The following is a 115,343-nucleotide window of genomic DNA, read 5'->3' on the forward strand; positions in this document are numbered from 1 at the left end:
TATGGTCGACGCTCGACAGCGCGCCGATGATGCCGGCAGGCGTGCGCCACGTCCGCGCCAGCCAGCGATGCAGGCTGGCGTCATCCATGCCGGTGTCGCGCGGTCCGTCTCGCCCTGGTGCGATATCGCCTTTGGCGGATGCCTCGCGCTCCGGCGGCAAATCGCGTTCGCTTGTGAGATCCGCGCTGCTCATTTCAGCCCCTCTAGATAGGCGACGATGACGTTGAGCTCGTCGCCGCTGAGATCGACCACCGGCATGTGAGACCCGGGCTTGACGCCTTGCGGATCGGCTATCCAGGCGGCGAGATTGCCGCGGCTCATCGTCAATGTTCCGGCCGCGAGCGTTTGCCGGCTGGCGACATGGGTGAGATCGGGCGCGACCGTACCGCCCGCGGGCGTGCCGCCTATCTTGTGACACATCACGCAGGGCCGTTTCAGGAAGAGATCCTTTCCGGCCTTGGCCTCGTCACTCATTGGCGCGGAGGCCGGCTGCAACTGGTCCCGCCACCAGGCGTCGAACTTTGCGCGCGGCTCGGCGATGATGAAGGTGCCCATGTTGGCGTGCTGCGCGCCGCAAAATTCCGCGCATTGGCCCCGATAGACGCCGGGCTTGTCCGCCTTAATGTCGAGCACATTCATTCGGCCGGGAATGAGGTCGAGCTTGCCGGAAAGGCTCGGGACCCAGAAGGAATGGATCACATCCGTGGAGGTGAGAAGAAGCCGCACTGGCTCACCGGCGGGAATATGGATCTCGTTCGCCGTGGTCAGGATGCGGCTCGGCGTGGCGTCTTCGTAGCGAACCTCCCACCACCATTGATGGCCCGTGACGCGAATGGTCAGCGCGGCGTCCGAGCCAATCGCGGCGAGCGTCCTGTTGGCGAAGAAGCTGAGCAGAGTGAGCCCGACCAGGATCACGGCGGTCAGCCCGACGGCGGTCATCACCACGCGCAGCTTCCGATTGTCGGCGCCGGCGTCAAGTACAAGCGGCTCTAGACGTTCTCGCGATTGCATCATCAGCGGCGCGGCAAGACCGATCATCACCAGCACCCACACCACCGCGCAGAGCCCGGTGAAGAACCAGATCAGCCATGCCAACTCGCTCGCGGCGGGGCCTTTCGGGTCGAGAGCCGATTGCCAGCCCGCGCACCCGTGAAGAAACAGGGCGATTGCCGTGGCCAACGCAATCGAGGCGAAGCGTTTCACGGCGACTTCCCCAGCGTGGCGGCATCGGGCATGCGGTTTTCCGAGGGATGCGCCATCATGTCGTCATTGCGGGAAGGCGCGGCGGAGGACGGCGCGTTGCCGCTCAGCGAGCGAACAAAGGCTGCAAGCTCCCAGATCTGATCGTCGGGGATCTTGTCGCGGAAGCTCGGCATGCCGTTCGGACGGCCGTCGCGGATCGTGGCATGGATGCTTTCCATCGAGCTGCCATAGATCCACTTTTCGTCCATCAGCGCGGGGCCCATGCCGCCGCCGCCATTGGCATGGCACCCCGAACAGTTGAACCAGCCGAACAGGCGCTTGCCCTCGCTCAGATGAAAGGCATTGGCCTCGAAGCTCGCCGCCTTGTTGTCTGTGGGGGAGGGGCGCTGTCCGCCGGGTTCCAAAGTCGTTACCGGCGTCGGCTGTTCGCCGGAGCCGAGCGCCGATTGCGGGCGCGTATCCCGCTCCTCGCGCTGGCATGCCGCCAGCGCTAAGACCGCCAAGAGAAGCGTGGCGGCGGCCGGTTTCATTGCACCGGGCTCCCGGCCATGTCGAGAAGCGGCACGCCATATTGCGTCAGGATCGCGTCGATCTCGGTCTTGTGCCTGGCGAGAGCGCTGTTCACTGCGCTGCGCAGCGCATCGTCCTCGCGCCTAACGCCCATGGAGATGTCGTACATCAGCGGCAATTGCGGCCCGTCGATGCGAGGTGAGACCGGCGTGATCCGCAGCGGCACCTTCTGCTTCTGGGCGAAATAGCCGGCGAGCGGACCCCAGACCACCGCGACGTCGATCTCGCCGTTCGCCAGCGCCTCGACAATGCGCGCTGGAGGATTAGGAGCGGAGTAATCGCCATAGACGGGGTAGCCGATGAGATGCCCGACGATGCCGCGGCGGCCAAGCGCCTGCACAGGAGGCGAGTTGGCGCCGTCGTCACCGATGAGCTGGACGCCGATACGCACGTCGCGGAGCCGCGGGTCGTTGAAGGAGGTCACATCCGGGCCGTCTTGGCGGCTCACGAAGACATAGGACGAACGATAGTAGGGCGTAGTGGTGCGCAGCATTTCGACATTTGTGGGCATCCCGAGCACCAGATCACAAAGCCCGGCTTTCAGCGTGTTGCGAACGAAGCCGCGGCGCTGGGCCCACCAGGTGTAGGACAGCTTGGCGCCGAGATCGGCGGCGACGATCTGGGCTATCTTGTTCTCGAAACCTTGGCCGCTGGCGTTGGAGAACGGCATGTTGTTGGGATCGGCGCAGGCGCGCAGTTCCCGCGCATCCGCCGCACCGGCCACAACCAGCCAGACCATCGTGACGAGACCGGCCGCGAAGGCCCGCAGGGCAGACCTTTTCGCCAGCGGGGTCAGTTTGAATGCATCAAGGCAGCCGGAACACATAGAGTGTGCCTCCCGCCGTTGTTGCATTCTTCAGATCCTTCATGGCGTTGACGAAACCAAGCGCGGCGGTGGCGTCGCGCGGATCAAGATCGCCCGATACGATGGCGCCGGCCCAGCCGCCGACACCAGACAGGATCGCGACATATTGGTGTCCGTCGGGGCCGCGATAAGTCACCGGCTGGCCGATGATGCCGGAGGAGGTCTTGAACTGCCAAAGCAATTCGCCGGTCTTCGCGCTGACGGCCTTGAACCAGCCTTCCATGGTTCCATAGAAGACGACATTGCCGGCGGTTACGACGCCGCCGCTCCACACCGGGAAGTTTTCCTTGAGGCTCCAGGCCGGTTTCTCCGCCGCGATGTCCCAGGCGGTGAAGGCGCCGCGATTGCCGCCGGGGCCCGGAATCATGCGGACGTTCATTCCGACATAAGGCGTGCCGGCGATGTAGTTCACCTCGACGCCTTCCTCGTCCATGCAGAGATTGTTGTGCGGGATGTAGAGCAGCCCCGTCTTCGGCGAGAAGGCGGAAGGCTGCCAGTCCTTGAGCCCCGATGCGGTCGGGCAAATGTCGCGGACAACCTTGCCGGTACCGATCTTCTTGTCCGGGTTTTCGATCAACCTGCCGGTCTTGAGATCCACACCTTTGCTGGAGTTGACCGGACCGTAGGGTTTTGCAGACAGCACCTCGCCGGTGGTGCGATCAAGGACATAGAGGTAGCCGTTGCGTTCCGGGCGGACCAGCACCTTGCGCGGCTTGCCCTGCCAGTTCATGTCGAGCAGGACTTGCTCGTTGATGCCGTCATAGTCGTGCAGATCGTGCGGAGTCCACTGATAGAACCATTTCGCCGCTCCGGTATCGGGATCGCGGGCAAAAATGCCCGATGTCCATTTGTTGTCGCCGGGGCGCAGATCCGGATTCCAAGGCCCCGGATTGCCGGTGCCGTGGAAGATCAGGTTGAGATCGGGATCATAGGAGATCCAGCCCCACATATTGCCGCCGCCGATCTTCCAGGCTTCCGGCGGCCATGTCGTGACGCCAAGGTCCTTGCCTTTGTCCATGTCGTAATGTGGCTTGAATTCCGGGCCGATCAGTACCTGGTCGTCGGGACCAGTATTGTAGGCCGTCCAGACGACATGGCCGTCGCCAGCGTCGAGCGCCTTAACCCAGCCGCGCACGCCCATCTCGCCGCCCGAATTGCCGACCAGCACTTTGCCCTTCACCACCAGCGGCGCCATCGTGATGGTCTCGCCGACATTGATGTTGCCGATATGGGCGTTCCAGACCGGCTGGCCGGAGTTCGCATCGAGCGCGATCGTGTGGCCGTCCAGCGTGTTGAAGAAGATGCGCCCGTCGGCGAAAGCGGCACCGCGATTAACGACGTCACAGCACGCTACCCCTTGCGCCGCGGGCTCGGGATTGGGTTCGTATTTCCACTTGATCGGTGCGCCAGGTTTGGAGAGGTCGAGCGCGTAGACGACGTTGGGAAACGGCGACACGATGAACATCGTGCTGCCGATCACCAGCGGCGCAGCCTCCTGGCCCTTGTTCACGCCGGTCGAGAATGTGAAGGCCACCTGCAGGTTCTTCACATTGGTTTCGTTGATCTCCGTCAGCTCACTGTAGCGGGTAGAGGCGTAGTTCTTGGCGGGCATCGTCCATTGCCCATCGTCGGGCGGCGCTGCGGAGGCAGGCGGCGCGATCGTCGAGGTGGAAGGAGCTTCCGAGGCAGCGGCCAGAAATGGAAGGCATGCCAGCAGCAGCGCTCTAACGAAACCGGGCCCGGCAGAACGCCGTCCATTAGCTGATCGGCCGGTTCGTCTTGCGTCGACGCGCTTCGGTGCCAGCTGCTGTGTCCTCGTCATTTCGGGTCGGAGCCTCCGACGCCGGCGCCCAGTTCCGCGGCGACGTCGCCTTCCTTGCCTTGGCACAAAGGATGACCCCAGCCCGATGCGCTTTTCCCGCCGGGGTCGATATCATATATGATGGCGTCCTTGAGATTGGGATTGACGCCTGCCGGAACCTTGTCGAAACCCAGCGCCGTCCGAACGCGCCAGGCGACGTTGTGGTCGGCGCAGGAGGAATCGCCACTAACGCCAAGGCCGCCGACGATCCTTTTGCCGTCATAGAGAGCGAGGCCTCCGCCGAACACCACGACGCCTCCGATCGGCTTGCCGATCAGCGGGTCGTTGGCGCTGCCGAATGTCCCGGCGTCCCCGGCGTAAGCCGCCGCCTGATTGACGGGGCTTGTGGTCTGCAGGCCGAAAAGCGGCCCAGCCGGTTGCGCCCCAGCGTAGAGATTGGCGGTCGAGAGGGCCATGTTCGCCACACTGACACCATTGGCTGTGTTCGCTTTCTCGGCCTCGATCAGCCGGCTGCCGGGCCATTGTGCATCCGCCGTTGGGCCGCTGAAAGCCATGGCGCAGACCGTGCCGTCGCGGGCGACGATTGCAGCCCATTCATTGGTCTCGAAGCCGCCATTCGCCGGACCGCCGCTTGCCTTGACATTGGCCTTGAGGGCCGAGAGCAGCTTGTCGTGATCGACCGGGCAGGGCGCCTGCGCCCGCGCAGGGGTTTGCGACAGCGCTACGATGGCCAGGATCAGGAGGCCAAGAGCAGCTGACGGAGACTTGCGGTAACGCATGGCCTTCGGAACACCCACCTCGTTCAACTCGGACAGCAAGGGAACGACCGAACCGGGGTGGCGGAGACTCCAGTCGCTCCGTCCTGCAATCTGATCCTGCTCTTGCTGCGCGAAACCGAACGGATAACGGGCTTCTTTGTTCCTGTTGTCCAAGAAGGGACCGCAAGAATTGCGGGCCAGCCCTTCCTGGATGGTTTGCAGCTGTCGAGAGGTTCTTGGCCTTGGATTATGACGTGCGGACCGGGGAACAAGCTGAACCGGCCTGCGTTGGCAGGCAATGGAGCAGCTTCGATCAGATTTTGCGGCAATGGCGCAGCGCGGTTACTGGCTGGCCCTTGTGCACGTGTTTCTCCCTTACGGGGTGGGCGTGTTCTTCCTGATCAGGACTTGCCACTGTTTATGACTCGGCCCTCCGGTCTCGCCAGCGTCGAGTTCGAGGCGAGGCGCACAGGCGCAAACGCCGGCCTGGACAGCCCAGGTCACGAATACCCTCCTAGCTGCAGCGATCGCGCCACGGCCGTCATAGGCTGCGCAGCAAGCGTCGCTGGCCCGGCCGTGCAGCCTGCCGCGCTTTTCGAACGGCCATTCCTCCAGAAACTCGATCGCGTCCATGGCGCAGCGTATTTTCCTTACGCCGAATGGCGCGTCATCGACGAGAACGGGCTCTGAGAACGCATCGGACTTCATCGCGCTACATCCTGCTGCTGATGCAGCCAGTGATGGGCCGGTTTCTGGATCGCAAATTTCGATGTTGCCCGGATGTCCGGGGCCGATCGGCACAGGTTCTTGAAAGACTTTGGGGCCCATTCGTTCCTCCGGTCAATCCGCCGCTCGGCGACGACCAAAGGGACACCTTCCGCATCGTCTTGGGCGCACTAGGGACGCCGTAGACGGAAATATTGGAAGCGCGATTTTCCGCGTCAAGAGGCGGCCAGTGGATGCTGATCTTGCTTATTTATTGATCTGTTTGACGGACGGCAAAGGAGGCATGACTAGAGCTGCGAATGAAGCCTGCTGGCCAGCCAGTCCGTGAATTTCTCGGTCGGGGGACGTGCTCTCCATTCTGCCAGGTCTCAATCGCCCTGCTGTTTGCGGCTGCGATGCTTTTCGATTTCCTCAGGCTCCTTATCGTCAATACTGGTGATGTTCGAGGCCGAGCTGTTTGACCGCAGCATCTCATCCAACTTGGCGTGGATTGCCTGGGTGTCGCGATGCTCTGCCCGTTGAATGAATAACGTCATAGCCCAGGTGAAGAGGGTGGCCGCCCCGTGCCAATTTAAGCTATGAGGCTCGAAAGCCAACCAGAGCGCCGCGTAAGCCAACAGAACCAGGAATGCTGCAGGCCGAGACGTTAATGTGCCGATTGAGGTCACCAGACTTGTGATCGAGTGATTTGCCATCTTCAAAAACCTTCGGCCCGGATTCTGGTTCCAGCTCGTGGGCTAGGCGCTGGAAGCGAGCCTGAAGCGACAACAACTTTCGACAAAACCGTGCATCCTTCGCACGCAATCGGCGTGCGATGGATCTAATGAGGCGGACCGCACGCTTCGTCAGAGAATGGATCGACGAGTATAAGGCGGAACCACCGGCTGCAATCCCGGCCGAAATCACCGCCGAGAAGCTAGCCGAACAATGCATGGCCGACGCGAAAGCGGAGCGTTATGCGCGTTCACAAGAGTTTGCTCGGGAAGAACGCTGTTAGGGAAAGCAGCTCGATTGGCGTCATTTGATCTGCTCAAAAGTGCATTGGCGCGGTGCTCTGTCCGGGCGCCAACGCAGCAACTTCGTACCGTGTCGAAAGGAATCGCCAGTGACGTGGTCGTGTCGGACTCGACGACCAGTTCCGGTCGGACCGGTTCCTAGGCTCCGCTCCGTTCTGTGCTCCAGCGACCAGGACCACCGGGCGCTTTGCCGGTGAAACCCGGCGACCCGAGCAACGCTTCCAGGCGCCGGGTTACTGCGGGCCTATTCTCGTTGCTTATCGTCGAAGTGAAGCCAAGATTGTCGAGCTTGCCGTCTTCATTATAAAGGCCGAGCAGCAAGGACCCAACTTCCTGTCGTTCGGCGAGGTAAGGGAATCCGCTAACCACGCAGTCGGCGCTCTGCATGCGCTTGATCTTTATCATCGCGCGCTCGCCGCAGAGATACGGATGGTCACGCCGCTTTGCGATGATACGGCTCTTGTGGCTATCTTGCTGCGGGAACAGAAGCGGCCGGGTCGCGGTTGTTCTGGATGGCGCCCAAGAACGACAACCTCGATATGTCCGAAACGGAGATCGCGGGTGGCTGCTTATGCGGTATCGTAAGATATCGCGTTACGAACACGCCTCGCGTCCATTATTGTCATTGCGACATGTGCCGCAGGGCTACCGGCAGCGCCTTCGTGGTGTTGGCATGGATGCCAGTCGATGCTCTATTCTGGACCAGCGGAAGGCCAAAATACCGGCGCTCGTCACCGCTAGCCGAGCGCGGTTTCTGCGAGAATTGCGGTACGCCGCTCACGCTGGGTTACGATGCAAATCAGGATGAGCTTGCGCTACACGCCGGCACTTTGGACGCACCTGAACGTTTTGAGCCGCGTTATAATTATGGCGCGAGTCAAAGGCTTGGTTGGGTATGCTGCGGCATTGGCTTACCAAATCGAAACACGGAGGAAAGGTGGTGAGCGGTCGGCCGTTCGACAGAGCGTTGCTCGGCATCCTTGCTGGTGTCGCGGCGACCATGGCGATGACTGCGACGATGAGACGGCTGCACGCGATTTTGCCTGACGACGAGCGCTATCCGCTTCCACCTCGTGAACTTGTCGACAACTCCGTCGTGGCCGCTGACGAGGATGGCCTGCGGTCGAAGACATTGCTCGCGCATTTCGGATTCGGCGGTTTCACGGGCGCTTTATTCGCCCTGCTGCCTGCCATTCGAGGGGATGGGGTAGTCTATGGCCTTGGCGTGTGGGCGCTGAGCTACTTTGGCTGGATTCCGGCCGCCCGCATTCTGGCGCCTGCGCATCGCCATGCGTTCAGAAGAAACTCGCTGATGATAGCAGCTCATATCGTCTGGGGTCTGACGCTTTCAAAGTCATTGAAGGAAATGGAAAGCGCGGCTGACGAAGCGTTCGCGTCATCTGGCAAGCGGCCTATGAGGCCTAAGGAGAAGGCAGAGAGGAGGCGTGGGTGAACCGTCAATGCCTTCAATCATTCTGGAGCGGCATCATCACCCATTCAAGCGCGGGATCACGTCCGACGGCAACCCGGAGATGAGAGTTCTCGTCACAGGGTCTGGCGGCTTGATCGGCACGGCAATTTGCGCACGACTGATTTCCGAGGGATGCGAAGTTGTCCGGGTATCGCGACGAGAACCGGACCGAGCCGACGGAGACGGAAGGGTCGTCATCGATATGGCGAAGGCCTTGGCCCCCGAGGATTGGAACCATGCTCTTCAAGGTATCGATGCGGTAGTGAATTGTGCCGGCGTCCTGCAGGACAGCGCCCTCGATCATATGGCGGAGGTTCACGCCTCGGGCGCGGCGGCGCTGTTTCGCGCCTGCGCGCGAGCAGGCGTGCGCCGGATTATCCACTTTTCCGCTATCGGTGTCGATCGGGAGCAGCCGTCAGCCTTTTCCGCCAGCAAGCTGGTCGGAGATGAGGCGCTTATGGCGCTTGACCTGGATTGGATCATCCTGCGGCCTTCTGTCGTTCTGGGGCAACCGGTGTTCGGTGCAAGCGCCCTCATTCGCGGGCTTGCCGCTCTGCCCGTTCTCCCATTGATGCCGGACACCGGCCGGCTCCAGGTGGTCCAACTCGGCGATGTCGTGGAAACGGTGATCTTTTTCCTGAGCGCCGACAGCCCGTCCCGTGTTGCTGTCGAACTGGCGGGGCCGGATGCATTCACCATGGAGGAGTTGATCGCGCACTACCGCAAATGGTTCGGATGGACAACGGCACGCGTGTTTGCTCTCCCGCACTGGGCGGCGCGTCTCCTCTATCGCCTCGGCGATGCGGCAAGCATTTTGGAGTGGCGCCCGCCTGTGCGAACCAACGCTGCCCGTGAAATCACCCGAGGTGCGATCGGTGATCCAGAGCCATGGAAGACAGCCACAGGCATTGAGCCTCAAGGACTCGCGGCTGCGCTTGCGGCTAACCCGGCCACAGTGCAGGACAGGTGGTTTGCGGGCCTGTATTTCATCAAGCCGGTGATCTTCACGGTACTGCCGTTCTTCTGGATCATGACGGGCGTCATTTCCTTGACTACGGGCTGGGCAAGCGGAGTCCAGCTTCTCGTCGGGACTTCGGTCGGCGCGCTGGCAGCGCCGCTGGTAGTCGCGGGTGCCTTGGCCGACATGATCGTCGGCGCGCTCATTGCGTTTCGCAAGACGGCGCGCACCGGGCTCTTGGGAGCGATCGGCATATGCATCTTTTACGCATTGGCCGGCACGATCCTGCGACCCGACCTTTGGAACGAGCCGCTGGGGCCGCTGATCAAGATCCTGCCGATCGTCCTACTGCATCTCGTGGCGCTCGCGGTTCTGGAGGAGCGCTGATGCTTTATTTTGTCCTCAAATACATGCATGTGGTCGGCGCGGCCATCCTGCTTGGAACAGGCGCGGGTATCGCCTTTTTCATGCTGCTCGCGCACCGGACCGGCAATGCCGCAACCGTGGCAGCTGTCGCCCGCATCGTCGTCATTGCGGATTTCCTTTTCACCGCCACCGCAGTCGTAGCGCAGCCGATCACCGGCGTCGCGCTAGCCTGGCACGTCGGCTATTCGCTCTGGGAAGGCTGGATCGCGCTGTCGATCGTTCTCTACATCGTCACCGGCCTTTTTTGGCTCCCGGTGGTGTGGATGCAGATGGAGATGCGCGACCGGGCGTCGGCGGCAGCGCAGGCCGGTCAGCCGCTTCCGCACAGCTACCACCAGCTATTCCGGCTCTGGTTCCTCTTCGGCTTTCCGGCCTTCGGCGCCGTCGCCGCGATCTTATGGCTGATGATTACACGCCCAGTCATCGACTGGTTTGGGGCTAGCTGATGGCGAGCCTGAGTCTCTTCCGGTTTCTCCGATAGACGGGCCAGGCCTCACCCTCGTCCTGGCCTCTCGATCCAGTCCTGAGCAGGCGTGCGGCCGACATTCCTCGGATTCATCAGTCGGCTTGGATCGAATAGTTCCGCCAGCCGTTAGAGACGGAGCCATCCCGGAGACAGAGATGAACGTCAGCGGCGAAACCACCAAATCCCTTTGGATGAAGAATGCGAAATTCCCTCCGGCTCAACGGCTCAAACAAGATGAGCGATGCGACGTCGCTGTGGTGGGCGCCGGCATCGCTGGTGTCTCCGTGGCTTACGAACTCGCCCTGGCGGGGCGGAAAGTAGTATTGGTAGACCGCGGCCCGCTACTGGGGGGCATGACGTCTCGCACGACCGCTCACTTGGCGCCGATCTGCGACGACGGGCTGAGCGAACTCGTCAGGGTACGTGGCGAGGAACTAGGACGAGGTTTCCAGGAGAGCCAAGCGGCTGCCGTCGACCGGATCGAGCAACATGTAAGGGACCTCGGGATAAACTGCGACTTCCGGCGTCTCGACGGTTTTCTCTTTCCGGCGGCGTGGATGGACGAAGAGGAAGCCGGAAAGACTTGCGAAGAAGAATACGAGGCGGCCGGCAAGGTTGGTGCCACGGCCGAGCACGGCAAAGGCGTCCCGCTCAAAGGGCACGAGTCGGCACCTGTCTTGCGCTATCCCAACCAAGCCACCTTCCACCCGCTCAAATATCTCCAGGCGCTTCTGGCCGACTTTGAGAAACGGGGCGGCAAGGTGTTCGCCGACAGCGCCGTCGTCGAGGTCGAGGAAGGCGAGCAGGGGGGTCGCCTCCGTGTCGAGGGTGGAGGGACGATCATGGCGAAGAGTGCGGTCTTCGCCACCAACTCCCCCATCAACACCGTCGTCGCGATCCACAGCAAGATGGCGCCCTACCGCACTTACGCCATGGCTTTCGAATTGCCCAAGGGCTCGCTTCCGGACGCGCTCTATTGGGATATGGATGATCCCTACTACTACGTTCGTCTCCATCCCGGTGCGGCCGAAATCGATTATCTGATAGCGGGCGGAAGAGATCACAAATCCGGAGAAGCCGACGATGGGGACGCGCGTTTTGATGCTCTCAAGGCATGGATCCGAGCGCTGGTGCCTGGCTTGGAAGATGAGACGGCACGATGGTCGGGCCAGGTTCTCAATACCGTCGACTATTGCGGCTTCATCGGCCGCAGCCCTGGCAGCCACAACGTCTTCATCTCCACCGGAGATTCTGGGCAAGGCATGACGCACGGCGCATTGGCGGGACTTCTCATCCGCGACTTGATCGTCAAGGGGTCAAGCAAGTGGGAAAGTGTCTATGCTCCCGATCGGATGCCACCGGCGGCGCTGGCGAATTACGTCAGCGAGAACCTCAGGGCGGTAAAGAACTTCGCCGAATATTTGCTGCCGGGCGAAATCACGTCGGCCGAAGATCTCAAACCTGGCGAAGGCGGCATCCTCCGGGACGGCCTGAGCAAGCTCGCGGTTTGCCGCGACCAAAGCGGGCAAGTCCATATGCGTTCCGCTTCCTGCACGCATCTCGGCTGTATCGTCCACTGGAACTCGACCGAACAATGCTGGGACTGCCCATGCCACGGATCGCAGTTCGCACCTGACGGCAGCGTTCTGAACGGGCCGGCCATTCATGCTTTGCCGGAGAAGGACGCCACTGCAGCCTCGCCTATCACCTTGCGCACCCGGGGCACACAATAGTCCAAGAGCGGTTCTCCCACTCTTTTAAGCATGGTGCCCGTATGGTCGACAGCTGTTTCATCAGGCCGCGCGACTGAAACGATCCGCTCTGAAATCATCGAGCAGTGTTTCGCAGCGGCCGGTCGTGATGAGTTCGGCCATGGCCTCGCCCACGCCCGGGCCGAGCTGGAAGCCGTGTCCGCTGAAGCCGAAGGCGTGGAACAGGCCCGGCGTCGTTGCCGATTGCCCCATGATCGGCAACATGTCGCGCACATAGCCCTCGCAGCCGGACCAAGTGCGGATGACCGCGACCTTTGCGATTGCCGGCAGAAGCCGCGCGACGGCGCGCAGCTGCACCGGAAGGCGCATGGGATCGGCCTTCGCACGGCCCGGATCAAGATCCACCGGCACCCTTTCGGCCGCGCCACCGAAGACGATATTGCCACGCTCGACCTGACGCAAATAGGCGCCATAATGCTTGTCGCGCGTCCAGATGCCGACCACCGGCAGGATTCGGTGCGGCAACGGCTCGGTCACGCCGATCTGCGGTCCGCGGGCATCGAGCGGAACCTCCTCGCCGAACAGCGCGGCAATGCGCGCGCCCCAAGCGCCTGCGGCATTGAGCAGGCATTCGGCGGCGAATGGACCTTTTGAGGTGGCGACAAGGAAACCGGAGTCGGTCCGCTCGATCTTTTCGACCGGGGCTCCCTCGATGATTTCCGCGCCGAGCTTGCGGGCGGCTTCGGCAAAGGCCGGCGCGATCAGCCGCGGATTGCCGCTGCCGTCCTGCGGCGAGAACGATGCCGCGATCGCGTCGGGACCGAGGCCGGGAAAGCGGGTACGGATCCCGCGCGGGTCGAGCTCCTCCAACTCGAGCCCCCATGACCGCGCAGCTTGAGCGTAGGCCCGCATGTCGGCGAGGCCGCCATCATCGAAGATCAGCCGGATATGACCGGTGGCGCGGAACTCCACGTCGCGTCCAAGCATCTTCTTGGCCTTGCCCCATAGTGTGAGCGAGCGGTGAGCCAGCGGAAGCTGGGACAGATGACGCCCCGTGCGCCGGATGTTGCCGAAAGAGGCGACAGTGGCCCCGCTGCCGATCCGGTTGCGCTCGATCAGGGTCACGCTCGCGCCGCGCCTGGCGAGGAAATAGGCCGAGGCCGTCCCCATCAGCCCGCCGCCCAGCACGATCACATCCATAGTCATTCCTTGTGCAGAGCGGATGATCCTTGAATATGCCAATCTTGTCCGCGCGGCGGCATTGCGTCAAAGATGGGTTTGGACAAAAGCCATAAGCTTTACCTATGGAGTGGCAATGCGGGCGCGGCAGCTCGAAGTGTTCATCGCCATCATGCGTGCGGGTACCGTGACCGCAGCGGCGCGGATGCTGAACATTTCCCAGCCTGCGCTCAGCCAAACCCTGCTTCATACGGAGGACGAACTCGGCTTCACGTTATTCGAGCGGGTGAAGGGCCGGCTTCGCCCGACCCCGGAGGCTTTGGAGATTTTCCCCGATGCCGAGAGGCTGTCGGCAGGGCTCGATGGGCTGCGCCGCAAGACCACGGATCTCCGCCTCGGTCGCACGGGGCTGGTGCGGGTCGCGGCCTCGCCGCCGCCGGCCATGGCGATACTGCCGTGCGCGTTCACCAGGTTTCGGGCGCAGCACCCAGACATATTGCTGCGTTCCCATAGCGCTCCGATCGCCGCGATCGTCGATATGCTGCGCGCAGGTGACGCCAGCCTCGGCGTAGCCATGGATGACCGCCTGCCTCCCGACATCGAGGCCGAGGTGATCGGGAGCGTGGGCTTCACATGCCTGCTACCCTCCGGCCACGCGTTGCAGGAGAAGACCGAGTTGACGCTTGCCGACCTCGCCGGGGAAGAGTTAGTCTCCTACCGTGGAAACACGCGTCCCGCCGACGAACTGGCCCATGCGGCCCGCGCGCAGGGTGTGGCGCTTTCGCCGTCGATCGAGATCGACGCATCCATCTCCGCGATCGGCTTCGTCCAGGCCGGTCTGGGTATCGCCCTCGTCGATGCACTGCTGCCGTGGCGCCAGTTTGCCGGGCTTGCCGTCAGGCCGCTCGCGGCGGGACCGGAATTTCCGATCGCGCTGCTTACTTCGCGCGCCCGAGCCCTTTCGCTGGCCGACGAGATGATGCGCGATGAAATCCGTTCGGCCTGTGCCGTTGTCTTGGGCGAGCGAGACTCAATGGCATAAGCAAGTCTTATATCCTTGCTCATCATACATCTTGGACCCGCACCATCCCGTCGTGCCAGCTTTGCCTGGCAGACAGGAAGGGACGCATCCATGGACAGCGCCATCGCTCGCGCGGCGGACGGAGCACAGAAAGGGGCCGACTGGAAGGTCGGCGTCGATATCGGCGGGACATTCATCGATTTCTGCGCGCTGGAGGCAAAATCCGGACGCGTCGCTTCGCTGAAGGTGCTGACGACGCCGGAGGATCCGGGCGCCGAGCTGATGACCGGTCTCACCTTGCTTGCCGAGCGCGAAAGCTTCGACCCTACCCATATGACGCGCTTCGTGCACGGCACGACCGTCGGCATCAACACGATCATCCAGCGCAAGGGCGCGCCGCTCGCGCTGTTCACCAATGCCGGCTTCGAGGACGTGATCGAGCTCGCACGGCTTCGAATGCCGGACATGTATTCGCTGTTCTGCTCGCGGCCGGACCCGCTGATCTCGCGCGACATGGTGTTCGGCATCCCTGTCCGCATGCGTGCCGACGGGACTGAATCCCAGACGCCGGACATGGCGGCTGTAGAGAGAGCGGTCGCAGCGGCGAAAGCAGGCAGGGCGCGAGGCATCATCGTGTCGTTCCTCCATTCCTGGCGCAACGCTGCGCAGGAAGCCTCAGTCAAGGCGGCCATTGCTCGCCTGGCACCAGACCTCTTCGCCTTTTCCTCGGCCGAGGTGTGGCCGGTCATCCGCGAATATGAGCGCAGCTCGACGGCCATCCTCAACGGCTATGTCCATCCGCGCGTCTCGGGCTATCTGACTGCGCTCGAAGAGCGGCTGAAGGATCACGGCGTGCCGGCTCGGCCGATGCTGACGAAGTCGAACGGCGGGCTGATGAATGCCGCCGAAGGCAAGCGCGCCTGCGTGAACATGCTGCTGTCGGGAACGGCCTCCGGCGTCATCGGCGCCTCATGGCTGGCTCGCCAGGCCGGCGAGGACAAGGTTCTCACGCTCGACATCGGCGGGACCTCGGCCGACTTCGCGCTCATCATCGATGGCGAGGCGCAGTTCGGAACCGGCGAGCTGATCGGCGAATTTCCGCTCCATATCCCATCCGTGTCGGTCAGCTCGATCGGGATCGGCGGCGGCTCGATCGCCAGTGTCGACGCTCAAGGGGTGTTGCGGGTCGGACCCGAGTCGGCCGGCTCGACGCCTGGACCGGCATGCTACGGCCGCGGCGGCGAGCAGCCTACGGTGACGGACGCCATGGTGGCGTGTGGGTGGCTCGGTCACAGCGAGATGGCCTATGGCCAGCTTCGGATCGACACCGGCCTGGCGCATCGCGCTGTCGGCGAGCTTGCCGCCCGGCTCGGCCGTCCGGTCGAGCAGACCGCGCAGGCGATCCTCGACATCGCGGTGTCGGAAATGTTCGTCGAGGTCGAAAAACTCGCTTCGCGCGCCGGCGTCGACTTGCGCGAATTCACGCTGATGCCGTTCGGCGGCGGCGGCCCCATGCTCGGCGCCTTTCTTGCCCGCGAGCTCGGGATGAAGCGCGTCATGGCGCCGCGCCGCCCCGGCGTGGTGTCGGCGCTGGGCGGGCTGGTGGCTGACCTGCGCGGAGACTTCATCCGCACGATCTTCAGCCCTCTGTCGGGCGCGTCGCTTCCCACAATCCGCGAGGCCTTCGAGGCGCTTGCGCGCGAGGGCCGCGACTGGCTCGCGGCGCAAGGGCACGATGCGGCCGCGCAACTCAATCTCTCCTGCGACATGCGCTATGTCGGGCAAAGCTACGAGATCGAGGTCGTCCTTTCGCCGGAATGGCTGGTCGATGGTAACGCGGAGGCCGTCAAGCATGCGTTCCACCGCACCCACGAGCAGCTCTACGATTTCCAGGATCCGGAGGGCGAGATCGAGCTTGTGAATGTCCGGCTGTCCGCGGTAGGCGCAGGCCCTGCACTCTCCTTCCCGGAGAACGACGAGATCGACGTCCCGGCCGTTCCGGCGCGTCGACTTCCCGTCTATACGGGCCTGAGCGTCGAGACCGTTGACCTCCACGACCGGCAGACGCTCCTACCCGGCAGCACGTTCCGCGGGCCCGCCGTGGTGGTGCAGGAAGACACGACCTTTGCTATTCCCGCGGGAACGCAGGCACGGGTCGACCGCCACCTCAACCTTCTGCTGACCTTCGCGGAGTAACGCCTTGTTCGACCGGACAAATCTTCAGGTTCTGGCAAATCATGCCCGCGCGGCCGCCGAGAACATGGCGCACACGCTGCACCGCACCGCGCACTCCGCCTTCGTCAAGGAGACTCAGGACTTCACGGTGATGCTGATGGACCGTTCTGGGGCGACTTTCGCCGTCCCGATGGAACTCGGCGCCACCTGGTATCCGGGGCTTTCCTATCACCGCGCTATTGCCATGGTGGGCGACTATCGGCCGGGCGACGTCGCCTTCACCAACGATCCCTATTCCGGCCATGTCGCGACACACGCGCCCGACACGCATCTGTGGAAGCCGGTCTTCGTCGAAGGCGAGATCGTCGCCTGGACGGGAGGGCATATCCACAACACAGACATGGGCGGCGCCGTGCCGGCTTCGCTGAGCCGCGCGCTCACCGAGATCCATCAGGAAGGCATCCGCTTTCCGCCGATGAAGCTGGTGAGGGAAGGCGTCTTCGACGAAACGATCCTGCGGATCATGAGCACCAATGTGCGCAAACCCGACCTCAACATCGGCGACATCAAGGCGCTGGTGGGCGCGCTCAACACCGGCGAGCGCAAGATCCAGGCGATGGTGAGGAAGTTCGGCAAAGCCGGCTTCATCGAAGGCGTTTCCGCTCTTCTCGATCATGCTGAGGCGCAGGCGCGCGACGTGCTGCATTCCATGCCCGACGGCACATGGGAATTCGCCGACTACGCCGACGAGGATTCGGTCGAGGCCAATCCCTGCCGGCTCAAGCTGACGCTGACCATCAGGGCCGACGAGGCGGTGCTCGACTTCACTGGTTCCGATCCGCAGCTCGGCTCCTCGCTCAACGTGCCTTCGGGCGGCGACCCGCGCCACACCATGCTGCTCGTCGGCGTCTACTATGTGCTCTACACGCTCAACCCGAAAATCCTCCTCAACACCGGGCTTACCCGGCCGTTCACCTGCATCACGCCGCAAGGTTCGGTGCTGAACCCGGTCCATCCCGCCGCCGTTGGCATGCGCTCGCTTACCTGCGCCCGGCTGCGCTCGGTCATTTTCGGCGCCTTCTCGCAGGCGGTGCCGGAACGTTTGCCGGCGGCGCCTGCCGGCAACAATTGCATCGTCAATGTCATGACCACCGACGAGCGCACCAGCCGCAGCGTCATCGCGGCGGTGAACCCGGTTGTGGGCGGCGGCGGCGCGATGCCGCATCGCGATGGCACCAACGGATCGGGTGCCGATGCCGCCTATCTCAAGAATACGCCGATCGAGATCACCGAGACCGAGACCCCGGTCGAGTTCGTCAAATACGGCCTCGCCAGGGACAGCGGCGGCGCCGGGCGTTGGCGGGGCGGGCTGGCGACCGAAATGGCTTTTCGCGTTTTCGCGCCGGACTCCAGGATCACGGCGCGCAACCGCGACCGCAGCTTCTTCCGCCCGTGGGGCGTGCTGGGCGGCAAGGCGGCGGGCCTGTCGGACATGGTCGTCAACGCGGGAACTGAGCACGAGCGGCGGCTGGGAAACATCGATACGGCAGTGCTGCAGCCGGGCGACGTGCTCGAGATCCGCTCCGCCGGCGGCGGCGGGCGCGGCGATCCACACCAGCGCGAGCCCTGGCGGGTGGCTGAGGATGTACGGCGCGGCTATGTCTCGCCAACTGCTGCCGAGCGCGACTATGGCGTCGTCTTCCGCGGCGGCGAGGTCGACGAGCAGGCGACCGCGCAACTGCGAGCGCGGCATAAGCCGGCCGCCAGCCATTTCCATTTCGGGCCGGAGCGTGACGGCTATGAGGCACAGTGGACTCCGGCCGCCTACGACCAATTTCATGCCATATTGGACGCCCTGCCGATCCACTGGCGGTTCTTCGCCAAGACGGAGATTTTTCGGCGCATGAAAGACCGCTCTGGAGCGCATGGCGTCCAGGCCGCCTTCGATGCGGTCTGCGAACGCTTCCCTGAATTGCCACGTCCGAGGCCGGTGCGAGAGGCCGCGGAATGAATACTGGCCGCATCGTTCGGCTGGCCGAGCGCGACCGCCCAGAGGTGCGTGTTGTTATCGACGGTGAGACATGCAGTGCGCTTGCCGGCGACACCGTGCTGACCGCCATGCTGGCGTCCGGACTCGCGTTACGAAACTCCGAGTTCGGGCCCGAGCCGCGCGCCGGCTTCTGCCTGATGGGCGCCTGCCAGGACTGCTGGGTGTGGCAGGAAGAGGGGCCGCGCCTGCGCACATGTTCCACGCCGGTTATTGAGGGCATGCGGTTGCGGACGACCCCGCGGGAGAGCTGGCGGTGAGCGAGGGCTCATCGTCGAGGATCGTCATCGTCGGCGCCGGTCCGGCCGGCATAAGGGCCGCGGCGACGCTGGTCGAGGCTGGGCTTCACCCGGTGGTGATCGACGAAGGGCATCGCGCGGGCGGGCAGATCTATCGGCGCCCACCCGATGGGTTCGTCCGCACGCTGAAACAGCTCTACGGGTCGGAGGCGGCGAAGGCGCGCGCGCTGCATGCTCTCTTCGACCGGCTTGCCGAGGAAGGGCGGCTTACCCATTTTGCTGACAGCTCGGTCATCGCCGTGCATGAGGGTCGGCTGCACGTGCTGGGGGAGGGCGGCGTAAAGGTGATCGGCTATGACCGCCTGATCCTCGCCACCGGCGCGTCCGACCGTGTCGCACCCGTTCCTGGCTGGCAGAACGCCGGCGTCTACAGTCTTGGTGCTGCGCAGATCGCGCTCAAGGCGCAGGGCGTAGCCCTTGGGCGACGCATTGTGCTGGTGGGATCTGGGCCTTTGCTGACGCTGGTCGGAGCCCAACTCATGAAGGCTGGAGCGGATGTGGCGGCGGTGCTGGATACATCCTCCTGGCGCCAGCAGATGCGGGGTTTCTCCGGACTTGCGGCCCGGCCGATCGTCGCGGCGCGCGGTCTCGTCCTGCGGGCCCGGCTCGGTGGCCGCTATCATGCGGGCGTGACGCTGGATCAGATCGAGGCGGACGCGTCGGGCGCTACGGCGGTGCGCTGGCGCGACGCCGGCGGACGGCAGCGCCTCACCCCTTGCGACATGGTCGGCATGGGTTGGCACCTGCAGGCGGAGATCCATCTGGCAGACCTGGTTGGATGCGTCTTCGGCTATGACGAGCAGTGGCGGCAATGGCTGCCGAAGACCGACGCGATGGGTCGGGCCGGCAATGGAGTCTACCTTGCGGGCGACGGGGCTCGTCTCCTCGGCGCGGATGGAGCGGAGATCGCGGGGCGTTTCGCGGCCGTGGCATGTCTCATGGATCTCAGGCATGTGGCGCCTCCTATCCAAGCCGATCTGCGCAAGCTGGCGCGGCTCGGGCGCTTTGCCCGCGGCCTAGCTTGCGCCTTTCCCTGGCCGGCCGAGATGGTGCGAACACTGCCCGACGAAACAGTCATCTGCCGCTGCGAGAACGTGACCGCCGGCGCCGTGCGCGAGGGCGCGGATTTCGGCGGCGGCGAGGCTAACAGGGTGAAGTCGGTTTCACGTGCCGGCATGGGGCGCTGCCAAGGGCGCTATTGCCAGTTGGCCGCCGCCGAAGTCGTCGCGGCGCAGTTAGGCTGTACGCCCGACGCGGTCGGCCGCTTTCGCGGGCAGGCCCCTGTTCGGCCGGTGCCGATCGGCGCCTTTCTCCGGGAGGGCTGATGCAGTCACAAAGGCTCCGCCTGTCAGGCGATGTCGGAATGTCGAGCGTGAGATTAGAAGTCAGCGACTTTGCCCCAGGACGAAGCGTCGAAGCGCCGCGGGTCATAGCATGCCGGATCGACGATCGGTTCCGCCCCGGTCACAAGATCGGCGACGAGGTGTCCGGCACCAGGTCCGATGCCGAAGCCATGACCCGAAAATCCGGCGGCCAGAAAGAAACCCGGAACGGAATGGATCTCGCCGATGGCCGGCACGCCATCCGGCGTGCTGTCGATGTAGCCCGCCCAGGCGGCACTTATCCTGGTCTTTCTGAGGTCCGGCAGAAGTTCGAGCGCGCGAGAATGCGTCAGGCGGATCGTCGACTGATCCGGAACTGGATCGAGGATGCGCATGCGCTCCATCGGCGTTGTGCGGTCGAGCCGCCAGCGTTTCAGCGTTTCATGGCCCGAAAGCGCGCCTTGCAGGCCGCCGGGCGCCAGGCTTCGCCAGCGCTTCAGAAACATTGGCACGAACTGCGAGGAGAAGCGCAGTTGCTGCGGCGTCACGTCGACGCGTCCGCGCCCGCTAATCGCGAGCGTGTAGCCGCCGTCGCCGCGACGCGTGGCCGAGATCCGTGCCGTGTGCAGCGCATCCGGCAGACCCTGCGCGCCGGGCGAGACGGACAGGATGGAGGAGCGGACCGACGCCTGCGGAAAGCGGAAGCCGAACTGCCTGCAAAAAGAGGAGGCCCAGGCGCCGCCGGCCATCACCGCCACCTTGGTTGGTATCGTGCCGTTTTCGGTGACCACGCCGCTCAATCGCCCGCCCTCGGTCTCGATGCCGCGCGCGGCGCAATTCTGATGCACGCTGCCCCCAAGCTTCAGGACGGCGCGGGCGACCGCGGGCGCGGCCCGCGATGGATCGGCGGTCCCGTCGGTGGGCGAGAAGACGCCGCCCTTCCACGTCCGACCCGTGGCGCGGCCCCGCTCGCTGGCCTCGGCCGTGTCCAGCATATGCGTGATGACTCCGGCGGTCCTGGCGAAGTCGCGCCAACGCGCCCAGCCGGCCAGTTCCGCGTCGTCATTGCTGAGGTAGAGCAGGCCGCAGCGGTGGAAGCCGGTGTCCTCGCCGGTCTCCGTTGCAAAGCGCTCCCACAAATCGAGGCTGTGGGTTGCCATCGGCAATTCGCGGGCGTCGCGATTCTGCTGGCGGCACCATCCCCAATTCCGCGAGGACTGCTCGGCGCCGATGCGTCCCTTTTCGACAAGCGCGACCTTCATGCCGCGCCGCGCCAGGAAATAGGCCGCGAAGACACCGACGATGCCGCCGCCGATCACCACCGCATCCGCGGACTGCGGCAGTTCGCCGGACGTCTCGATTTGCTGCAGCAGTGCGCGCATCGTCTCTCCACCTTGACGCGCCAGTCTAGCGTGTTGCGCAGGCAGGCGCTGCTGCAGTTGAGGCAGAGGCAGAATTTTATTCCGGCAACCCTGCCGAGATCGGGAGCCGCTGCGTTTCAAAGCGGCATCCGCTCTGATGGACAGGCTAGCGAGCCGTGGTAGTGTCAATGGTAACCAGCGTTGCAGCATTTTGTGCTATGGCGCGCTTTCTACGGAGACGGCTGTGAAACTGGATCGGATCGATGTCAAGATTCTGCACGAATTGCAGAAGAACGGCCGCATCACCAATGTCGAACTGGCCGAGCTGGTGCATTTGTCGCCGAGCCCGTGCCTCATGCGGGTCAAGAAGCTCCAGTCGGAAGGCTACATCGAGGGCTATTCGGCGCAGGTCAATATCGGCAAGCTCGGCCAGACGCTCACCGTGTTCACCGAGATCACCTTGAAGAACCATCGCCAGGTCGACTTCGCCCGCTTTCTCGCCGTCGTCGAAAAGATTGATCAGGTCATCGAGTGCCACCTCGTCTCGGGCGGCTATGACTATCTGATGAAATTCGTCACCGCCGGCATCGGCGAGTACCAGACGATCATGGAGCGGCTGACCGATATGGATATCGGCATCGACAAATATTTCAGCTTCGTCGTGTTGAAGTCTCCCATCGTCAAGGCGCATATGCCGCTGCCCAGCCTGTTCCCGATGTGAGACTCCGTTTGACTCGTCAGCGGTGGCCGTACTGGCTGACGAGCTCAGGATCGCGGACAAGGCCGTCGAGCCAGGTCGGATCGAGATTCGGCACGGAGGAGAACAGAAGCTTGGAATAGGGGTGGGTGGCCGCCTTGACCTTGTCGGGCGTGATCTGCTCCACCCGCTGGCCATTGTACATCACCATGATCTCGTCGCAGATGGCCTCGACGACTGAGAGGTCGTGGCTGATGAAGATGTAGGACAGACCCAGCTCGCGCTGTAGCTCCTTGAGCAGCTCGATCACGGCGGACGCTACCACCGTATCGAGCGCCGAGGTGATCTCGTCGCAGATGATCAGCTTGGGAGCAGCCGCCAGCGCGCGTGCGAAATTCACGCGCTGCTTCTGGCCGCCCGACAGCTCCGAGGGATGGCGATAGCGCAGCGCCTTGGGCAGTCGCACCATGTCGAGCAGTTCATCGACACGCTTCGAGCGCGCGTGCCTGTCCAGCCCGTGATAGAAGGCCAGGGGCCGGGCGATGATGTCCTCGACAGGCTTGGCCGGATTGAGCGCGGTATCGGCATATTGGAACACGATCTGCATCTCGCGCAGCTGGTCCTGGCTGCGTTTCTTCGCGGCGCGCTCCAGTTCCTTGCCGTCGAAGATGATGTCGCCGGCTGCCGCCGGATGGATGCCGGCGATGACCCGCGCCAGAGTCGACTTTCCACAGCCGGACTCGCCTATGATCCCGAGATTGCGCCCCTTGTCCACCACCAGGCTGACCGAATCGACCGCCCGGATAAGTGGCAGTCCGTTATCCCGTACCGGTCCATAGCCGGCCGTCAGATTGTCGATACGCAGCAGCTCATTCGTTGCGGCTTCCGCCTCAGCCGCCGGTTGCCGCGGCTTAGGTTCGAAGGCGGCCAGCAGTTCGCGCGTATAGGGATGCTTGGCAGCCGAAAGTATCCCAGCCGTCGTTCCGGTCTCCTGCACTTCGCCGCCCTTCAGCACCACGATGCGGTCGGCGATCTGGGCGACAACCGCGAGGTCATGGGAAACATAGACACCCGCTATGCCGCCCGCCTTCATGACCGCCTTGAATGCCTTCAGCACGTCGATCTGCGTCGTCACGTCGAGCGCCGTCGTCGGCTCGTCGAAAATGACCAGCTTGGGATCGCCGATGAGCGCCATGGCCGCCGCCAGGCGCTGCAATTGCCCACCGGAAACCTGGTGTGGATAGCGGGCGCCGATCCCTTCCGGGTCCGGCAGCGACAAGGCCCGGAACAGCTCTACCGCACGCTTTCGCGCCTGCTCGGGAGGCATCAGCCTGTGGATGCGCGTGACCTCGATCACCTGCTCCATGATCGTGGATGAGGGATTGAAGGCGGCGGCGGCGCTTTGCGGAACATAGGCGATGTCGGTGCCGCGCAGCCTTGCACGTTCCTTCTCGGAAAGCGCAGCCATGTCCTTGCCGTTCACATTGATCTCGCCGCCGGTTATCCGGCAGCCGGGCCGCGCATGGCCCATGAGCGAGAGCGCCACCGTCGTCTTGCCGGAGCCGCTCTCGCCGATCAGGGCGATGATCTCGCCGTCGGCGATGTCGAGGCTGACGCCCTTGATGATTTCGACCAGACGTCCGGCGTCGGTCGTCGCCTCGATCCTCAGATTCCTGACCTCGACGAGATTGGTCATGCGTCGCGGTCCCTGATCTTCTGCGGCAGGTTATCGATCAGCAGGTTGACGCTGATGGTAAGGCTGGCGATCGCCAGCGAGGGCACGATGACGGCGGGAGCCGCGAAGGGCAGACCACCGATGTTCTCGCGTACTAGTGCACCCCAGTCGGCTAAAGGCGGCTGCAGACCGAGGCCGAGGAAGGACAGGCCGGAGAGCAAGAGCACGATGAAGACGAAGCGTAGGCCGAAATCGGCGAGCACGGGGCGGATGATGTTGGGCAGGATCTCGGACCCGATGAGATAGGCCGTGCTTTCCCCACGGACACGGGCGACGGTCATGAAATCCATGGTGTTGATGTTGACTGCGAGTGCCCGTGCGAAGCGGTAGGCGCCGGGAATGTAGATAACCGCGAGCGTCAGGATCAGCACCGGGATCGAGGAGCCGACCGCGGCGACCACCACGAGGCCGAACAGCTTGCTGGGGATGGAGTTCATGGCGTCCAGGAAGCGGCTGAGGCAGGTGTCGAACCAGCCGCCGCTCACGGCCGCGAGCATGCCGAGCACGACACCCGAGAAGCAGGCGATGGAAACGGCGGCGAGCGATATGCCGACGGTGTAGCGCGCGCCCATCAGAACCCTGGAGAGCATGTCGCGCCCCAGATAGTCGGAACCGAGCCACAGGCCCTGGCGTATTGGGCCGAAATAGTCATCGTCGACGATGTCGCCAATCGGATGCGGAATGATGTAAGGCGCAAAGATCGCCACGAGCGTCCACGCCAGGATGACCAGCGAGGCGACGACGCCCATGAGGTTGTAGCTGTGGCCCAAGAAGGACCGCCGGGAAGATGCCGCGCGCGCCATCGTCATCTGAGCCTCGGGTTGGACATGATGGCGACGATATCGGCGGCCGTGATGAGCAGAAGGTAGCCGAGGCAGAAGATCATTGCGCAACTTTGTATCAGCGGCAGGTCGCGGGTGGCGACCGCATCGACCATCAGCTTGGCGATGCCGGGATAGTTGAAGATCGTCTCGACGATGATAACGCCGCCCACCAGATAGGACAGCGAGAGCGCGACCGCGTTGACGATCGGTCCCAGCGCATTGGGAAGCGCATGTCTAAGCACCATGCGGCTGCGCGAGGCGCCCTTGAGAAGCGCCATCTCGACATAGGGCGTGGAGAGCGTTTCGATCACCGCGGCGCGGGTCATGCGGATCATCTGGGCGGAGATGACGAAGGTGAGCGTGATCACGGGCATCGCATAGATACGTACGAGGTCGGTAAGCGAATGCGCCTCGTTGACCGAGGACAGCGCCGGCAGCCATCTGAGATATACGGCAAAGAGCAGCACTGCGAGAGTTGCGACCATGAACTCCGGCACGGAAATGACGCCGATCGAAAGCACGGTGACGGTGCGGTCGTAGAGGGAGCCGCGCAGCATCGCGGCGGTGATGCCGAGCGTCAGCGCCAGCGGCACCGAGATCAGCGTGGTGATGCCTGCTAGTTTCATGGTGTTGACGAAGCGGCCGCCGATCAGCGCCGCGACCGGCATCTCGTTGGCATAGGAGGTGCCAAGGTCGCCGTGGAGCAGGCCGAGAAGCCAGCGCAGGAAGCGCAGGATCGCCGGATCGTTGAGATGCATGGCCTCGCGCAAGCCTGCGACCGCTTCGGGAGTCGCAGCCTGGCCGAGCAGGATCGATGCCGTGTCGCCGGGAAGCATGCTGGTGGCGAAAAACACGGCGAACAACACGATCAGAAGGGTGACGACTGCAACCGTCAGCCGCTTCGCCACGAGCTTGAGAACCCCAGACTTCATGGAAGCGCTCCCTGCGGTTGCGTTCGGCCAAACAATCTTGCGCAATGCAGTGCCGGGGGACAGGCTGACCGGCCCCCGGCAGGCGCCTCTCAGGCTTCGAACCAGAGGTACTCCGCCATCGCGTAACCCATCATGCCACCGAGCGGGTTCGCTTCCAAACCCTTCACCTTGCTAGAGAGGGCATCGACGTTGGAAATATAGGCCGGGATGATGGTGCCCGCCTCCTCGGCGATCATGGTCTGCATTACGCCGTAGATTTCCTTGCGCTTGGCCTGGTCGAGCAGGCCGCGTGCCTCGACGAGCAGCTTGTCGAACTTCTCGGACTTGTACTGGCTTTCATTCCAGGGTGCGTTGGAGGCGTAAAGCAGCGAGAACAGGATGTCCGGCGTCGGGCGCGGATTGATGTTGCCGAAATGGACCGGCGCTTTGAGCCAGTAATTGTCCCAATAGCCGTCGGAGGGGACGCGCTGCACATCGAGCTTCATGCCGATATCCGCGCCGGCGGCCTGAATGATCACCGCCATGTCGATCGACGAGGTCGCGGCGTCGGAGGCGACCACGGGGATGGACTGGCCGAGCAGGCCGGCTTTCTGGAAGTGGAACTTCGCCTTGTCCGGATCGAAGGCCTTCGGCTTGAGGTCGGCATTGTGGAAGATGTTCGCCGGCGAGACGGGCTGGTCGTTGCCGATTTCACCGAGGCCGCGCAATGCCGATTTGACGATCTGCTCGCGGTTGACGAGATACTTCATGCCGGCCACGAAGTCGGCCTTGCTGCCCGGATCCATGTCGAGCCGGATGTTGAGGTCCGTGTAGTTGCCCGAGGTCGTCTTCGACAGTTCAAAGCCTTGCTGGCCGCTGATGAGCTTCATCGCACGCGGATTGATCGAGGCGGCAAAATTGATGTCGCCCGAAAGCAGCGCGTTGACGCGGGCGCTGTCGTCGCTGATGGCGATGAATTCGAAGGAGTCGAGATAGGGCTTGCCCGACTTCCAGTAGTTCTTGTTCTTGGTAACCACCGAACGCACGCCCGGCTCGAACGTCTGCAGCACGAAAGCGCCGGTACCATTGCCTTTCGAGAAGTCCGTGGTGCCGTCCGCGACGATCATGAAGTGGTGCAGCGCCAGGATGGTCGGCAGGTCGGCATTCGGGTCGGCGAGGGTGATTTCGACGGTCGATTTGTCGACTGCCTTGAAGCCGGTCATCTGGGCGGCGATCTTGGCCACCTTGGAACCGACCGCCTTGTCGAGGTGACGCTTCAGAGAGAAGACGACGTCGTCGGCGGTGAGGTCCTTGCCGTTGTGGAAAGTGACGCCCTTGCGCAGCTTCACGGTCCAGGTCTTGGCGTCCTTGCTGTTGAAGCTTTCGGCCAACTCCATCTGCGTCTTGCCGTCCTTGTCGAGGAAGGTCAGGCGGTTGTAGAGCGAGCAGCAGCGGACATAGTCGGTAGAAAGCGACGCCTTGGCCGGATCGAGCGTATCGGCGGTCGAGGACGACCAGCCGGCCGCCTTGAAATTTCCGCCGGAGACCGGCGTGGCGGCGACGGCATTGGTGGCGCGTCCGAGCACCATGCCGCCCGCGGCAACCGCTGCGCCGCCGGCCAGCAGCATCTTGAGCAGTTCGCGGCGGCTCGCGCCCCGCCGGATGGCGTTTTCGACCATGGCATCGTCTGCGCTGGTCCAGTTCGTGATCTTGTCGGTCATGTCATTCCCCTTTCTGGTTGTTCATCGGGTTGCTCGTCTTGATGCGGCTTTCCGGGCTTGGGCTCAGGTTCGTTCCTTCAGGCTTTCCCGCACGGCCGCGGCAAAGGCGGCCATCGAGGTGAAGTGGTAGTCCGGCACGGTGAAGGCCTCGGGCTCGATCGTGCCGCCATAGCCTTTCTGGGCATGCCGGCGCTCGATCCAGCAATTGGTCAGGCCAAGCGTCCGGGAGATGCCGATATCGTGATACTGGCTTTGCGCGACATGCAGGATGTCGTCCTTGCTGTCGCCGCGGGACGCCACGAAATCGAAGACCTTATGGAAGAAGGCTGGGTCGGGCTTCTCCGTGCCGGTATCGTCGGCCGTGAAGGTGGCGAAGAAGGGCGATCCGAGCTGCTTCTCGAAATGGTCGAGCGCCCAGCGCCGAGCATTGGTCATGGCGATCACCTTGTGTGACTTGGCGAGACTGGCCAATGCCGCAGCGCTGTCGGGAAAGCCCTGCCAGAGGCTGGCTGAATTCCGCAGGCGGACGCCGTATTTCTCCTCGGCCGGCAGGCCGAGCTGCGGTGCGATGACCATGTAGACGCGTGCAAGATCGTCGGGGAAGAGGCCCGCATCGGACATGTAGCGAGCCTCCCGGTAAAGGGCCAATGCCTCCTCACCGTCTACCGAAACACCTGCCTCGGCCGCAATTCCGGCCAGGCAGCTCGTGATGCCGCCCTCGAAGTCGATCAGCGTGCCGACCACATCGAAGGTCATGTATTTGAACTCGCTAAAGGCCCTGGCCAAGAACTAGCTCTCCTCTGCGCGCGTGGCTGAATTGCTTGGTGCTGAACAGAACAAAATTCCGTGCCGCTCAGGACGTCCACCTTCTTCAAGAGCCCGCAAATTCGGGCATTCTGGCCTTGTCTTTAAAAGCAGTCTGGCACTTCCCCCGCGCTGGATTCGCCGAAAAGGCGCGGGGCTGCGGCACAAAATTGCGAAATCGTCCGCGCCCGCGATATTTCGAGATGCGAAAAATCGGCGGCGTTCATGCGAGGGCCTTGCGGACATCCGGATCCGCCAGCGTCTGGTCGAGTGTGAGGCGCGTGCGCTCGATGATCGCATCGATATCGCTGTCGGTGCAGCAGAGCGGCGGCGCGTAACCGAGAACGCCATGCGCGAAGGCACGGATGATGAGGCCATTGTCCCATGCCCGGTCGAAGATGCGCCGCGCCGGCATGGCCGCGGCAGGAAGCGGCGTCTTTTTCTCTTTGTCGACGACAAGCTCGATCGCGGCAAGCATGCCGCGGCCACGCACATCGCCGACGAGCGGGTGGTCGCTCAGGCTTTCCAACCCCGCCGTCAGGCGAGCGCCGGCCTTGACACCGTTCTCCAGCAGGCCGTCCTCATAGAGCTTCAACACTTCGAGCGCGACGGCGGCGCTGACCGGATGGGCGGAATAGGTGTAGCCGTGGCCGATCGCCGAAGCGCCCGCGCCATCGGCGATGACATCGTAGACATGGTCGGCCATGAAGACGGCGCCCATTGGAACATAACCCGATGTCAGGCCTTTCGCCGTCGTCATGAAATCGGGAACGATGTCCTCATCCGTGCAGGCGAACAGCGGCCCTGTGCGGCCGAAGCCGGTGATCACCTCGTCGGCGATGAACAAGATGCCGTACTTGCGGCAGAGTCCGCGCATCTCCTTGATCCAGCCTTTCGGCGGGACAATCACGCCGCCGGAACCCTGGATCGGCTCGGCATAGAAAGCGGCGACCAGTTCCGGACCGATAGCTTCGATTTTGGCCTCCAGCGCGCTGAGCGATGCGGCGATGATCGCGTCGCCGTCCTCGCCCACCGGATTGCGATACGGATAGGGCGAGGGGATCTTGTGCTGCCATTCGAATGGAATGCCGAAGCCCGCGTGGAAGGCGGGGAGCGCGGTGAGGCCCGCGCCGACCACCGAGGATCCGTGATAGCCCTGCTCGATCGAAATGAACTGGTCGCGTTTCGGCTCACCCCTGGCATTCCAGTAGTAGCGGATGAAACGAATAGTGCTGTCGACCGCGTCGGACCCCCCGAGCGTGAAATAGACGTGGTTGAGATCGCCGGGCGCGCGCTCGGCCAGTTCCGAGGCGAGCCGGATGGCCGGCTCCGAGCCGAGGTCGAAATAGGCGGTGGCGTAAGGAAGCTCGCGCATCTGTCGGGCAGCCGCCTCGACGATGCTGTCATGACCGTAGCCGGCGTTGACGCACCACAGCCCGGCGAAGCCGTCGACGAGTTGCTTGCCGGACGCGTCGGTCACGGTGGCGCCCTTGGCCGATTTCAGCACGCGCACGCCGAGCGCCTCGTGGCCGCGATAAGAGGAGACCGGGTGGATGAGATGGGCGCGGTCGAGTTCGATCAGGGAATTGGCGAGCATTGTTTTCTCCGAACTAGCCGAGCGCCTGGTTGGCGAGGGCGTAAACTTTTGGCCTGGCCCGTGCGGCGTCCGTCCTGGACGGGCGATCCATGGCGACGCCGCCGCCGACATGGCCGAGGCCGATTTTCGTGAGCCAGTCGGCTATGCCGGTCCGGCTGTCGGTATCGACGCGCAGGAAGGCGGCGGGGCGCGATGCAGCGAAGAAGCCGATCAGTGCTTTGGCGTCGTTGGCATTTCCCGCGATGACCGGACCGATCACCTCGCCGCGCCCGAACGGGCGGATTGCGGCATAGGCCTCGATCACGCCATTGCGGCGGACGAGGGCGAATTCGCCCCGCTCAGCCAGCGCGTCGATCAGGGCTTCACGGTCGGCGCCATAGGCGTCACGGTCCAACGCCTTGATCTCCGGCAGATCGCCAGGGCCTGCGGCCTCCACGCCTTCGGGCAGGCCAAGCTCGGCAACCTTGCCTTGATGCTGCAGGACGATGCCGGAGGGCACGAAGCCGAGCTTCTCATAGAGCGGCATGCCGTCCGCCGTCGCGACCAGCCGCAGCGGACGGTCGCCGGCAAGGGCGAAGGCCTGTTCCATGAGCCGGCGCCCAAGCCCTTTGCCCCGGGCGTTCCTGTCGACGATCACCATGTTGATCATGGCGCAATCGGCGCCGTAGGGTGTTACCAGAATTGTTCCGTTGACCCGGCCGTGATCGTCGAGCGCAACCGCGCCGCTCGAAAGCTGCAGCGCCATCTGCCAATCCTGCGGGCGATGCGGCCAATTCTCCTGGCGAGAAAGCGCGACTGCGCCCTCGATATGATCCGGCCCGAAGTCCTGGAGTTCGATCTCGCCTTGCTGCATGAGGCACCTTTCCATCTGGCCCCAGTCTCGGTCATCGATGCGCCGCAGATCGTCTGAAGTTTCGACTTCGACAGTATCATTTGCCTTTGCGCAGGGGGTGTGCCGCATCTTGTGCTGGCGCCTATCGAACTGGATGCGCCTTACGCCTCGATCGGCGGTATCCATCGACGCGCAGATGCTACAGCGTGCCAAACCGGATGCCGGATACGGAACTTTCTGCTTTCGGGAGGCGCTTTTCGGTCGGGAGGATCGCTGCCTGCCGGCCTATGATGAAAGACATCCCAACGCGGATGCGCTTCCACCGGAGATCGACGGATATGGCTTCTTTCAGGCCCAAATACATCACCTTCGACTGCTATGGCACGTTGACCAATTTCCAGATGGCGGAGGCGGCGCGTGACCTCTATGGCAGCCAACTCGACGAAGCGTGCATGCAGGAATTCATCAGGAACTTCGCGGCGTATCGGCTCGACGAGATTCTGGGCGACTGGAAGCCTTATGCCGACGTGGTCCACAACGCGCTCGAACGCACGTGCAAGCGCAACGGCGTCGCCTTCAGCCCCGACGACGCCAGGATGGTCTATGAGCGCGTCCCGACCTGGGGACCACATGCCGACGTTCCGGCCGGCCTGGCGAAAATCGCCAAGGAAATTCCACTGGTCATCCTCTCCAACGCCATGAACGCGCAGATCATGTCCAACGTCGAGAAACTCGGCGCGCCGTTCCATGCCGTCTACACGGCCGAGCAGGCGCGGGCCTACAAGCCGCGCTTCAGGGCCTTCGAATATATGCTCGACAGGCTGGGCTGCGGCCCCGAAGATATTCTTCACTGCTCGTCGTCGTTCCGCTACGACCTGATGTCGGCTCACGATCTCGGGATCAAGAACAAGGTCTGGGTCAATCGCGGCCACGAGCCGGCCAACCCCTATTACGGCTATGTCGAGATCGCCGATATTTCCGGCCTTCCGAGCGTGGTCGGTCTTTGAGTCAGGCGGATTGCCGATGAAGTTCGTCTCCTACTGGCACGACACCGCCCCTGTCTTTTCCGGCGGGGTGAAAGGCACGCTCGAGGGGCATTACGATGCCGCCATCATCGGCGGCGGCTTCACCGGCCTCGCCGCGGCGCGCCAATTGGCGAAGGCCGGCGCCAAGGTGGTCGTGCTGGAAGCGGAGCGCGTGGGCTGGGGTGCATCCGGACGCAATGGCGGGCACCTGAACAATGGCCTTGCCCACAGCTACCTCTCGGCCAAGGCAGAGCTCGGCAAGGAGCGCGCAATCGCGCTCTACCGGGCGCTGGACGACTCGGTCGACACCATCGAGGCATTGGTCGCCGAGGAAGGCATCGACTGCAATTTCCGCCGCGCCGGCAAGCTGAAGCTTGCCTCCAAGCCGCAGCATTTCGAAGTGATCGCCCGCAACTTCGAAGCCATCCATGCCGAGGTCGATCCGGACACGGCGCTGCTGTCGCCGGCCGATCTCAAGTCCGAGATCGGCGCGTGCTTCCATGGCGCGATGCTGTCGAAGAAGAGCGCCATGATGCATATGGGCCGCTATGTGAGCGGCCTGGCTGCGGCGGCCGTCCGCTACGGCGTCGTCATCCACGAGAACACCATGGTGACTGACTGTAAGCAGACCGGCAGAAGGCATGAACTGACCACGTCCCGTGGCCGGATCAGTGCCGACAACGTGCTGGTGGCGACCGGCGCCTACACAACGCCGAATTTCGGCTATTTCCGCCGCAGGATCATCTCCGTCGGCAGTTTCATCATCGCGACGCGGCCGTTGAGCGCGGCCGAGATCGCCGCCACCATGCCGGGCAATCGGACATGCGTGACCTCGATGAACATCGGCAACTACTTCCGGCTTTCGCCCGACAACCGCCTGGTCTTCGGCGGTCGCGCGCGCTTCTCGGCGAGATCCGACCAGCGTTCCGACGCCAAGAGCGGACAGGTATTGCGGGCGAGCCTCGCTGCGATCTTTCCGCAGCTTGCCAAGGTCGAGATCGACTATTGCTGGGGCGGGCTGGTCGACATGACCAAGGACCGTTTTCCGCGCGCCGGCTACCATGACGGGATCTGGTACGCGATGGGCTATTCCGGCCACGGTGCGCAGCTATCCACCCATCTCGGCATGATCATGGCCGATGCCATGCTCGGCCGCGAGGACCGCAACCCGATGAAAGGCGTCGAGTGGCCTGCCATTCCCGGCTATTCCGGCAAGCCCTGGTTCCTGCCGGTGGTCGGTCTCTACTACAAGGCGCTCGATCGGGTGAGGTAGGCAGTAGGCAGTGTTTTCCTATTGCCTACTGCCCTATTCCCATGTGGAACGTTTTCATCTCGAGATATTCCTCGATGCCGGCCTGGGCGCCCTCACGCCCGAGACCGGACTGCTTGACGCCGCCGAAGGGAGCCACCTCCATCGAGACCGATCCGGTGTTGAGCCCCACCATGCCGAACTCCAGCGCCTCGCCGACGCGCCAGGCGCGTTTCAGATTCTCGGTGTAGAAGTAGGAGGCAAGTCCGTAAGGCGTGCCGTTGGCCAGCGCGATCGCCTCCTCTTCCGTGTCGAAACGGAAAAGCGGTGCGACCGGACCGAAGGTTTCCTCGCCGGCGAGCTGCATGTCATTTGTCGCACCAGTCAGCACCAGCGGGGCAACATATTGCGGCCCTTCGGGCAGGGCCGGCCTCAGCGTGACGATCTCAGCACCTTTGGCAAGCGCATCGTCTACGTGGCGGTTGATCTTCTCAACCGCCGCCATGTTGATCATCGGTCCGATGGCGACGCCGGCCTGAGTGCCGGGCCCCACCGTCAAGGCGTTGACGCGGGCAGTGAGCTTGGCGGCGAAAGCCTCATAGACCCCGGCCTGGACGAGGATGCGGTTGGCGCAGACGCAGGTCTGGCCGCCGTTGCGGAATTTCGAGGCGAGCGCGCCCTCGACGGCGAGGTCGAGATCGGCGTCGTCGAAGACGATGAAGGGCGCGTTGCCGCCGAGTTCGAGGCTGAGCCGCTTCACGCTGTCGGCCGCGCCGCGCATCAGCAGCGAGCCTACGCGCGTCGAACCGGTAAAGGAGATCTTGCGCACGGTCTCGTTCGCCATGATCTCCTTGCCGATCTCGGCCGGCATGCCGGTGACGATGTTGATGACGCCGGCGGGAATGCCCGCCCGTTCGGCGAGCACGCCGAGCGCCAGCGCCGAAAAGGGCGTGAACTCGGACGGCTTGATGACCACTGTGCAACCGGCCGCCAGCGCAGGCGCGACCTTGCGGGTGATCATCGCGTTGGGAAAATTCCACGGCGTGATGATGCCGCAAACGCCGACGGGTTCCTTGAGCACGATAATGCGGCGGTCTGCCGTGGGCGAGGGGATGGTGTGGCCGTTGATGCGGCGCGCCTCCTCCGCGAACCATTTGACGAAGGAAGCGCCGTAGCGGATCTCGCCTCTCGCTTCGTCCAGAGGCTTGCCCTGTTCCGTCGTCAGGATCAGCGCGAGATCTTCCAGATGCGTAAGCATCAGGCCATGCCAGGCCTCCAGCAGGGCAGCACGTTCGGCGTTGGTCTTCTTCCGCCAATTCCGATAGGCGGAAGCCGCTGCGTCTATGGCCGCGCGGGTGTCAGAGCCGGCCATGTCGGGCACTGTGCCGATCGCGGCCTGGGTCGCCGGATCAATAACATCGACCGTCCCGCCGGAGGCGGCGGCGACCCATTTGCCGCCGATCAGGCCGGTCTCGCGGAATAGACTTTTGTCGTTCAGGCTCTTCATCGAAAACGACCCTGCATTCAGTTGAGCGCCGAGATGACGGCGGCGGTGATGGCGTCCGTGCTGTCCTTGCCGGCAATGGTTCCAAGGCCTCGAGCGGTTGTCGACTCGATCGCTTTCATGACGCGGCCGGCTGCGTCTCTTTCGCCCAAGTGGTCGAGCATCATCGCGCCCGACCAGATGGCGGCGATCGGATTGGCGATGCCGAGATGGGCGATGTCGGGCGCGGAGCCGTGCACCGGCTCGAACATGGACGGTGCCGAACGGTCCGGGTTGATGTTGGCGGAGGCGGCGTAGCCGAGCCCGCCCTGGATCGCCGCGCCGATGTCCGTCAGTATGTCGCCGAACAGGTTGGAAGCGACGACCACATCAAGGCTCTGCGGTTCCATGATCATGCGCGCCGCGAGCGCATCGACGTGATAGCTGGTCACTGCGATATCCGGATAATCCGCAGCCAACTTTCGCGTGATCTCGTCCCAGAAGACCATCGAATATTTCTGCGCGTTGGACTTGGTGACGGAGGCAAGCTTGCCTCGCCGCGCTCGCGCCTGCTCGAAACCGAAGCGCAGGATGCGCTCGACGCCGGCGCGGGTGAAGATCGAGGTTTCCACCGCGACCTCGTCCAGCGTGCCTTGGTGAACGCGCCCGCCGGCGCCGGAATATTCGCCTTCGGTGTTCTCGCGGATGCACAGGATATCGAAGCTTTCGGCTCTGAGGGGACTCGTCACGCCCGGCAGCAGGCGGTGCGGCCGGATGTTGGCGTATTGCACGAACGCCTTGCGGATCGGCAGCAGCAGGCCGTGGAGCGAGACGGAATCCGGCACTTCCGCCGGCCAGCCGACGGCGCCGAGAAGTATGGCGTCGAAGCTCCGCAAGGTCTCGATACCGTCCTGCGGCATCATGTGGCCGGTCTCCTTGAAGAAGCGGCAGGACCAGAGGAATTCGGTTCCCGTCAAGCCAAAGCCGCAATGTTTGGCTGCCGTTTCCAGCACCGTCCAAGCGGCGGAGGTGACATCACGGCCGATGCCGTCACCAGGGATAAGGGCGATCGAATAGGTTTTCATCGGCGTCTCTTCAGAGGCTGATCAGGACGCTCTTGGTCCTGCGGTTGGCGAGATAGGCTTCGCGGCCAAGGTCCTTGCCGATGCCGGAGCGCTTATAGCCGCCGGTCGGCAGGATGTGGTCGCGCGAGCGGCTGTACCGGTTGACCCAGACGGTGCCCGCTTCGAGCTTACGCGCGAAACGGATCGTGCGCGACAGGTCGGAGGTGAACAGGCCGGAGGCCAGTCCGTAGGTCGGGTGACTGGACAGCGAAAGCGCCTCGTCCTCGGTCTCGAAGCTCTGGACGGTCAGGACCGGACCGAAGATCTCCTCGACGATCGCCGGATTGTTTTGATCGACATTGGCAATCAGTGTCGGCTGGTAGAAATAGCCGGGAGCATCCATGGCGGCGCCCCCGGTCAGGCATTCGCCGCCGGCCCCAACTGCGGCCAGCACGATGCCATCGACACGTGCCCGCTGCCGTTCCGAGATGATCGGCGAATAGTGGGTCGTCTCGTCCCATGTCGGCCCTGGCCGCACCGCCTTCATCTTTTCCAGGATTGCGGCCGCCAGCCTGTCGGCCACGCTCTTCTCGACGATCAGGCGCGTGCTGGCCACGCAGGCCTGGCCGGCGTTGAAGGTGACGCTGCTGGCGATTGCCGTTGCCGCCTTGTCGAGATCGGCATCGGCAAAGACGAGCTGAGGACTCTTGCCGCCCAGCTCCAGCGTCATCGGCTTGACGCCGGTGCGGGCGACGTTCTCCATGATGGACGAGCCGGCGCGGGTCGAGCCGGTGAAGCTGACCTTGGCGATCTCGGTATGGCCGGTCAGCGCCGTGCCCGTGGTCTCACCATCGCCGAGCACCACGTTGATCAGTCCAGCGGGCAGTCCTGCTCTGAAGGCGAGCTGCGCCATGTAGATAGCGGAAAACGGTGTCATCTCCGATGGCTTCAGCACAACCGCATTGCCAGCGGCCAGCGCCGGGCCGAGCTTCCATCCCGCCATCGAGATCGGAAAGTTCCAGGGGGTGATGGCGCCGACCACGCCATAGGGTTCGCTCACGATCATGCCGAGACTGGCGTCGTCGGTCGGCACCAGTTCGCTGCCTTCCTTGTCGGCGAACTCGGCGAAGAAGCGGATCTGCTCGGCGGTCACGGCGATGTCACCGGCAACCACCTGACCAACAGGCCGGGTCGAGCACAGTGCCTCGATCCGGGCCAGCGTTTCGGCTTCCGCCTCGATCAGGTCGGCCCAAGCGTGAAGCGCTTTTGTGCGCTCGCGCGGGCGAACGCCGCCCCAGTTGCTGGCCTTCAGCGCGCCCTTGGCGCTTTCCACCGCACGGTCGACCATGTCGACGCTGGCCACGGGGCAGGCGGTATATGCCTTGCCGTCCGAAGGGCGGCGCATTTCGATCCCGCCCTCGGCCGAGATCAGTTCACCGCCGACGAAGTGGCCGACGGGAAGGGGAATCGTGTCCGGATCGAAACTCAAGCTCATGGGCGACCACCCTCCAGCATCGACCCTAGCCTAGCGTGTGCTGACACGCAGCATGCGTTGTTCGGCGACACGCCACCGACGAATCTTGCGTGCTGGCCGCGAGGGGCGGCAAAATCTGTTGCGGTGGCTGGAAGCTAAGTGTCATCAACCGACCGTGACGTAGATCTTGCGCACCGTTTCGATGGTCTTCCAGACCCCGGTGAAGCCCGGCTTCATCACGAAGCTGTCGCCGGCGCGGTAGGTCACCGCCTCGCCGGCGTCGGGCGTGATCTCGACCACGCCGGAGAGGATGTGGCAAAACTCGAAAGTCTCCCCCTTGACCGAGCGCGTCTCGCCCGGCGTCGCCTCCCAGACGCCGGTATGGACGAGGTCGCCCTTGGCAACGTCCTGCGCCCAGGTCTTGAAGGCGGGGTCGCCGGCAATCAGCCGCTCGGGCAGCGCCTTGGATTCGCGCGGCTGGAAGGCCGGGTTGATGTCGACGGTTTTAAGCAGGGACAATGGATGACCTTTCCGTTGGAGCTCAATAGCCGCGCGACCGGTCGACGAGGCCGATGGGATCGAGCCCGGCGCGGTGACGCTTGATGTTGTCGATGACGGCCTGCGCGGCAGTCACGGGCTGGGTGACGCTGGCGACATGCGGGGTCAGGACGAGCTTCGGATGCGACCAGAACGTATGTCCCGCGGGCAACGGTTCGGGATCGGTCACGTCGATCATTGCGGCCGAGAGGTGACCGCTGTCGAGCGCGGCGACAAGCGCTTGGTGGTCGAGCTGCGGTCCTCGGCCGGTGTGAACGAGCGCCGCCCCTCCGGGCAGTTTCGCGAACAGGTCGGCATTCAGAAATCCGCGCGTCTCCTCGGTCAGCGGCAAAAGGCAGACCAGTATGTTGCTGGCCGCGACCAGCTGCTCCAGCCCAAGCTCGCCATGATGGCAGGTCACGCCCTCGATCCGCCGCGGCGAGCGGCTCCAGCCGGCGAGCGGGAAGCCGAAGGGCTTCAGCCGGTCGAGAACAGCCTGCCCGAGCTGCCCCAGGCCGAGCACGCCGATCCGGCGAGAGCCGGCCTGGGGCTGCGGGATATCGCGCCATTGTCCGGCGCGCTGTTGCGCCAAATAGCCCGGCAGGTTGCGGTGGAGCGCAAGCACGGCCAGCGTGACGTATTCCTGCATCATGCGCACGATGCCTTCCTCGACCATGCGCACGATCTTCACCGTAGCAGGCACCGCGTCGAAGCGGAACTGATCGACGCCGGCGCCGATGGAAAACAGGATTTCCAGGTTCCGGTAGCGGGCGAGATTATCCGGTACGGTCCAGGTGATCAGATAGCGCACCGCGTCGGCATCGACTGTCGCGCCGTCCATCGCGAAGGGGAGGTCCGGCAACTCTTTGGCAAACGCGTCGGCAAAGACCGCTCCGCGTCGCGCATCGGAGTTGAACAGGAATGTCATTCCGGTTGCTCCTTCAAGCAGCGCAGCGCGCGCCCAGCGCTTCGATCATCCGCCGACAGGCGGCGAGCTCGCTGGCGAGGATATATTCGTCCGGCTTGTGAGCGCGGCCGATATTACCGGGGCCGCAGATGATCGCATCGAAGCCGGCGGCCTGGTAGAGCCCGGCCTCGGTGCCGTAGCTGACGGCGGCGAGCGGCGCTTCACCCGTCAGTTCGCGCAGCAATGCCGCAAGTGCCGCGTCATGCGACAGCGACAGCGCCGGATAGGCGCTGATCGGCGTCCACTCGACCCGAAAGCCGTCGGCCGCAAGGGGCTCGGCCTTCGCCTTGACGGGCGCGAGCAAGCTGGTCGGGTCGACGCCGGGTATGGCGCGCGCCTCCATCTCCAACGTGCAGGTGGCGGGGATGATGTTGACCGACTGTCCGCCCGCGATCACGCCCGCCTGTAGAGAGGAGTAGGCTGGTTCAAATGCTGTGTCGAACGGACCATGCGTCAGCCGTTCCGCTTCGCTGACGGCCGAGCTCAGCACATCGGCCATGGCGTGGATCGCGTTGAGCCCAAGGTCGGGCCGCGAGGAATGGCCAGAGCGCCCGTGGATAGTCACGCGGGCGGCCGCCTTGCCCTTGTGGCCGCGCACGGCGCGCATGCCACTCGGCTCGCCGACGATGACGCCGAGAGGCCTTGCGCAAAGCTCGGGGAGGCGGGCGATCAGGTGCGGCACGCCGCGGCACCCGATCTCCTCATCATAGGAGAAGGCGAGGTGGATCGGTCTGGCGAGGCGCAGACCGGCCAGGTGCGGCACAGCTGCGAGCGTGGCGGCAAGGAACCCCTTCATGTCCGTGGTACCGCGCCCATAGAGCCGCTCACCCTCCCGGCGCAGCGTGAAAGGAGCCGAGCTCCATTGCGGCTCGCCGGCGGGAACGACGTCCATGTGGCCGGACAGGACGTAGCCTGGGACATCGGCCGGACCGATCGTCGCGAAAAGATTGAAACGGTCGCCTTCCGGTCCTGGGAACAGGGTGACCTTCGCTCCTTCTTCGGCAAGATGTGCCTCGATCCAGCCGGCGATGTCACCGTTCGCCCTGCCGGCGACCGATGGAAAGGCGACGAGACAGTCGAGGATGTCGAAGACGTTCATTCCAGCCCTCAAGGCATCTAAGGTTCGCCGGCATCGATGCCGCTGCTGGTGAATTTCCCTAGAGGATGCATACGTTCCTTCGCGATTGCATGCCGAAAGCGGAAGTGTTTCAGTTGAATCTTGCGTTGGTGCTCGACTTTCGAGCAAATCGTATCGGTCTGGTTGTTTAGCGTTGGCAGGGCAGGGGCGGCGTGTGTCACCCGTTGCGCAATCTTTCAGAGGCAAGGAATTGAGGCCGTCCGAAAGCTTGAAAATCGATGCCTTCTCGATGCGCATCGCCGACATCGAAGACATCGAACTCGACCGCTTGCATGCGCACTCGCTGTCCGTGGGTTGGCCACATCGGGCCGAAGATTGGCAGTTCCTGCGCGAATCGGGGCACGGTTTCGTGGCGCTCGATGAGATCGGCCGTGTTCTCGGTTCGGCAATGTGGTTCGAGCATGGTCCCGGCTTCGCAACCATCGGCATGGTCATCACCTCGCCTCGGCTTCAGACGTTAGGGGCGGCGCAATGGCTGATGAAGCGGGTCTTCGACAAGATCCCTGGGCGCGACCTGCGTCTCAACGCTACCCGCGCTGCGCGGCGTCTCTATCTCTCGCTCGATTTCCAGCCGGAGAAGGCGGTCTACCAATGCCAGGGCATAGCCCGCATGCCTACCACCGGCAGTTCGGCGGAGGCGCGCGGCGACATCCGGACTTTGGACGCAGGCGATGTTACGGCAGCGATCGCGCTCGACGCGGCGGGCTTTGGCGTGAGGCGGTCGGCGCTCATTGAAAAACTCTTCGCGCATTCGGCCGGTTATGGGGTTTTCGACGGAAACAAGCTGACCGCTTTCGCGCTCTGCCGCCCGTTCGGGCGTGGTCATGTCGTGGGGCCGGTCGTGGCCGAAAGCGATGCTGATGCCGTAGCAATTGTCCGGCCGCACATAGCCGACCATTCAGGATCTTTCCTCAGGGTCGACACCCATATGGACAATGGAGAGTTCGCCGCCTTCCTGTCGCACGCCGGAATGCCGGTCTTTGACACGGTGCTGACCATGTCGCTGGGCAAACGCTTCGCCGATTTTTCCAACGGTGGCTCGGCCAGGCCGAGGACCTATGCCCTGGCTAGCCAAACTCTCGGTTAGTTCGGTGTTCTCGCCGACAAAGAAGAGCCGGCCTCAGGCTAGAACCCGCCCAGTCCGGTTTCGGCCCCCATATTGGTCATCCGTGAGGCTGCGGTGCGCTCGAGATGGCACCCGTTGGATTAGTCTCTGAGCTAATGATCGCCTCGTTCAGTGTCTTTTGGTTCGCCAGGCCATCCTAGAGAATACGAAGGAAACGGGTTGGCGAACCAGCCGCTAACGTATTGTTTTCCCGTAGAAAACGACGACCTTCAGCGACTAACATAATCGTTATTTGCCAACGGGTTATGAAGCGGTTCGCCAAAGTTGATTCAAGAAGTTGATCGAGCCACTCAACGACCGCATCCTTTGGCGCCGCCTAGTTCCAGACCCAAAGCGGACACGTCGGGGCGAGGCGGCCGAGGTCGCCGGACGCCGAGGCGACCGCCTAGCTACTGGTCAACATGTTCGAGAGCGGCCGGAGAACGGAAGAAGAGCTGCTTGAGGCGGTTCAGACTACGCAGGCCTACCGCCGGGCGAGCTAGGCGGCACCCCCCCGGCTCACCGCGTCCCGCCGACTTTCGGTGAGCAGCTAGGCTTCGTGACGTCATGGGCAGCTGGCAGCGCCGGTGCTGAGAGGAACTCACGTCTTTATGCTCGGCGCTGGAGGGAACTCTTGGGGCTGAAAACTGAGCCGCTCCACCGTGGCAACAATCGCGACCGACAGCGCCTCGGCTTCGTCGAGGAGCCTCGGGCCGTAATGCCCGTTCACCTGCTCCTCGCTCATCAGCACGCCCGGCGGGCAGTGCTCCTCGATCGTCGCTCGGATCATGCGCAGCGCGGCCCGGCACTCGGTGATATCCATCGTTTCCATGATGAACAAACATTCGCTTTAGCTAAAATGTTCCGCGGCAGCCTGGAACCGTTTGGAGCCGGCGAGTTTCGACAATGAGCGGCTCATCTCCCCTGGGCCGCTCAGCTTGTAGTCCACCAATTTCAGCCCGTCGCTTGTGTCATTTGGCGACGGGCTTTTTCTATCAGGTGGATGTCTTCCGCTTCGGCGCGACATGGCTGGTGACCAAGCGCACAGCACTGCGCTTGACCGTAATCCGAGATCCTTGCCGCCGACAGTCACGGTATCCTCGTCGAGACGGACGACTTCGCCGGCCAGTTCGATCTTCTGCCCGCTGCTTATATTGCCAGGAAACCACGATGAGCGCTTCGACTGAACCCGGTTGCTACCTAAGTGCTCGACATGGGCAACGTTCTCTGGCGTCAGATCAAACGCGGCGACCTGCCCGGATCTTGAATCTGTGACCTTCATTATGAGCCTGACGCTCCAGTTCTCACTTTCATCCTCTCTGGCGCGCCAGTTGGCCTACAAAGCCGATCCATAACGGTTGACTGTTGGCTCGTATGCCACCTGGTATTCAAGCCTCGACGGCCTCGACCACGCACAAGCTTAGACTGCGACATTCGCGAAGTGCGATTGTCATGTTGTCATGCGGTGCGCTCGCGCGTTCGCGGACCGGAAATCATGACCCGAAGTCGCCCTTCGTCAGCCGCGAAGTGAATGGCAGCTTTGCGCCTGTCGGCCGTAGAGACCAGCCTTGCCATATCCCGAAGGCAGACGTTGTGGGCATGACGCTGGAGGTCGAGGTTGCGCGTTCTATGCCTGCTCGCGCACCGTCATATCATTCGGTCGATCCCGAAGCGGCGCCCCGTCGCACGGATTCCCGACCCAGAACAGGTCGCCCGTCCGGAAAGGGCATGACGTTGCGACGCGGGAACACCGCGCTAACTTCGCCATTGCAGCTTCTCTTTGACCTCGAAACCAGTTGGCCACTTGGCCGGGCTACGGAACTCGATTCCATAACGGCCCGCAAGTTTCGCTACTTCCGAGCGCCTAGCTAAGAAAGACAAGGACAGCGGGAATATCTGGCTGCGGAAGTCTTCGGAGTTTCGATGATGGGACGAAGGGGAGGAACCGGACCTAAGCGTGCGCTTTCCAAGCGCACCAGATCATTGTCGCTACTCCAAACAGACCTAGTGCCGCTTTGCGTCATTCCTTGGAGTTTTCAGGTATTTTTCGCTATGCTGCTGATGCATGACGCAGTACGCGCCCGCAAGGGCGAGAAGCAGGCTGTGTAAGACGAGTGCGAATGCTCACAGAAATTGTCGATGCGCTTTATGAAGCAGCGTTCATAGCGGAAAAATGGCCCTCTGTGCTCGAGCAGATCACCAATGCGTCGGCTTCGAAAGGCGGTGCTCTCTTTGTCTTCGCGGATGGCGCGCCCGTTCGCGGAAAGGCCGTTGCATGGCTCCAGGAACTGATGAACGAATTCCTTGAGGATGAGAGCCTGCGCCTGTCCACTGCCGCTGCGCGTATGGGCACCGTTCGGCCCTCGAGCTTTGTGGATGTAGACAGATTCATGACGGCCGACGAGGTGCGGGATGATCCGATACGCGTTCGGTTGCGCGCGCGTGGCCTGGGCGTGAATGCCTGCGCGGCCATCCCGATGCCCACCGGTGAGATGGCGATGTTCGTTTTCCAGCGCGGGCTGGGCGAAGGGGGCTACGACGAGCGCCGACTTGAAGTTCTTGACCGGATGAGGCCTGACATGGCGCGCGCCACACTCGCGGCCGCGCGGCTCGGCCTTGCGCAGGCGCGCGGCGCCGTCGACGCCTTGGCCAACATCGGGCTTCCGGCCGCCGTTCTCGCCGCCAATGGGCGTGTCCGGGCGACCAACAGCCTGTTCGATCGCGAGAAGTCGATTTTCCTGCCTATGGCGTTTGGCGGCGTCGCCGTTGCCCATTCTGAGAGCAACCGTCTGTTCCAGGCTGCGCTGCAGGCGAAGCGTGGCGAACTCCTCCCGCGGTCCATCCCTGTGCCGGGCACACCGTCGGCGGTAGTGCATGTGCTTCCGCTCGAACGCAGCGCGCATGACCTTTTCGACGGAGGTGATCTGCTCGTCGTCGCGACGGCAATCTCGGCAAGCGCCCTCGTCCCGTCCCCGACCATCTTGACGGGCCTGTTCGACCTGACGCCTGCCGAGGTAAATCTTGTGACCGCGTTGGCCAAGGGACATAGCCTCAAGGCGGCGGCAGCCGAAGCAGGCCTGCAATTCTCGACTGTGCGCACCTACCTCAACCGCGTTTTCCGCAAGACCGGTACAAACCAGCAAAGCCAGTTGGTTGCCCTCCTGAAGTCGGCGCACCCCCTTCCGCGCTGACCGGGGCTCCCAAGGGGCCACCCTTCGAACGCAGCCCGTCACCCTTCCTATCATCATATGATGATAGGCGACCCACGGTTTTCGCGGCAGTTTCATCTGCGGCGCCTGATGCTATCCCGCTTACGAGAGCGACGCCGCAATTCGTCTGCCGAGGGATGGCCCATCGGCAAGGGGCATGATGATGCTTGGAAGCGTTGTCCGTGGTTCACAATCTTTTGAGAGCCTGCTGAGCCGGGACGAAACTACCGTGCTTGGCGGCGAGCAGGTGGCCATCCTCGCGACCTGCAAGAGAACGCCCAATACGCTAGCATGTTCGACTGGACGATCCCCGCCGGGCAATCGCGTCGAAACGCGCAGATTGAGATCGAACGCGCCCAAATTCATGGCGCCAATATCCGGCATACAATCATTCAATTTCCCCGAGTCAGATCACAGCCCTAGCAATGGGAGCGGCGCTACAGCTGCTTCGATCGAATGTCTCCGCTGCGCGCCGTGTTCGCGGTTCCGGTCGCGGGGCTTGTCAGCGCAGCAGTCCACCAATCCCGTTTGTCTTGAGGTATAAGACGATGAGAACCATGGCCAGCACGAAGGGGATCGGCGCCATCGCCGTGCTGCTGATCGTTGGCGGACTGGGCATGGCGCTGCCTGCCCGGGCGGCGGACGTGGAAGGCAGTTCCGATCACCCGCTGGTCGGACGCTACGACGGCTCCGAGATCGTCGGCTACGACGTCACGGAATACGATGAGGCAAACCTCGTCGAAGGTCCTTTCTCGCCGACGAGCACCAATGGCGGCACCGGCTTCAAGACGGTCGAGGGCCACATCACGCTCATCTACTACGCGCTGCCGCAAGGCCGTTCGACGCTCGAGGTGCTCCGCAACTACGAGGATAGCCTGAAGTCAAAGGGCTTCTCGGAGGTCTTCACCTGCGCCACCAAGAACGGGTCCTGCTTCGAATCCGGTCAGCCGGAGGGTGGATATCTGCTCGGCCAGGCCGTCGGCGATCCGCTCAGTCTGCCAAAACTTTCGGACGATTACGTGCACAACTGGTTCCAGCAAGGTGGGCGCTATCTTCTCGCCCGGCTCGACCGCCCGGAGGGCGCGGTCTACGCGGCTCTCTATCTTGGCGAAAGCAGCAGCGGCAACGTCGCCGTCGTCCGGGTCGTCGAGACGAAGGAGATGGAAACCGGCAAGATCCGGGTGGTCACTGCAAAGGAGATCGGCTCGGCGCTCTCCGACACCGGAAAGATTGCGATCTATGGGATATTGTTCGACTTCGACAAGGACGTCATCAAGCCCGAGTCCAAGCCGACGCTCGACGAGATCGCGCAGCTACTGACGTCGGAGCCAGACCTGAAGCTGCGTGTCGTCGGCCACACCGACGACCAGGGCGGCGCGGACTACAACCTCGATCTGTCCCGACGGCGCGCTGCCAGCGTCGTTGCGGCGCTCGTCTCCCAATATGGCATCGCCGCCGATCGCCTCGCATCGGATGGCGCCGGCATGACGGAGCCGGTCGCCTCCAACGATACCGAAGAAGGACGCGCCAAAAACCGCCGCGTCGAACTACAGCGGGACGACCTGAGTGGTGGTGCGCCTGGCGGAAGCGGAGGCGCTCGAGCCAGTTCCGGCGATGCTGGTTAGGCAGGACAAGGCACGTGGCAACAGACGAGAAGGACCGTCAAATGGCTACCAAAGAATGCCGGACCGGGGCCGGCGGGTTCCAGTTCATTCTCTTGAGCATAGCTGCCCTGCTCGGTTTGAGCTGGCCGGCTTTAGCTGCCTCGGAAGTTCGCGAGATCGCGCCGATCGGCGCGTCGGGTCCTAAGCGGATTTATCTGCCGTCGCTAAAGAGCGAGATGGAGGCGCTCGTCGAGGCCGCGCAAAACGGCGGCATTTTCCTGAGCCACGGGTCGGTCCAGGGCAATGCCATCCAGATCAACAAGGTCGATAGCTTGAATGTCGACTTCGTGCCAGGGTCGGGCACAAGCACCGGCCACAAGCTCAAGACATTCAGGCCGGTCGGCGGCGGCGATGCCCCACCGGTGGACGAGACCGGGGGAGGCGGCACGCCTGAGACACCGGCGGATATGGGTGGCATGCCGCCGATGCAGCAGGCAGAAGGCACTTGCGGTAGTGGCAATGCAGTGGCGACGGTGGTGATCAACCAGCCGGGCCTCGACAAACTGAACGTGCGCAGCGGCCCTGGCGGCCAGGTGATCGGCACCGTGGCGGAAGGCGACACGGTGTCCGTCATCGGCCCGTGCGGCGCGATTAGCGGGGCGGCCGGCATCACCAAGCGGAAGACGCAGCAAGGCGGCGGAGGTGGCGGCGCCGGTGGCTGGTGCCAGATCAGCGCGCCGGTGCACGGTTGCGTCTCTGCCCAGTTTCTTGCGTTTGGCGGCGGTGACGTTGGCCAACCCGGCGGTGCGGCCGGGATCGTGAGGTCGAAGGGCAAGCACCAGGCATCGGCGTCTGCGACGGCGAGCTTCGGCGGAAGCTGGAGCGCCATTGCCGACAACGTCGCCTACAGCCTCTCGCTGAAGCAGAAGGGCAACAGCGTCTCCGGCAACTACCAGGGCTCCGACGGCAGCGCCGGAACGATAAGCGGCAAGATGAACGGCAATCTCCTGCGCTTCTCGTGGGTGCAGCGCGACGGCACCAAAGGGAGCGGCAAGTTCATGCTCGCCGACGACGGCCGGTCGTTCGACGGCAGCTACAGCTTCGGCAGCAATCCCGATGCTGTCGAGGGAAGCTGGAGCGGGACCCGGCAATGATCGCGGGGATCTGATGTTTTCGTCGGACGCAGCTTCAACACGTACCCGCAGGAGTTGGGCCATGTCTTTCGGGCGGATGGCGCGCCGCTTCTGCGGGCTTCTCACGATATTGATGCTGATGTCTCTTCCCCAGCCGGACCCGGCGCATGCCAGCGACTGCACCTCTTTCTCAGGCGTCTGCGTGGATGAGCGCCTGACGTTCAACGGAAACTCCCGCATCCTCGAGATCACCCTGTGGCCAGATGGAAATACTGACGTCTTTAACGTAATCGTGCCCGGACAACCCCAGACGGAATGGAAAACGGGTTCAGTTCTAAGGCTAGCGGTTCAGCCGGATGGCACGGTGACCTATTCGGCACAGGGTTGCTTCGGCGGCAAATATGGACTCTCGTCGAGTTGCGGGAATTGGCGCCAGGTCACGCGGCGATTCCCGCCGCTCGTTACTGCCAATACCGGCAGAAACAGGGGAGACTCGACCTTATCAACTGCCGAAACGGGTGTCGATCGACCGGGCCACGATTACGACCGGTTCGATTTGGAGGCCACAATCGCAGGCTTCGGATCCTGCAAGTCGGCGTGCGAGTCCGACGCGAACTGCAAGGCTTGGACTTACGTCAAGGCGGGCATTCAAGGTCCGAAAGCAATATGCTGGCTGAAATCGGCTGTGCCACCGCCAACGCCGAACGGCTGTTGCGTCTCGGGTGCGAAGGCGCAGACAGCCTCGGCACCTCAGCCACCGCCGGAGAAGCCCATCAAGCACACCGGCAGGGGCAACGCGTGTGTCGCCTACGGCGATCGCATGTCAGCCATTGCCGGCGAGGCGCGCGGTCTTGGCTGCAAATTCGTCCAGATCGCCCCTTGGAACAATCCCCACGACTATTGGCTGCTGCGATGCGTGGCGCATTCCGGTGACGGTGTCGCCGATTCCGAGGAGGCCAGGTTCAAGCAGCGATTGAATGACTGTAAGAGCGGCGGTGGAGATAGCGCCGCCGCGGCAGATGGGGGTGGTGACCGGGCCGACAACTCCTGCGGCGGTGGGACGGCGACGGTGGTGATCAACCAGCCGGGGCTGGACAAGCTCAACGTGCGCAATGGTCCCGACGGCCAGGTGACCGGCACGGTTCCGGAAGGCCAGGCTGTGTCGGTGACCGGTCCGTGCGGCGGGACAGGCGGCGCTGCAGGTATCATCGCAAACAAGCCAAGCGGCGGCGATGGCTGGTGCCGGATCAGCGCGCCGGTGTCCGGCTGCGTCTCAGCCCGGTTTCTGAAGTTCGGCGGCGGGGCAGCCGGCTTTGCCAAGAGCGCGGCTGGATTCGCCAAGCCGAAAGAAAAGCAGGCATCGGCGTCTGCAGCGGCCGGCTTCGGCGGAAGCTGGAGCGCCAATGCCGACAACGTCGCCTACGACCTCTCGCTGCAGCAGAACGGCAACGGCGTCTCCGGCCGCTACCGGGGCGATGACGGCAGCGCCGGGCAGATCAACGGCAAGGTGAGCGGCAACGTGCTGCGCTTCTCCTGGGTCCAGAAGGACGGCACCCGAGGCAGCGGCAAGTTCACGCTCGCCGCTGACGGCCAGTCGTTCGCGGGCAGCTACAATTTCGGCAACAACCCCGACGCCGTGGAGGGCTCCTGGAATGGGACGCGGCAATAGGCAAGGGAGCGCATGATCGTGACGGTTAACACCATCAGTCGATTCCTGCCGCCATTGGCAATGTTTGGCGTTCTCCTGCTGCCGGACGAGACGCTCGCCGCCGCCCTCAAGCTCACATGTGGGCGCGCCGATGTCATGAACCCTAAGTGGAGTCTGCCGATGACGTTTGCGTACGCAGGCGGCGACGCCGGCCCGGTTACGGTCAGCGGGCCTTTCGGCGACTTTTCGATCGCTGTTAAGCGCTCCTCCACGTCAATCCAGGGTGAGGCCGGCGAGGCCCTCGACGGCACCGCCAATGTCCGCGTCAAGCTGCCAACTCTCGCCGATCTTGAAGCATGCATCGAGCAAATCCGCGATCCGGCGTCGAAGCCGGACGACAAGGACGCGTTCCTCAACGCGCGCGACGCGTGCCTGCAGAAGCTCGATCCGGCGCCGGGAGGCGCCGATGTCGTGGCGGGACTGAGGATCGGGTTGCTCGCCGACGAGGGCGATTCGAGCGGCGAGGACGGCTTTGTGGATCTCAGGCTCAGATACGAGGGGGAAAGTCGGGCGCCGGACGGGGCGATGACCGTCGAGCCTCTTCCAGCCCAATGCCTTTTGGAAAAGTGACGCCATCTGGGGAAGAGGCGAAGAGGGGAGCTTCGCCCCACGACACATGGCTGGATTTCCGCTGCGGTTATCAACACAACAATTCAACCGATCTTGGAGTGCATCATGCCTCTCATGTCAGTTCTGCGGACATCGGTCGTCGGTCTTGTGATCATGTCATGCGCAGTAATCGCCACCTCGGCGTCCGCTCGCGACCGTCCGGGAACGCCGACAGACCCGCAAATATATGGAGGGTTGGGGCTTGGCATTACCGTGATATGGAAAAATACGGCGGGAACCGTTTTTACAATCGGCGGAGTGCGTCCCGAATTGGTCGGCTTCGAAGTTGAGATGACCAAAAATGGTAACAAGTATGCGCCACGGAGGTCGGCATTACCTCGGGAGGTTGGAGCCAATTGGAACGCTTACTCCTTCGATTACCACACGACGCCCAACCAGCTGCCGACCAGCCCAATCAACATGGTCGGCTTCAAGATCGAAGATGTAGAGCCAAATACCACATACTGTTTCAGAGTCAGGGCACGAAGGAAATCCGACCAGGTTGTTTCGGCGAATTGGTCGGGCACATCCTGTGTCACTACGGGGACACCGCCGCCGCCGCCGGAGAAGCCCATCAAGCATACCTGCCGGGCCGGGGATCAGGGAGCGTGCTCGACTTCGTCTGGCGAAATCCCGTGGGGGACAGTTTGCGTTCGTTATGCGATGGCAGCCGTTAAGGCCGAGAAGGAAAACAGCAGTCGCGGCTGTGGTGGCACCGGCTCACGATGGACTTCGAGCGGGGAGGATCACGTCAAGTGGTGCATGAGTCACAAGGACGACATGCGGCTTCTGGACATGGAAGCCAAGGCGCGATCCGATGTGCTGGCCGCTTGTGGCAGCGGCACCGGCAATGCAGGTGGCGGTGGTGACCAGACCGGCGGCTCCTGCGGCGGGGGGACAGCGACGGTGGTGATCAACCAGCCGGGGCTGGACAAGCTCAACGTGCGCAATGGTCCCGATGGCCAGGTGACCGGCACGGTCCCGGAAGGCCAGGCTGTGTCGGTGACCGGTCCGTGCGGCGGGACAGGCGGCGCTGCAGGTATCATCGCAAACAAGCCAAGCGGCGGCGATGGCTGGTGCCGGATCAGCGCGCCGGTGTCCGGCTGCGTCTCAGCCCGGTTTCTGAAGTTCGGCGGCGGGGCAGCCGGCTTTGCCAAGAGCGCGGCTGGATTCGCCAAGCCGAAAGAAAAGCAGGCATCGGCGTCTGCAGCGGCCGGCTTCGGCGGAAGCTGGAGCGCCAATGCCGACAACGTCGCCTACGACCTCTCGCTGCAGCAGAACGGCAACGGCGTCTCCGGCCGCTACCGGGGCGATGACGGCAGCGCCGGGCAGATCAACGGCAAGGTGAGCGGCAACGTGCTGCGCTTCTCCTGGGTCCAGAAGGACGGCACCCGAGGCAGCGGCAAGTTCACGCTCGCCGCTGACGGCCAGTCGTTCGCAGGCAGCTACAATTTTGGCAACAACCCCGACGCGGTCGAGGGCAACTGGAACGGAACGCGGCAGTAGCCGCATTGCAAGCGAGGTCGAAATCATGAGAACGCTTCAAGCAATCGCAGTGATGCTCTGCATCGGTCCGCTCGCGAGTTCACCCGCCCTGGCCAGCAGTTATGATGGGAGCCGCAATGACGACCAGGCGACAATTGCTGCTGCCTCGTTGCCGGGACTGGTACCGGCCGGATCGACGGCGGCGAGCGCCGTTCGGGCGATCGAGGTGGCGTGGGACTGCCCGCCAGGCTATGTTGCCGGCCGGTACTATCGTTCTTGCGTGCCGGATCGCCGATTGCCGAATCCGACGTTGACACCGAACGCGGAGCAATTGCCCAGCGCAGTGCAACGCAGGACTTTCACGTGCTCTGAAGCCGGTCTGATGCCCGGCGGAGACGCCGGCGCTGTCAATGGAGAGAAGTGCCTGTCGTCCGGGGTTCCACTCCCGGACAGGCAGCGCGTTCGCACTTTCTTGCACCGACGATGGCTTCGGGGAAATGGCACCGGCATAAGCAGTGCCCGGCAATGACTGGCGCGAAAGCGTCGTCGGGGAGCGCCGGCCGCGTTCCTAAGTCGAGTTCCCTTTTCACAGCTAGCGCGCCGCGATCCCTTCGCGGCCTGGCGGAGTCTCTGGACGGAGAAATTCCAAATGTCATCCCTGAAAGTCGCTCGGCCGCTCCCGGCAGTCCTGTTTGCTATCGCGCTCGTCACCGCCGGGGAGGCGGTCGCGGCCGAGGGGCCGTACAGCACCCCGGTGATACGAGCCGCCACCTTCGGCTGCACGTTCAGCAACGGCCAGTTGATCTGCGGCACCCTCGAGAAGCACAGGCGTACCGACGGGCAGCAGGGTGGTAATGAGGGTGACGGAACCGAACGTGAGCCGCCCTGCCTTCCTGGAGGCGCCGCAGGATTGACCAAGTCCCGCAAGCCCTGCGACGCGCGGGCGGGTCTTGCTGCAAGAAGAAGAAAAAAGACGTCGACATCGGAAACGAGGGCGAGCGCTCATGCCCGCCCGGCTATGTGGTCCTGAAGGAGAAGAACAAATACGGCGCGTTCTGCGAACCGAAGGAAGGATTTCCCGCTCAGGCTGACCAAGGTGGCGCAGTCCCTGCGCCCGCCGCGCTTCAAAACGTTTGCTGCAAGCCAGGCGAAGGAGGCCCCCTACGTTTGTTCCAGCGACAGCACTCCACCTGAGGCGGAGGCATCGATTCGGTCTTCATTGCAGAAGCTATTTCCAGAGGGCCACGTCACCTGCGCCCCCGAGAGAGCCCAAGGAGGTATCCCTCCAGGCTTCTAAGGCTGTCGGACGCTCGGCAAGCAACTGGCCGCCGCGGTCTCGGCAACCCCTTGGTCGAACGGAGAATTCCAATGTCACTCTCGAAAATCGCTCCGCCGCTTCTGCCTGTGCTGCTTGGTATCGCTGTCGTCGCCGCCCGCGGAAGCGGGTGCTTCGGAGGGGCCATTCAGCGCCCGGTGCTGCAAGCCGCTAGCGATCTTGCTGCTTTGTCTCTTTGGGAAAGGGTAGGGTGATGTGGGATTTCTCGGTCAGCAAATCCGTGGCGATCATGCTCAGGACATGGCCGTTCATCCTTTTCCGCATGGTCGTCTATTTCGCCATGACGCTCGCCTACATCTCTGCGGCGGGCACAGGCGCTGGCATCGGCTGGGGCGTCGGCCACATCTTCGCCGACGGCGGGCCAGAAGGAACGGCCTTCTATGGCGGCATCATCGGTTTCGCGCTGGTTTCCATCGCGATCTACTGGATCCGCGAATACATCCTCTATGTGCTGAAGGCTGGCCACATCGCTGTCATGGTGCACCTGATGGACGGCCGCGACGTGCCGGGCGGCCAGGGACAGATCGCCTATGCGAAAGCGGTCGTCCGGCAGCGCTTCCCCGAGGCCAACTTCCTTTTCGTCGTCGACCAGTTGGTGAAGGGGGCGATCCGCGCCGTCACAGGTCTGCTCGGCGGCATCGCCGCCTTCCTGCCGGGGTTGGACGGGCTGGTGCGCTTCGCCAATACAGTAATCCGCATCTCGCTGACCTATGTCGACGAAATCATCCTTGGCTACAACATCCGCATCGACTCGTCCTCGCCCTTCGAGACCGCCCGCCAAGGCGTTGTGCTCTACGCCCAGAACGGCACGAAGATGTTGAAAAACGCGGTGTGGCTGGCGCTGATCCTGTGGGGCGTCACCTTCGTCATCTTCCTGCTCATGCTGGCGCCCGCGGGTGCGGTCGTCTATCTCATGCCGGGCCAGTTCAGCGGCTGGAGCTTTGTGCTGGCCATCGTCCTCGCCTGGGCGCTCAAGGCGGCTTTTGTGGAGCCCTTCGCCATCGCCTCGCTGATGCAGGTCTATTTGAAGACGATCGAGGGCCAAGTGCCGAACCCGGAATGGGACCACAGGCTCTCCGAAGCGTCGCGCCAGTTCCGCGAGTTGAAGAACAAGGCGATGTCGTCTTTCGGCGAAAGGCCGGCAGGGGCAGCGCCGCAGCCGAGCATATGAAAGGGGATCGACGTCTTGCTGGCATCTGTCGGCGGCATCGCCTTCGGCCACGATCTTCTGTCGCAGGGCCCGCAAGGACAAAGATCGCGAGACGCTACCATCATGCGGATCATCGGCGGCGTTCTCTGCTAGCGCTCGGGTAATCTCAGTTGAGGTCATTGGCTGGGGCCTAGCCCGCTTCGCGTACTTGCCTTCGACAGGCAGGAGTAGACCGAGGTACTTCCTCGTCCCCATGCATTGATCGCAGCCGACCCCTCTTCATCCGAGGAAGAGAGTGCCCGTCGCAGGCGACTGACCGGCGAGACCACAAGGTCACCAGCAGCTCGAATACAATCGGATCTAGCCGGAACGGCTGCTTTCTGACGAATCCGTCCGAAAGCAGCCCGCCAAGTGCCGGCCCCTGAGCGGTAGTGTCCTGCGACGTTTCTTTCTCGGCCAATCAAGGCCGAGGAGAACTCACATGGGCCATTCTCAATTTGATGATGCTAGTCGCGAGCGCGCAGCTTGGAATGCCGGAAAGACGGTGGGAACCAAACGGCCGCTCACCCAGAAACAGATGTGGGCAATTCGCTTTCCTCGCCAAACTGGAGGCTCAAAAACACGTCGCCGTCTCCACAGACCGCAGCTGAGCACCGCGAGTGTGCGGCGCCCCACATGGGCGCCGCAGGTCTGTCTGAGAGTCAGCGAATAGCAAGTTAGACGAACCGACCGACAACCCAATCGATGAACAGGCGGACGCGCGGGGAGAGCTGCCGACTGCGGGGGTAGAGGACAGAGACCTGCCCGCTGGAGAGGGGGTAGTCGTGCAGTACGCGCTCCAGCCGCCCGGATTCAAGGTATGGCTCAACGTGGAAGAGGGGCATTTGGGCCAAGCCGAGCCCAAGCAGGACGCCATCGAGGAAGCTCTCTGTGCCGGTGACGGTTAGGGGGGCGGGAAGTTCGATTGCGGTCGTACCGTCCCGGCGCTCGAACTCGAACGGGGCCAGCGTGCCGGTGGTGATGGATCGCAGGCCGACCATCTGGTGGCCGGCCAGTTCATCGAGTGAGCCAGGCCGCCCGAAACGGTCCAGATAGGCCGGCGAAGCGCAAGTGATGCGCGGCAGTTGCGCGATCGTTCGTGTGACCAGGTCGCTGTCGGGCGACGCGCCGTATCGCAGCACGCAATCGACGCCCTCGCGCACGACATCGACCCAGCGGTCGCTTTCGCTCATCGCGATCTCGATGCCGGGATAGCGGGCCATGAAGTCCGGGATGCCAGGCATGACGAAGTGGCGGGCAAGGGTGCCCTGTACCTCGACACGAAGCATGCCCCTGGGAACTGCGCCCCTGAACGCGCCCTCGGCGTCCTCGATGTCGTCGAGGATGGCGAGGCAACGCCGATAATAGGCTTCGCCGTCCAGCGTTGGTCGCACGGTCCTGGTCGTGCGCTGCAGGAGCCGGACACCTAGGCGTTCCTCAAGCTGACGGATCACCTGGGTGGCGGTCGACCGCGGGATGCTGAGGTCGTGCGCGGCATCCGTGAAGCTGCGGCGTTCAACCACGCGCGTGAACAAGCGCATTGCGCCCAGGCGGTCCATTGTTTGTTCTGTCAGAACAGTGTTGCTGTTTTGAGGTAGATTATCTCGTTCTCTCGGAATGGCAAATAGCACTCATCGCTCAACGACGAGCGTCCAAACGGAGAACTGAAATGAATACGGACAACACCAAAGTCGCGATCGTCACCGGCGCTTCGCGCGGGATCGGTGCGGCGATCGCGACGCGCCTCGCCAAGGATGGCTTCACCGTCGTGATCAACTATGCCGGCAGCGCCGGAGAGGCCGACGCCCTGATCGAGGCCATCGAGGCCAAGGGCGGACATGCGATCTCGGCGCAGGCCGATGTCAGCGATCCGACCGCGGTCGCCCGCATGTTCGACGCGGCCCAGGCGGCATTCGGCGGCATCGACGTGCTGGTGAACAACGCCGGCATCATGAAGCTGGCGACGGTCGCCGACAGTGACGACGCGCTCTTCGATCGGCAGGTCGCGATCAATCTGAAGGGGACCTTCAACACCCTGCGCGAGGCCGCAAAGCGCCTTCGCGAGGGCGGCCGGATCGTCAACCTGTCGTCCAGCGTCGTGGGTCTCCACCAGCCGACCTATGCGGCCTATGCCGCGACGAAGGCGGGCGTCGAGGCCATGACGCATGTGCTCTCGAAGGAGCTGCGCGGCCGCAACATCACGGTCAACGCCATCGCCCCGGGGCCGACGGCCACGGCGCTGTTCCTCGACGGCAAGCCGCAGGCCGTCATCGATCAGCTCACCAAGCTCGCGCCGCTGGAGCGGCTGGGGCAGCCGGAAGACATCGCCGCGGCGGTCGCGTTCCTCGCCGGCCCGGACGGCGGCTGGATCAACGGCCAGGTGCTGCGCGCCAACGGCGGAATCATCTGATCCCGCGCTCAACTCAACCCCGACAAGGAAAGGAATTCGTCATGACCAAGAAGATCGTTCTCATCACCGGCGCGTCGAGCGGCTTCGGCCGGCTGACCGCCGAGTCGCTCGCCCGTGCCGGGTATACCGTCTACGCCTCGATGCGCGATGTTGCCGGCAAGAACGCTAAGAATGCCGCCGACATGGTCGCCATGCCGCACACCGACATTCGCCCGATCGAGCTCGACGTGCAGTCGGAGGACTCGGCCAACGCCGCCGTCGCGAAGATCATCGCCGAAAGCGGCCGGATCGACGTGCTGGTCCACAACGCCGGCCACATGATGTACGGCCCGGCCGAGAGCTTCACGCCCGATCAGTTCGCCCAGCAATACGACGTCAATGTGCTCGGCACTCAGCGCGTCAACCGCGCGGTCCTGCCGCACATGCGCAAGGCCAGGAGCGGCCTCCTGGTTTGGGTGTCGAGCTCGAGCGTCGCCGGCGGCACGCCGCCTTACCTCTCGCCCTATTTTGCGGCGAAGGCGGCCATGGACACGCTCGCCGTCCAGTATGCCCGCGAGCTGGCCCGCTTCGGCATCGAGACTTCGATCATCGTGCCGGGCGCCTTCACCAAAGGCACCAATCATTTCGCCAACGCCGGCAGCCCCGCCGACAAGGACCGTCTCGCCGAGTACGAGAATGACGGCCCCTACAAGGGGTTCGGCGAGCGGGTGCAGAAGGCCTTCGCCAATATCGTGCCCGACAACGCCGACGTGCAAGGCGTGGCCGATGCGATCGTCGACATCGTCGACACGCCGTTCGGCAAGCGCCCGTTCCGGGTCACCTATGACCCGACCCAGGATGGGGCCGATGTGAGCTTCGCGGTCATCGACCGTATCCGCGCCGAGATGCTGCATCGGGTCGGTCTGTCCGATCTGCTGCACCCCGCGGCCTGAGACGGGAGACAAGACGATGTTTGTAGTGACTGGAATTACAGGCCAGGTCGGCGGTGCGGTGGCAGAGCAATTGCTCGCCACCGGCCAGCCGGTTCGAGCGGTCGTTCGTGACGCTCAGCGCGGAGCAGCCTGGGCGGAGCGCGGGTGCAATATCGCGATCGTGCCCAACGCGTCGGACGCCGCCGCGCTCGGAGCCGCCCTGGAGGGCGCCAAGGGCGTGTTCCTCATGAATCCGCCGAACTACGATCGCGAGCCGGGCTTTCCGGACACAAGCCGGGTCGCTGCGGCCTTTGCGGAGGCGCTGGAGAGAAGCCGGCCGGGTCGAGCGGTCTTTCTGTCGACCGTCGGCGCGCAGATCGAGCGTTTCAACCTGCTCAACGATGGCGGGATCGTCGAACAGGCCTTGCGCGGCGTCCCGGTTCCGGTGGCCTTCCTGCGACCGGCCTGGTTTCTCGAAAATGCGGCTTGGGACGTGCCGGACGCTCGTAAGGGGCGCATCCATAGCTTCCTTCAGCCCTTGGATCACGGCATCGACATGGTTGCGGTGCGCGACATCGGCGCCGTGGCGGCGGACCTGCTGGGCCAGACATGGCAGGGCGCTCGGACCGTCGAGCTGCGCGGTCCCGGCAAGGTCAGCGCGCAGGATATTGCGGACGCCTTCAGCCGAGCCCTCGGCACGGACGTCGCCATCGATGCTGTCCCGCGCGACACCTGGGAAGCGCGATTCCGGAACGAGGGGATGAAGCATTCCGAAGGGCGGATGGCGATGCTCGACGGGTTCAACAACGACTGGATCGTGTTCGAGGGCGGCTCCGCAGAGCAGCGCACCGGGATGACCTCGCTCGACGATGTGGTCCGCGCGCTCGTCGAGCGGCGCTGACGGAAAGGAGAAGTAAGATGGCAAGAGTCTTCATCACCGGATCTTCAGAGGGCCTCGGCCTGATGGCGGGTCAGCTCCTTGTGGAGCAAGGCCATCAGGTGGTCCTTCACGCGCGCAATGCGCAACGCGCCGATGTCGCTCTCAGAGGGCTCCCCGGTGCGGAAGCGGTCCTCCAGGGCGACGTCGCGACAATCGCGGGCACGCGCGCGCTCGCTGAGAGCGCCAACAGGCTGGGCCGGTTCGACGCCGTGATCCACAATGTCGGGATCGGCTACCGGGAGCCGCGACGGGTCGAGACGGAGGATGGCCTGCCGCACGTCTTCGCGATCAACGTAATGGCGCCCTATCTCCTGACTGCGCTGATGGAGCGTCCATCCCGTCTCGTCTATCTGAGTTCCGGCATGCACCACCATGCCAGCGCCAATCTGGACGATATGCTTTGGACGCAGCGTCGTTGGGATGGGTCCACGGCCTATGCGGAGAGTAAGTTGCTCGACGTCCTACTCGCCTTCGCGGTCGCTCGCCGGTGGCCGGACGTGGTGTCGAATGCGCTCGAACCGGGCTGGGTGCCGACCCGAATGGGTGGGCCGGGCGCGCCGGACGACATGGACAAGGCGCATCGAACGCAAGCGTGGCTCGCCGTCAGCGACGATGCCGCTGCGCGCGCCACCGGTGAATATTTCTATCATCAGCGCCACCGCGTCGCGAACCCCGAGGCCTCCGACGTCGCTCTTCAAGATCGCCTTCTGCGGAGATGCGGAGAGTTGTCGGGTGTCGATTTCCCGGCCTGACGCGCGGGTTTCGCTGCGATCAGCTTGGGACAGCCCGACGGGTTGCGGTGGGTTGCTTCGGCGAGCCAATTAGCAAGCTTTTTGAAGGGAAGCTTGGATGCGGCGTCGTGTTCGACGGAGATTTCTCTCCGTCGTAGAGCCGACTAAGATGGACGCTGACGGTACTTTATCCGGCTCTCGTGCGTCATTCATCGACAGGGAAAACACAGTTCTAATGTCGATAGTTGGCGATAGACCGCGATTGGTGGTTCGGACCAATTCCTGAGCAAAATCGGTAGCGTCGTTTTCTGACGGGCTCGAAGACGGTACTAATTGCGCTGAAAAATATTTTCATACGGAAAATCAGATGGTTAGCTTGGCCCCGAATAATCGAGTGGGAGTAGAGGAACGGCGACAATAGCGTAATTTCGGCAGCGATTTTCGCTGCCGAGCGCGTTGCCTTCCTGTCCATATCTGGCTCCTAGTTCGGCTAACGATCTCCATCTCTGATCCGGCAGACGCGATCTGCGCCCACATCCCGGATCAAGTAAAGTGCTTTCGAATGGCGGGAGCACTATGGCGTAGAACGGGTGCGTAAAGGCGTGTCCGCTTTGCGCCTCAGTTTCAGCCATTCGAAGTAGCCAGTCGCCCCCCAAAACCGGACGTTTATAGCTTCATTGTCGCGTTTGGGGCTGAAGTCTTGTGGCTGCAGGCTTCCGGTCGATGAGCGCCGGCACCCAATTTGATTGGAATTGCGGACTGGGCGATAATGCCAATGCGCACCTGCATCGGGTGGAAATCGATGGGCAGTGACTACCGCGTGCAGCAAAGGGTGGCCCGATGACGACGGCGACGGCCGATCAGGTCTTTCGGTTTGGCGGGTTCACGCTCGACCTTGCCATGGGTACGCTGCGCGGCGTCGGCGAGCCGCTGTTCCTGCGACCGAAAGCCTATGCGTTGCTTTCCCATCTCGCGCGCAACATGGGCCGTGTCGTGCCCAAATCAGAACTGATGGACGTCGTCTGGCCGGGCGTCTACGTCACGGAGGATTCGCTGACCCAGTCGGTGCGCGAAATCCGCAAGGTTCTGGGCGACGACATGGTCCGCACCGTCTCCAAGCGCGGTTATATGCTGGCCGCGGAGGCCGAGGCGGCGCCCGAGATCAGCACCCAGCCGATCGTAGCCGTGGTGCGCTTCCGCAATGAGAGCGGCGACCCGGCCGACGAGGCGATGGTCGACGGCTTCGCCGAGGACCTGATCAACGGCGTCGCGCGCTTCGGCACGGTCACGGTGCTGGCACGCAATTCCAGCTTCTCCTTCACATCGTTCGGCCGCGCCGAGTGGCCGCAGATCCGCGCCCGCATCGGCGCCGACTATCTCGTCGAAGGCTCGCTGCGCCGCCAGGGCGAGCATGTCGTGGTCGCCGTCAGCCTGGTCGACATCGCCACCGCCAGCCAGCTCTGGGGCGACCGTTTTCAGTCGCAGGGGGAAGGGCTGTTCGCGATAGAGCGCGAGATCGTCGAGCAGATCGTCAGCCGGCTGGTCACGCGCGTCGCCAATGCCGGGCTGGAGCAGGCATCACGCAAGCCGGTCACCAGCCTTGCCGCCTATGAGCTTCTGCTGCGCGGCTTTGCCATGCTGCGCGATCCCGCCCAGACCGACCAGCGAGGCGCCGAAGCCCTGTTCGAGGCGGCGATCGCGAAGGATCCGAACTACGGGCTGGCCTATACCTATCTCGCTCTCGTGCGGTCCTTGGACGGGGAATTCGGGCGCGCGAGCGACGCGGTTCTGGAAAGTGCGCGCGACCTTGCCGACAAGGGCCTGGCGCTGTCGCCGGACCAGCCGACGGGACATCGCGTGCAGTCGCTGATCCGCCTCTATATGCGCGACCACGAGGCAGCCGAGCATCACATGCGCATCGCGCTGCAGCTGAATCCTTACGATGCCGATAGCATCGAGCAGATGGGCATGCTGCTCACCATGCGCGGGCGGCCGCTGGAGGCGCTGACCTGGCTGGCGCGCGGCATCCGCATCGATCCCTTGCACCCGCACTGGTACCAGTTCGACCGCGCGCTGGCGCTCTATATGATGGGGGAATACCGGCAGGCGGCCGACGCGCTGGAATTGGCGACGCGGCCGGCCCCGTGGATCCGCACGCGGCTGGCGGCCTGCTATGCCCAGATGGGCGAGATGGAGAAGGCGAAGCGGCAGATCGCCCTCATCGAGGAGGGCGATCCGTTCTCGCCGCTCGATTATGCGTTGCGCGGCGTGCCGTTCGAGAACCGGGCCGATGCCGAGCATCTCGCCGAAGGCGTCAGGCTTGCCCTCGGCGAGACTATATCCGGGGCCGATCAATCGGCCACGACCACGATGTAGCGGCCCTGATAGGCACGATAGTAGGTGCCGCCGCAGCGCCAGACGTCGAAGCCGTTGACCTTCTTGCGGACGCAGCCGGCAGGCAGCGTGGCGACCCAGGCGGTGGTGTGCCGCAGCACGCGCCAGGTGGTCGTGCGGCGGGCGACGCCGGCGGCGCTGCGCGGCGTCCAAGGCGCGCCGATGCGGGCCTCAGCGGCGCTGACCAGCGACAGCGCCGGCACGGCGCTGCTGACGATCTCGACGGTGGTGAGTGCCAAGGCAAGCAGGGCTGCCGCGGAGCGGTATTTCTTCAAGGATTTCATGGACACTTCCGTTTCTCCAGATGTTGGGTTGAAGTCTAGTGGGAGGATGCAGCGGAAAGCCGGGCCGAACCCGCCAGTGCCGCCAGGTGAGCAACCACGAACAGAAAGTGCGCCGCGGTTGTGACGTAGCCGACGACGAGCACGTCGGCGGCGATGAAGAACTGCCAGAACAGCAGATTTGCCGTTCCGAGCAGTACATGCACGGCAGCCAGCACGGCGTGCCAGTTGCGGGAGTAGGCGATGCGCCAGAGCGCCACGCCAACGATCAGCGCAAGCCCGTGCGCCTCGATGAAGCCGATGCCGGTGCCGGGCGCATCGCCGAGCAGGATCGCTTCCGGGCCGCGCCCGAAGAAGGAGCCGGCGATATCGGTGAAGAGCCCGCCCGCCGAGGCCAGCATCAGGAAGCCGGCGTTGAAGCGAACAAGCAGATTTCCGTAGAAGGGGGGCATAGCCGTTTCCTTTCAGGTTGGGGGTTGCCACGGCGGTGCTGCCGCCGTGACAACTCGGGTTGGGTAGTAGGCTCAGGCCGCTATTGCCTCCGGTTCGGCAGCGACTGTCGCCTGGTCGGCCGCAGCGATGGTCTCAGCCGGCGCCTTGATGCCGAACCAGGTGACGTAGAGCGTCGGCAGGAAGACCAGCGTCAGCACGGTGGCCACCATCAGCCCGCCCATCACGGCGTAAGCCATCGGTCCCCAGAACACCGTCGGTGCGATCGGGATCATGCCGAGGATGGCTGCCGCCGCCGTAAGCAGGATGGGCCGCAGCCGATGCGTGGTGGCGCTGATCACCGCGGCCCAAGGCTCTTCGCCGGAGGCAATGTGCTGGTCGATCTGCGCGATCAGGATGACCGAGTTGCGGATCACCATGCCGATCAGCGACATCACGCCGAGGATCGCGACGAAGCCCATCGGTGCGCCGGAGATGAGCAGCGCGCCGGCGACGCCGATGATGGCTAGCGGAGCGGTGAGCAGCACCAGCACCAGGCGCTGGAAGCTCATCAGCTGGATCATCAGCACCGTCGCCATGATGAACAGCATCAGCGGGAAGACCACGAAGATGCTGGCCTGCGCCTTGGCGCTGTCCTCGATCACGCCGCCCTGTTCGACGCTGTAGCGCGCCGGCAACTCCGCCTTGAAGGTGGCGATCGCCTTCTCCAGCCGCTTCGAGACGACGGTGGCGTTCTCGCCGGGCGCGACGTCGGCCTGGACGGTCACGGTCGGCAGCCGGCCGCGGCGCCAGATCAGCGGCGGCTCGGTCTGGTAGCTGAGCTTCGCCACCTGTTCGAGGGGCACACGCCGTCCACCCGAAGCGCTGATCGTCAGGCCGCGCAGCGTGTCGATGCTGGCGCGTTCCGAATCCACGGCGCGGGCGACGATGTCGACAAGGTAGGTGTCGTCGCGCATCTGCGTGATCGTCGAGCCCGACAGCACTGCGTTGATCGTCTCCGAAAGCTGCTGCGAGGAGATGCCCAGCGCACGCGCCCGGTCCTGGTCGACCTCGACCTTGATGACCTTGGCCGGCTCGTTCCAGTCGTAGTTGATGTTGCGTACCGCTGCGTCGCTGCCGAGCACTTGCGCGAACTGCTGCGCGAGGCTCCGCGTCTTGTCCGGGTCCGGACCCGAGACGCGGAACTTCAGCGGCCAGCCGACCGGCGGGCCAAGCTCCAGCGGCGTGACGCGGGCCATGACATCGTCGAAGCCGGTCGAAAGCTCCTTCTCCAGGCGGTCGATGACCGCTTGGCGCACGGCGTGGCCCTTGGTGACCACCACCGCCTGGGCGAAGAAGTCGTTGGCGAGCTGTGCGTCGAGCGGCAAGTAGAAGCGCACCGCGCCCTGGCCGACATAGAAGCTCCAATGGTCGATGTCGGGATCGGAAGCGAGCAGCTTCTCGACGCGCTCCACCACGGCATCCGTCGCCTTGATCGAAGCGGTGCGCGGCAACGTGAGGTCGAGCATGACCTCAGGCCGGTCGGACTTCGGGAAGAACTCCTGGCCGACGAAGCCCATCGCCACGACCGAAAGCGCGAACAGCCCGGCGGTCGCCGACAGCACAAGCCATTTTGCCCGCATCGCCATTTCAAGCATCGCCTGAAAGCCGCGGGCGATGCGCGACGGCTGATGGCTGCCGCCATGGCCCTTGATGCGGTCGGGCAAAAGGAAGACGCCGGTGAGCGGGGTGAACAGCACCGCCACCACCCAGGAGACGACGAGCGCGATGGCGACCACCGCGAACAGCGAGAAGCAGTATTCGCCGGCGCCGCTCTTGGCGAAGCCGACCGGCACGAAGCCGGCGATCGTCACCACCGTGCCGGTCAGCATCGGGAAGGCGGTCGACGTATAGGCATAGGTGGCGGCCGAGATCTTGTCGTAGCCTTCCTCCATGCGAGCAATCATCATCTCGACCGCGATCATGGCGTCGTCGACCAGGAGGCCGAGCGCGATGATCAGCGCGCCGAGCGAGATGCGCTGCAAGGAGATGCCGAAATACTCCATGGTGACGAAGGTGATCGCCAGAACCAGCGGGATGGCGACCGCCACGACGACGCCGGGACGCCAGCCGAGGGCCAGGAGTGAGACGGCAAGCACGATGGCGATCGCTTCGCCGAGGCTCTTGGTGAACTCGCCGACGGATTCTTCGACGACATGCGACTGGTCCGCGACCAGACCGAGCTCGACGCCGAGCGGCAGCTCGGCTTCCATCTCATGCTTCTTCTCCTTGACGTTCTCGCCCAGCGCCAGCGCGTCGCCGCCCGCCGTCATCGACACCGCGATGCCGACGGCAGGCTTGCCGTTGAAGCGGAACATCGGCTGCGGCGGGTCGGAATAGGCGCGCTTGACGTCAGCGACGTCGCCCAGGCGGAAGTAATGGCCGTTGGCGTAGAAGTTGATCGCCTTCAGGCTCTCTTCCGAGGTGAAGGAACCCGAAACGCGAATGGCTATGCGCTCCGGGCCTGCGTCGACGGTGCCGCTTGGCGTCAGCGCGTTCTGCGCCTGCAGCGCCTGCGTCAGCATGCCGACATCGAGGCCGAGGGCCGCGACCTTCTGCGTGGAGAATTCGAGATAGATTTTCTCGTCCTGCTGGCCGATCAGGTCGACCTTGGCGACGTCCTTCACGGTGAGCAGGCCGGCGCGCAGGCTGCTGGCCATATCCTTCAGTTCGCGATGGCTGAGGCTGTCGGAGGTGAGCGCGTAGATCAGCGAATAGGTGTCGCCGAACTCGTCGTTGAAGAACGGACCCTGCACGCCGGATGGCAGTGTCGGCTTGATGTCGTTGAGCTTCTTGCGCACCTGGTACCAGAGCGGCTGCACCTGATCGTCGGCAACCGTGTCCTTCAGGTTGACGAAGACCACGGATTCGCCGGGCTTGGTGTAGCTCTTGACGTAGTCGAGGTCGGGCAGCTCCTCGAGCTTCTTCTCGATGCGGTCGGTGATCTGCTCGACCGTCTCGCTGGTGCTGGCGCCCGGCCACAGCGTCTTCACCACCATAGTCTTGATGGTGAAGGGCGGGTCCTCCTCGCGGCCGAGGCCGCGATAGGCATAGAGGCCGGCAAGGGCGGCCGCGATCATCAGGTAGACGATGAAGCTGCGGTGGCGCAGCGCCCATTCGGAAAGATTGAAGCTGGTCATGACAAATCCCTCTCAGCGCGCGCGAAGGCGCGTTCCGCCGGCTTCCGCCGGCTGGCCAAAACAAATGACGGTTGGGTTCAACTCAGCGCCCGCTATTTGGCGGGCGCTGTCGTTGGTCAGGCCAGGCTGTGCATGGTGCCGGGCACGCGGTACGGCGCGCGCTCCGCCGTCCTCGGCCTGATGGCGAGACCGGCGAGATAGCGCTGGAAGCCGGCCGCCTCCTGTACAGGCGAGGCCAGCGCGACATGGCCGTCCGGTCTCACCAGATAGGCGGCGTCGCGCTCCAGGCCGGCTTTCCCCGCGCTCTCCGACCAGCCGAAGGCATGAACCGGAATGCCGGTCGACGCCAACATCGCCCGGAACTCGGCGTTCACCTCGCCATAGACATGCACCTGCCAGTCGAGCGAGCGCAGCGGCTCGAAATTGTCGCTGCCTAGTGTCGGCACATAGGGCAGGCGGTCGCCCCCGCTCACCTTGCCGGCCGTGCCCGAACTGATCGGGCTGGCCCGGTACTGGATCGCCGCCTGCGAGATGAGCCCGAAGAAGGCGCGCGAGCCGATCGAGGTGTGCAGTGCGATGTTCAGGATCTTCGGCATCGCATAGCGCCGGAACAGGCCGATGAGCAGTGAGCGGCTGGTGATGAAACGAAAAGCCGTATCCGTGCTCTCGATCAACTTGTGAGCAAAGGCGATACGCTCCGGCTCGTAGCTGTCGAGCAAGCGGGCATCGGCCCGGCCTTGCACGACGGCGGCCAGCTTCCAGGCGAGGTTCACCGCGTCGCCCATGCCGGTGTTCATGCCCTGGCCGCCGGCCGGGCTGTGGATGTGACCGGCATCGCCGCAGAGGAAGACGCGGCCGACGCGAAAATTCTCGGCGACACGGTGGTGGACGCGGTAGGTCGAGAACCAATTGACCTCGTCCACGGTGACGCCGGTGTCGCGCTCGACATCGGCGCGGATCGCCTCGAAGCTGATGGTCTCGTCCGCCTCATGCGCCTTCGGCACGATGCCGATCAGCCGGATCGAGCCCGACTGCCTCACCGGCATGACGATGGCGAAACCATAGATGCTGATCGTCGTGTCCATGCCATTGCGGGTGATCTCGCCCCGGCCTTTCACGTCGGCGACATAGAAGGATTGCTCATAGGCGCCGCCGGGAAAGCCGATGTTCAGCTCGTGTCGCACCGTGCTGTGGGCACCGTCGCAACCGGCGAGGTAATCGGCGACGACGGTTTCGGTCTTGCCCTGTTTGCTCAGTGTCGCAATGACGGCGTGGCCCTTGTCCTGGAAAGCGACTAGCTCGATGCCGCGCTCGACCTCGACGCCGGCGCGTTCCAGATGCGTGATCAGCACGCGTTCGTGGATGTCCTGGGGTAGCGCGAAGGCGAAGGAATAGGGGCTGATGCCGCGGCCGAAATCCGACAGCGGCAACCGCGCTGCGACTCCAGCCGGCGTGTGCACGGTGAGCTGCTCGATCTTCACGCCCGCGGCAAGCACGTCATCGACGATGCCGATCTGGCGGTGGAACTCCAACGTGCGCGCCTGGACGGCCAGCGCCCTGGAGGTTTCGCCGGGAGCGGCGGCCTTGTCGAAAATGCGCACCGGGACGCCGAGCTTGGTCAGCCAGAGCGCGAGCGTCAGCCCGGTCGGGCCGGCGCCGGCGATGAGGACCTTGGTGTTAGCAATGGTCATTTTTCTTCTCCCTCAACGATACGGACTTTTTCGTGTTCCCGCAGCCGGTTTACGCCGGCGGTGACGACCCGGTCGCCCCTGGCGAGCCCGTCGCTGACGACGACGCGGTCGGTCTCGTAGCGGGCAACGGTGACGGGTTTGAGCTCGACGGCCGACGCGGCGCTGACGACCCAGACGGCCGGCTGGCCGTCCTTATCGAACAGCGCCCTGCCCGGCAGCAACACCACCGGCGCGCTGGCGATCTCGGCCCGGCCGGCGACACTTGCGCCGAAGCGCATCTCGTCCGGCGCATTCTCGAGCGAGACCTTGACCTGGAAAGTGCGGGTGGCGGCATCGGCCATCGGCGCGATTTCGCGCACCGGGCCGATCGCGGTGACCGCCGGGTTGCTGAGCAGAGAGACCGTCACCCTCGGCGGATGCCGCGTATCGGGCGTGTTGGCAAAGGCGGCTTCCGCGATCGAGAACACCGCGTCGCGGCTCTTCGGGTCGGCGACGCGCGCCACCATTTGGCCGACATTGACGGACTGGCCGGCTTCGGCGCCGGTGGCGGTAACTATGCCGTCGAACTCAGCCCGAAGCTCGGTGTAACCGAGTTGGTCCTTGGCCATGGCGAAGGCGATGTTCGCCGATTTCAGCTTCGCTTCGGCCGAGCGCAAATTCTTCAGCGTCGCATCGTGGTTGGCGCGGGTGGTGAACCCCCTGGCGAGCAGGGCGCCGATGCGTGCCTCGGCAGCCCTGGCTTCGACCAGCACCGCCTCGGCCGCTGCAACGTCGGCGTCGGCGCTGGCAAGCTGGTTGCGATAATCCTGGTCGTCGATGCGGGCCAGGACCTCGCCCTTCTTCACCATCGCGCCGATCTCGCCGATGCGCTGGATGAGCTTGCCGGAAACGCGAAAGCCGAGATCGCTCTCCAGCCGCGGCTTGATCTCACCGATCGCGACGCGAATCTCGGCGTTGCTGGTCGGCGAGACCGCGACAGCCTTGACGAGCTTCGTCTCGGGAGTCGCCGGCGCCGCGTTCGATGCCTCGCTTCTCGCACCATGCCAGACTATGGCGGCGCCGCAGGCCAGGGCGGCGATCGAGCCGGCGACGAGGCGGCGCCTGAGCGGCTTGTTATCAAAGAGTGCGGCAATCATGTTGTCTCCATGCGCAAGGGTGCGGCCGCGCTTGGGAGGACGCGGCAGGCTGAAAATCGTGCCGGCTGCGGGAGAAAACGGTGTTTCGGCTCTCTCATGCGCCGGCCAGAACGTTTTGCGATTTCGGCGGCGCGAAATCCCGAACGGTTTCTGAAGATTTTCCGATGTTTTGCCGATGACGAGTTCGGAGCGCTATTGAGGTGAAGGCTGTCGGCTATTTAGCCAGATCATCCCTCAAGCCGACGTTCCTCTTTCGGCCCCAAAGCGGTCGCGCTAACGCCCTTGGTCAACATGTATTCATAGCCCTTTTGGAGGATAGGAAAGAGCCACCGACCGCATTGAAAACTACTCCTCTTCCTGATCCTTAGGTTCGCCCGACCATACGAGATTATACGAAGGATATGGGTTGGCTAACCATCCTGTAAGCCATTGATTTTCTTTGGCAGTCTCACACCCTCAGCGCCTACCATTGTCGTTATTTATCAATGCTTTATGGGGCGGTTCGCCACGAGGCTGCGCGTAACCAGACGCACGACTCGGTCCATCCCCTGGACCGCCAGTCGAACCTGCGATGCCTCGCGCGAATAGAGTTCGGCATGATCGATGTCGTCGTGACCGAGCAAGTCCATGGGCAGCCTGGTCGAGGCCCCGGCTTCCGCCAGATAGACCTCAAGCGACAGCTCAAGACTGAGTCGACAGTGCGTTTGCAAGCGATCTCGGCCTCACGTGAGGCCGAGCCGGACGAGATGGCGAACGACCGGCGAAAACATCTGCTGGCCGATATAGGATCCCATGTTCGTGTTCTCGAAGAGCACTTCGGCGAGGGCGCTGTCCTCGACCACCGGAATAGCGGCCTGCCGCGCTTGAGCAGCCATCTCGTTGGCAGCGCGGCCCTGACCTTTGCCGACGACCGTCGGCACCGGCGTTTCGCCCCTGATGTAACGCAACGCTACGGCCCGGTCACCGGATATGAAGACGATGACCGCATTTTTTACGCCCAGCTTCGCCGGCCGTATCACCGCTTCGCGCCGCTGCCGCTGCTGTTCATGGCGAATCAAGGGATCGCCTTCGAGGTCCTTGTGCTCGCGCTTGTATTCGGTTGTCGTCATGCGCATGTCGCGAAGAAACAGCCAGCGTTGAATAGGGACATCGATCACGCCGATGACGACAAAAGCCAGGCCGGCGGCGATTCCCAGAGGCGTCAGGACTGCCTTGATCACCGGCTCCAGACATGACGGACCGCAACCCGGCGCATCGAAAAGCGGCTGCAGCCATGTGGTCAGGACCACGACGAACAGGCATGCCAGCAGCACCAGCTTCATGAGGCCCTTGGCAAACTCGATGACGTTGCGGAGCGACAGGATCTTCTGCAGGCCCCTGGCCGGATTTATGTGGTCGAACTGCGGTTTGAGCGGCTCGAACGAGAAGACCGGCCCGAACGTCCCAAGCATGCCGAAGGCCGCAGTGAGAACGACAACGATGCCGACCAGCGGCAGCGTGGCAAGCATCAGCAGCGAGAATGAATGCCGGACAGCGCGCAGGCTGACATCGCCAAACGAACCGCCAGGCACGGTTACGGTCTGCACGAGTTCCGAAAGGTGCCTGAAGAGCATCGGCCAAGAAAAATAAAGATACGCGAGCGCTGCGAAGAAAGTGAAGCCCGAGATAAGGTCGCGGCTCTGGGGAACCTGGCCTTTGCGGCGGGCGTCGCGCAGCTTCTTGTCGGATGCCGGTAGTTTCTTTTCCTCAGCTTCTTCGGCCATGTTGCAATCTTACCGCACTGTTGTGGTTCCAGTCTGCCTATGGGCTGTGTAAGGTGGCGCCGGGCTTGAATACGGAGAGGTGGATATGCGGTTGCATGTCGTATTCTTGCCTGTGGCCATCGCGCTGGCGCTGTCCGCTTGCCAGACGGCCAAAACCGGCTCGATCAACGCGAAAGCCCAAGGCCCGTCCTCGCAGTCGGATCGGCTGATCAAGCTTGCCGACGATATCGACGCGCGCGGGGAAAGTGATACCGCGATCGCGCTCTACCAGCGTGCGGCAACGATGCCGGACGCCAAGGCGGGCGCGTTCGTCAAGGCGGGCGATGCCTATATGCGGGCCGGATACCCGGCTGACGCGGCCAAGGCCTATCAGGCCGCGCTCGCGAAAGCTCCCAATGACGGGAAGGCGATGCTCGGCCTTGGCTCGGCTATGATAGAGGCGGGCGACATCGACGCCGGCATGCGCGCGCTCACCCAGGCAGCGCCTCTGGTCAACACCAGTGGCGCCTATAACCGTTTGGGCGTGGCGCAGACATTCGCCGGCCAGATCACCGAAGCGCAGGCGACTTTCGCCCAGGCGTTGAAACTTGCGCCCGGCGACCTCGACGTCCAGACCAACATGGCGTTGGCGGCGGCCCTTGAAGACAATTCCGCGGCGGCATTGCCTTTGGTGCAGAAGATTGCGGCTGCACCCAATGCGCAATTGCACCAGAAGCGCAATGTCGTGATGGTCTATGGACTTCTTGGCCAGCCCGATCAGGTCAAGGCCTCGCCGCCTATCGGTCTGACGACCAAGGAGGTGGCCACCTTGCTGGCGCGCGCCAGAACCATCCGGTCGAAGGGCAGCACGCAGGCCAAGGCCAAAGCGCTCGGCTCCATCCTGGGCTAGAGCAATTCCAGAAAAAGCGCGAAGCGGTTTTCCGTCCGGAACTGCATTAAAACAACGAGATAAAGCAGTTCGCCGATTCCGTGAAACTGCGAACTGTTCTAGCGCGTGGCAGCGCAGAACCAAGACCGATCTCGCGTCAAGCTTGACGCGAGGAGCGGCGCTGCGGGCGCGGAGTTGGCATAGGCTCACTCGACTGGCTGCGTCGTTTGCGTCGTCGCCGGCGCTGTATTGGCTCCGCCAATCGGAGCCTCCTCGCCATCGAGGTAACGACGGGCCGCGCGCGCCGTCGGCGACGCCGGCGCCGCCCCCATGCGCTGGCCTTCGACAAGGTCGCGTTGGCTTTCTGCCATGCGCTGAAGATTGTAGGCATTGGAGCAGCCGGACGGCAGGTGGGAGCCGACACCGGAGACGATCGTCAAATCGGTCCTAGCGGCTGGATTGTCATCATCAGCCGGTTCGGCCAGGCATGCGTTGGGAGCAAGGACCGAGCCGCTGACGCCTTTCTCGGAGCCGCCGGTGTCGGTCGAGACATAGCTGTAGCCGGGTGAATAATCCTGCCGATGTTGCGGACTGTTCATGCAGCCTGCCAAAAACAGCGCGGGAACAACGAAGCAGAAAGCGATGCGCAATGTCATGGTCGTTTCCCGCTATTTGATGATCAGACCGGTCGCCGACGCGTCGTTGGCGTGCTTGCGACTGAGACGCTTGGCAGCCGGACGGTCGAGCGGCGTGGCGAGGCTGTCGCGCACCGGCGCCACCAGATAGGGAGTGATCAGGATGACCAATTCGGTCTCTTCATGCTGGAACCGCTGCGATTGAAAAAGGGGTCCAAGCACGGGCACGTCGCCGAGAACCGGAAATTTTTCCAGGTTGCGAGAGGTCCGCTGCTGGAAAAGGCCAGCGATCGCAAAGGTCTGACCGCTTGCCACCTCCACCGTAGTGTCCGCTCTTCGCACCACGAAGCTCGGCATGGCAAAGCCGTTGGCGCTTACGGAGCCGGAATCCGACAAAGAGCTGACCTCCGGCTGGACGTGCAGCGCGATGCGATTGCGGCCGATGAGCGTCGGGGTGAAACCGAGCGATACGCCGAAGGGTTTGTACTGGATGGTTGTGACGTCGGATCCCTGCGCGATAGGCACGGGAATCTCCCCACCAGCCAGAAAGTTCGCCGTCTGTCCGGTAACGGCAGTCAGGTTCGGCTCGGCCAGTATCTTGACCACGCCGTTGCGTTGCAGGGCCTCGATGAGGACGTCGAAATTGAGGCCGTGCGCCTGGTTGAGGCTCAGACCAAAATTCCCATCGCCGCCCGAGGGCACGCCATTGTCCTGGAACATGTTGAATTCGAAGCCACCGCTCTTGTACCCGACGGACCAGTCGACACCATACGACTGCAACTCCGTGCGCGAGACTTCGGCGAAGCGGACCCGGATGTTGACCTGCTGCGAGCCCTGCACGGTCATGTTGTTCAGTGGCGGCTGTTCCGGCGGCGAGAACGTTCTTGCGACGTTGTCCAGATCTTTCGCCTCGTCGACGCCTCGGGCTTCGCCCGTGATGGCGATGCGGGTTCCGAAAATGTGCAGATTTGTTGCCGAATTCGGTTGCATTGCATGCTTGGCCTCGGCGGCGGGCGTGATATCGGGCGTGACGCGGAATTGAGCGGTTGCCTCGATCCGCTCGTCGGCCGTGATCGCAATAAGGTTGGTCAGGCCGGGTTTGAGGCCAAAGACATAGACCAAACTTGGCGACACGATCTGGAGGTCCGCGATCGTGGTGTCCGCGACCAGGACGGATTCGACCGGCTCATTGAACCGCAGCAAGCGTCCTTGCCCGACCGGCAGATCGAGGCTTGGCTTGCTCGGCAGGGGCGAAGCATTCTGCGCCGCCGCGCCGCCGATCGTGAACAACAAAGCCAGCAAAACACCAACCGTCGCGATAGCGAGCCAGCGCATATCCGTCCGCCCGGCGGCGGATCGAACGCCTGCTGCGGTATCGTGGATTGTCATCCCGTTCCTCTCCTGATTCCCCAGATATCCCCGTTCGCCATGCCTTCGTCATGAGACTGTCTCCTGCGCGACTTTCGCCTGAGCCGACGGCAGCGCCTGGGCGCGCGCGCCGGCTCTTCCGCCACGGCCGGTGATCGTCGCCAGCGGCTGGACGTTGAATTCCTGCGCAAGTTCCTGGAAGGACAGGACCGGAAGCTCGATCGCATTGTGCGCGAGCAGGCTGCGCATGTGACGGCGCACGTCCATCGCGGCAAGCACGACCGGCGAGGCGTCGGTGGAGTTGTGCGACAGGGCCCGCTCGATTTCGCTCACCAAGGCCTGCGCATCGTCGTCCGAGAGGTTCAGGAATGTGCCTGACGATGTGCTTTGCACCGCGTTCCGCAGGATATCCTCGGCTGAACGCTGCAGCACATAGGCCGCGATGATGTTGTTGCGGTCGGCGGAACGGAAGCTGATCTGGCGCTTCAGGGATGTGCGGACATACTCCGTTAACAGGACGACGTCCTGTTCTCGTTGGCCCCATTCGATCAGCGCTTCAAGGATCAGGCGCAGATTGCGGATCGGCACGTTTTCGCCGACGAGCCGGCGAAGCACTTCCGCAATTTTCTGCAGCGGCACGATCTCCTGCGCCTGCCGGACAAGATCCGCATAGTCCGGCTCCATGTCCGACAGGAGCCTGCGCGTCTCCTGAATCCCGACGAAATGTCCTGCATAAAGCCGAAGTGCATTTCCGGTCCATCTGGCCGCCGTTTCGACGGGTGTGGAGAAAATGAAACCGGCCTCTTTCAGCGTCGAAATGTGGCTGTCATCGACCCACACGAATTTGCGCTGACCGGCGATCGATGCGGCTTTTTCGTAAGTCAGCTCAAGTAGATCCAGATGCGTTGCATCGGCTTCGACGAGAACACGGCCGGCGGGAATTTCGGCATCCAGTATGGGCGCGCCTTCCAGGTCGATGCGGATGCTTCGCGGGGAGAGCATCTCGTCGGCCTGCATGCCGATGGCCGGAACGTCGACACCGAGATCGCCGAAGACTTCGCGGCGCACGCCGTCGGCGAACACGGCGAATTCGGACTCGGGAATCGTCTCCGCGAGTTCAGCCCCGAAGCGTACGACGATGCGGTAGGAAGCAGGCAGCGTTCCGCTGGAGATTGCCGATAGCGAAGCGGAACCACTGCGTTGTTCCTGCACCGCGATCTGGCTGACGTCCTGAGGCTCGGAGTCCTGAGCGCTGCGGCGATTGATTGCATAGGCGCCCGCGCCGAAGCAGGCGCCAAGGACCAGGAATACGATGGACGGAAAACCCGGCACCATGGCAAGGCCAACCATGATCACTGCTGCGAGGGCAAGCGCACGCGAGTCCCGCAGAAGCTGGCTGGTGATCTGCCGGCCAAGGTCGCCTGTTCCGTCGGCACTGCCGACGCGCGTCACCATCGTGCCGGCGGCGATCGCGACGAGCAGCGCCGGTATCTGCGCGACCAACCCGTCACCCACGGTGAGCAGCGAATAGGTCGCGGCCGCGTCTCCCAACGACATGTCGTGCTGCAGCGTGCCGACGGCGAAACCGCCGACCAGATTGACCAGAATGATGACGATACCGGCGATGACGTCGCCCTTAACGAATTTCATGGCGCCGTCCATCGCGCCGAACAGCTGACTCTCGCGCTCCAGCTGCTGGCGCAGGCGGCGTGCCTCAGCCTGATCGATATCGCCGTTGCGCAACTCGGCGTCAATGCTCATCTGCTTGCCCGGAAGCGCATCGAGCGTGAAGCGCGCGGCTACCTCGGCGACGCGTTCGGCGCCCCGCGCAACCACGATGAACTGCGCGACGGTGATGATCAGGAAGATAACTAGGCCGACCGCGATGCTGCCGCCGACGACAAAGGTGCCGAAGGCGGTAATGATCTCCCCGGCGTCGGCCTGCAGCAGGATCAGTCGCGTGGTCGTGATCGTGATCGCCAGCCGGAACAAGGTGGCTATGAGGATGACAGACGGCAGCGATGAGAATTGCAGCGGATGAGAAACATAAAACGACGCCAGCAGGATAAGCACGCTGATGGCGATGTTCGCGGTGATGAGAAAGTCGACGAGAAACGTCGGCAATGGGATGAGCATCATCACTACGGCGACGAGCATCAGGACGGCGATGACCAGGTCGCTGCGGCGTGACAGTCTGGCAAGGAATTGCAGAAGTCGCTCCGACGCGGTCATCAGGCAGCCCGATGCGACAGGAAACTGAGCAACGCGCTGTGCGCCTCGGTTTTGCGCCCGGCCACGAGCAGGGCGCGACTCTTCAGCAATGCAAGCACCGGGTGGTCCATTCCTTCCAAGGTTTCCAGCCTGGCAATCGTCGCAAGCGCCTTTTCGGCCTCGCCATCCAATATGAGCAGATGCGCCAGCGTCCTGAGAACGCTGGCATTTCCCGGCGAAAGCTGCGCGGCGATAAGCAGGTACGCAGCCCCCCGCTTGGCCTGCCCGTGGCAGCCGTAGAGATAGCCCAGGACATGCAGCAGATGGACGGTGTCACGCGGGTCGGTCAGATTTCGACTCCTTCCTGCATGCGGCCAAGCAGGTCACGATGACGTTCGATTTCATCCTCGATCAGCGTTCTGGCGAGCGTCTTGAGTTGCTCGCCGCCCTCAAGGTCGGGAACCAGGTTCGCTATGAAATGCTGTAGAATAGGTACCGAGCGGCGCAGGATGGCCGGCTCCGGAATGATGGGCATGACGAAATTGGTGAGTATATCATCCAGCGATTCTCCGGCCGCATGTCGAGAAGCTTGGAATTCCGCCGTTTCAGACCCTCCCGCGGCAGCGGCCGATTTCGTCCCCTGAGCACCCTTGGCGGTTTTATCGACGCCATTCATGCGTCGCCGGCTGATCGTTTGCCCGCGCCCGCCTTCGGCCTGATGCACGTCGCGGCCGGCGGTTTCCACCCTCGCCGAATCGAGGCGCGGCCCTTCTAGTCGGCGGTTCACGGATATTTCAGCGCGACTGTGGCGCCGCCCTTGGTCAGCAGAAGTTCCGTCTCGCCGATATGCTTGATGGTCCAGCCGTCATCGGTGAATGCGCCTTCGTGATAGCGCGCGCCGTCGGCTGCGATGACATAAGGCCGGTCGCCATACCAGATCGCCTGCAGCGTCAGGCGCGGCGCCTGCTGTGTGTTGCCGGTCATGACATTGGATACGAGGGGAACATGACCGCCGAAGGTCTGGTCGAACCAGGATTGCGTCTCTGTCCATACGCCTCTCTTGTCATCCGGGATCACGCCCGAAACCACAAGGCGCCCGGGCGATCGCTGGACGGTCAAGGTGTTTATGCCGGACTGATCGAGACGCTGTTTGAGCTGGCTTTCCGCATCAGCGACAGTTTGAATTTGCGCCGGCGATGAATCGTCCAGCACTTCCTGGCCGCGCTCCCCGGCGAAAGCCATTCTGACCGGCTGATCGTCTTGAGAAGATGCCTGTGGGCCAATGTCGGACTTGGCGAGCGAGAATCCGTTGGCGCCGACGGAAACGGCGAAAACGGCAAAGAGAACGCCCCCCGCGACCAGCATGGAGCGGTTGCCGATCGACCACCGGCTCGACGGGTGTCCCGGACTGACCAGCCGGATACGGGCGTCGCCGATGCCGATGACTAACGGCAACCTGCAGCGGCTGCCATGTCCTTGACGTATGATTTCGCCTGTGGCGAGCGCAACATCGCCGCCGACGGCTTCGACTTCAAACTGGTTGCCGTTGCGCCGCAGCCTGGCGTGTATCGGAGCGATGCCCGCATCCCTGAGGACGATGTCTGACTCGGTGCTGGAGCCGATCGTATAAAGCGCTTCAATCAGACGGAGCTCGGCGCCGGCATGAAAACCCTGCGTCACGCTGAGCGCGATGGGCTGTGCGGGTGACGACGACTGGGTGATAATCGATCGCAGCTGGCGCGCCGGCGCAGCGTCCAAATATCTGCCGATAGGGCTAGCGGTCATGCCACCTCATCTCCCGCCGATGACGATTTCGAATGCAGCCGGACAAATGGGCTTCAGTCATGCAAGTGCGCCGCCGCTTGCTGTCGGCGGCGCATAGGTTGAGCATCCTCGCGTCAGGCCTTCTCAGCCGATTCGCCGAGCGTCTTGGCGGTGCTCATCAGCATGTCATGCTGGGATTTCGCGATATCTTTTGTGATCTCCAGGTTAAACATGCGTTCCTGTTGTTTGATCATCTTGTCCAGGTTTTGTTCCGGTGACCCTGCAGAACCGGACGTAATGGGAGGGGTGGCAGCCATCATTGTCTCCTTGAGGGGCTGTTCAAGTTGCAAGCCCGGGCTCGTGCATGCGGTCCAGGACCTGCCGAAGCAATCTAGGACAGGATGATCGAAAATGAAAGTCCACTTGGAATATTTGAGGCTTGTTTGTTCCAACTGTTGCGTTTCAGGCGCTCACGGAGTAGCCTGACCGACGGGGTTTGATGGGGTAATGGGAATGGAAAAAGGTCCGTTGGCGGAGCTGTTGGTCGAACGGTTTGAGAATATGCCGCCGCAACTGCGGGTGGCGGCGCGTTTCGTCCTGGATCACCCCAAGGATGTGGCGCTGATGTCGATGCGCGAGCAGGCGCAGCAGGCCGGCGTTTCGCACAGCACGATGATGCGATTGGCACGTTGGCTTGGCCTTGAAGGCTACGAGGACATGCGCAGCCTTTATGCGCGCGCGCTGCGCGAGACGACAGCCGGAGAACCGGCCCGGCAGGGTGGCGAACGGGATGGCGATTCGGGATATTCGACAGCCGGGGTCGTTGCCGACTCTCTCGCTGCGCAGATCTCAAGTCTTGGCGAGTACGGCAACGCCATGCAATTCATCGCTGCCGCCAACCTCGTTGCGGGATCGCGCAATCTTTTCGGCCTAGGCTTGCGCTCGGCTTATCCGGTCGCGAGCCATTTCGTTGACATCATGTCGTTTGCGGCTGGCGGCGACCGCAATGTGATGCTGGTCGGCGAGATGGCCGGACAAGGCCTGCAAGCCCTTCAGCATGCGGGACGCGGCGACGTGCTGCTTGCCGTCGGCATGTCGCCTTACGAGCGCACAACGATAGAGGTGGCGCGCCAGGCGGCCCGGCAGGGCGTCGGCGTGGTGGCGATCACCGACAGCAGCGTCTCGCCGCTGACCCGGATCGCGCGGGAAGCGATCATCGTCACCTCGAATTCGCAATCGTTCTTCCGAAGCATGGCGCCGGCATTCGCTGCCGTCGAAATCCTGGCGGCGCTGACGGCAGTGCGGTCTGGGGCGAATGCGGCGGAACGCGTTAAACAGTCGGAAGAGCAACTTGCTGCTTTCGGCATTTATTGGAAGCTCCCTCGATAACGACAAGAAAGGTTGAAATCGGGACGGGCGTGACGGCGGCGGGCCGCCGGCAGCAAGTGATTTCCGGAGGTCGTCTAGATGGTTCGCCCGATAACGCTCGCCAAGCCGCCCCTCCAGACACAGAAGGTCAATGCCAACGCGGATGCCGCCCAGGTAGCACGGCTGGAGGTGCAGGCGGCAGCGCTGCGGGACCAGATCAGGCTCGCCAACAGAATGGGCGAGCGCGATTGGGCGGCACAGGCTCGCCAGGAACTGGCGCAGGTAAACACGCAATTGAGTTCCCTTCAGCCGAGCCCGGCAACAGCTCCGGCGGCGCCGGGCGTCAATGTCGCGAACGCGAGCAATGGCACATCCGGCAATGGCACGACGGTAACCCCGGCACTCTATGTGAACACCAATCCGGCAACTCCGGCTGTGACGCTGGTGGATCTCAATGGGAGTCCGGCCAAGGACAATCCCGCAGCAGCGAATACCGCCCGCGATATCGTCAACGACGTTACCGGAGGCAAAAGCATCGAGCAGATCGCGTCTGATCGCCACCTGACGCGCGAGCAGGTTATCGCCGCGCTCAGGTCCGGTGGGATGATCGTGTCAGACAGCAGTGCGCCAAACGGCGACACGCAGACGACGAAAATCACGGATGCCAGCGGCCGGACCGTCACACAGTTTTATGACTACCAGCACGACAGCTACTATGCGACAGTCCAGGAACAACCCGGCGGCGCGACGACGACCTCACCGATCCGGGATGGGCTCGGACGCAAGGAAACCACCAGCTACAATTCAGACACTGGCGCCATAACGACGCGCTACGAGGACGATCTCGGGACCGGAACCGTCACCGAACGGACGTCATTGCCCGACGGCGCATCGGTGGAAACGGTGACGCCGGGCGCTGGTCCTTCCCTGCCAATGACCACCGTCACCGGCCCGGACGGCCGCAAAACCATACTGGCGCCCTCCCAGGATCCAGGTGGGTCCACCACGCAGGACATCAACCACGATCTTGCCGACGGAAAAAGCATCGACCAAATCGCTAAGGAAAATGGCCTCACCAACGAGCAGGTGATCGGCGAACTGCAAGCCGCCGGCTACAAGGTTACGACCAACAACAGCAGCGACGCGCAGTCGGTCGAGCTCGCCGATCCGCGCACTGGCGGCAAGACCGTCTATTCTTACGATTATCAGCACGATGTACGCACCGTCACGACCACCGCGGACGGCAAGAAAACGTCGCTGTCCGTCGATGGCAACGGAACCGAAACCAAGACGGTCACCGACAAGGACGGTCGGGTGACCACGACCACCACCAAGAAGATCAATGGCGGCAAGCCTGTCGTGTACGAGGTCCAGCCGGACGACAACCTGACCCAGATCGCGCGGCAATATGGCGTCACGCTGGCTGACCTCAGGCGCACGAATCCGGAACTTTTCAGCTCGTCGCGCGACCCGAACACAATCCATACAGGCGAAAAAATTACCATCGACAACGGCACCCGCACGACGGTCGAGGTCACATTCAACGGCTATACGCTGACCACCAAGCCCGATGGCAGCATGACGCTGCACAACAACACCACCGGCGCCGACCTGAAGATCGAGGCTGGAAGCACGCAAGAGGCCCTGGCCAGGACGCTGCTGGCGGTGAACCCCAACAGCAGCGACCCCAAGGAGGCGAAGGAAGGCGAGGTCGTGAAGACCTTCGTCGAAGGGATCTTGGCAGGAGAGGCCTTGCCCGGTCTCATCGACGCCGCGGAAAAGGCCGGACAGGACAAACAGGCCCTGATCGACAAATACCACCTGGGTATGCCCGCCAAGCCTAAGCTTGACGGGCAGAACAGGGTTGTCGATCCTTTCGGCGATCCGCCGCAGGGCAACGCGCCCTCCGGGGGAAAGTGGATGCCGATGAAGATCGACGGCGTCTGGACCTGGGTCGACCCACAGGTCGCTCAGGCCATCATCGACGAGAACATCGCGCTGTCACGCGTCACCGAGATGCGGGCTCTGGCAGTCCAGGGACAGGAACAGCTCAATGTCGATATGCTCGATCCCGCCTACAAGGATGCCGTCGGTGGTGCGCAGACCATCCTGAACAAGGCGTTGGCGCCTCACGGGCTGCAATGGAACGCCCAGAAGCCGAAAGGCACGCTTGCCGATGCACGCGAGCGGGTGACCAAGGCCAACACCTTGCTGAAGAACGCGCAGGATGCCCGCGGCGAATATGAGAACGCCGGGCGCGTCCTCAAGGACGCCATCGCCGGGCAGGGTCCGCTGACGCCTCTTGGAGATCCGAATGCGCCGTCAGTCAGCGCGCGGGGCACTCCCGACCTTCATCCGCAACGCGATCAAAGCGTCGCCGACCACTCCGCTGTCGACAAGCTGTTTTCCGAGGTCGGCCTGCATCTGAGCAAGGGTGATAAGCTCACAATCGATTTCCTGGTCGGTCAGGCTGACCTCAACGGTGTTCCCAAGGACTCGAAGGAATACAAGGAACTCACGACCCTGCAGACGACGGCAGGCAGTCAGCTCGAACTGGCGCAGGCCTATCAGGACTATTTCGACGCCCATGCCAATGCCACGCAGGTCAGCGCGCGGCAGACGGACCTCGAGCAGAAGCTGTCCAACGAGTATCTTGGCGAACAGAAGTTCAACTTTGACGAGAAGTACAATCGCATTAGCGGCGATTACCTTGGGCACTACAAGAACTCGACGCTCGAGATCCGTGACGGCCAGCTCTGGGTCATCAACCATTTCGACGAGGGAACCACCGAACAGCAGCTGACCTACAGCCTGAGCGACAAGAACGTCAGGGACGAATATCGCGATCGTCAACTCAACAAGGACTGGCAGGCGCTTCTGGCCGGCTATGGTTCCAACGCGAAAGTCTGCACGGCAAATGGTCTGCAATCGGTAAGGTCCAGCGAGGAGCAGGCGGCAAAGAGCTTGAACGACGTCCTGGATCGCCAGCTCGGCAACAGCCTCGCCGATCTGAACGCCAAGCTGCCGATGCTGCAGACCAATTTCGACAATGCGCTGACACATCACAAGCCGGGATCGGTTGACGCTCCCGAAGGCACACTGCCCAACGGCGCGCAGCCGGTCGAGATCAAAGTCGGCGGACAGACGATCAAGGTGGCGCCGGACGTCGCCCAGAACTATGAGCAGAATGGGATCGACGCCCTGACCCAGGGCGGGAAGGCAATCTGGATCGACCTTGATACGGAAGATGACGATAAAAGTGGTCGCTGGGTCGATCCCGGACTGGCGGTCGCCAAGCTCAGGCTGGAGGCGACAAAACTTCAGATAAGTCAGATCGGGGATCTGCGCAGACAGTTGCAGGGCTTCAACGACTATCACGAGCTTCGGCTCAGTGAGCCGTCTCTGCTGGCCGATGACAACACCAGTGTCGACAAGACCTATCTGGACGAGCACGAGCAGCTGACGCTCGACGCCATGTATCAGCCGAGATTCCAGCAACTGCTCAAGAAAGGCTACGACAACGAATTTCGCGAGCAGCGCGGCACGGATCTCGATGAAATGGTGGCCCGGAAGCTCGGCCTGGACAGTTCGACCGATGACGGCCGCGACGCGATAGAGAATGTGACTGACGAGATCCGCGATATCGGCGGCGACAATCCGTATGTGCGCAGCGTGCCGATCTTCTATGTCGACGACCAGGTCGGAACGCAGCAGGTCACGCTGTTTGCGGTGCGCGACGGGGATGGCAACACCCGCTATGTCGACGCGACCGGCAAGAAGTTCGACGACCTCGGCGATTTCCAGGACAACAACAGCCAGTTCGGCGAGAACGGCAAGCTCGTCGTTCCCAAGGACCTCGAGATGAAGGCGGGACCCGACGGCAAGATCGCGCTCGACGTGGTCAAGGCCCGCAATGTCTCCGTCTGGGACAAGGTCGTCGATCCGCTGGTTGGCATCGGCACCGGCATTGCCACCATCCTGTCGTTCACGCCGGCCGCGCCGGTCGCGGCGCCGCTGGCCTATACCGGCGCGGCCTATCTCGGGACCAGAGCGGTCATAAACGAGGTCAACCACCTGGACCATGGTGGCGAGTGGTACGACACCGAGTCGTTGACCAACATCGCCAGCGCAGCAACCACCGTTCTGCCCATGGCTTCCAGCGGCCTACGCACGATCGGCATGGCGGCGAAGAGTGAGTCATTCCTGGCAGGCGTTGCTGCCAGTCCCCGCGCCTTCGCTGGCAGCATCGGCGCAACACGATCGAACTGGGCGTTGGCATCTGAAACCCGCACATACATGCAATCGACTGCCAGACTGAACAAGGCGGCCTGGGGGATGGATGTCGGCTCGGTGGTTGTCGGCTCGCCGTTACTGGCAACATCGGCCTACGATCTCGCCGCCAACCGAGACCAGATGAACGGTCTCCAGCTTGCCAACGCGCTTACGGGCCTTGGCACCGGCATCACCGGCACGGGGCTCGGCATCCATGGTCTGCGCACGATGCGGCCAGGAACGGGCACACAGGACCCCAACGCTCCCGGCGCTGATGCAAATCCGCCCGGCAGCGACGGACCGTTCCAGCAACCGCCCGGCGGCAAACGACCGTCGCAACTGGCGCTGGAACCCGGCCCTTCGGGACGTCCGATGAATGTCTACGAAATCGGCGCCGACGGGGTTTACCGGCCAACGGGAGAGCAGGTCTTCCACGACCCCAGCCTCCCGGTGATCCCGGGAGAAGTGATCAAAACCGATGACGTCGGCGGCAACGGCGCGACGGCGGCGCCGGTCCGCGATCCTGAAGGCTCGACCGCCTCAGGCATACCGCACCCCGCTGACGGCGACCCCATCGTCGTGCCGGGCGAGCCGACAGTAAAGGAAGGGCCGGTACGTCTTGTCTGGGATCCGCAGACACGCAGCTTCACCGGCATGCCGGATCGCGACACGAGTGGCTACGTCTACACCAGCGGCAAGGACCCGAAGACGCCATCGGCTTATCTCGACGGCCTGAGCGCCGAGCAGCTGATGAGCCGTTATGAACAGGAGAAAGGCTATTATTCGAGCCGCGAGATGGCCGAGCGCTATGGCCCGGATGGCGTTCAAATCCCGCGCACGCCCCTCCGCGAGACCTTGCCCGACTTCCGCGTCGGCGTCACCGTCCGGGTCAGGCTGAACACGGGCCAGGCGTTCGGGATCGGCTCGCCGACAGTTGCGGCCGTTGGCTTCGGCGTCGGCACCAAAACCGACTTCGGCATGATCGGATGGTCGATCCTCGACAGCGTCGGCCAACGCAGCCTGACGCCGTTCAAGGATGCCCTCGGCACCCAGGGCGTGGTGTCTTTCCGGGCACGGGAATACAGGAACATAACCAGCCTTCAGGCTGGTGTCTGGCCGGTATCCAATCAGACGGCCTTCCCGGTTCGCAGCAGCGACTTGTCCGCAGCGGCGAGCAAGGCGATATTCCACGATGCCAGCGGCTACGAGGCCAAGCCGGTCGATGCCGCCATCGTGGGGATGACACCCGACGGCAAAGGCACCGTGATCGAGATGATCTACACGCCCTCGCTGAGTGGCAAGGAGGTCAGCCTCGCGCCGGGCCAGCACGATTTCTTTGGCGTGCCGGCGGAAAACAGCTCCGGCCATGTCGTGCTGCAAGGCACGCTTCCTTTCGATCGCGTCATGACCGAGACCAAGGCCGGAATACGCCTGCCGATCGTGGCCAATCATGTCGCGGCAGTCGATCAGATGCCGCGCATCGGTTTCGAGAAGCGTCCTGAACTGCCTGTGACCGACACGCTGCGGCCGGGCGACGTCGTGTCGGCACAGGCGTTCGACCAGATCCAGTCGGCTCTTGGCGCGACAAAGCTGAAGGTCCAGTTCGCCGTCAACGACCCGGCCAAGGGATCCGAACTAATCACGGCGATCGGGCAGGGCGATGGCATCCGGTCGATTCGCGACCTCGTCAAGTCCGGTCAGATCGATCCATCGAACACGGTTTCCCTTGTCGATGAGCCGACACAGAGCGGACTGCGGCTTTCAGCCATACCGGGCAAGTCGCCTACGGCGGATATTGTCTTGCTGACGGGCGAGAAGGCTCGCGTCGTCAACCCCGAGGCGATGCTCGTCGACGTCATCTTCAACGACAGCAACAGGCTGCCGGGCGCGCTGGGTTTCAATCCGGACCGGATGGTCACGTCCGCGACCTACAAGGTGAAATCGACAGTGCAGTCTTGGATTCCGGCGCGTTTTCGCCCCGAGGGATCGCCACAGTCCCGCTACATGCCGAGCGCCGGCAACATCTATCGGAAACTGTACGGCTCGGACGGCACGCCCGCCACGCGTTACACGCTTTCAATGTCGACGCCGCCTCTGCCTGCAGGAGCGGTGGCTTACAGTGCCGAAGTGAGGTTCCAGTACAAGTCGAAGGCGGCCAAGACCGCTCCTTCGATCGCCAAGGGCGAAGACGCGACACTGACCTTCGATCGGGCCAATGGGCAGAGCGAAACGCTGACGGTCCCGGCTTGGCTTGCTCACGCCGTGCAGCCGTCGGGCGATGGTGCCGCGAAAGGCGTTCCGAAGGGAGGCAGGGCCTCCCTGGAGAAGTTCCTCGGCGAGTTGGAGAAGACGGCCAGGCCCGACCAACGCGCCGCGATAGAGCAGTTCCGGACCGAATTCGGCCCGTCGATCGTCGACGGCGGGTTCATACGCCAGGACGTTGCCGACGGCGTGCTGACGTTCCTGTCCTCGCAGGTAGGAAGCCGCCGAAGCGGCCCGATCCAGATAAGGGACGAGAACGGGCAATCCGTGACGGCCACTCGTTACGGACCGCTGCCAAAAAGCGCAGAGAACGTCTATGTGCCGCCGGCGGACGGGCCGCAAGCGCGTGGCGACGAACCGGAGTTGATGCACAAGTCGCATATTTTGTTCCGGGATCCGGATACAGGCGAAGCATACGTCCTGCCATGGACGCGCGGTGCCTCGGAGGACCATGTGCCGGGCGGCCAAGCGACGCCAACGGGAGAGGCGGCGCCGGCGCACGCACCCAGGAAAGCAATCGAGGCGGCTCCGCCGACAACCTATTCGCTGCAACAGATCCGCAACATGCGGCAGCCGGAAAAGTGGAAGGCAGGCGAGACCTATACGCGCGAACTCAACAGGTCGCTTGGAGAAGCCCATTTTCCGGTCGAGGCCAACCCGGACGGTCCCCATCCTGTTACCGGCCAGGGTGGGCGTTACGTGGATGCGCCAGTCTTCAAGAGCCAGGACGTGATCGAGGCGATCGAGGTCAAGACCTATCATCGCTGGACGACCATCAATGGCGTCGCCCAGATGCGCGAAGTTCCGCTTACGCCGAAGCTGCAGGAGCAGATCAACAAGGATGTGGCGCTGCGGAACGAGAACTCAGGCTATCAACCGCGCTGGGTTTTCCTCGATGCGCCGCCTTCGGCCGAGTTGCAAGGGGCGCTCGACGATGCCGGGATTGTCGGTAACATCTTCGGACACAACAAACCTGCCGCAACAACACCGCCGCCCCAACCCGCGGCGGTCAGAAGCGGTTCCGGCCGTGCCATTCAGCTCGAAGACGAGAGTGGCGAGGTGATTACGGCGGCAGTGCTGGGTACCGGGCCGAGGAGCCCGGAGCAGGTCCATGTTCCGCCCTCAGACAGCACGCACGTATGGGGCGATGCCCCGGAGATGGCGGACAAGACGCACATACTGGTGTACGACCCCGATACGGGCGAGGCCGTGGTGCTGCCCTGGATACGTGGAGCTTCCGACGGTCACGTGCCGGGAAGCCTGGGCCGTCCGGAAGAGAACAATCAACAGGCCAATGCCGCCGCGCAGCCTTTGCGCGGCAAGGGACAGTCGGCGTCGAACAGTCGGCCGCTCACCCGGGACGGCGTCAGGGCTACCCCGCTTGATCAGGTGCCGGATCTCGTCATGGGTGATTTCCAGCCGACCCAGGTTCCATGGCTGAAGCGCGAGCAGGTCGCCGAGCTGACCGAACAGCAGTTCGGCGACATGGATAAGGCCGGCTTGCTGCCCTATCTGACCAAGAGCCAACTGCGCGGCATCCCCAAGGCAAAGACAGGCTTTGTCAATATAGCGAGCCTCGGCGAGAAGCAGATTCCATGGCTGACAGAGGGCCAAATCCGGAATGCAACGGACCAGCAGTTCCAGGATCTCGGTAAAGCCAGTCTGACGTCGCACCTGACGAAACCACAGCTGCAGGCGATCAAGGGGGACAAGGTCCAGTTCGTCGACATGTCGACGTTGGGCGCGCGCCAGGTTCCGTGGTTCAGGCCCGGTCAGGTCGCCAAGTTCACGTCACCGCAGTTCAAGGACTTGGCGAAGGCCGGTTTGCTTAAGCATGTCACCGAGCGGCAGGTTCGGGCGATCCCCGAACCCATGGTCGGCTCCGTGGACGTCGCAAAGCTCGATCCCAGGCAGGTGCCGTGGCTGACCGAAAAGCAGATCCCGGTGCTGACCCGCGATCAATGGGGCGCCTTCACCATTCACCACACCGAGGCTTTCATCCAGCCGCAGATCGAAGCGGCGACACCAAATCAGTTCGGGGAGACGAGCCCTGGCCAGTTCCGCAAGTTCACGCCCGAGCAGTTCGAGTGGATGAGCGGGGACCAGAAGAACGCTCTCTCCGTGCTGCAGCTGACGACCTTCCGGGCGACCCATAAAAAGGCGATGATGCCGGACCAGGCCGCCAGCGTCGATCTGGCGCTGAGCCATGCCAGGATGCGCGAGAACGCTCAGGCACTCGCCACCTTTGGCGGCATGTCGACCACCTCTTACGTGCTGTGGAGCTCGCTGCCTCCGACCTGGACCGCTACTGCCGGAGCGGTGGCATTCGGCGTGCGGGGCTTCGTTTTCGGCGCGCAGGCTGTCTTCCCCAACGCGACCGCAAACCATAAGCCGTTCGGGCGGTTCCTCAATGCGCTCGGCGGGGCCACATTCATTGCCGCGGCGCCAGGGGCGGCGACTGGGATGGTCCAGGGGAAGGGTATTGTCGTCAACAGCACGTTCTCACTCGGCAATGTCGTCTATGGCACGAAGTCGATGCTGCAGTCGTTCACCGGCAGGCCGGTGATCCGAAACCTGGCCGAGTATCTGGCGGGTCCTGGCTATGTGCTCGGCTGCGCCGTCTACACACTGCACTCCTGGCCCGCGCCGATCGCCACGGTCGCCGGCACCATGTTCACGTTCGGCTGCGCGGAGTTCTGGGCGTCGGCGATAAGAACGGACCGGACGAATCGCCGTTCGGTGCCGCGAACCGACGCCGATATCGCGGCGGCTGCAAAGTCCGACAAACGATGGGCCACAGTGGATCGATGGACGCTGGGCATCACCTTCGGCATCGGAATGCTTCTCTTCTCTCTGGACTCCATGCTCGCGCAGCCCTGGGACCCGAAAACGACCGCTCCGCCCAATCCGAAGAAACCGGATGGCGATACGTCGTCCCCGCAGCCCGACAATCACTCGGATGTTCCAGGCAAGCCGAAGACCCCGCCCGAAGACTTCCCGCAACTCGTCGTGTCGGCGGATGACGGCCTGAATTTGCGGAGCCAGCCCGAGGACGATTCTGCCGTGGTGACGGTCCTGCAACCCGGCACGTTCGTCGAGCAGACCGCGAAGCCCTCGACCGATCCGTCAGGAGAGGCCTGGATACCCGTCGAAGGGTTCGGACCGGACGGCAAAAAACATAGCGGCTGGGTCTCCGGCGACTATGTCGAGGTTCATCCCGCGGGCAGCAGCAATTCGGAGGGCCGCACGAATCCAACCCTGGAGAAAGACGGCTATCGGTGGGTCGAAGTCAGGGACGGCGACAGCATTCGCCTCATCGCCAACGCGCATTCGGCCGACGTGGCGGATACGGTGGTGCTTAACATGGATCATATTCTGAGCCCGGATATGATTTTCTCCGGCGACCGCATCTACCTGCCGATTGCGTCGGTCGGCTGAGACGCTACGGGCTCAACTCCGAGTTCGTCGGGAGGCTGCGCCTTGCCGATTCTCGCGGCATATGCATGTGCAATGCAGCCGGCCAGCTTTGCAGCCCGCTCCGCTACAGGGTTGGATGGTTCAGAGGAATATGAAGCGGTGAACCGCAGGTCGGAGGGATGCCATTCGCAGTCGACGATGCGTAGCGCGCCGCTGGCAGTATGATCCTGGACGACTTCCCTGGGAAGGGAGGCGATGCCGATGCTGTTCAGCGTCATCGTGATGGAGGCGGCCAGCGAATTGGCCGGAAAGATACGCGGCGCCGCTTCAAGTTCGCCGCTCAGCTTGCGGTAAAGTTCGCTGTAGGGTCTCGTCGGGCGCGCATAGCTGATGATCGGGAATTGCATCAGGTCGTTCAGCGTCAGCTTTCCGCAGTTGGGCAATTTCAAGGACGGCGAGCAAACCCATACGAGCGGAAAGGAAGGCAGTTCAATATTCTCGATGCTGTATTCCTGAATGGGGCCCATAAGCACTGCAAGATCAAGCCGGTGGGACATGAGCTCGTTGCGAAGGGTCGTCGTCGTGTCGACGACGATATCGGTATCGACCAACGGATAGTTTGCCTGCAATTCCTTGAGGAAATCGGGAAGCCAGGTGTGCACGATGGTCTCGGCAACCCCGAGCCTGAGCACACCCGCTGTCTCTGAAAGGGAGTTTGCCGTCAATTGCAGCCGTTCGGCGACACGCAGGACACGCTGCGCCGGCGGCAGCAGGCGCTGGCCCTCGGCGGTGAGTCTTACGGTGCCGCTCTGCCTCTCGAACAGCTTCGCGCCGAGCGCTTCCTCCAGACCGGCAATTCGGGTCGATACCGCCGGCTGTGTTGTGTTCAAGCGTTCCGCAGCCTTCCGGAAGCTTCCGAAAGTCGCGACCAGGAGAAAGGTTTCGAGCTGTTTGATGTTGAAAGGGATCACGTTTCAATGCCGGACAATAATCTGGGCGCCGATCTTCACTCGGTCATATAGGTCGATAACGTCTTCATTTGTCATGCGGATGCAACCGGAGGAGTTGGCTTGGCCGACGGTCCATGGCTGATTGGTGCCATGAACGCGATAAAGCGTGTTGCCGATATAGAGCGCACGTGCGCCCAATGGGTTGTTCGGCCCTCCCGCGACACGCGCCGGCAATAAGCGGCCTTTCGATGCCTCCCTTAACCGCATTTCGGCCGGCGGCCGCCAATCCGGCCAGTCCTTCTTGCTCGAAATCGTGTCGCGACCGGACCATTCCAGCCCCTCCCTGCCGACACCGACCGCATATCGCAGCGCCTTGCCATTTCCCAATATGTAGTAGAGGCGCCGCTCCCTGGTGTTGATCACGATTGATCCCTTCGGTTGCGTCTCACCGAAATCGACGATCTCTCTTGGGATTGCCGACCATGCCGGCCTCATTTCGCCATCCGCGGTCTGGTCGGGAGCGGATGGCGAGACCAGCACATTTCGGGCTTGATCGTAGCTCCAGCTTCGCGGGTCGTAGCCGCTGTTCGATTGACCTTGCGCCGGCGCCATCGCGGCAGTCAACACGGCAGCAACCAGAACCGCTTCACCCAAGCCCTTGCCAAGGCGCGACCGGACCAGAGCCCAGCGCCAAGGAACGCCGGCCGGAGCATTCAAGCTCAAGAGCAGGTTATTGTGTGCCGCCACCGGGGCTGATCCCTTCAAATTCCAGCAACAAGCCGGCGACCGCGAGCCCTCGCTGCTCCGATTCCAGGCCGCACCATATCGCTTTGCTCGCTGATCGCAACATTTGGAACCAAATACACAAGTTCAATCCAATTGGACTTCCATTTTGACGACGCGCGCGATAGGGTGAATTTGGCGGGTAAACCATGAGACGGGCGACGCGGGGCCTTCGCTCCTCGTCCCTGCGATAGGACCAATGTTGACTGGACGCGGTACCTGCCATGTCGATCGGTTGTCGCAAGCCAGCGCTGCCATCATGGCCGGCGGGCTGGCGGCGATCATGACGTTCGGTCTTGCTGTTTCGCGGGCCGATGCCGCCGAGCCGCGCTGGCCGCAGGGTCCCTACAAATACATCACCATCGATCAGTCGGTGACGGATGCGCTTGTCGAACTCGGCCGCAACATGCGGGTGCCGATGCGTATCAGCAAGCTCGTCAAGGGACGTTTGAGCGCCGGCATGCCGGTTGGAACGGCGCGCGAATTTCTGGAAGAGATTTGCAATCGATACGGTCTGGTCTGGCATTTCGACGGCATCGTCATGAATGTCGCCACTGAAGCAGAGGTCCAGACCGAACTGATTCCGCTTGATGCCAACAGGGCCGCCGGCGCGGAAGACCGGCTTTCGCGACTGGGCGTCATCGATCCGAAGTTTCCAGTCAAGGTTTCCATGCAGGACGACGTCGTCTCGGTATCGGGGCCGCCATCCTATATCGAACTCGTCAGGAAGACACTCGGAGTTCCCGCCGCGCAAGGCGGCAAACAGGAGCCCGGCAAGGTCGCTTCGGTCCGCGTTTTTCGCGGAAGGCAGGCGGAGGCGCAGAATGTCCCCTCCGGAAAACCGACCAAGGAATAGGAGGGCAGCTTCATGCAGATCGCGCCGATTGGAGCCCTGGAGGCCTCGCTGGCAAGCTTGACCACCAGCATAGGCTCGCAACAGCAGATCACCGCCGGCGCGGCGGCGCAGCCGGGCAACCAGATGGTGGGTGCCAAGCAGGAAAAGCACGAAGCGGCGAAGCCCAACGCATCTGAGCGCGGCGATGTCGCCACAGGCGCGGGCCGACAGGTGGCGCAGGCGTCGTCGGGAGCCAATCCGGCGATGGCGGGCCAATCTTCCGGATCGGAGCGGGCAGAGCCGATCATCGAGCGCAAACTCTTCGACTATCTGGCCGAGGTGGAAAAGACCGGAGGGGGGGCAGCCGCGGATTCCTCGGCCCTGTTCGGTTCTGCTGTCCAGTCGCTGGAAGGAACAATGCAGCAGGTCCAAAGGGCTCTCGGCAAGGCGAACACACCAGCGCAGACCGAAACGGCCACCACCCAGGATGCCGCTCCGTCAGGCAAGGAAGCCGAGAATGCGCCGGCAAAGAATGCCCAGCAACTGCTCGAGCGATCCATTTCCGTGATGTGGGCAGCAGCCAATCTGGAAATCGTGACCAGCAGCGTGAAGGCCGTGACGTCGTCCACCAGCACGCTGATCAAGCAACAGTAGGCGTTGCGGAGTGTTCGTGCGCGAATTGGTCCTGCCTCGGCGGTCAGCGCTGTTCAATCGATGCGTCGCCGGGTGTCGCGTTGCGCTTGTCGTCGCGGGCATGCTTATGCTCCAGGCCTGCTCGGTGGAGCTCTATTCCAACCTCGATCAGCGGCAGGCCAACGAGATCGTGGCCACGCTGATGCGTCATGGAATTCCGGCTCAGCGGGAGGCCGGCAAGGACGGCAAGATGACGGTTTCCGTACAGAAGGGCCGTTTTGCCGAAGCCATGGCTATCCTCGACGAAAGCGGTTTGCCCAAACAGGAATTCCAGACGCTTGGCGAGGTGTTCAAGAGGGGAGGGCTCGTGTCCTCGCCGGTGGAAGAGCGCGCAACGATGATCTATGGCCTGAGCCAGGAGCTGTCGCAGACAATCTCCGACATCGACGGCGTGCTTTCCGCGCGGGTTCATCTCGTTCTGCCCGAGAATGATCCACTGAGGCAGCAATTGGTGCCGTCGTCCGCGTCGGTTTTCATCAGGCATCGCGCATCCGTGCCGATGAACGAGCTGGTCCCGCAGGTCAAGATGCTGGTGTCCAAGGGTATCGCCGGACTGACCTACGACAACGTCTCCGTCACGCTCATTCCGGTCGCCGCGACAGCCCCGGAGCAGGCATCCGAGCCAGGGTTCACAACTTTCCTTGGGCTCAGGCTGCATCCGGACAGCGTGGCGGCCGCGATGTGGCTGTTCTACGGCATGGCGGCGGCGATACTCGCGCTGGCTGCCCGGCTGGCCTACCTGCAGTGGTATCGGCGGCCCGATGTCTACGCCCTCGACGCTTCCGCAATGCCCGCGAGGAAGGCATGACCGGGACCGGTTCAGGGCAAGCCGCCAGCCCGGAATGGCAGGCATTTATCTCCGGCCTCGCATCCTATGCGGATGCGGCCCGACTCGCGGAATGCTTTGACGGTGCGATCAGCGAAGCTGCATGCCAGCGCATGCTGCAGTCGCAACGCCTGCATGAGCGGTTGTCGAAGCTTCTGCTCGAGCATTACCGACTCTCTCGCGCGGTCGATGAACCCTCGGATGACGTGGATCGGGCGATTGCCTTGTTGTCGGGCGAGGAGCTGGAGGACCTCGCCCTTCGCTCGGGCGCAATCTACTGGGCCGGCAATCTTGCCGCCGTCATTGACGGGCGCGAAGCCGATGCCTTGCAGGCGGCGCTTGGCGCGGATCTCTGCACCTTTGCGGTCGCCAACCGCGATCTGGCCGGTCCAGCACGGGCGTTGCAATCGCTTGAGGATATCCGCGTTCGTGTCTATGCCGACGGTCTGAGCTGCCTTGGCGGATGGTGCCAGGCAATGCCCGGCGAGACAGGTGCGCGCGTCCGCATCAAGCTCGTGCCGAACGAATTCGTCGACCGGACCGCCAAGCCGTTCATCGAGGTCGGCCCGGCAATTGTGCGCCGAGCGATGGGTTAGCGTAATGGCCGAAGCGGACACTGCGACAGCGGACACTGCGACCGTTGAAACACCAAGGCGCCCCCATGCCCGCATCCTGCGCGCCGCCGAGGCGCGCGCCTGGCAGGATGGCTATGCATTTCTCGATGCGGCGAGGCGTGATGCCCAGCAAATGCGCGAAGCCGCCCGGCGCGCCTACGCAGCCGAATACGCGCAGGGTTATGAGGACGGCAAGGCGCAAGGCGACGCGGATGCCAGCCGGCTGATCAGCGAAACCGCAGTCAAGGTGGATCGCTATCTCGGTGGACTGGAAGCCGAAGTCACCGGGCTTGCCCTCGAAGTCGTCAGGCGAATTCTGGGGGAATTCGACGTCGGCACACTTGTAGCCAAGGCCGCCAGACAGGCCGTGACCGAAATTCGCCGCGCCAGATATCTGAAAATCCGCGTCCATCCCGCTTCCGTGGACAGAGTTCGCGAGGAGCTCGACGCGGTCTTGCGCAAGAACGATCTGGGCATGATGGTTGAGATCGATGCGGATGATACGCTGGCGCCGGCGGCTTGCATCCTTTCGACCGATATCGCCGTCATTGATGCCAGCATTGACGCGCAGCTCGATGCCATCGCCGCTGCAATCCGGTCAAAGGCCGGGGCGCCGGCATGACGGGTTCGGCAATCGATATCGAAAGCCGTCTGGCTTCCATCATTCCGAATCTCCGTTCCGGCCTTCGTGACGATTCAAGCCGCCCCCGCAAAGGACGTGTGCGGCGGGTGACCGGAATGGTCATTCATGCGACTGTCGAGGAAGCCAGGATCGGCGAGATATGCGAGCTGGTCGACCCCAGAACCGGCAGGACGACCAAGGCTGAAGTCGTGGGCCTCATGGATGAGATGGCGGTCCTCGTTCCACTGGGCGATCTGGCCGGTCTTTCGAGCTTGACCGAGGTCATTGCGACCGGCAAGGATCAGCTGGTGCCCGTCGGACCCGGCCTTCTGGGCCGGGTGATCAGCGCGTTCGGTGAGCCTTTGGATGGCAAGCCGCTTTCACCGGACGGCATTGCAGGCAGCTACCCGGTCAATGCCTATCCGCCATCCCCGCTGGAACGCAGTCTGATTTCCGAGCCGATCCAGCTCGGAATCCGCGCACTCGATGGACTGCTCACCTGTGCGCGCGGGCAGCGCGTCGGTGTTTTCGGCGAGCCAGGGGTCGGCAAGTCTATCCTGCTTTCCGATATCGTCAGCGGCACCGACGCCGACGTTGCCGTGGTCGCTCTGGTCGGCGAGCGCGGTCGCGAGGTGCGCGAATTCCTCGAACGCCAGCTTGGATCGGAAGGGCGCGAGCGGGCAATCGTCGTCGTCGCTACTTCGGACCGGCCCGCCATCGAGCGCGTCAAGGCCGCCTATGTAGCGACAAGCATAGCCGAATTTTTCCGGGACCAGGGCAAGCATGTGCTGCTTGCGATGGACAACATAACGCGGTTTGCACGTGCGCAGCGCGAGATCGGCCTGGCCTCAGGCGAGCCGCCGACGCGGCGCGGTTTTCCGTCTTCGCTGTTTGCGGTCCTGCCGCGCCTGCTCGAGCGCGCCGGGCCCGGTCGCGTCGGATCCATCACCAGCCTCTACAGCGTTCTCCTGGAAGGCGACGGCACGCTGGATCCGGTCGCCGAGGAAATCCAGGCGCTGCTCGACGGCCATGTCTTCCTGTCGAGCGAGCTTGCGCAACGCAACCATTTTCCTGCCATCGATGTCCTGCGCAGCCGAAGCCGCCTGATGGATGCCGTCGTGCCGTCCACGCATCGTGCCGACGCCGGCCGCTTGCGCGAACTGCTCGCCCGCCATGCCGACATCGAACTGCTGCTGCGCGTCGGCGAGTACGAAAAGGGCAGCGATGCCGCTGCGGACGAGGCGGTAGCGAAGATCGATGCCATCAACGCCTTCCTGCGTCAGCCGTCCGCCATGCACGAGAGCATCGAGAAGACTCGCCAACTGATGCGGGAGATCGTCAATGAACGAGCGTGACATGATCGCTCGACTGCGCGACCTCAGACGCCGCCGCGAGGAGCGCGCAGAGGAAGAAGTGATCAGAAGGCGCGCCGCCGCCAACCAGGCCGCAAGGGACGTTCAGAATGCCGCCGACGCCGTTACGGAACATCTCCAGCGCACGGCTGACACTGAATATGCGGCCTTCGGTGCACTGGTTGGACAGCCAGTGAATGCTGCCAGCCTTCATCGGCTTCAGGGACGGTTCGAGGTCGCCGCCAGGAAGACAGGGCAGTTGCGGGAAGGCGAGAAGATGGCTGGCGTCGCCGAGCAACGACGGAAAGTCGAGTTGTCGGAAGCCCGCAATGACCACCGCGCGAGCATGAAGGCTGTGACCAAGCTGGACAGGCTGTCGGAGCAGCTGGCCAGACGCAACGCCCGTCGTCGCCAGGCCTTTGCCGAACTCGCAGAGGAAGAGGAGCGCGGGCAACCGCGCCTGTCCACAGAACGCTAGCCCAATCCGTGATCGTGAATATGGATGTGATGCCACAAGCCTTCGCGTCGGCGAAAAGGAAAGCGCGGGTGAAACCGGCGAAACGTGCGGCGACACGGTCGGGCGTCGTCGGACCGCTGCCGCTGGAACCCGTCGCGCCGGGGGACGTCGACGCGTTGAGCATCTTCTACCGCCGGCGCGCCCCTGCGGACATCACGATTGCAGGAAAGGCCATGGCGGTTAGGACCGTTTGGCCGGCGCAGCAGCCAGATGACGAGTTGGTATGCACCATCGAGTTCACGATCGGAGACACGATTGGCAGCTTGCGCTTGCCATTTGCTGTTGTCGAACGGGGTTTCGCCGGTGCTGTCGACCTGATCGACATGGAACGACTGACGCCCGGTCATGCCGCCCTGCTGTTGGAGGCTGCGTTCGAAGACGACCTCGAATGGATTGAGGGCAAGCTGGGCGAGGGGATCGCGATCACCTCGGTCGCGCGAGGAAATGCCATCTCGGGCGAAACTCCATTCGCTTTTGTCCTGACCGGCAAGGATGAAACGATAGGCTGCGTCTTGACCGCGAATGATGCCTCTCTGGCGGTGCGGATCGGTCGCGTTCTCGACGAGCTCGGCAAGATCAGCGCGCCGATCCCGGCCGAATTCCCGCTGCCGGTCTGCCTTCGGCGCGGCCCGCTCGCGATCACCCTTGGCGAGCTTCAAAGTCTGCAGGCCGACGATGTGGTGCTTTTCAGCGATGCGACTGAGGAGCGCATGGCGACGCTGGTCATCGCCGAGCGCCTTTTTGCGCCGGTGGCCCTGACCGCCGCTGGCCCGCAATTGCTCGCCGCGCCGACTGCAATCGCTGGATCGAATTGGGAGTGGACCATGAACCAGAAAACGTCGCCGCCTGACACCTTGGAAGAGTCGACTTTGGATGAATTGTCGGTTGCCCTGGCCTTCGAGATCGGCCGCACGGCAATGCCTCTCGGAGAAGTGAGGCAGCTTGCGCCCGGCGCCATCGTTTCGCTCGCCGATGTAGCCGAGGCGACTGTCGACATCCTGGCCAACGGCAGGCGTGTCGGTCGCGGCGAGATCGTGCGGATCGGAGAAAGCCTGGGCGTGCGGATCGTGCGCATGTTCGAAAATGCTTGATAACTCGCCCAATCTGCTCGGAATTCTGATCGCCGTCGGTGTGGTCGGGTTGCTGCCGCTGGCGGTCGTCACGATGACGGGCTTCCTGAAGATTTCGGTCGTGCTGTTTCTCATCCGCAACGCGCTTGGCGTTCAGCAGATGCCGCCCAATCTGGTGCTCTATGGCATAGCGCTCGTACTGACGGTCTATGTCACCACGCCATTGCTGAGCGAAATGTCGAGCCGGCTTCAGGAAGGGCAGGTGCAGTTCCAGACGACGGATGACCTTGCCAGGGCAGCACAGCTGGTCAGGGAGCCGTTGCAGCGCCACCTCATGAAATTCACCCAGCCGCAGGAGCGGCAGTTCTTTCTCGATGGGACGAACCGTCTGTGGCCGCAACAGGCGCGGCAGAATCTCAGGGACGACGATCTGTCGATTCTTGTTCCTGCCTTTGTCGCATCCGAGCTCACCCGTGCCTTCGAAATCGGCTTCCTGCTTTATCTGCCTTTCCTCATCATCGATATCGTCGTTGCGAACGTGCTGATGACGCTCGGCATGATCATGGTTTCGCCGGTCCTTATTTCGATCCCGCTGAAACTGTTCCTTTTCGTCGCCATAGACGGCTGGTCTCGGCTGATGCATGGCCTCATCCTGAGCTATGGCTGACGCCGCTGGAGGCTTTGCATGAGTAATGATTTCATCCTTGCGAAGGTCCAAGGCGCGCTTTTGACGGTATTGCTGGCGTCCAGCCCGGCGATCATCGCGGCGCTGGCGGTCGGCATTCTCGTCGGCCTTGCCCAGGCGCTGACGCAGATTCAGGACCAGTCGCTGCCGCAGACCATCAAGCTGGTCGTGATCCTGCTGGTCATCATGGTCTTCGGTCCGCTGCTTGGCCAGCAGATCGCACGGCAGGCCTCGACGGCGCTCGACGAGTTCCCCGTCGTCACGCGTTGAGGCACGCGGATGCCGGTAGAACCACTCTTCACCTCGGTCAAGGAACTTCAGTTCTATCTCCTGGCAGGCGCTTTCGCGCTCGCACGTATGACCGGGTTCATGCTCCTGATGCCACTCTTTTCGCGCGTGCCGCTGTCAGGGCTCCTGCGCAGTGGCGTGGCGCTGGCGCTGGCGGTTCCGGTCTTCCCGATGATCGTGAACAAGCTCATGAGCCCCGATGTCCCGACGACGATGATCGTGCTGTACATGCTCAAGGAGGTCGTGGTCGGGGTGACACTCGGGCTGGCCATGGGCATACCGTTCTGGGCGGCGGAAGCGGCGGGCGATATCCTGGATCTGCAGCGCGGCTCCTCAATGGGTGCGTTGATCGACCCGATGATGACCCATGAGACGGGGGCCACCGGCACCTTACTCGCCATTATCATGGTCACGCTCTATCTTGCAGCCGGCGGCCTGCAGCTTTCCTTGACCGGCCTCTACGACAGCTACGGCCTTTGGCCGATCGACCGCCTTCTGCCGGTGTTCAGCAAGGACGCGGCCGGGATATTCCTCGGTCTGCTGAACCGCATCCTGGTGATGGCGCTGACCCTCGTTTTCCCGCTCATCATCAGCATGCTCTTGTCCGACATCGTGTTGGCCTTCCTGGCGCGCGCCTCGCCGCACCTCAATGTTTTTGCGCTTTCGCTGGTCGTCAAGACGCTCGTCTTCAGCCTCGTTTTTGTCCTCTACGCGGCGTTCCTGCTCTCCTACATGAACCTCGACCTTGGTTTCCTACGAGAGGCAGGCCACCAGATAGAAGCGATCGGCTGCCTAAGCTGTCAGTGAGAGTCAGTATGTCTATGCTAAAATTCTAATGTTGTAGTCTTCGCCGACTAACCAATAAATACAATTTATCGAAGAGAAAAGATTTTTGCAATTTGACAACCGGACGGATCGCCGATGATCTTTCGCATCTTTCGATGCGTCTGTGAAACGTGCATATTTCCGGAAGCCATGCCTCGCCAGACAACTTCATTGTTCTATGACAATTTGCGACTGGTCGATGCGGATAAGCTGCGCAGTCTGGTTAGGACGGGTGCCTATGAGGGACATACCGGAGGGCTTGCGAGCGGCAAGCTCCAGGCCAATGTTGTGATTGTGCCCCGTCGCTTTGCTGTCGATTTCCATCAGTTTTGCGTCCGCAATCCCAAAGCCTGTCCGCTGGTGGGAGTGAGCCGCGCCGGCAGCCCATTGCTGCCAGCGCTGGGTGATGTCGATATCCGCACCGATGCTCCCCAGTACAATGTCTACTACTTCGGGGAAGTGATCCGTCAGAAGACGGATATTATCGACCTGTGGCGGGATGACTTTGCCGCCTTCGCGCTCGGCAGCGCGCTTACCATAGAAGCGGCCCTCATGGAAAAGGGCGTCAAGCTCCGCAGCAACGGCCCCGGCAAAGCGCTTCCCAAGTTTCGGACCAAAATCAAGACGCGCGGCGCAGGACCGTTTGGCGGCGAGATGGTTGTCTCCATGCGTCCCATAAGAAGGTGCGATGTCGACAAGGTTCGCGCCCTCACTGCACGCTTCCCGCTCGCCCATGGTTCTCCTATCCATGTGGGCGAACCATCGATTATCGGAGTGAGAGATCTGACCGCTCCCGACTGGGGTGATGCGGTCGAAATCATGGAAGGAGAAGTCCCGGTGTTCTGGGCCAGCAGCCTGACCGCGCAAGATGCGCTTGCTCGCGCCGAACTCGCGATCTCGATCACGGTATCGCCAGGGCATATGTTGATCACCGACGTCGACGCAAAAGCGGATGCGAGCACTTTCGGGGTTTGATAGCAGGGTTCCGGCTGCGGCATCGGGCCCCAATTCGGTATTCCGCTCTTCGAGATTGTCGATCCTCGGAACGCCCGATTGTTAGTGGCGTTGCACCTCAAATAAGTTCCCTAGCTGGAGGATGCGATATGGAAGGGTTCAAGCCCGAAGACAGCTTTCGGGGCGACGTTGCAAGGCGTTACGACGATGAGCTGCGCGGCGATGAGGACGACGAGACGGTTCTGTTCCTGCCCGAGATCGCGGCCGGACGGGATTGCCTGGAGTTCGCGATCGGCTCGGGGCGAATTGCCTTGCCACTGGTCGCCGCCGGCCTGCGCGTCGATGGGATCGAGCTTTCGTCCAACATGATCGAAGGGGAACTGAAATCTGAGCGATGACGGCCTCGCGTGAGTCGCGCGAGGCCGTCATCGCTTCGGCGAACTGTCGTCGTCCAGCGTCCAGCGACTGCGGCTCCGCCCGGAGCGCGGCTCCTCTCTGAGCGCTGCCTCCAGTGCGGTACGGTGGAGGGCGATTGCTATCTACAGCCGGGCCAATTGTGTTGCGGTCGAAAGCCCGCCTCGGCTTGACCGCCGTGCAACTCGCCCGACGGTCGGTATTCATTGCCGATTGGCGCTTCAGCGTACCACATAGACGATGCGGCGCGTCGATGGCTCAACCAGCACCGGTCGATTGTTCACATAGACATATCTGTACCGGTAGTTCGGGATCTTCTGTAGGGCTACCGTGTCAGGCAGTGTCGCGCCGGTGACAACCTTGCCTTGAAGGTAAACAGGCTTGACCCGATGCGCGCTGATGTAAGTGCGCACCTGTTCGGGCGGATTGATCACGGTGCCGGCTGCACCGCCGCCGACGATCCCCGCCGCGCCGCCCACAGCAGCGCCTACCGGTCCTCCGATGATGGCGCCGGCGATCGCGCCGGTAGCGCCGCCGGCGACGGCTCCGGCATTAGCCTGATCGCGAGGAGGTTTCACGACCGCGATGCCGGAATTGGCCGGCCGCTCGGTTAAGACGACCCGATTGCCGCCGAATTCTGCGGTGACGTAGTCGGAATAGACCCAGCCTTGACCACCCGCCTCGGCGATGGTGCACCATTTCGAGCTTTGCAGGCAGCCGTTCAGCGTGGCCGTCTGGCCCGCCCGCAACACGCCAATGACCGGATACTGCGAGCCCGGGCCGGCACGAACGTTAAGGTTTGTAGTGGCGGATACGGGAGTGTCCGCAAAAGCTGCGCCAGACAAGGCGACAAGCGCGCCTGTCACTGCAGGTAACAAAAGCCTTCTCATCGTTCTGTCTCCGTTTCATGGTTCCCTCAGAGCCAAAAACGAGAAAGAACCGTGTGCGTTCCGACTAGCGGAATCGCTGAACGGATAGATTCCAAATGTTATCATTGGGTTCGCTCTGCCGCTCCCGCCGGCGTCATATGATCGGGGTGCCATCATCGGAGTGGCCTTGCCGCACGTCCCCGCGCGGTCGGCCGTAGAGCCGTTTACACTGATCGCTGGAACAGCCCTCGTCGCGAGGGCAAGCCGGGCATCTCTTGAAATGACGGCGTTACTGACGCTATATAGCGTCATAGTTTCTGGCAGTGCACGGAGGTGCTGCGATGGGTCTGGCACAATATGCGGATGACGGATTGTTCGCACCCAAGAAGATTGCGGAGGCTTTCCGCACCACGAGCGAGGAGATCGCACGTACCGCTGGTCTGGGCAAAGACGCGGTCCAGCGCCGGGAACGGGTGCGCTCAGACAAGACGCAGCGCCGCCTGCGCGAAATGGTGGAAATCGTGAACAAGGTCGAGCCGCGATTTGGCTCCGCGCTCATGGCCTATGCTTGGTATCGGTCCGAGCCGCTGCCGGGATTTTCGGGGCAGACGGCAATGCAGCTCGTTCGGGAGGGTCGAGCCAATGAGGTCCTCGACTTCATCGACGCGGTCGATGCGGGGATTTACGCCTGACGATCGCCGCCATCACCTATTCGGGCCGGCTCTACCGCGCCCTCAATCCGGTGTATGCCCGCGAGCCTATGTCGGGACGCGGTGCCGAGCTTTATGGAGGGCGTTTCAACCCCAAGGGGATGCCGGCGCTCTACGCGTCGACCTCGGTCCTGACGGCTTTGCGCGAAGCCAACCAGGCGGGCGATCTGCAGCCGACGACGCTGGTCGCTTATCGTGTCGAGATCGAGGCCGTCTTTGATGCGGGCGACGCCACTGCACTTGCAGCAATGGGTCTCGATGCGACGGCCCTCGCCGACCCGACATGGCGCGATCAGATGAGAGACCATGGCGAGGCGCATACGCAGCGATTTGCCCGTGAGCTGGTCGCGCAAGGCTATAATGGCCTGCTCGTGCCGAGCTTCGCCAAGGGCGCCGCAATCGGCGACTCGAATCTCGTTCTGTGGCGATGGGGTGACGCTGCCCCATCCAGGCTCGAGCTGATCGACGACGAGCACCGGCTCGGCTGACCTAGACTAGCCGGCCGCTGCCCGCGTTGCCGCGGCGCCGCCGCGACATTTGGAGACGGCGTGCGATGCCCTCCCGGCAAGCCACCCTTTTCCAGCTAGGTGCTCAATATCCGTTCTGAAAGCGCCTTCTTCAGGTCTCCAGCAAGCCATCCTTGGCAAACAGATGCTGCGGATCGCGACCCGCAAGCAAACGGTCCAGCAGCTCCTTCTCGATTGCCACATCATGGCCTCATGCACCCTATCTCGCCTCGCTCCACGCCTTGGCTTCAGGCCCTTCAAAGAGATGCAGAACTGCTTTCGCAATTATATTCTTGATCAACAGGCTCAGCGTAAGCCGAGCTGAAGGAGCGATTGCATCGATCGTCAGAAGGTGAGGCCGCGTTTTCAGCGATCTTAGGTCGGCTTCTTGCCCGCATATCCCTCCTGCTCAAATCCAGTGTACGGTTCTACAATTCGTATTCGACTGGGGTTCTTGGAAGCTTTTCGAACTTTCTGGGTAGCGCCTCAGCCCGAATTGCGGGTGCTTATGGACAAAGCAGGATACTAGATCGGTTTTTGGACGGTTTGTAAGGCACCGACTAATGGTGTGCGCGCTGTTCAGATAGCGCGCGTCAGCACGCATCTCCCAATAATGAACGGCAGCTTTGCGCCTTCAGATCAAGCTTTGAAGTCCAAATTCTCGGACGCTCGAAGCAGTCATTCATTCGCAACACGGCACACGCGTGCCCAGCCCTGCAGCTACGGAACCTCGGGCTAAATATGAAACTAAAAGATATCGTGCCCTGTCGGCCGGCGTCCCCACCGAAGAAATCACTCGGACCATGTGGGTCAATCATGAAGCCTCGTGGCATTGGTTACTCAACGTGGGTGCGGACGACAGCCAACTCTGAGTCAACGCATTCTCTCCATCGTAATTTTTCCTGAACACCCGCTGCCAGCTCCGGTCCCCTTAAATTTGCCGGTTCCGTTGTCACCCCTTATGACGCCCGTCAGGATGTTCCCGCCTGTCTTTCCCTTATAAACAAATGTGTGTTTGATATTGACGGCACCACTACTGGAAATACTTCCCGTAAATCCGGAGCTGGACGATACGTTGCCGTCATTTATGAAGACGGTTGTCGAGAGTTCTCGCCAATCGCCGCAGTCCGTTGTTGCACGTCTGATTAATGTCCATGTGCCATTAAACGCGCTTAGACCGCTCGCCTGAGGCACACAATGATCGTCCTGCACCCTCATCCCGTTGTCGCAAGTAAGCGGGCAGACACGGCCTCGGACCGCCCTTAGCCTTTCCAGAATTTCTGCCGTCGGTTCCAGCGATGCCAGTCTGACGCCTTGGCGATCCGCGTAGGCCTGCAGCGCTTTGCGGCTGCCGGCCCCCCAGTCTCCGTCAGCCCAGCCCCAAAGGCACCCTATGCGCAAGAGTTCTCTTTGGGTGGCGCGCACAAGTTCGCTTGGGTCTGTGGCAGGAGCGGATGACTGGACGAGCGGGTCGCGATGTTCAAGGCTTGCGACTTCCGTCCCCTTGGCATCGTCGGTTGCGTTGGTGGCGCGTCCCGCCTCCGGCAGGTGCGCCACCTGCCGTTCCGTTTCCATGCGCTTGTCGATCGCGTCGATCTTCAACCTCGCAAGGGCGGCAAAAACGCCGCCCGGAAATTGCAGCAAATACGCCTCGAAGAAGCTCTTGTCGGTCGCGTCCTTGATAGTCGCCCAATAAGCAAGCTCGACGGCGTTGTCGGGCGACGCAGACTGTGAAGTGGGGGCAGATACCGCTTTCGGTTCTGTGGGGAGAGGCTTCAACACGACTTCGCCGGTCAGCGACGAGTTCTCCCACGGCACTTGCTTGCCATCCGTGGCCGCCAGAACATCGCGGCGCACGTCGATGAGTTCGCGCATGATGTCCTCGCCCGGTGTGCCGAGGTGAGCGACCAGTGCGCTCGTGAATGGAGAATTCCGCCCTGCTCCGTCCATGGCGACATTGCCCGGTTGCGTCGCGAAAGCTATGAGCGAGCCGACTCCGCTGCCAAGTCTGGCCAGACCCCGGCTTACGGAACCTGAGCGGGTCCCCATCGAGCGGGAAAGCTTCTCGGCGAACGGATTGTCCCGGCAGGCATCCAGGAAGATGAGGTTTACCTTGGAACTGCGCTCCATCGCTGAAAGTACGAGGTCCATGGGAAGTGCCTCGAAGTCGAGGTCATTGTAGCTGGATAGCTGGGCGTCGACCGGCACCATGTAGTTGTTGCCGTTCACCTGCAGGCCGTGCCCGGCATAGAAGAACAACGCTATGTCAGCGCCGTCGAGCTTTTCCAGGAACTGGCGCACCGTACGACGCATGTCCGAGAGGTCGAGGTCCTGGCCACTGACAACCTCGAAGCCAAGGCTTTGAAGCTTGGCATTCATGTCGGACGAATCGTTCTTCGGATTGGCGAGTTGTGCGGCGTGCTGGTAGGCCGAATTGCCAATGACCAATGCCACCCGCTTCTCGGCGGCTGCCTGTCCTGAAACAGCAATAAACAATAAAACCAAGAGAATGATCGCGCTGCGCATGGCAGAAACGGCTCCCCAAGAAACTGTAGCAGAGGCTAATGCAACCGAAAAGAGCTAGGCCCCTGGCAGCGGACGAGTGGCCTGCCTTGGCAGATAGCGCTCAGGTGCTGGTCCGTGCATTCCCATGCGAGCGGGTGACAGTTTGCTTGGTAAAGGTGAACGGCTATGCTCGCAGCGAGTAGCGCTTCCTCTGGCTTAGGGGGCTATTTCGGGGTGCGAATACTTAGAGGGATCGTCAACCTCCCGCGAGATGGCATCGCCGCCTCGCTCGCCTATCTGGTTATGCTGGGCATCTCGACTGCTCTCGTGTCACCGCCGTTGGAGAATGTTCTGCGCGATGTGATGATGGTCTCTATCTCGCCATTCACGCGCGCTCCTCCCAACATCGTCGTGGTCGCAATAACAGAACAAACCCTGGAGAAATTTCCATACCGGTCACCGCTGGACCGCGGGTTCCTAGCCGAGATCGTGGCCCGGATCGAGCAGGCTCACCCTCTTGTCATCGGTATCGACCTTTTGTTCGACCAGCCAACGGAGCCGCAAAAGGATGCTCGGCTGGAGAACGTTATCGAAACCGCCGCTGTGCCTGTGGTGATCGGCTCGGCGTCGCGCGCTGATGGCCTCACCCCGAGGCAGTTCGACTATCTCAACGCGTTCGCTCCATCTGCAAGGCGGGGCCTTGCCGCGTTGTCGCACGACAATCTCGATGGCGTGATCCGCGGGGCTTTTCCCGGTCGACAATCGAAAGAGGGCTGGACGCCGAGCTTTGCCGCCGCGATTGCAGCATCCACTGGCGTCAGTCGCGGCCGCAGGACGGAAGAAATGGTCTATTACCGCACGATCAACGGCTTGCCCTTCAACTTTCCAACCTATCCGGCGCAAGCCGTTGCGCTGGCACCGTTAAGTTGGTTCGAGGGGAAATATGTTCTTATCGGCCTGGACGCGCAGCAGATAGACCATCATCCAACACCATTCGCATTGTTGGGCGGCGCGCAAACCGGTGTTCTCCCTGGCGTCGTCATCCACGCCCACGCTTTGGCCGGGCTCCTGACTGGGGACAGAATAATGATCCCCACGTCTGGAGTGGGCTACGCGCCAATGCTTCTTGCCGGGCTGTTCTGCTTGTGGCTCGTTTCGCGGCCGATCCCGGTGGTCTTCAAACCCGTCGCGGTCGCCGGTGCGGTGCTGCTGGTGTGGATCGGCGAGGCGTGGGCCTTCGCGAGGTTCGCAATCCTCGTCCCGATGGTCGCCCCAGCATTGCTCGTGCTCGGTCTGTCGGCGTTCGCTGGCTTCCTGGCTTGGAGACGGGACGCGAACGCTCGCCTCTTCATTCAGAGCGCGTTCTCCAAATACGTCAGCCCGGCCGTCGTTGCTGAGATCGTCAAGGAGCCCGACGCTCTCCATCTCGGTGGCGAGAGGCGCGAGATCACCTGCGTATTCACGGATATCGAGGGATTTGCATCACTCAGCGAAAAACTCGCGCCAGAGGTGCTCGCGGAGATGCTGAACGAATATCTGGACGGACTCTGCGAGCTGTTCGTCATGCACGGAGCGACCATCGACAAGGTCATCGGGGATGCGGTGGTCGGCTTCTTCGGAGCTCCGGCAGAGCAAGATGACCAGGCGGACCGGGCGGTGTCCTTCGCGCTGGCTGTGCAGGATCTGACGCAGCGGCTTCGAGAAGGAGGACGAGGCCATTCATTCGGCGCCACCCGCATAGGTATTCATGGCGGGCCAGCAATCGTCGGCAACTTCGGGGGAAATCGGTTCTTCAATTACACCGCCATCGGAGACACGGTAAACACCGCGGCCCGACTGGAAGGTGCAAACAAGTACATTGGCACCAAAAACTGCATAAGCTCGGAAGTTGCGAAAAAAGCAACGCGCTTCTTGCTGCGCCCTGCAGGAGTTCTGCACCTTAAGGGCAAGATCCAGGGCATCGAGGCCTTCGAGGCAATGAGCCGTACGTCAGAAAATACGATACTTTGCGAAGAATATGCCAAGGCGTACGCCCTGCTTGCCACCGACGACAAGCTCGCGACAGTGGCATTTGAGAAATTGGTCGCAAACTACCCGCAAGACGCTCTGATCGCTTTTCACCATGGCCGTCTTGCAAGCGGACATTTCCGGGCAGACATTCATCTTGCCGAAAAATAGGGGCCATGATGAGCTTCATGCGTCCGATCTCGCAAATCACCTCTCTGACCCTTGCCGTAGCCCTTGTCGTGACGGCGCAATTCGCGGTGGCCGGCAGCCAATATGTGGTCCTGTCGACTGAGCCGGTTGTGGATGAACTGCCGCCCGGCAAGGTTTTCGCGCCAAGCGACGTTATCAATGTGCCCGCCGGTACGGTCGTCACGTTGCTGGGCGAGGACGGCAGCGTGAATCCCATTTCAGGGCCTGCTGCCTTCGTGGTCACTGAGGATGCCTTGACGTCCAAAAGTTCGCAGGCGACCGGCGACGGACAGGCTTCAAATCTTGCGCTGATAGCGAGCCTGTTGACCAATGAGCGCCAGAGAAGCGAGTCTATCGGAAGCGCACGCACCACCGCCGACCAATCCAGACCAAGTGGACTTGACGATCCCTGGGCGATCTCCATCGAAGAATCCGCTCCCGGCTGCATCCGCAATGGTGAGGTGGTTCTTGCGCGCCGCGGGATCGGCAACAGAGCAGTGTTCTCGGTTCGCTTCGGTGGTGGACAGGCTTTGACCGGCTTGATCTGGAACGCCGGCAAGCCCACTTACTCTCTTCCGGACCCTATTCCCGCCGGTGTAAAATCTTTTGTCGTCGAGACCAACAAGACATCGGCTTTGATCGAAATAAAGGTGTTTCCGGAAAACGCCGTTCTCGAGAATCCGCTGGAAGTTCTTGGATGGATGGTGAGCAGCGGTTGCAAACGCCAAGCGCTGGCCTTTGTGCATCAGCTTGTGACGGAACAGCGGTAGCTTGCCGGCCAGGAGCCGTGCCGGGAACGACTTGCTGGCCGGCCTGACCACTGGTGCAAGCGTGCCCTGAGCCTAACCGGTCGGCTCTGTGTTTCCCGTAAAGTTTGTTCCTCTATCTATGATGGCCAGCGCTTGATTGCCTGGCCGGCACCTCGCTGATAGCCTCGCCTGTCAGAATTGGGAGGGGAGCATGAAACGGTGCATTCTCCTGTTTGTGACGTTGGCAGTGGCGCTCTTTGCAGGTTCCACGCTGGCCGACAGGTTTCCCGCCGGTTTCAACAACAATGGCCTCAACGGCCCATTGAGGCCGGTGACGAAGGGCGGCATCACTACTTTCCAGATATTCGACCGGAAATGCAGCAGTGTGGACTACGGTGACGGCCGTGGCGAGAACGACTGCCACAACGGCAACGTACGCTCCACGCTAATAGGCCCTGACGGCAAAACGGGCGAGAGCATGGAGTATCGCTTCGATCTATGGATCGATCCATCGTTCACCTACCCCGGCTTCTACAACGACCATGCTATAGGCTTCCTGCCGGGCGCATTGGACAGCCGCCTTCGTATCGCCAGTTGGGAGGGGCCGTTCATTCACAACTTTCTTTACATGCTGAAAGTAGACGCAACCAAAGGCGTTACCTTCCTCGGCAAAGAATGCCAAGCGCCGGCGCGCTTCGGTTCCTGGGTGGCCTTTTCCATGAAGATCCGATGGGCAGCCGACAGGACGGGCTGGATCAGGGTCACCTGCGACGACGAGCTAATCTATTCCGCCGACAGCGTCGCTACCAATCAGGCACCGCATTGCTACATCACCAATCAGTGCGAGCCCGGTGTTGCGAAGAATCCGAAGCGGTTTACCTTTTGTCTCGGTCCGGTGATGGCGGGCTTCGGTCCCGAATGGGAAAAGTACGGACTCGCGTCACAGTTCACTGCGATCCAGCCTGAGGGTATCACTATCAAGATGCGCAACCTTTCGGCAAAGAAAGGAGCCAAGCCGTAAACCAGTTTGTGTGCCCGGTGATTTGGAATGAGCGCCCTGCCGCCCCCTCCTTCAGTGTCGCGCAGATCGCTGCGCGAACCCGCAATTGGCCCGCTGCCCAATTACCTTAGGCCATCATTCGCTTCTTGGTAGGCTATCCCGAAAGCTGACAGTCCAGTTCCGGCCCAAACGGTCGTGCTAACGCCTTGGTCAACATGTATTCACGGCCCTTTTGGAGGTTAGGAAAGAGTCACCGACTGCATTGAAAACTACTCCTCTTCCTGATCTCTAGGTTCGCCCGACCATACGAGAGAATACGAGGGATATGGATTGGCTAACCATCCGCTAAACCATTGATTTTCTTTTTGAATCCCACACCCTCGGCGACTAACAAAATCGTTACAGATCAATATCTTACAACGCCGTTCGCCAAAGTTGATTCAAGAAGCTGGTCCAGCCGCTCGCCGACCAATGGCAGCTTTGCGCTCCATCCCGGTCGTTAAGCTCAGCTTCTGCATCATCCTGAAGCGGACCTTTCAGACCCGAACGGAGTCAATGGCCCGTTCTGGTCCAACGCAGACGCCGAGTAAGGGGTAAAGTCGTACGCGCTATCCTACCGAAGCGAATGCCAAGCCTGCACATTCTATCACCGGATCTGGAACCCGTGCGCGAGTGGATCGCGGTCGTCCACGAATATGGAGTTGTGACCGATGATCCGGGCCCAGCCTCCGACGCTCGGCCTGATGCCCTTGAAGGGGCCGATGTAGACCTCTGCTTCGACACGACCCTCGAAGACGGTGCCGATCAGGCTTTCCTGGCGAAAGGCATCGCCGACCTTCAGGCGGCCCTTGCCATGAAGCTGCGCCATACGAGCCGATGTCCCCGTGCCGCCCGGCGAACGGTCGATCGCCTTGTCGCCGTAAAACACCGCGCCACGGCCATCGGCATCGCCTGAAGGTTTGTCGCACCAGATGGCGTGGTGCACTCCGCGTATCCGCTCGTCCTCGGGATGGACCGGATCGCAGACGGGCGCCAGCGCGTCGCGGAGACGCCGGCTGAGGTCAACGATGTCGCTGGCCGACATGCCGTTCAGACCTGGCCAGTTCTCCTGCGGCTCGACGACCGCGTAGAAATTGCCGCCATAGGCGATATCGACGACGAGCCGGCCGAGGCCGGGAATGTCGACGCCGACATCGGCCGTATGCAAGTAGCTGGCGACATTGAACATGCGCACGCTTTCGACGAATTCGCCGGGCTTCTTGTACTCGATGTCGACTTTTCCCGCCGGGGTCTCGATCGATAGCCTGCCTGGTATGCGCGGCGTGACGAGCCCTTCCTCGAGCGCCGCGGTCACCAGGCCGATCGTGCCGGCACCGCACATCGGCAGGCAGCCGCTGACTTCGATGAAGATAACGGCGAAATCGCAATCCTCGCGATAGGCAGGATAGATGATGGCGCCCGACATGATGTCGTGCCCGCGCGGCTCGAACATCAAGGCCTGCCTGATCCAGTCATGGTTGCGCACGAACAGTTCGCGTCGTTCGGCGATCGGGACATGCGGCAGCAACGGACCGCCCCCGGCAACGAGCCGAACCGGATTGCCGCAAGTATGGGCGTCGATGCAAAAGAAGCTGCGGCGCATGATCTCTCCCTTCAGGCAGACTTTGCTGCGCCGGGTGCGCGGCTGCGCTGCAGCGCGCCCCGCGACAGCCGGTCGAGGAAGATGGCGATCGCGACGATCGAGAGCCCGGCTCTGAGGCCGAGCCCCATCTCCATGCGGGTCAGCCCGCGGGTCACCTCCGCGCCGAGTCCTCCCGCGCCGACGAGGCCCGCCAGAACGACCATCGCCAATGACAAGAGAATGCACTGATTGAGGCCGACCAGCAGCGTCGGCGTCGCCGAAGGAATCTCGATCTTGAATAGGATAGAGCGTGGCGAGGCACCCGTAGCGCGCCCGAGCTCCAGAAGGTCCTTCGGTACCTGGTTGAAGGCGAGCGTCGTCAGGCGCAGCATCGGCGGAATGCCGTAGACGATCGTGGCAATGATCGCCGGGACGCGGCCAAGGCTGAAGATCATGACGGCGGGGATGAGATAGACCCATGGCGGCACCGTCTGCATGATGTCGAGCACAGGCCGGATGGCGGCCTCGAACTTTTTGTAGCGCGAGGCCAGGATGCCGAGCGGAAAGGCGACCGCCACAGAGATGATCACCGCCACCGTCACCAGCGCCAATGTCTGCATCGACGCGGCCCAGAAGCCGGCGACCAGGCAGAAGAGGAGTGCGATGGCCGTCACGATGGCGACCCGGATGCCGACGAGAAAGAAGGCAAGCGCGACGGCCACGACGATCGTCAAATAGGCAGGTGGATAGAGCAGTGCGGCTTCGATGGCGCTGAGCACTGCCTCGATGAATTTGGCCACGGCGTCGAAAATCGGATGAAAGTTGGTGTTCAGCCAATCCACGGCGGGCGCGAGATAAGCCCCTGGCGAAAAGCTGGGAAGACTGAAATTCATCTTGTGCCTCCCTTGGCGCGGCGAGCCGCGCTCTGCGTGAGCCTGTCGAGCACCATGGTCAGGATGACGATGGCGATGGCAGCGTTGATCGAGGTGGCAATGTCGAGCGTGCGCACGGCCGAATAGATCGTCTCTCCGAGACCGCCCGAGCCGACGATGCCGGCGATGACGACCATGCCGAACGCCATCATCAGGCTCTGGTTGATCCCGGCCATCACGCTGGGGACAGCGAAGGGAAGCCTGATCTTGACGAACATCTGCCACGGGGTCAGGCCTGTTGCGTGCCCCAGTTCGACGAATTCGCGCGGCGTCATCCGGATGCCCAGCGCGGTCAGCCGGATGGCCGGCGGCATGGCGACGATGAAGGTGGCGACCAGCGCGGTCGCGGGGCCGTAGCCCAGCAGCGCGATCGCCGGGAGAAGGTAGATGTAGGGCGGCAGCGTCTGGATCAGGTCGAGTATCGGCTCCAGGAAGCGGTCGAACGCCCTGACGAAGCCCGCCACGATGCCGATGGGAATGCCGAACAGCAGCGCCAGTATGGTGGCGGTGATCACCAAGGCCAAGGTGCTCATCGTCTCGGGCCATAGCCCCATGATCGTGCAGAAGATCAGGGCGACCCCGGCGAGGACGCCGGCGACGGCGTTGATCAGCCGCCATGCCAGCAGCGCCGCGACGATCGCGATCACATAGAATGGCGCGAGTTGCAGGAGCCAGAGGATACCGTTGTAGGTTCCTTCAAGCACTGCCCTCAGGGTTTCGAACAGCCAGTCGCCATTGTCGCTGATCCAGCCGAGAGCCGTGTCCGTCCAGCTGTCGAACGTGTCGGTGATGGTCGAGATGTCCATGATGCTCCTCCCGAGAGCTACGCCGCGACGAGCTCTCCCACAGGCTTTCCGGCGACTCCGCGCAGCAAGCCGCGGATGGTGACGACGCCGACGACTGTCCCGTCCTCGACCACCGCCACAGCGTCGCGATCGGACTGGGTGGTGAGGTCGATCAGCGCGCCGATGTCGGCTTCGGGCGAAGTCTGGAGAAGGGCATTCACGTCGCAGTGCGGCTGCGCGCTTTTGAATTCGCTGACGGGCATCATCACGGTATGCGCCTTGACCAGGTGAATCCGGGAAATGCCTGCTACGAAATCGGAGACGTAGTCGTCCGCGGGCTTTGTTACGATATCCTCGGCCGTCCCGATCTGGACGATAACGCCGTCCTTCATGATGGCGATGCGGTCGCCGATGCGAATGGCTTCCTCGAGATCGTGGGTGATGAAGACCGCGGATTTGCCGAGAGACTTCGTCAACTGCCGGAATTCGTCCTGCAACTGGCGGCGGATGAGCGGGTCGAGCGCGCTGAAGGGCTCATCCATGAGGATGATCTCGGGGTCGGCCGCCAGCGCACGGGCAAGGCCGACGCGCTGCTGCATGCCGCCGGAGAGCTCCGAGGGATAACGCGTCGTCCAGTCGGCAAGCCCGACCTTTTCGAGCGCCGCGCGGGCGATCTTGTTGCGCTCCTCCTTCGCAATGCCGCGCACTTCCAGGCCGAAGCCGGCGTTTTCGAGAACCGTGCGGTGGGGCAGCAGCGCGACGCTCTGGAACACCATGCCGATGTTGCGGGCGCGCATGTCGCGCAGCTCGGCCGCATTCAGCTTTGCAATCTCTTTTCCTTTCACCGTGATCTTGCCGAGGCTCGGCTCGATCAGGCGGTTAAGCAGCCGGATCAGCGTCGACTTTCCGCTTCCCGAGAGGCCCATGATGCAGAAGATCTCGCCGCGGCGGACCTGGAGCGAGGCGTCGGCGACACCGACCACGCAGTTGAATTCCTGGAGCACCTGCTTCTTGGACAGCCCGCGATCCGAGATGGCCTTGACGGCGGCGGCCGCACGGCTCCCGAAAACTTTCCACACGGATTGGCAGTCGACCAGAATTTCATTGGGGGCATTCACGGCAGTGTTCATTGCTTTCCCCATCGGGCACCAACTGGCCATCTTGTTTGCAGGCGGGCAGCCAGGTTGGCCGCCCGCCATCGACTGGCTCACTCGCTCTTGATGTTTTCCCAGCGCTTCAGGAGATCGGCATGGGCGTCGGTCCAGTCCTTGACGGCTTCTTCCATCTTCTTGCCGTCACTGACCTCGCCGTTGATCGCTGTGATGTCGGCGAGCGGGACATAGACGCTGGCGATGACCTCGCGAGCATGCGGATGGTCGGCCGAGAAGCCCTTCTTGGCGATCCAGTAATAGCTCTGCGGCGGCGGGAAGACGCCCTTGGGATCCTTAAGGAACTTCACCGGATATTTCTGCATCATCCAGGACGGCTCCCAGATGGTGACGGCGATCCATTCCTTGCGATCGACGGCCGATTTCAGGGCGGCAGTCATGGCGGCCGTGCTGCCTTCGACGAGCTGCAGCTTGAGGCCATATTCCTTGACCGCCTTGGCGGCGTCGCGCATCAGCCCCGAACCCGGCTCGATGCCGACGATCTTGCCGCCGAACTTGTCGGCGTTGTCGTTGAGCTGATCCGTCGAATCGATGGTCACGTAGTTCGGCACCGCGATCGCCTGATAGAGGCCGTGCGAGACCGGGGAGACCTTCTCAAGGCGCTTCTTGTTCTTGTCCCAGTAGTCCTGGGCGACATAGTCCGTCTGCGAGGCGAGCAGCTGAATGTCGCCCTTAGTCAGCGCGGCGTAGGCGATGCCCCATTCGGAGAAGTCGACGACCTTGACGGTGTAGCCGGCGTCTTCGAGCACCTTCTTGGTGATGCCGGTGATGGGAGTGAGATCCTCCCACGACATCGTGCCTACGGTGATGGTCTTTTCCTCCGCTTGGGCCGACAGCATGGTCATACCGACCATCGCGGCAGCGCAGAGCGCTTTCCACAAAGTCCTCATTTGTTTGCTCCTGCTTTTCTCATTTCATTCCCCTGAAGACCTCTGCGGTCGCTCAGTCTTCACATTGCGCGGCCAGGGCTCATCCCTCGCGGCCAGCACGCAATTCCTGCCAACGGATCACCGCGTTGACGCCAAGCCACGCGAACGGCTCGGGAGGAAGCCGCGCGGGTCGAGGTTGATCCGAGTATCTGTCGAGCATTGCCGAGCGGGTGCCCGTCGCGAGGTCCGCGGCCATGACGCCGGCAAGCGTACTTTTGACGGTGCCAAGGCCGTTCTCGCAGCACGCCGAATAGAGGCCTTCCTCGATCTCGCCGAAGGCGGGCACGTGGTTGCGGCTGAGGCAAAGCCTCCCGGCCCAGACATATTCAAACGGCACGTCCGCGAGGTCCGGGAACCTGGCATTGAGCGACGCCCGTTGCTCGGAAGCGATCCGGCCCAGCCGCTTTTCGCTGACCCGGACGGGCCAGTCATAGGTGAACCGGGTGCGGATCACGATTCGCGAGATGCCGTCGCTGCTTATCTTCCTGACAGTGGCGCCCATCGGGTCGGCGGGAAGCAACGCCCATCTGTCCTTTCCCGTCGCCTTCGCGGTGAAGGGGGCAGTCATCGACGCATAGGTGAAGATGTGCATCAGGCGGCCGCGGAAGTAGCCGAAATCGTCGATATGCCCGTTGACGCCAAGGATTACTTTTGGCGCGATGACGCTTCCGGTGCGCGACACCGCTGTCCAGGCCCCTGCAGCCCGGGTGAGCTTGAGCACCGGCGAGTGCTCGAACATGTCGACCTTCGATGCGAGCCCCGCCGCGAGCCCGCGGATATACTCGGCGGGCTGGATCATCACGGCGCCGGGCGTGTAGAGGCCGCCGAGGTAGTATGACGATCCGGTGATCTCCCGCATCTCGTCCGCACCCAGCAAGCGATGCTCTTCTCCGATTGCCTTGAGCGATCGGCTGTAATTGGCATTGAGCGTCATGCCGTGCTCGGTCGCCGCGGCGTTGATCTTGCCTGAGGGGTCGAAGGTGCGCGCGGACATGCCGTATTCCGCCGCCGCCTCGGCGGCAAAGGCGATCGCGAAACGGTTCTGGGCGATCTCCGCCTTTGTTTCGGCTTCGCCGGCGACCGAATATTCGCCCGAAGACAGATTGTGCGGGGTGTCGATCATGTAGCCGGAGTTCCGGCCTGCCGGGCCCTTGGCGATCTCGCCGGCTTCCAGCAGGACGATTCTGTCGCCGGGCCGAAGCTGGGCCAGCCGCCGCGCCGCGGAAAGGCCGGCGAAGCCGCCGCCGACGATCAGCCAGTCCGCCTTGATATCGCCGTCGAGCGTGCGGACGGGGAAACAGCGCCTGCTGATCGCCTCCCAGCCCGAGACACCGGATTCAGCCGGAAGCCGCTTGACGACGAGATCGCTCACCGGACGGTCTCGTCGACGGAACGGTCGGAAAGATCAATCCAGATCGTCTTCAGCTCGCAGTAGTTGTCATGCGCGAAGACCGACTTGTCGCGCCCGCCGAAGCCGGATTCCTTGTAGCCGCCGAACGGCGTGGTCGCGTCGCCTTCGCCGAAGCAGTTGACGGTGACGACGCCCGCCCGGATCTCGCGCGAGAGCTTGATCGCCTTGCGCAGGCTCCCTGTGTAGACGGATGCGGTCAGGCCGTAGTTCGTGTCGTTGGCAAGCGCGATCGCCTCGGCCAGCGAATTGAACGTTGTCACCGAAAGGATCGGCCCAAAGATCTCCTCCTGGAAGAGGGGGCTCGCAGGCGTGACCCCGTCGACGACGGTCGGCTCGATGTAGGCGCCCTTATGCGTGCCGCCGCCATGGGCGAGCGAAAGCTTTTCGGTCTTCACGTCGGCGAGGAAGGATTTCACCTTCTCGAAATGGTTCTTGCTGACCAGCGCGCCGATGCGGTTTTCGGGATCGAGCGGATCGCCGGTCTTCCATTCGCGCATATATGCGCCGATCCGCTGCAGCAGTTCGTCCTTGATCTTGGCGTCGACGATGAGTCGCGAGGTGGCTGAGCAGTTCTCGCCCATGTTCCAGAACGCGCCGTTGACCACCTGCTCGGCGACGAGGTCGAGGTCCTCGGCATCGTCGAGAACCACCGCCGGGTTCTTGCCGCCGCATTCCAGCACCACGCGCTTGAGGTTGGAGTCGGCCGCATAGCGCAGGAACCGGCGGCCGGTCGGCGTCGATCCGGTGAACGCCACCATGTCGACGCCCATATGCATGCCGATCGGCTCGCCGACATCCTTGCCGCCGCCGGGCACAACATTGAAGACGCCCGCAGGGATGCCCGCCTCGTGGGCGAGCTCGGCGACACGCAGCGTGGTCAGCGTCGTCTCCTGCGCGGGCTTCACGATCACCGAGCATCCCGCGGCCAGCGCTGGTCCGATTTTCCAGGCCAGCATCAGGAGCGGAAAGTTCCACGGCAGGACGCAGCCCACGACGCCGACTGGCTCGCGCACGACCATCGTCAGCGCCTTCGACCCGACAGGCGCGGTGTTGTCGTAGAGCTTGTCGATGAGCTCGGCATGCCAGCGGATGGTGTGGATCGTGTCCGGCACGTCGACGGTCTGGCATTCGCGGACCGGCTTGCCGCTGTCGAGGCTCTCCATGACCGCCAGTTCGTGGCGGTTGCGCTCCAGCAGCTTCGCGAACTTTAGAAGAACGGCCTTGCGCTCGCCGGGCGCGAGATGCTGCCAGCGGCCGTCGTCGAAGGCTTCACGGGCCTTGTCCACGGCAAAATCGACGTCGCTGGCATCGCAGGCCGCGATCTCGGCAAGCACCTCGCCGGTCGCCGGATTCGTCGTCCTGAAGGTCTTGCCGGATTTCGCCGGGCGGAAGGCTCCGTCGATGAAGGCATTGGTCGGGAATTGAATCTCGGCGGCGAGCGCCTTGTATTCGGCGGCGGTCAAAGGTTCATGCATTGGTTTGCTCCCGACGTGATCTGGGCGACCGTGCGCTTCAGCGTGGCGACGACAGTCTGCAGGGTCCGCTTTTCTTCGGAATTCAGAGGCCGCAGCGGCGTGCGCACGCCGCCTGTCTTGAGGCCGGCCAGCTCGCATCCATGCTTGATCGACTGGACGAACTTTCCGCATTCG

General features: G+C 62.9%; 98 protein-coding genes and 3 pseudogenes (2 of these 101 only partly in view). 47 read left to right on the forward strand and 54 right to left on the reverse strand.

Annotation, left to right across the window (positions count from 1 at the left end; all coding sequences use genetic code 11):
• From ctaD to QAZ47_RS14780, 9 genes and pseudogenes are all read right to left on the reverse strand, one after another.
• A protein-coding gene (ctaD, locus tag QAZ47_RS14740) for a cytochrome c oxidase subunit I (RefSeq protein ID WP_278207483.1) crosses the window boundary here: on the reverse strand, positions 1-193 show its start. The gene continues 1,784 nt to the left of window position 1, outside the view; the window shows 193 of its 1,977 coding nt (coding positions 1-193); it begins with the start codon at positions 191-193; its stop codon lies beyond the left edge, outside the window.
• Positions 190-1,203, reverse strand: coding sequence for a cytochrome c oxidase subunit II (gene coxB, locus QAZ47_RS14745; RefSeq protein ID WP_278207484.1), 1,014 nt, complete (start codon positions 1,201-1,203; stop codon positions 190-192). Before coxB ends, ctaD begins: the two co-directional genes overlap by 4 nt.
• Entirely contained in the window at positions 1,200-1,733 is a 534-nt protein-coding gene (locus tag QAZ47_RS14750; protein ID WP_278074719.1) for a c-type cytochrome, read from the reverse strand. Before QAZ47_RS14750 ends, coxB begins: the two co-directional genes overlap by 4 nt.
• The gene (locus QAZ47_RS14755; protein ID WP_278074718.1) at positions 1,730-2,599 is read right to left on the reverse strand and encodes a substrate-binding domain-containing protein; all 870 of its coding nucleotides are present in this window, start codon (positions 2,597-2,599) and stop codon (positions 1,730-1,732) included. Before QAZ47_RS14755 ends, QAZ47_RS14750 begins: the two co-directional genes overlap by 4 nt.
• Complete coding sequence (locus tag QAZ47_RS14760; RefSeq protein WP_278207485.1) at positions 2,580-4,250, reverse strand: methanol/ethanol family PQQ-dependent dehydrogenase; 1,671 nt, start codon at positions 4,248-4,250, stop codon at positions 2,580-2,582. Before QAZ47_RS14760 ends, QAZ47_RS14755 begins: the two co-directional genes overlap by 20 nt.
• Positions 4,251-4,456: 206 nt before the next feature.
• On the reverse strand, positions 4,457-5,239 hold the full coding sequence (locus QAZ47_RS14765) for a heme-binding protein (protein ID WP_278233628.1): 783 nt from the start codon (positions 5,237-5,239) through the stop codon (positions 4,457-4,459).
• A 354-nt stretch (positions 5,240-5,593) separates the two neighbouring features.
• Positions 5,594-6,046 carry a DUF982 domain-containing protein gene (locus QAZ47_RS14770; protein WP_278207487.1) on the reverse strand — a complete coding sequence of 151 codons (453 nt, stop codon included), beginning with the start codon at positions 6,044-6,046 and terminating at the stop codon, positions 5,594-5,596.
• A 266-nt stretch (positions 6,047-6,312) separates the two neighbouring features.
• On the reverse strand, positions 6,313-6,639 hold the full coding sequence (locus tag QAZ47_RS14775; protein WP_278207488.1) for a low affinity iron permease family protein: 327 nt from the start codon (positions 6,637-6,639) through the stop codon (positions 6,313-6,315).
• 322 nt (positions 6,640-6,961) lie between these two features.
• Positions 6,962-7,413, reverse strand: a pseudogene (locus QAZ47_RS14780) (ATP-dependent DNA ligase); the annotation flags it as partial.
• Positions 7,414-7,637: 224 nt separating this feature from the next.
• Between QAZ47_RS14780 and QAZ47_RS14785 the strand changes: the two are divergent.
• The 5 genes from QAZ47_RS14785 (at position 7,638) to QAZ47_RS14805 (ending at position 12,014) form a co-directional block, all read left to right on the forward strand.
• A complete protein-coding gene (locus QAZ47_RS14785) occupies positions 7,638-7,904 on the forward strand; it encodes a GFA family protein (RefSeq protein WP_278207846.1) in 267 nt (88 codons plus the stop codon).
• Positions 7,901-8,413, forward strand: coding sequence for a hypothetical protein (locus QAZ47_RS14790; RefSeq protein WP_278207489.1), 513 nt, complete (start codon positions 7,901-7,903; stop codon positions 8,411-8,413). The genes QAZ47_RS14785 and QAZ47_RS14790 overlap by 4 nt, the downstream gene beginning before the upstream one ends.
• Positions 8,414-8,492: 79 nt before the next feature.
• Complete coding sequence (locus QAZ47_RS14795) at positions 8,493-9,776, forward strand: SDR family oxidoreductase (protein WP_278207847.1); 1,284 nt, start codon at positions 8,493-8,495, stop codon at positions 9,774-9,776.
• Positions 9,776-10,261, forward strand: a complete 486-nt coding sequence (locus QAZ47_RS14800; RefSeq protein WP_278207490.1) for a DUF2269 family protein — start codon at positions 9,776-9,778, stop codon at positions 10,259-10,261. The genes QAZ47_RS14795 and QAZ47_RS14800 overlap by 1 nt, the downstream gene beginning before the upstream one ends.
• 175 nt (positions 10,262-10,436) lie before the next feature.
• Positions 10,437-12,014, forward strand: a complete 1,578-nt coding sequence (locus QAZ47_RS14805; RefSeq protein ID WP_278233629.1) for an FAD-dependent oxidoreductase — start codon at positions 10,437-10,439, stop codon at positions 12,012-12,014.
• 60 nt (positions 12,015-12,074) lie between these two features.
• On the opposite strand, the gene QAZ47_RS14810 is transcribed toward QAZ47_RS14805, so the two are convergent.
• On the reverse strand, positions 12,075-13,193 hold the full coding sequence (locus QAZ47_RS14810; RefSeq protein WP_278207492.1) for an FAD-binding oxidoreductase: 1,119 nt from the start codon (positions 13,191-13,193) through the stop codon (positions 12,075-12,077).
• A gap of 115 nt (positions 13,194-13,308) precedes the next feature.
• On the opposite strand from QAZ47_RS14810, the gene QAZ47_RS14815 reads away from it, so the two are divergent.
• The 5 genes from QAZ47_RS14815 (at position 13,309) to QAZ47_RS14835 (ending at position 20,039) form a co-directional block, all read left to right on the forward strand.
• The gene (locus tag QAZ47_RS14815) at positions 13,309-14,214 is read left to right on the forward strand and encodes a LysR family transcriptional regulator (RefSeq protein WP_278207848.1); all 906 of its coding nucleotides are present in this window, start codon (positions 13,309-13,311) and stop codon (positions 14,212-14,214) included.
• Positions 14,215-14,304: 90 nt separating this feature from the next.
• Positions 14,305-16,389, forward strand: a complete 2,085-nt coding sequence (locus QAZ47_RS14820; protein WP_278207493.1) for a hydantoinase/oxoprolinase family protein — start codon at positions 14,305-14,307, stop codon at positions 16,387-16,389.
• 4 nt (positions 16,390-16,393) lie between these two features.
• Entirely contained in the window at positions 16,394-18,379 is a 1,986-nt protein-coding gene (locus QAZ47_RS14825; RefSeq protein ID WP_278207494.1) for a hydantoinase B/oxoprolinase family protein, read from the forward strand.
• A complete protein-coding gene (locus QAZ47_RS14830; RefSeq protein WP_278207495.1) occupies positions 18,376-18,675 on the forward strand; it encodes a (2Fe-2S)-binding protein in 300 nt (99 codons plus the stop codon). Before QAZ47_RS14825 ends, QAZ47_RS14830 begins: the two co-directional genes overlap by 4 nt.
• On the forward strand, positions 18,672-20,039 hold the full coding sequence (locus QAZ47_RS14835; RefSeq protein ID WP_278207496.1) for an FAD/NAD(P)-binding oxidoreductase: 1,368 nt from the start codon (positions 18,672-18,674) through the stop codon (positions 20,037-20,039). The genes QAZ47_RS14830 and QAZ47_RS14835 overlap by 4 nt, the downstream gene beginning before the upstream one ends.
• 53 nt (positions 20,040-20,092) lie before the next feature.
• Here the strand turns inward: QAZ47_RS14835 and QAZ47_RS14840 are convergent, their stop codons facing one another.
• Complete coding sequence (locus QAZ47_RS14840) at positions 20,093-21,418, reverse strand: FAD-binding oxidoreductase (protein WP_278207497.1); 1,326 nt, start codon at positions 21,416-21,418, stop codon at positions 20,093-20,095.
• 223 nt (positions 21,419-21,641) lie between these two features.
• Between QAZ47_RS14840 and QAZ47_RS14845 the strand changes: the two genes are divergently transcribed.
• On the forward strand, positions 21,642-22,118 hold the full coding sequence (locus QAZ47_RS14845) for an Lrp/AsnC family transcriptional regulator (protein WP_278207498.1): 477 nt from the start codon (positions 21,642-21,644) through the stop codon (positions 22,116-22,118).
• 16 nt (positions 22,119-22,134) lie between these two features.
• On the opposite strand, the gene QAZ47_RS14850 is transcribed toward QAZ47_RS14845, so the two are convergent.
• The 7 genes from QAZ47_RS14850 to QAZ47_RS14880 all read right to left on the reverse strand — a co-directional run bounded on the left by QAZ47_RS14850 (position 22,135) and on the right by QAZ47_RS14880 (position 30,539).
• The gene (locus tag QAZ47_RS14850; protein ID WP_278207499.1) at positions 22,135-23,790 is read right to left on the reverse strand and encodes an ABC transporter ATP-binding protein; all 1,656 of its coding nucleotides are present in this window, start codon (positions 23,788-23,790) and stop codon (positions 22,135-22,137) included.
• Positions 23,787-24,638 (reverse strand): ABC transporter permease, encoded by an 852-nt coding sequence (locus tag QAZ47_RS14855; RefSeq protein WP_278207500.1) that lies wholly within the window; start codon positions 24,636-24,638, stop codon positions 23,787-23,789. The genes QAZ47_RS14850 and QAZ47_RS14855 overlap by 4 nt, the downstream gene beginning before the upstream one ends.
• Positions 24,635-25,585 carry an ABC transporter permease gene (locus tag QAZ47_RS14860; RefSeq protein ID WP_278207502.1) on the reverse strand — a complete coding sequence of 317 codons (951 nt, stop codon included), beginning with the start codon at positions 25,583-25,585 and terminating at the stop codon, positions 24,635-24,637. The genes QAZ47_RS14855 and QAZ47_RS14860 overlap by 4 nt, the downstream gene beginning before the upstream one ends.
• An 89-nt stretch (positions 25,586-25,674) precedes the next feature.
• On the reverse strand, positions 25,675-27,285 hold the full coding sequence (locus QAZ47_RS14865) for an ABC transporter substrate-binding protein (protein ID WP_278207503.1): 1,611 nt from the start codon (positions 27,283-27,285) through the stop codon (positions 25,675-25,677).
• 63 nt (positions 27,286-27,348) lie between these two features.
• A complete protein-coding gene (locus tag QAZ47_RS14870) occupies positions 27,349-28,071 on the reverse strand; it encodes an HAD-IA family hydrolase (RefSeq protein ID WP_278207504.1) in 723 nt (240 codons plus the stop codon).
• A gap of 241 nt (positions 28,072-28,312) precedes the next feature.
• Complete coding sequence (locus QAZ47_RS14875; protein WP_278207506.1) at positions 28,313-29,686, reverse strand: aspartate aminotransferase family protein; 1,374 nt, start codon at positions 29,684-29,686, stop codon at positions 28,313-28,315.
• 13 nt (positions 29,687-29,699) lie between these two features.
• Positions 29,700-30,539 (reverse strand): GNAT family N-acetyltransferase, encoded by an 840-nt coding sequence (locus tag QAZ47_RS14880; RefSeq protein ID WP_278207849.1) that lies wholly within the window; start codon positions 30,537-30,539, stop codon positions 29,700-29,702.
• A gap of 317 nt (positions 30,540-30,856) precedes the next feature.
• Between QAZ47_RS14880 and QAZ47_RS14885 the strand changes: the two genes are divergently transcribed.
• Both QAZ47_RS14885 and QAZ47_RS14890 read left to right on the forward strand, forming a co-directional pair.
• Positions 30,857-31,525, forward strand: coding sequence for a haloacid dehalogenase type II (locus QAZ47_RS14885; RefSeq protein ID WP_278207507.1), 669 nt, complete (start codon positions 30,857-30,859; stop codon positions 31,523-31,525).
• A 16-nt stretch (positions 31,526-31,541) separates the two neighbouring features.
• A complete protein-coding gene (locus QAZ47_RS14890; RefSeq protein ID WP_278207508.1) occupies positions 31,542-32,816 on the forward strand; it encodes an FAD-binding oxidoreductase in 1,275 nt (424 codons plus the stop codon).
• 25 nt (positions 32,817-32,841) lie between these two features.
• On the opposite strand, the gene QAZ47_RS14895 is transcribed toward QAZ47_RS14890, so the two are convergent.
• The 6 genes from QAZ47_RS14895 to argE all read right to left on the reverse strand — a co-directional run bounded on the left by QAZ47_RS14895 (position 32,842) and on the right by argE (position 39,416).
• On the reverse strand, positions 32,842-34,299 hold the full coding sequence (locus QAZ47_RS14895) for an NAD-dependent succinate-semialdehyde dehydrogenase (protein WP_278207509.1): 1,458 nt from the start codon (positions 34,297-34,299) through the stop codon (positions 32,842-32,844).
• A 17-nt stretch (positions 34,300-34,316) separates the two neighbouring features.
• A complete protein-coding gene (locus QAZ47_RS14900) occupies positions 34,317-35,360 on the reverse strand; it encodes a tartrate dehydrogenase (protein ID WP_278207511.1) in 1,044 nt (347 codons plus the stop codon).
• A gap of 10 nt (positions 35,361-35,370) precedes the next feature.
• Positions 35,371-36,834 (reverse strand): aldehyde dehydrogenase family protein, encoded by a 1,464-nt coding sequence (locus QAZ47_RS14905; protein ID WP_278207512.1) that lies wholly within the window; start codon positions 36,832-36,834, stop codon positions 35,371-35,373.
• A gap of 144 nt (positions 36,835-36,978) precedes the next feature.
• Positions 36,979-37,332, reverse strand: a complete 354-nt coding sequence (locus QAZ47_RS14910) for a cupin domain-containing protein (protein ID WP_278207513.1) — start codon at positions 37,330-37,332, stop codon at positions 36,979-36,981.
• A gap of 22 nt (positions 37,333-37,354) precedes the next feature.
• Positions 37,355-38,278, reverse strand: coding sequence for a glyoxylate/hydroxypyruvate reductase A (locus tag QAZ47_RS14915; protein WP_278207515.1), 924 nt, complete (start codon positions 38,276-38,278; stop codon positions 37,355-37,357).
• Between the two features lie 13 nt (positions 38,279-38,291).
• The gene (gene argE / locus QAZ47_RS14920) at positions 38,292-39,416 is read right to left on the reverse strand and encodes an acetylornithine deacetylase (RefSeq protein ID WP_278207516.1); all 1,125 of its coding nucleotides are present in this window, start codon (positions 39,414-39,416) and stop codon (positions 38,292-38,294) included.
• A 268-nt stretch (positions 39,417-39,684) separates the two neighbouring features.
• Here argE and QAZ47_RS14925 point away from each other — a divergent pair, with 268 nt between their 5' ends.
• On the forward strand, positions 39,685-40,542 hold the full coding sequence (locus tag QAZ47_RS14925) for a GNAT family N-acetyltransferase (RefSeq protein WP_278207850.1): 858 nt from the start codon (positions 39,685-39,687) through the stop codon (positions 40,540-40,542).
• 619 nt (positions 40,543-41,161) lie between these two features.
• Here the strand turns inward: QAZ47_RS14925 and QAZ47_RS14930 are convergent.
• Positions 41,162-41,383 (reverse strand): hypothetical protein, encoded by a 222-nt coding sequence (locus QAZ47_RS14930; protein WP_278207518.1) that lies wholly within the window; start codon positions 41,381-41,383, stop codon positions 41,162-41,164.
• A 27-nt stretch (positions 41,384-41,410) separates the two neighbouring features.
• Positions 41,411-41,842, reverse strand: coding sequence for a hypothetical protein (locus tag QAZ47_RS14935; protein WP_278207520.1), 432 nt, complete (start codon positions 41,840-41,842; stop codon positions 41,411-41,413).
• Positions 41,843-42,680: 838 nt separating this feature from the next.
• Between QAZ47_RS14935 and QAZ47_RS14940 the strand changes: the two genes are divergently transcribed.
• From QAZ47_RS14940 to QAZ47_RS14970, 7 genes are all read left to right on the forward strand, one after another.
• On the forward strand, positions 42,681-43,751 hold the full coding sequence (locus tag QAZ47_RS14940) for a helix-turn-helix transcriptional regulator (protein ID WP_278233630.1): 1,071 nt from the start codon (positions 42,681-42,683) through the stop codon (positions 43,749-43,751).
• A 575-nt stretch (positions 43,752-44,326) separates the two neighbouring features.
• A complete protein-coding gene (locus QAZ47_RS14945) occupies positions 44,327-45,394 on the forward strand; it encodes an OmpA family protein (protein WP_278207523.1) in 1,068 nt (355 codons plus the stop codon).
• Positions 45,395-45,609: 215 nt separating this feature from the next.
• Complete coding sequence (locus QAZ47_RS14950) at positions 45,610-46,527, forward strand: hypothetical protein (RefSeq protein ID WP_278207525.1); 918 nt, start codon at positions 45,610-45,612, stop codon at positions 46,525-46,527.
• 61 nt (positions 46,528-46,588) lie between these two features.
• A complete protein-coding gene (locus QAZ47_RS14955) occupies positions 46,589-48,175 on the forward strand; it encodes a PAN domain-containing protein (protein ID WP_278207526.1) in 1,587 nt (528 codons plus the stop codon).
• A 12-nt stretch (positions 48,176-48,187) separates the two neighbouring features.
• Positions 48,188-48,784 carry a hypothetical protein gene (locus QAZ47_RS14960; protein ID WP_278207527.1) on the forward strand — a complete coding sequence of 199 codons (597 nt, stop codon included), beginning with the start codon at positions 48,188-48,190 and terminating at the stop codon, positions 48,782-48,784.
• A 105-nt stretch (positions 48,785-48,889) separates the two neighbouring features.
• Complete coding sequence (locus QAZ47_RS14965) at positions 48,890-50,329, forward strand: hypothetical protein (protein ID WP_278207528.1); 1,440 nt, start codon at positions 48,890-48,892, stop codon at positions 50,327-50,329.
• 1,508 nt (positions 50,330-51,837) lie between these two features.
• Entirely contained in the window at positions 51,838-52,815 is a 978-nt protein-coding gene (locus QAZ47_RS14970) for a hypothetical protein (protein WP_278207529.1), read from the forward strand.
• A 695-nt stretch (positions 52,816-53,510) separates the two neighbouring features.
• On the opposite strand, the gene QAZ47_RS14975 is transcribed toward QAZ47_RS14970, so the two are convergent.
• On the reverse strand, positions 53,511-54,392 hold the full coding sequence (locus QAZ47_RS14975) for a LysR family transcriptional regulator (RefSeq protein ID WP_278207530.1): 882 nt from the start codon (positions 54,390-54,392) through the stop codon (positions 53,511-53,513).
• 110 nt (positions 54,393-54,502) lie between these two features.
• Between QAZ47_RS14975 and QAZ47_RS14980 the strand changes: the two genes are divergently transcribed.
• The 5 genes from QAZ47_RS14980 (at position 54,503) to QAZ47_RS15000 (ending at position 60,201) form a co-directional block, all read left to right on the forward strand.
• The gene (locus QAZ47_RS14980) at positions 54,503-55,243 is read left to right on the forward strand and encodes an SDR family oxidoreductase (RefSeq protein WP_278207531.1); all 741 of its coding nucleotides are present in this window, start codon (positions 54,503-54,505) and stop codon (positions 55,241-55,243) included.
• Positions 55,244-55,284: 41 nt separating this feature from the next.
• Positions 55,285-56,175 (forward strand): SDR family oxidoreductase, encoded by an 891-nt coding sequence (locus tag QAZ47_RS14985; protein ID WP_278207532.1) that lies wholly within the window; start codon positions 55,285-55,287, stop codon positions 56,173-56,175.
• Positions 56,176-56,245: 70 nt separating this feature from the next.
• On the forward strand, positions 56,246-57,055 hold the full coding sequence (locus tag QAZ47_RS14990) for an NmrA family NAD(P)-binding protein (protein WP_278233631.1): 810 nt from the start codon (positions 56,246-56,248) through the stop codon (positions 57,053-57,055).
• Positions 57,056-57,072: 17 nt separating this feature from the next.
• Positions 57,073-57,846: an SDR family NAD(P)-dependent oxidoreductase gene (locus QAZ47_RS14995; RefSeq protein WP_278207535.1), complete on the forward strand. Its 774-nt coding sequence runs from the start codon at positions 57,073-57,075 to the stop codon at positions 57,844-57,846.
• Positions 57,847-58,665: 819 nt separating this feature from the next.
• Positions 58,666-60,201 carry a winged helix-turn-helix domain-containing protein gene (locus tag QAZ47_RS15000; protein ID WP_278207536.1) on the forward strand — a complete coding sequence of 512 codons (1,536 nt, stop codon included), beginning with the start codon at positions 58,666-58,668 and terminating at the stop codon, positions 60,199-60,201.
• On the opposite strand, the gene QAZ47_RS15005 is transcribed toward QAZ47_RS15000, so the two are convergent.
• From QAZ47_RS15005 to QAZ47_RS15035, 7 genes and pseudogenes are all read right to left on the reverse strand, one after another.
• Entirely contained in the window at positions 60,177-60,503 is a 327-nt protein-coding gene (locus QAZ47_RS15005) for a hypothetical protein (RefSeq protein WP_278233632.1), read from the reverse strand. The genes QAZ47_RS15000 and QAZ47_RS15005 overlap by 25 nt on opposite strands.
• A gap of 35 nt (positions 60,504-60,538) precedes the next feature.
• The gene (locus tag QAZ47_RS15010) at positions 60,539-60,952 is read right to left on the reverse strand and encodes a hypothetical protein (RefSeq protein ID WP_278207538.1); all 414 of its coding nucleotides are present in this window, start codon (positions 60,950-60,952) and stop codon (positions 60,539-60,541) included.
• A 72-nt stretch (positions 60,953-61,024) separates the two neighbouring features.
• Positions 61,025-64,129, reverse strand: coding sequence for an efflux RND transporter permease subunit (locus QAZ47_RS15015; protein ID WP_278207539.1), 3,105 nt, complete (start codon positions 64,127-64,129; stop codon positions 61,025-61,027).
• Positions 64,130-64,245: 116 nt separating this feature from the next.
• Positions 64,246-65,820 carry an FAD-dependent monooxygenase gene (locus QAZ47_RS15020; RefSeq protein ID WP_278207540.1) on the reverse strand — a complete coding sequence of 525 codons (1,575 nt, stop codon included), beginning with the start codon at positions 65,818-65,820 and terminating at the stop codon, positions 64,246-64,248.
• Positions 65,817-66,956: an efflux RND transporter periplasmic adaptor subunit gene (locus QAZ47_RS15025; protein ID WP_278207541.1), complete on the reverse strand. Its 1,140-nt coding sequence runs from the start codon at positions 66,954-66,956 to the stop codon at positions 65,817-65,819. The genes QAZ47_RS15020 and QAZ47_RS15025 overlap by 4 nt, the downstream gene beginning before the upstream one ends.
• Positions 66,957-67,438: 482 nt before the next feature.
• Positions 67,439-67,618, reverse strand: a pseudogene (locus tag QAZ47_RS15030) (integrase); the annotation flags it as partial.
• Positions 67,619-67,678: 60 nt separating this feature from the next.
• Complete coding sequence (locus QAZ47_RS15035; protein WP_278207543.1) at positions 67,679-68,719, reverse strand: EscU/YscU/HrcU family type III secretion system export apparatus switch protein; 1,041 nt, start codon at positions 68,717-68,719, stop codon at positions 67,679-67,681.
• Positions 68,720-68,804: 85 nt separating this feature from the next.
• On the opposite strand from QAZ47_RS15035, the gene QAZ47_RS15040 reads away from it, so the two are divergent.
• Positions 68,805-69,608 carry a tetratricopeptide repeat protein gene (locus QAZ47_RS15040; protein ID WP_278207545.1) on the forward strand — a complete coding sequence of 268 codons (804 nt, stop codon included), beginning with the start codon at positions 68,805-68,807 and terminating at the stop codon, positions 69,606-69,608.
• Positions 69,609-69,793: 185 nt separating this feature from the next.
• Here the strand turns inward: QAZ47_RS15040 and QAZ47_RS15045 are convergent, their stop codons facing one another.
• The 7 genes from QAZ47_RS15045 to QAZ47_RS15075 form a co-directional block, all read right to left on the reverse strand.
• Positions 69,794-70,243 carry a hypothetical protein gene (locus QAZ47_RS15045; RefSeq protein ID WP_278207547.1) on the reverse strand — a complete coding sequence of 150 codons (450 nt, stop codon included), beginning with the start codon at positions 70,241-70,243 and terminating at the stop codon, positions 69,794-69,796.
• 12 nt (positions 70,244-70,255) lie between these two features.
• Complete coding sequence (locus QAZ47_RS15050) at positions 70,256-71,611, reverse strand: type II and III secretion system protein family protein (RefSeq protein ID WP_278207548.1); 1,356 nt, start codon at positions 71,609-71,611, stop codon at positions 70,256-70,258.
• 48 nt (positions 71,612-71,659) lie between these two features.
• Complete coding sequence (sctV, locus tag QAZ47_RS15055; protein ID WP_278207549.1) at positions 71,660-73,822, reverse strand: type III secretion system export apparatus subunit SctV; 2,163 nt, start codon at positions 73,820-73,822, stop codon at positions 71,660-71,662.
• Entirely contained in the window at positions 73,822-73,992 is a 171-nt protein-coding gene (locus QAZ47_RS15060; protein WP_278207550.1) for a hypothetical protein, read from the reverse strand. Before QAZ47_RS15060 ends, sctV begins: the two co-directional genes overlap by 1 nt.
• A gap of 155 nt (positions 73,993-74,147) precedes the next feature.
• Positions 74,148-74,588, reverse strand: coding sequence for a hypothetical protein (locus QAZ47_RS15065; protein ID WP_278207551.1), 441 nt, complete (start codon positions 74,586-74,588; stop codon positions 74,148-74,150).
• Complete coding sequence (locus QAZ47_RS15070) at positions 74,585-75,586, reverse strand: EscD/YscD/HrpQ family type III secretion system periplasmic domain-containing protein (RefSeq protein ID WP_278207552.1); 1,002 nt, start codon at positions 75,584-75,586, stop codon at positions 74,585-74,587. Before QAZ47_RS15070 ends, QAZ47_RS15065 begins: the two co-directional genes overlap by 4 nt.
• 113 nt (positions 75,587-75,699) lie before the next feature.
• Positions 75,700-75,882, reverse strand: coding sequence for a hypothetical protein (locus QAZ47_RS15075; RefSeq protein ID WP_142875995.1), 183 nt, complete (start codon positions 75,880-75,882; stop codon positions 75,700-75,702).
• Positions 75,883-76,093: 211 nt separating this feature from the next.
• On the opposite strand from QAZ47_RS15075, the gene QAZ47_RS15080 reads away from it, so the two are divergent.
• A complete protein-coding gene (locus QAZ47_RS15080; protein WP_278207554.1) occupies positions 76,094-76,954 on the forward strand; it encodes a MurR/RpiR family transcriptional regulator in 861 nt (286 codons plus the stop codon).
• A gap of 78 nt (positions 76,955-77,032) precedes the next feature.
• Positions 77,033-86,905 carry a LysM peptidoglycan-binding domain-containing protein gene (locus QAZ47_RS15085; protein ID WP_278207555.1) on the forward strand — a complete coding sequence of 3,291 codons (9,873 nt, stop codon included), beginning with the start codon at positions 77,033-77,035 and terminating at the stop codon, positions 86,903-86,905.
• Here QAZ47_RS15085 and QAZ47_RS15090 read toward each other — a convergent pair.
• Both QAZ47_RS15090 and QAZ47_RS15095 read right to left on the reverse strand, forming a co-directional pair.
• Positions 86,878-87,855, reverse strand: a complete 978-nt coding sequence (locus QAZ47_RS15090) for a LysR family transcriptional regulator (RefSeq protein ID WP_278207556.1) — start codon at positions 87,853-87,855, stop codon at positions 86,878-86,880. The genes QAZ47_RS15085 and QAZ47_RS15090 overlap by 28 nt on opposite strands.
• 3 nt (positions 87,856-87,858) lie before the next feature.
• Entirely contained in the window at positions 87,859-88,581 is a 723-nt protein-coding gene (locus tag QAZ47_RS15095) for a L,D-transpeptidase (protein ID WP_278207558.1), read from the reverse strand.
• Positions 88,582-88,816: 235 nt separating this feature from the next.
• On the opposite strand from QAZ47_RS15095, the gene QAZ47_RS15100 reads away from it, so the two are divergent.
• The 13 genes from QAZ47_RS15100 to QAZ47_RS15160 all read left to right on the forward strand — a co-directional run bounded on the left by QAZ47_RS15100 (position 88,817) and on the right by QAZ47_RS15160 (position 98,296).
• Complete coding sequence (locus tag QAZ47_RS15100; protein WP_278207559.1) at positions 88,817-89,473, forward strand: type III secretion protein; 657 nt, start codon at positions 88,817-88,819, stop codon at positions 89,471-89,473.
• Between the two features lie 12 nt (positions 89,474-89,485).
• Complete coding sequence (locus QAZ47_RS15105) at positions 89,486-90,106, forward strand: hypothetical protein (protein WP_278207560.1); 621 nt, start codon at positions 89,486-89,488, stop codon at positions 90,104-90,106.
• Between the two features lie 10 nt (positions 90,107-90,116).
• Positions 90,117-90,953, forward strand: coding sequence for a type III secretion inner membrane ring lipoprotein SctJ (sctJ, locus tag QAZ47_RS15110; protein ID WP_278207562.1), 837 nt, complete (start codon positions 90,117-90,119; stop codon positions 90,951-90,953).
• Positions 90,950-91,567 (forward strand): SctK family type III secretion system sorting platform protein, encoded by a 618-nt coding sequence (locus tag QAZ47_RS15115; RefSeq protein WP_278207563.1) that lies wholly within the window; start codon positions 90,950-90,952, stop codon positions 91,565-91,567. Before sctJ ends, QAZ47_RS15115 begins: the two co-directional genes overlap by 4 nt.
• Before the next feature lie 4 nt (positions 91,568-91,571).
• Positions 91,572-92,207, forward strand: coding sequence for a type III secretion system stator protein SctL (gene sctL / locus QAZ47_RS15120; RefSeq protein WP_278207564.1), 636 nt, complete (start codon positions 91,572-91,574; stop codon positions 92,205-92,207).
• A complete protein-coding gene (locus tag QAZ47_RS15125; RefSeq protein WP_278207565.1) occupies positions 92,204-93,562 on the forward strand; it encodes a FliI/YscN family ATPase in 1,359 nt (452 codons plus the stop codon). Before sctL ends, QAZ47_RS15125 begins: the two co-directional genes overlap by 4 nt.
• Positions 93,549-94,037, forward strand: coding sequence for a hypothetical protein (locus QAZ47_RS15130; protein WP_278207566.1), 489 nt, complete (start codon positions 93,549-93,551; stop codon positions 94,035-94,037). Before QAZ47_RS15125 ends, QAZ47_RS15130 begins: the two co-directional genes overlap by 14 nt.
• 20 nt (positions 94,038-94,057) lie before the next feature.
• Positions 94,058-95,167, forward strand: a complete 1,110-nt coding sequence (sctQ, locus tag QAZ47_RS15135) for a type III secretion system cytoplasmic ring protein SctQ (RefSeq protein ID WP_278207568.1) — start codon at positions 94,058-94,060, stop codon at positions 95,165-95,167.
• Positions 95,160-95,813 (forward strand): type III secretion system export apparatus subunit SctR, encoded by a 654-nt coding sequence (gene sctR / locus QAZ47_RS15140; RefSeq protein ID WP_278207570.1) that lies wholly within the window; start codon positions 95,160-95,162, stop codon positions 95,811-95,813. The genes sctQ and sctR overlap by 8 nt, the downstream gene beginning before the upstream one ends.
• Before the next feature lie 18 nt (positions 95,814-95,831).
• Positions 95,832-96,101: a flagellar biosynthetic protein FliQ gene (locus QAZ47_RS15145; protein WP_278207571.1), complete on the forward strand. Its 270-nt coding sequence runs from the start codon at positions 95,832-95,834 to the stop codon at positions 96,099-96,101.
• 87 nt (positions 96,102-96,188) lie between these two features.
• Positions 96,189-96,926, forward strand: coding sequence for a type III secretion system export apparatus subunit SctT (sctT, locus tag QAZ47_RS15150; protein ID WP_278233633.1), 738 nt, complete (start codon positions 96,189-96,191; stop codon positions 96,924-96,926).
• Between the two features lie 114 nt (positions 96,927-97,040).
• Complete coding sequence (locus tag QAZ47_RS15155; protein WP_278207573.1) at positions 97,041-97,919, forward strand: DUF1445 domain-containing protein; 879 nt, start codon at positions 97,041-97,043, stop codon at positions 97,917-97,919.
• A 128-nt stretch (positions 97,920-98,047) separates the two neighbouring features.
• Positions 98,048-98,296, forward strand: a complete 249-nt coding sequence (locus tag QAZ47_RS15160; protein ID WP_278207574.1) for a hypothetical protein — start codon at positions 98,048-98,050, stop codon at positions 98,294-98,296.
• Between the two features lie 237 nt (positions 98,297-98,533).
• Here QAZ47_RS15160 and QAZ47_RS15165 read toward each other — a convergent pair whose 3' ends face one another.
• Positions 98,534-99,202, reverse strand: a complete 669-nt coding sequence (locus tag QAZ47_RS15165; RefSeq protein ID WP_278207575.1) for a DUF1236 domain-containing protein — start codon at positions 99,200-99,202, stop codon at positions 98,534-98,536.
• 320 nt (positions 99,203-99,522) lie between these two features.
• Between QAZ47_RS15165 and QAZ47_RS15170 the strand changes: the two genes are divergently transcribed.
• Both QAZ47_RS15170 and QAZ47_RS15175 read left to right on the forward strand, forming a co-directional pair.
• Positions 99,523-99,873 carry an antitoxin Xre/MbcA/ParS toxin-binding domain-containing protein gene (locus QAZ47_RS15170; protein ID WP_278207576.1) on the forward strand — a complete coding sequence of 117 codons (351 nt, stop codon included), beginning with the start codon at positions 99,523-99,525 and terminating at the stop codon, positions 99,871-99,873.
• An 11-nt stretch (positions 99,874-99,884) separates the two neighbouring features.
• Positions 99,885-100,379 carry an RES family NAD+ phosphorylase gene (locus QAZ47_RS15175; RefSeq protein WP_278207851.1) on the forward strand — a complete coding sequence of 165 codons (495 nt, stop codon included), beginning with the start codon at positions 99,885-99,887 and terminating at the stop codon, positions 100,377-100,379.
• 98 nt (positions 100,380-100,477) lie between these two features.
• Here the strand turns inward: QAZ47_RS15175 and QAZ47_RS15180 are convergent.
• Positions 100,478-100,599 (reverse strand): annotated as a pseudogene (locus QAZ47_RS15180) (IS256 family transposase); the annotation flags it as partial.
• A 671-nt stretch (positions 100,600-101,270) separates the two neighbouring features.
• On the reverse strand, positions 101,271-102,923 hold the full coding sequence (locus tag QAZ47_RS15185; protein ID WP_278207577.1) for a caspase domain-containing protein: 1,653 nt from the start codon (positions 102,921-102,923) through the stop codon (positions 101,271-101,273).
• A gap of 165 nt (positions 102,924-103,088) precedes the next feature.
• Between QAZ47_RS15185 and QAZ47_RS15190 the strand changes: the two genes are divergently transcribed.
• The 3 genes from QAZ47_RS15190 (at position 103,089) to QAZ47_RS15200 (ending at position 106,868) form a co-directional block, all read left to right on the forward strand.
• A complete protein-coding gene (locus QAZ47_RS15190; protein WP_278207578.1) occupies positions 103,089-105,080 on the forward strand; it encodes an adenylate/guanylate cyclase domain-containing protein in 1,992 nt (663 codons plus the stop codon).
• An 8-nt stretch (positions 105,081-105,088) separates the two neighbouring features.
• Positions 105,089-105,868 carry a hypothetical protein gene (locus tag QAZ47_RS15195; protein ID WP_278233634.1) on the forward strand — a complete coding sequence of 260 codons (780 nt, stop codon included), beginning with the start codon at positions 105,089-105,091 and terminating at the stop codon, positions 105,866-105,868.
• A 190-nt stretch (positions 105,869-106,058) separates the two neighbouring features.
• A complete protein-coding gene (locus QAZ47_RS15200) occupies positions 106,059-106,868 on the forward strand; it encodes a hypothetical protein (RefSeq protein WP_278207580.1) in 810 nt (269 codons plus the stop codon).
• 625 nt (positions 106,869-107,493) lie between these two features.
• Here the strand turns inward: QAZ47_RS15200 and QAZ47_RS15205 are convergent.
• The 8 genes from QAZ47_RS15205 to QAZ47_RS15240 all read right to left on the reverse strand — a co-directional run.
• Entirely contained in the window at positions 107,494-108,489 is a 996-nt protein-coding gene (locus QAZ47_RS15205) for a 4-hydroxyproline epimerase (protein WP_278233635.1), read from the reverse strand.
• A gap of 11 nt (positions 108,490-108,500) precedes the next feature.
• On the reverse strand, positions 108,501-109,361 hold the full coding sequence (locus QAZ47_RS15210; protein WP_278233636.1) for an ABC transporter permease subunit: 861 nt from the start codon (positions 109,359-109,361) through the stop codon (positions 108,501-108,503).
• A complete protein-coding gene (locus QAZ47_RS15215) occupies positions 109,358-110,206 on the reverse strand; it encodes an ABC transporter permease subunit (protein WP_278233637.1) in 849 nt (282 codons plus the stop codon). Before QAZ47_RS15215 ends, QAZ47_RS15210 begins: the two co-directional genes overlap by 4 nt.
• A 17-nt stretch (positions 110,207-110,223) precedes the next feature.
• Positions 110,224-111,315 (reverse strand): glycine betaine/L-proline ABC transporter ATP-binding protein, encoded by a 1,092-nt coding sequence (locus QAZ47_RS15220; RefSeq protein WP_278233638.1) that lies wholly within the window; start codon positions 111,313-111,315, stop codon positions 110,224-110,226.
• A 77-nt stretch (positions 111,316-111,392) separates the two neighbouring features.
• Positions 111,393-112,244, reverse strand: a complete 852-nt coding sequence (locus tag QAZ47_RS15225) for a glycine betaine ABC transporter substrate-binding protein (RefSeq protein WP_278233639.1) — start codon at positions 112,242-112,244, stop codon at positions 111,393-111,395.
• 79 nt (positions 112,245-112,323) lie between these two features.
• On the reverse strand, positions 112,324-113,655 hold the full coding sequence (locus QAZ47_RS15230; protein ID WP_278233640.1) for an FAD-binding oxidoreductase: 1,332 nt from the start codon (positions 113,653-113,655) through the stop codon (positions 112,324-112,326).
• Positions 113,652-115,169 carry an aldehyde dehydrogenase gene (locus tag QAZ47_RS15235; protein ID WP_278233641.1) on the reverse strand — a complete coding sequence of 506 codons (1,518 nt, stop codon included), beginning with the start codon at positions 115,167-115,169 and terminating at the stop codon, positions 113,652-113,654. Before QAZ47_RS15235 ends, QAZ47_RS15230 begins: the two co-directional genes overlap by 4 nt.
• Positions 115,154-115,343, reverse strand: partial view of a dihydrodipicolinate synthase family protein gene (locus QAZ47_RS15240; RefSeq protein ID WP_278233642.1) — the 3' portion only. 731 nt of this gene lie beyond the right edge of the window; 190 of the gene's 921 nt are visible here — the last part of the coding sequence; its start codon lies off the right edge, out of view; its stop codon occupies positions 115,154-115,156. The genes QAZ47_RS15235 and QAZ47_RS15240 overlap by 16 nt, the downstream gene beginning before the upstream one ends.

Source organism: Mesorhizobium sp. WSM4904, from assembly GCF_029674545.1.
Taxonomy (GTDB): Bacteria; Pseudomonadota; Alphaproteobacteria; order Rhizobiales; family Rhizobiaceae; genus Mesorhizobium.

What these genes read in the sequence shown, in the direction of transcription:
- QAZ47_RS14750 (WP_278074719.1), bottom strand. Translation starts at nt 1,733, where the DNA reads ATGAAACCGGCCGCCGCCACGCTTCTCTTGGCGGTCTTAGCGCTGGCG.
- QAZ47_RS14755 (WP_278074718.1), bottom strand. Translation starts at nt 2,599, where the DNA reads ATGTGTTCCGGCTGCCTTGATGCATTCAAACTGACCCCGCTGGCGAAA.
- QAZ47_RS14760 (WP_278207485.1), bottom strand. Translation starts at nt 4,250, where the DNA reads ATGCCCGCCAAGAACTACGCCTCTACCCGCTACAGTGAGCTGACGGAG.
- QAZ47_RS14765 (WP_278233628.1), bottom strand. Translation starts at nt 5,239, where the DNA reads ATGCGTTACCGCAAGTCTCCGTCAGCTGCTCTTGGCCTCCTGATCCTG.
- QAZ47_RS14770 (WP_278207487.1), bottom strand. Translation starts at nt 6,046, where the DNA reads ATGGGCCCCAAAGTCTTTCAAGAACCTGTGCCGATCGGCCCCGGACAT.
- QAZ47_RS14775 (WP_278207488.1), bottom strand. Translation starts at nt 6,639, where the DNA reads ATGGCAAATCACTCGATCACAAGTCTGGTGACCTCAATCGGCACATTA.
- QAZ47_RS14785 (WP_278207846.1), top strand. Translation starts at nt 7,638, where the DNA reads ATGCCAGTCGATGCTCTATTCTGGACCAGCGGAAGGCCAAAATACCGG.
- QAZ47_RS14795 (WP_278207847.1), top strand. Translation starts at nt 8,493, where the DNA reads ATGAGAGTTCTCGTCACAGGGTCTGGCGGCTTGATCGGCACGGCAATT.
- QAZ47_RS14800 (WP_278207490.1), top strand. Translation starts at nt 9,776, where the DNA reads ATGCTTTATTTTGTCCTCAAATACATGCATGTGGTCGGCGCGGCCATC.
- QAZ47_RS14805 (WP_278233629.1), top strand. Translation starts at nt 10,437, where the DNA reads ATGAACGTCAGCGGCGAAACCACCAAATCCCTTTGGATGAAGAATGCG.
- QAZ47_RS14810 (WP_278207492.1), bottom strand. Translation starts at nt 13,193, where the DNA reads ATGGATGTGATCGTGCTGGGCGGCGGGCTGATGGGGACGGCCTCGGCC.
- QAZ47_RS14815 (WP_278207848.1), top strand. Translation starts at nt 13,309, where the DNA reads ATGCGGGCGCGGCAGCTCGAAGTGTTCATCGCCATCATGCGTGCGGGT.
- QAZ47_RS14820 (WP_278207493.1), top strand. Translation starts at nt 14,305, where the DNA reads ATGGACAGCGCCATCGCTCGCGCGGCGGACGGAGCACAGAAAGGGGCC.
- QAZ47_RS14830 (WP_278207495.1), top strand. Translation starts at nt 18,376, where the DNA reads ATGAATACTGGCCGCATCGTTCGGCTGGCCGAGCGCGACCGCCCAGAG.
- QAZ47_RS14840 (WP_278207497.1), bottom strand. Translation starts at nt 21,418, where the DNA reads ATGCGCGCACTGCTGCAGCAAATCGAGACGTCCGGCGAACTGCCGCAG.
- QAZ47_RS14850 (WP_278207499.1), bottom strand. Translation starts at nt 23,790, where the DNA reads ATGACCAATCTCGTCGAGGTCAGGAATCTGAGGATCGAGGCGACGACC.
- QAZ47_RS14855 (WP_278207500.1), bottom strand. Translation starts at nt 24,638, where the DNA reads ATGACGATGGCGCGCGCGGCATCTTCCCGGCGGTCCTTCTTGGGCCAC.
- QAZ47_RS14860 (WP_278207502.1), bottom strand. Translation starts at nt 25,585, where the DNA reads ATGAAGTCTGGGGTTCTCAAGCTCGTGGCGAAGCGGCTGACGGTTGCA.
- QAZ47_RS14865 (WP_278207503.1), bottom strand. Translation starts at nt 27,285, where the DNA reads ATGACCGACAAGATCACGAACTGGACCAGCGCAGACGATGCCATGGTC.
- QAZ47_RS14875 (WP_278207506.1), bottom strand. Translation starts at nt 29,686, where the DNA reads ATGCTCGCCAATTCCCTGATCGAACTCGACCGCGCCCATCTCATCCAC.
- QAZ47_RS14880 (WP_278207849.1), bottom strand. Translation starts at nt 30,539, where the DNA reads ATGCAGCAAGGCGAGATCGAACTCCAGGACTTCGGGCCGGATCATATC.
- QAZ47_RS14885 (WP_278207507.1), top strand. Translation starts at nt 30,857, where the DNA reads ATGGCTTCTTTCAGGCCCAAATACATCACCTTCGACTGCTATGGCACG.
- QAZ47_RS14890 (WP_278207508.1), top strand. Translation starts at nt 31,542, where the DNA reads ATGAAGTTCGTCTCCTACTGGCACGACACCGCCCCTGTCTTTTCCGGC.
- QAZ47_RS14895 (WP_278207509.1), bottom strand. Translation starts at nt 34,299, where the DNA reads ATGAAGAGCCTGAACGACAAAAGTCTATTCCGCGAGACCGGCCTGATC.
- QAZ47_RS14900 (WP_278207511.1), bottom strand. Translation starts at nt 35,360, where the DNA reads ATGAAAACCTATTCGATCGCCCTTATCCCTGGTGACGGCATCGGCCGT.
- QAZ47_RS14905 (WP_278207512.1), bottom strand. Translation starts at nt 36,834, where the DNA reads ATGAGCTTGAGTTTCGATCCGGACACGATTCCCCTTCCCGTCGGCCAC.
- QAZ47_RS14915 (WP_278207515.1), bottom strand. Translation starts at nt 38,278, where the DNA reads ATGACATTCCTGTTCAACTCCGATGCGCGACGCGGAGCGGTCTTTGCC.
- argE (WP_278207516.1), bottom strand. Translation starts at nt 39,416, where the DNA reads ATGAACGTCTTCGACATCCTCGACTGTCTCGTCGCCTTTCCATCGGTC.
- QAZ47_RS14925 (WP_278207850.1), top strand. Translation starts at nt 39,685, where the DNA reads ATGCGCATCGCCGACATCGAAGACATCGAACTCGACCGCTTGCATGCG.
- QAZ47_RS14930 (WP_278207518.1), bottom strand. Translation starts at nt 41,383, where the DNA reads ATGGATATCACCGAGTGCCGGGCCGCGCTGCGCATGATCCGAGCGACG.
- QAZ47_RS14935 (WP_278207520.1), bottom strand. Translation starts at nt 41,842, where the DNA reads ATGAAGGTCACAGATTCAAGATCCGGGCAGGTCGCCGCGTTTGATCTG.
- QAZ47_RS14940 (WP_278233630.1), top strand. Translation starts at nt 42,681, where the DNA reads ATGCTCACAGAAATTGTCGATGCGCTTTATGAAGCAGCGTTCATAGCG.
- QAZ47_RS14945 (WP_278207523.1), top strand. Translation starts at nt 44,327, where the DNA reads ATGGCCAGCACGAAGGGGATCGGCGCCATCGCCGTGCTGCTGATCGTT.
- QAZ47_RS14950 (WP_278207525.1), top strand. Translation starts at nt 45,610, where the DNA reads ATGGAGGCGCTCGTCGAGGCCGCGCAAAACGGCGGCATTTTCCTGAGC.
- QAZ47_RS14955 (WP_278207526.1), top strand. Translation starts at nt 46,589, where the DNA reads ATGTCTTTCGGGCGGATGGCGCGCCGCTTCTGCGGGCTTCTCACGATA.
- QAZ47_RS14960 (WP_278207527.1), top strand. Translation starts at nt 48,188, where the DNA reads ATGATCGTGACGGTTAACACCATCAGTCGATTCCTGCCGCCATTGGCA.
- QAZ47_RS14965 (WP_278207528.1), top strand. Translation starts at nt 48,890, where the DNA reads ATGCCTCTCATGTCAGTTCTGCGGACATCGGTCGTCGGTCTTGTGATC.
- QAZ47_RS14970 (WP_278207529.1), top strand. Translation starts at nt 51,838, where the DNA reads ATGTGGGATTTCTCGGTCAGCAAATCCGTGGCGATCATGCTCAGGACA.
- QAZ47_RS14975 (WP_278207530.1), bottom strand. Translation starts at nt 54,392, where the DNA reads ATGGACCGCCTGGGCGCAATGCGCTTGTTCACGCGCGTGGTTGAACGC.
- QAZ47_RS14980 (WP_278207531.1), top strand. Translation starts at nt 54,503, where the DNA reads ATGAATACGGACAACACCAAAGTCGCGATCGTCACCGGCGCTTCGCGC.
- QAZ47_RS14985 (WP_278207532.1), top strand. Translation starts at nt 55,285, where the DNA reads ATGACCAAGAAGATCGTTCTCATCACCGGCGCGTCGAGCGGCTTCGGC.
- QAZ47_RS14995 (WP_278207535.1), top strand. Translation starts at nt 57,073, where the DNA reads ATGGCAAGAGTCTTCATCACCGGATCTTCAGAGGGCCTCGGCCTGATG.
- QAZ47_RS15000 (WP_278207536.1), top strand. Translation starts at nt 58,666, where the DNA reads ATGACGACGGCGACGGCCGATCAGGTCTTTCGGTTTGGCGGGTTCACG.
- QAZ47_RS15005 (WP_278233632.1), bottom strand. Translation starts at nt 60,503, where the DNA reads ATGAAATCCTTGAAGAAATACCGCTCCGCGGCAGCCCTGCTTGCCTTG.
- QAZ47_RS15010 (WP_278207538.1), bottom strand. Translation starts at nt 60,952, where the DNA reads ATGCCCCCCTTCTACGGAAATCTGCTTGTTCGCTTCAACGCCGGCTTC.
- QAZ47_RS15015 (WP_278207539.1), bottom strand. Translation starts at nt 64,129, where the DNA reads ATGACCAGCTTCAATCTTTCCGAATGGGCGCTGCGCCACCGCAGCTTC.
- QAZ47_RS15020 (WP_278207540.1), bottom strand. Translation starts at nt 65,820, where the DNA reads ATGACCATTGCTAACACCAAGGTCCTCATCGCCGGCGCCGGCCCGACC.
- QAZ47_RS15025 (WP_278207541.1), bottom strand. Translation starts at nt 66,956, where the DNA reads ATGATTGCCGCACTCTTTGATAACAAGCCGCTCAGGCGCCGCCTCGTC.
- QAZ47_RS15035 (WP_278207543.1), bottom strand. Translation starts at nt 68,719, where the DNA reads ATGGCCGAAGAAGCTGAGGAAAAGAAACTACCGGCATCCGACAAGAAG.
- QAZ47_RS15040 (WP_278207545.1), top strand. Translation starts at nt 68,805, where the DNA reads ATGCGGTTGCATGTCGTATTCTTGCCTGTGGCCATCGCGCTGGCGCTG.
- QAZ47_RS15045 (WP_278207547.1), bottom strand. Translation starts at nt 70,243, where the DNA reads ATGACATTGCGCATCGCTTTCTGCTTCGTTGTTCCCGCGCTGTTTTTG.
- QAZ47_RS15050 (WP_278207548.1), bottom strand. Translation starts at nt 71,611, where the DNA reads ATGACAATCCACGATACCGCAGCAGGCGTTCGATCCGCCGCCGGGCGG.
- sctV (WP_278207549.1), bottom strand. Translation starts at nt 73,822, where the DNA reads ATGACCGCGTCGGAGCGACTTCTGCAATTCCTTGCCAGACTGTCACGC.
- QAZ47_RS15070 (WP_278207552.1), bottom strand. Translation starts at nt 75,586, where the DNA reads ATGACCGCTAGCCCTATCGGCAGATATTTGGACGCTGCGCCGGCGCGC.
- QAZ47_RS15075 (WP_142875995.1), bottom strand. Translation starts at nt 75,882, where the DNA reads ATGGCTGCCACCCCTCCCATTACGTCCGGTTCTGCAGGGTCACCGGAA.
- QAZ47_RS15085 (WP_278207555.1), top strand. Translation starts at nt 77,033, where the DNA reads ATGGTTCGCCCGATAACGCTCGCCAAGCCGCCCCTCCAGACACAGAAG.
- QAZ47_RS15100 (WP_278207559.1), top strand. Translation starts at nt 88,817, where the DNA reads ATGTTGACTGGACGCGGTACCTGCCATGTCGATCGGTTGTCGCAAGCC.
- QAZ47_RS15105 (WP_278207560.1), top strand. Translation starts at nt 89,486, where the DNA reads ATGCAGATCGCGCCGATTGGAGCCCTGGAGGCCTCGCTGGCAAGCTTG.
- QAZ47_RS15115 (WP_278207563.1), top strand. Translation starts at nt 90,950, where the DNA reads ATGACCGGGACCGGTTCAGGGCAAGCCGCCAGCCCGGAATGGCAGGCA.
- sctL (WP_278207564.1), top strand. Translation starts at nt 91,572, where the DNA reads ATGGCCGAAGCGGACACTGCGACAGCGGACACTGCGACCGTTGAAACA.
- QAZ47_RS15125 (WP_278207565.1), top strand. Translation starts at nt 92,204, where the DNA reads ATGACGGGTTCGGCAATCGATATCGAAAGCCGTCTGGCTTCCATCATT.
- QAZ47_RS15130 (WP_278207566.1), top strand. Translation starts at nt 93,549, where the DNA reads ATGAACGAGCGTGACATGATCGCTCGACTGCGCGACCTCAGACGCCGC.
- sctQ (WP_278207568.1), top strand. Translation starts at nt 94,058, where the DNA reads ATGGATGTGATGCCACAAGCCTTCGCGTCGGCGAAAAGGAAAGCGCGG.
- sctR (WP_278207570.1), top strand. Translation starts at nt 95,160, where the DNA reads ATGCTTGATAACTCGCCCAATCTGCTCGGAATTCTGATCGCCGTCGGT.
- QAZ47_RS15145 (WP_278207571.1), top strand. Translation starts at nt 95,832, where the DNA reads ATGAGTAATGATTTCATCCTTGCGAAGGTCCAAGGCGCGCTTTTGACG.
- sctT (WP_278233633.1), top strand. Translation starts at nt 96,189, where the DNA reads ATGACCGGGTTCATGCTCCTGATGCCACTCTTTTCGCGCGTGCCGCTG.
- QAZ47_RS15155 (WP_278207573.1), top strand. Translation starts at nt 97,041, where the DNA reads ATGATCTTTCGCATCTTTCGATGCGTCTGTGAAACGTGCATATTTCCG.
- QAZ47_RS15160 (WP_278207574.1), top strand. Translation starts at nt 98,048, where the DNA reads ATGGAAGGGTTCAAGCCCGAAGACAGCTTTCGGGGCGACGTTGCAAGG.
- QAZ47_RS15165 (WP_278207575.1), bottom strand. Translation starts at nt 99,202, where the DNA reads ATGAGAAGGCTTTTGTTACCTGCAGTGACAGGCGCGCTTGTCGCCTTG.
- QAZ47_RS15170 (WP_278207576.1), top strand. Translation starts at nt 99,523, where the DNA reads ATGGGTCTGGCACAATATGCGGATGACGGATTGTTCGCACCCAAGAAG.
- QAZ47_RS15185 (WP_278207577.1), bottom strand. Translation starts at nt 102,923, where the DNA reads ATGCGCAGCGCGATCATTCTCTTGGTTTTATTGTTTATTGCTGTTTCA.
- QAZ47_RS15190 (WP_278207578.1), top strand. Translation starts at nt 103,089, where the DNA reads ATGCTCGCAGCGAGTAGCGCTTCCTCTGGCTTAGGGGGCTATTTCGGG.
- QAZ47_RS15195 (WP_278233634.1), top strand. Translation starts at nt 105,089, where the DNA reads ATGAGCTTCATGCGTCCGATCTCGCAAATCACCTCTCTGACCCTTGCC.
- QAZ47_RS15200 (WP_278207580.1), top strand. Translation starts at nt 106,059, where the DNA reads ATGAAACGGTGCATTCTCCTGTTTGTGACGTTGGCAGTGGCGCTCTTT.
- QAZ47_RS15205 (WP_278233635.1), bottom strand. Translation starts at nt 108,489, where the DNA reads ATGCGCCGCAGCTTCTTTTGCATCGACGCCCATACTTGCGGCAATCCG.
- QAZ47_RS15210 (WP_278233636.1), bottom strand. Translation starts at nt 109,361, where the DNA reads ATGAATTTCAGTCTTCCCAGCTTTTCGCCAGGGGCTTATCTCGCGCCC.
- QAZ47_RS15215 (WP_278233637.1), bottom strand. Translation starts at nt 110,206, where the DNA reads ATGGACATCTCGACCATCACCGACACGTTCGACAGCTGGACGGACACG.
- QAZ47_RS15220 (WP_278233638.1), bottom strand. Translation starts at nt 111,315, where the DNA reads ATGAACACTGCCGTGAATGCCCCCAATGAAATTCTGGTCGACTGCCAA.
- QAZ47_RS15225 (WP_278233639.1), bottom strand. Translation starts at nt 112,244, where the DNA reads ATGAGGACTTTGTGGAAAGCGCTCTGCGCTGCCGCGATGGTCGGTATG.
- QAZ47_RS15235 (WP_278233641.1), bottom strand. Translation starts at nt 115,169, where the DNA reads ATGCATGAACCTTTGACCGCCGCCGAATACAAGGCGCTCGCCGCCGAG.